This is a genomic window from Paenibacillus macerans, assembly GCF_900454495.1.
GTDB classification, from domain to species: Bacteria; Bacillota; Bacilli; order Paenibacillales; family Paenibacillaceae; genus Fontibacillus; species Fontibacillus macerans.
The window spans coordinates 1-115,343 of sequence record NZ_UGSI01000001.1 but is presented as its reverse complement, the minus strand read 5'-3'; the positions used below and the strand labels follow the sequence as shown (position 1 = coordinate 115,343).

Sequence of the window (115,343 nt, the reverse complement as noted above, 5' to 3'; positions counted from 1 at the left end):
CGCCGTCTGCTCTACGGCTTGAACCTCCTGCGTAGCATACGTAATATATCCTTCTTGCTGCAGACGGATGCTTGTCTCAAAATCCTCCGTAATGGTGTTCAGCGGGAATCCTCCCATATCCACCATCCCTTGCCGGGAGATCACGGTGTTACTGCCCGTATACGCAACCGCATTGCGCAGAATATTCACCTCGCGGGAAATGAAGTCCTGTTCATTCGGGATTCCTTGCTCTGCATACAGATTGAACTGGAACAGATCCGGGTTATAGAAACTTTGCGGTGTCTGAACCAGTCCCAGTTTAAAGGTTGGATCATCTCATCCTTGCGGCGGAGCCGCCATTCTCCATTTTCTTCGATATAACATTGCAAAAATGAAGGAGGTCATCCGGTTGCCCAGCAAGGACTTCGGTGGGATTCCTCCCTCGCTGGAGTTCCTTACGCCAAGAACCAGTGATGGCGTCTAGCCTCCACAGCAGGACGGTATACATCCTCTGCAGCATGGCGTAGTAGGACACAACCGTTCTCATGGAGTTCCTCGAAAATCGACTGGTATGCTTCATCAGATCCATCGTCCACAATAACGATATTAGTCAAGCCGTATTCTCGCAATTGCTTTACGTACCTAATCATCCTACATAAGCTCCAATTCGACATATTTTCACAAATTCTTTCTTTGAATATTGAGGGTATACCATCGAAAGGGTTGGCAGTAAACGAATAAACCGTAACCTTTTTGGTAAAAATTTCGGCTGAAATTTTACATAAAAACAGCTCGTTTTCGCCTCTGTTTGAAGAGTGTAAACTACCCTTCATTTCTACCATAAATGGAGTCGATTGGTGGTATGCTGATGAGTAACCAAAGCCCCTCCGGATTACGGAGAGGCTTCCTGTGGATGAGTCTTAATCATCTCTATTTATTACTATTTCGGGCTCTATCTTGAGCCCCTACTAGCTTCAGTCTGAACTAAATTTTTAGAATTAGTTGATTAATATTTTTGGTTGTTCATTTGCAGGCCCTACAATCGTGTTTCCGCCGAAACTGAGATGCTGACCATACTTCTCTACTATAAAGTCGTTAAACGATCCGTCTGTATCCACTGTGGCAATGACTGTGGGAGCCCCTTTTTTGGTGAACGTCATTTGGTCCTTGTCCCATGCATTTGTCCCTCTTGCTCCCTTATATCCTTTCAAATCCAGATTTAGCATCGTTTTTGCATCTCTCATTGCATTTTTCATTAATGTATCCAACGTCAGCTTCTTGATCTTTGCATCTTTCGCTTTTTCTTTCTTCTGGAAGTCTTCGTAATTATCTATGTTTTTACCATTACTTTGATGTACGCCTGCTTGGAGCAGTTCCAGCGTTTGATCCTCAATTGCAAAGCTCACATCCATTGTTTTTGATTTATACTTATATTGATACACATTCGGTTTGCCATCAAGGACAAACACACGATCCAACTTAGCCCCCTGCTTGACCTTTCCATTGGTAAGCTTGGATAATACCTGAGCAGCCTTTTTCTGCACGCTTGCCGGGGCAGCGTCAGGTGCATAATTGACGCCATGTACCTCGCCATTCTCTTCCATATAAACTTGTTTATTTTGTTTGGCATTCGATGAGATTGTACCCACCAGGTAGATTGACTCTGAGATGCTGACATACTTTGGTGTTTCCCCTGGGAACAAAGCTTCCCACGTTTCCTTCAGTTTGGTTTGATATTTTCCGCCGTTTAGATCTTCATAATTGATGTTAATACCGATATTTTCGAGCTTTCCATTCTTTTTATAAGTAATAATATCGTCCTTGAAGTTCTCTCTTTTAAAACTCACAATATCTTTCATGGCCGTTCCCTGAATTAACGTATACGTATTTCCTGTTAGCTCTTTAAGTTTATCCTGAGCCTGCTGCATAAGCTTCTCCTCAAGCTTAACATCTTGTGAAGCGTTGATATTCACCTTGTTAGGTGCATCTGCCTGAACAGGTGTTTGGCATCCCAGCAGACTTCCTGATAATAAAGCGACCCCGATTATAGGAATAATTTTCTTTTTGTTCATGTTTATAAACTCCTTTACTTTGCTATCTCATGGTTTTACTGAAATATAAGTTCATCTCCAAGCTGCTTTTCAATACATATCAGTCAATTAACAATTTGAGTTCTTCATTTGGGGGACCTACGATGGTCATTCCGTAAAAATCGATTTCCTGATTATACTTATCAATAATAAAGCTGTTAAACGATCCGTCTTTGTCAAATCTAGCAGTAACTGAAGGAGCCCCTTCTTTGGTGAACGTCATATGATTCTCGTCCCATGCATTTGTACCTCTTGCTCCCTTATATCCTTTCAAATCCAGATCCAGCATCGTTTTTGCGTCTTTCATTGCGTTCTTCATTAAAGTGTCCAATGTCAACTTCTTAATCTTTGCACTCTTTTCTTTTTCTCGTTCCTGAAATGCTTCATAATTGTCTACACCTTTACCATCGGTATGATATACATCTGCTTGGAGCAGTTCCAGCGTTTGTTCTTCAATTGCGAAGCTGACTTCCATAGCTTCTGATTTATACTTATATTGATACACATTTGGTTTGCCATCACGGACAAACATACGATCCAACTTGGCACCCTGCTTGACCTTTCCATCGGTAAGCTTGGATAATACCTGAGCAGCCTTCTTCTGCACGCTTGCTGAGGCATTGTCAGGAGCATAATTTACGCCATAAACCTCGCCATTCTCTTGCATATAAATTTGCTTATTTTGCATAGCATTCGATGAGATTGTACCCTCATAGTAGATTGACTCTGAGATATTCACATATTTCGGTTCTTCCCCTGGGAACAAAGCTGCCCACGTTTCCTTCAGTTTGGTTTGATATTTCCCACCGTTTAAATCTTCATAATTGATTTTAATACTGATTGTTTCGAGCTTTCCATCAGCTTTATAAGCAATAATATCGTCCTTGAAGTTCTCTCTTTTAAAATGGATAGAATCTTTCGTAGCCGTTCCTTGAATTAACGTATACGTATTTCCTGTCAATTCTTTAAGTTTAGCCTGAGCCTTTTGCATAAGCGTTTGCTCAGATTTAGCATCTTGCTCAATGTTCACATCCACGTTGTTATACGTATTAGCTTGAATCGGTGTATCATATCCAAGCAGACTTCCTGATAATAAGGCTACTCCGACGATAGGAAAAATTATTTTTTTGTTCATATTAATAACTCCTTTATTTTTTATTTTGCTTACCCACAGCTTTTTAATGAAATGCTTCAGTCACGTTGAAATGAATCTATAGAAAAACAGCAGTCATCACCCCCCCTCTCTGCCTTAGACCGAGCAGCAGCACGTTCAACTTGCTAGGCAATACAGCTTGAGCCATTTTAATTCAGCCTGATCTCTGCATTCCTTGGTTAGTCCGTTCCTATTTCAGATAGCTGCTTTAGCTCAATTTTAATTGAATAGATCGTTCCTTTAGAGGTGAATAGCACAGTCACGTCTGGAGAACCTGCTTTGGTGAAAGTTAATGTATCAAACCGGTATTCAAGTTTGGATACGTTATAATCAGCCAAGTCCAAATTCATCCATACTTTAGCTTGTTTCACTGTTTCCTCACGGATCTTGTCCAGCTCAATTGCTTTTGTTTTCTCGACTAAATCATGATATTTATTTTTATCATTCAATTTATTAAGTTGATCCGACAACGGAAAAGCTACAATCCTTGTGATCTGATTCGTATTTTTTTGTACATCAATGAGGACAGAACCCTTGTTTGTGTTGTACACGAACTTATACACCGGGTTTTGATTGGGCCTTAAGATCATTTGACTTACTGACCGTTTACTTTGTTTAAAATCCCCAACTTTATGAAAAGCTTGGTCCGCTGCATCTTTTGCTGCATCTGGAACCTGGTTCTCTCCAATCGTTTGTTGCGCATAAAACCAGTTACCTTGGTCAAATTCGATCGATCTGTTATCGTTGCGCGCCTCTATATGAAATGTGTTCGCACGATATTCGTACACGATCACTTCATTAATTCCTTCTCCCTGAGGAAAAATCTCATTCCAAGCCCTTTGCAACTGGCTTTTAAACTCTTGGTCCTCAATGTCATCAAAGCGAATCATCCCCGTATGAAAATGCTTGTTCCCATCCAAATCTCGCGCATAAAGTGTATCCACCTTCTCATTTGGATTTATTTTCATTTCTTTGACAAAAGGGTTGATATATTCAAGCAAGGATAGCCGCTCTATAGTTTGAGCCATGACAGGAGTTAGAAACACACAAAAAACAACCAATGCCGCTGCGATGACTCCCACTCTTCTTGTGAAGACTGGCTTTGGGGGTGGCACGCTTTTTGATTCAAGTTTTTCTACAATCTGTTGACTAATGCTATGCTCTGGCGTCTCCGTATCCCGAATCATTTGCTCCACCTGTTGAATACTTAGAGTTTTAGATGGATTTGGTGATTGACGCATTCACTCTTCCTCCTTCATTAACTTCCTTCGTCTGCAGTTTTTTGCGAAGACGTTCATACTTTTTGCGCACAGTTGCTGGTTTCATATTCAACATTTCACTAATCTCGTCAAAGTGATATTGATGAATCGCCCGGAGAACTAATATATGTCTCTCTTCGATCGTCAGTAAATTTAGAAAATCCTTCAGTGTAGTTTGACTGTCTATTTGCTGAGTCGAGGTCTCAGGCTGATCATATTTATAACGATCTATAAAACGAAGCCACCTTTTTTTGCCCCTGATTTGATTCAGACAGTAATTGTAAGCAATTTTGTACAGCCATGCCGAAAAACTCATATTTGGACGATACTTATGTATCTGTTCATACACTCTAATAAAAATTTCTTGCCTAGCATCCTCGGCTTCTTCCTTGCTTTTGAGCATATGGTAACAATAGATATACATTGGTTTTTCAAAGTTTCTTATAATTGACGCGAAAGCTTCCTTATCACCAAGCTTAGTCCTTTCAATCAGCATCTCAATTTCTTCTGAGTTTGATTTATACTCTCTGTGCTGTCTATCCAAAAATCATCCCTCCCCCCTCCTGGCTTTACTCTTAATACACCAATGCAGCTCATTTTGTGACAGCAACATCAAAAATAATTTGGTAACATCATCGACCTTGAAAAAATGAAAAAGAATATTTACGGGTATAAAACACTATTATTTCTCGATGTGATTCCCTTCATTGAATCACAAAAATAAAAGAAGAAAAACACAGCCTATAAAGGAAATAGCACTCTTCCAGATAAACCTTTTCATAACTCAAATAACGAGAGGTTTAAGTATAGAAGGGTGCTTATATCCCCATACAGATGTGTTTTCCTGTCTTACGATAAGATATGAATACGTTCTAAATTATGAAGCTTTAGCTGCACAAGTGTACTTCTGCATCTTTGCCTGCGGCAGAAACCGAGCCTGCTGCACCGCATAGCTGAGTAAGTAATAATGCAGCAGCAGCCACCCGAACGGTGCTTTTCCCCAAAACGTTTTTCCAAGATATGAGTAAACATAACCCCTCTCCAAATTCAATAAAAGAGTTGTCGTCTGCGATCAAAATGCGAATTTTCAATGCCCTTGCCCCTTTTTCGCCCGCTTTATGTTACAGTTTGACGGCAACGCCGCTGTCGAAGAAAAACAGCCACTTCTCATCCACCGGCCGGCCCGTAATCTCTTCCACCGCCTCAGCGTACAGCTCCAGCTGAAAGCGGTACGATGCCGCCAATGCTTCGACGCCGCCGCGGTGATCGAGGACCCGGTCGCTTTTATAATCCAGCAAAATCACCTTGCCGTCTACCAAAAACAGGCAATCGACGATCCCCTGAATCAGCACGGTTTCTCCCTCCAACTGCAGCTCCGCCGGCGTATCGGCCTCCGTCCCTGCGGCTTCCAGCCCTCCAAGCTTAGAAGACGCCCGGGCAGCGGGCAAGCCATAGCTGAAGGGCATCTCGCGTTTCACCCAATCGGCCCGCTTGAGCAGCTCGCCAAGCGGGCTGTGGAGCAGCCCTGCGATTTTGGCCGGATCGATTTCCGCCGCCAGTTCGGCCGTCATAATCTTCCGCTCCACGAGCCGTTCCAATGTGGACCGGACGAGCGCTTCTCCGGGGCCGTCCGCAAACGGCAAATGCTGCATCAGCATGTGATAGGCCGTCCCCCGCTCGGCCGGCGTGGCCTTGCGCTGTTCCATGAAACGCGGGCGGCGCAAATGAAGCCGGAACTCCACCTCGTTCTCCGGCGTCTCCCGCTCTTGCCGCAGCGCCGCCTCGGCGAAGAAGTCGCGCGCGGTTTCCTCCGGCCGCGTCAACAGGGATTTCATTTCCGTCACCGACGTTTTGGCGGAAATCCGGCTGGCCGCGGCGTAAGAGTACGTCCAATCCAGCCGGGCAGCGACTTCCCGGCGCAGCTTGGCGTCGGCGGGAGAGGCGGGCTGTACCGCCGCCGGTCCGCCGGACAGCAGCGCCTTCAGCGCCGCCGTATCCGGCAAGGTCCCTTCCGGCCCCGCCGCCATCGCTGCCGCCGCCTCGGCGCTGCCGGTTTGGGCCACCTCCCGCGAAGAGACGAACGCGACGTGCCAATCGGAAGCGTCGTCCGGCAATGCAGCGGACGCCTGCTCGGGCAACCCGGCAAACCGCCGCAGCTCCGCAGCGCTCCGGTGGCGGACGATCGCCGGCCCGATCCAGTCGAGATAACAGCGGCCCCGGGCCAGCAAATAGTCCGGCAATTGTTCGTCCGCCGCTTCCAGCGCCGCCCCCCATACTTCAACGGTTTTGCGTAAATTTTTTACCGCGGAGACGAGCACCAGCTTGTCCTTCGGACGGGTCAAAGCGACGTACAGCACGCGCATCTCCTCCGCCAGCAGCTCCATTTGCGCGCGCCGGCGGATGGCCAGATTCGGCAAAGTCGGGTAGCTGACGCGGGTTTCCGCGTCCACGAATTTCGGACCGAAGCCCATCTCCTTGTGCATCAGAAACGGCGCATTCAAATCCTGGCGGTTGAACATTTTGGACAATCCGGCCACAAACACGACCGGAAACTCCAGCCCTTTGCTTTTGTGAATCGTCATGATGCGCACCGCGTCGCCCTGCTCCCCGGAGGCCGCCGCCGCGCCGAGATCGCCGCCGTTTTCGCGCAGCCTTTCGACATAACGCAAAAAGCGGAACAAACCCGGAGCCTGCGCGGATGTCTCGTACTGCCGGGCCCGGTCCAGCAGGGCCAGCAAATTGCTCTGCCGCTGCGCTCCTCCCGGCAGCCCGTAGGCCCAGTCCAAGTATCCGGTCTCGCGGTAAATCACGCGGATAAGGCTGCTGAGATCTCCTTCCCTGGCAATGTTCCGCCAGTCGTTTAACCGCCGCAAGAAGCCGTTCAGCTTATTCGTCAATTCCTCCTTGTCCGCTTGATCCGGAGACGCGCCCCCGTCCCCGTCGTCCGCGGCTTCCGCCCCGGGTTCCCCTGTACCGGCGCGGGCCAGAACGGCTTCGTAAAACCTTCCGCCCGGAGCAGCCAGCCGGATCTCCGCCAGCTCCTCCTCCGACAATCCGAACAAAGGCGAACGCAGCACGGCCGCAAGCGGGATATCCTGCAGCGGATTGTCCACCACCTGCAGCAAGGAAAGCATCGTTTCCACTTCCGAGGCCTGAAAATAACCCTGGCTCAGCTCCCCGTATGCCGGGATGCCTTCCAGGCGCAGCTCTTCTATCATCGCCGGCGCCCAGGATAATGTCGAACGCAGCAAAATCGCCATATCGCCGTAGCGGACCGGCCGCATGGCCTTCAGCTGCTTATCGTAAATGCGCAGCGGCGCGCCGCCGCCATCCAGCATGCCGCGGATGCGCGCCGCGATCGCGCGCGCCTCAAGGCGGACCGTTTCCTGCACGGCGGCTTCGTCCTCGGCGCCGTCGACCGCGCCGTCCGCCGCCGAAGCTTCGGCGCCGCCGCCCGATTCCCCGGCATCGGCGGCCTCGCCTGGCGCCCCGTTGTCCCGGTCGATCAGCAGCAGCTCGGGACGGTAATCGTCCCCCTCGCCGTCCGGGAAGCCGTCCCCGTACACCAGCTCGGCGCGCGAATCGTAGGCGATCTCGGCCACGCTTTCGTTCATGATTTGCCGGAACAGCAGGTTGACCGCGTCCACCACTTCCCGCCGGCTGCGGAAGTTGCGGGCCAAATCGATGCGCAGGCCCGCTCCGGCAAAATCGTCGCCGTAGCTCCGGTATTTCTCCAGGAACAACCCCGGTTCCGCCAGACGGAAGCGGTAAATGCTCTGCTTGACGTCGCCGACCATAAACCGGTTGCCGGGCGTCTCCCGCGAAATGAGCCGGACGATCGCTTCCTGCACGGTATTGGTGTCCTGGTATTCGTCCAGCAGCACCTCATCGAACTGCTGCCTGTATTCGAGCGCGGCCTCGGAGGGGCGCATTTCGTCCGGCGCGGAGTCCGGATGGCGCAAAATTTGCAGGCAATAATGCTCAAGGTCGGAAAAATCAAGCCACCCCTTGGCCACCTTTTCCCTTCGGTAACGTTCGCCGAATTCGCTGACCAGGTCGGATAACGCGCCCAGCAGCGGCGCCATTTCGCGCAGCTCCCGCAGGAACTCCTCGGCCGGACGGCCGTACAGCTGGGTGCGCAGATCCGCGATCGTTTTTTTCGCTTCCTCGCGCAGCGCCTTGACCCGCTCCTGCAGGTCCGGATCGGTTTGATCCTTTTTGCAGGGCTTCAGCTTGCCGAATTGGACCGTCTGAAAAACCTCATAAAGCGAAGCCCATTTTCCGGCGGCCACAGCCTCCTGCAGACGTTCCACAAGGGCCAGCTCCTCCTCCAGCGTCGCCGCGTACGGCTCGGGTCCGCCGGGCGCCAGCGCCAGCGCTTTGGCCTGGGACAGGAGCCCTTTGGCGCCTCCCAGCGTAAGCGCCGTATCCGCCAGGATGCTGGCGACCCATGGGGTATTTTCAAGGGCCGCAGCATCGGGGGCCGAGAATGCGGCTGAAGCCTGGCGCAGCCAGCCCTCCGGCCAAGGATGGCTGCGGGAGAATTCGTACAGCCGCAGCGCCAGGGCGAACACCGCGTCGTCGCTCCGCTCTCCGCCAAACAGATCGACGAGCGTGAGGAAAGGGCTGCCCGGTTCGGCGGTGCCGTATTTTTCCTCAAACAGCTGCTCCAGCACCTCCTGCCGCAGTAGGGCGGTTTCGCTTTCCGACGCGATCCGAAAGCCCGGATCGAGCGGAATCAGCGTATAATAGCGCTGGATTACCTCCATGCAGAAGGAGTGCAGCGTTGTGATCGAAGCGCGGCCCAGCATGGCCAGCTGTCTGCCGATTTCGGCGTTCGCCGGATCTTTGGCCAGCTCTTTTTCCAGCGCCTCCGTGATCCGCTGCCGCATTTCTGCGGCGGCCGCCTTGGTGAACGTGGCGACCAGCAGCCGGTCGACGCTAAGCGGCCGCTCCGGGTCCGTCAGCTTGCGGATAATCCGCTCCACAAGCACCGCCGTTTTGCCCGAGCCCGCCGCCGCCGCGACCAGCATGTCGCCGCCGGTCAGGGTGATCGCCCGCCATTGGTCGTCGCTCCAGATGCTTCCTTCCGGTTTGGCCGGGACCTTCATCATGATGACGCAGCCTCCTTTCCGCTTTCGTGGGCGCTTTTTTGCCCGCCTTCGCGTCCTGTCTCCATCCGCCGCCCCTGTTCCAGAAGCGTCCATATCTCCTGCTTCCCGGGTTTGCTCAACATTTGATAAGAGCTGCCCTCCAACGACTCCTCAAACCGGCAAACCGGCTTGTACACGCAATGCGTGCACGCCGTTTCCATCCCGATCCGGTACGGGGCGATCCGCACGTCCCCGTCGGTGATGCGCGTGCCGATCTCGGTGATCGTTTGCCGCACCGAGCGCAGCAGCGTTTGCCACTGCTCCGGCGCAGCCACCGAGGCGCTGCTGTAAAATCCGCCGTCCGCCTTTACCGCCACCGGCAAAATATCGGAGTACCCCTTTTCCAATTGTCCGTCCATTTTCGCGATGACGTCGCGATCCGCCAGCAGCAAGCCCTTCATCTTGAAGCGCTTGAGCAGTTCCTGATGGGCCTGTTCCGGGCTCATGCCGTTGCTGCTCTGCAGCAGGGGATTATGCACATGGAAGTATAAGGTGCCCGCCGGGATGGCCGGACGCCCCAGCCACGCCTCCGCCGACGACAACAGCACGTCAAGGTACGTCAGCATTTGCAGCGACAAACCGTAATACACCTCGTGCAGCCTTAGGTCGGTTTGGCTCGATTTGTAGTCGATGACCCGCAGCAGCAGGCCTCCATCCCCCTCGGCCATATCGACCCGGTCGATGCGGCCGACGATTTCCATGACGCAGCCGTTCGGCAGCTCAAACGTCAGCGGAGGCAGCGGCCGGCCCGGGCCGAAATCGAGCTCCAGCCCCACCGGCTCGAAGCTGCCCCGCCGCGCCTGCTCGCCCAGGATCAGCGACGCCCGGCCCACGATCGTTTTCAGCTTGCGGGATATGTAGCCATAACGCTTCGAGCTGAGCAAAATCTCGCCCTGCAGCTTCGGCGCCAGCTGATCCACGGCCGCATCCGCTTCGCGCAGGCACTCCTCCGGCGTCAGGGAGCCCCAGCTCCGGTTCTGCGCCTTGAACGTGACAGCCATCGCGCTCAGCGCGGCGTGGAACAGCTGGCCGATATCCGGCGCTTTCAGGCGGTACAGCTGGCGTTCCTTCAGCTTTAGCCCGTGGGAAGCGAAATGCGCGAAAGGACAGGCCGAAAATTTCTCCATCCGCGACACGCTTGTCCGCAGCCGTTTGCCGTACAACTTGCGGCTGGTCGCCGGAGTCAGTCCACGCACCCGGTTGCGGTAATCGAGCGAGCCGAGCAAAAGGGCGGTTCTTTCTTCCCACTCCGGCTTGCCTCTGTACCACTCTAGTACGCTCCACCACACCGGCGATACGGCTTCCCCCGCTTTCCACAGGCGCAGCTGCCCGATCAGCGCGGACAACGCCGGCCCGGGCCGCGACACGTACTGCAGCTGTGCTTCATCCTGGCCGGCCCCGCTCCCGGGTTCGGCAACGGCTGGCGGCGCCTGGCCAATAAACTGTTCCCGCAAATCCGGGAAAATCCGCCGTACATGGCGGATTACTTCGGAGGGCAGCAACGCCCCTCCATCTTCGTCCGCCGCCGCATAACTGATCCACAGCGACCGGCTGGGCAAAGTCAAAGCGCCATAGATCAAAAACCGCTCATCAAGCAGCTTACGGGCCACCCCGGGCGCGAGTTCAAGACCGATTTCCGCCAGCCTGAGGCGCTCCTGGTCGCTGAGCACGCCTTCTTCCTGCAATGCCGCCGGCATAATCCCTTCATTAACGCCGATCAGAAATAAATGCTTAACCGCCCCCGAACGCGTCCGGTCCGTGCTGCCGACCAGCACCTGATCCAGGGACGGAGGCACCAGCGACAGCTTGAGATCCTTAAGCCCGGTTTCCAAAACCCCGGCGAACAGCTCCAGCTCCAGCACTTCGCCGCCCATCATTTCAACGATCTGATCCAGCAGATCCAGTACCGCCCCCCAAAGCTGCCGATGCTCCATGGCCCGCTGGGGCTGGCCTTCTTGCAGCATCATGTGCGCCAGCAGATCCAAATGCCGAGCCGCTTCCGTGTCCTCAAGCAGCTGGTAGACGGCCGTGCACATCTCCGCCGCCGTCTTCGCTTTTTTAATCCGCTTCTCAAACGCCGCAAGCGGCTTCGCTACGGCCGCCCGGCATTGCTCCAGCATCTGAAGCCCCGCTTCCCCTTGGGCCGACGTCCGCCCCTTATCTTCGCCTTGTTCCAGCGACAGACTTGGCGCGGCTTTCCAAGGCCGCCCGTCATACCACCGGTAGCCCTGGATTCCGCTGGCGAGCACGTAATTTTCCAGCATGTCCATGTGCGCGCGCGTCAAGTTGCCGCCCGGCGGCAGCAAAAAACCGCTTTTGACGCAGCGGAACACGTCTTCATATTTCCAGTAACCGATCACGACATCCAGCGCCGCGCGGATAAATTCGATCAAGGGATGGTGAAGCATGCTCTTTTTCCGGTCCATAAAATAAGGGATGCCGTACTCCTCCATAATCGGGGCGATCAGATGATCGTAATCATCCAAATTCCGTACCAAAAGAGCCATCTCCCGCCACCTGACGTCTTCCTCGCGCGCCAGCCGCACCATCTCGCGGGCCGCTCCCTCCACTTCGGCGCGGCGGTTGCCAGCCCGGCGAAGGGCCAGCGCCCGCCCGAGATCCTTTGGCGCTGTGGTGCCGGGCCACGGACTGCGGCGCTCATATGCCGATTCCAGATAAGACAGCGTTTCGCTTTCGCGGAATCGCGGGATTGGCCGCCGGTCCACAATCTCCGTCCGCCCGGTTTTAACGCCGGCTTCTTCGGCTATGCGGAGCAGCTTGGTGTAGGCGACCGCCGGCCCATAAAACAGGTTTAATTCATGCGGCACCACGCCGTCGTCGTAAGGCCGGTCAAGCGTCAGCGCCACGGTGACGTTCGACGCGGCCTTAAGCAGGGCGCCGATCGCCGTGTATTCCTGAGGGGTAAACGTATGAAATCCGTCGATCCAGATTTCCGACCCGCGCAAATACGCCGATTCCGCCGCCCCTTCCGCCAGCTTGACCACATGATCTTCGTTATCGATATAGAGCTTGGCCAGCTCGGCGTCGAATTCGGCGAACAACAAGCCGAGGTCATGCATTTTATCCACCAGCAGCCGGGATTCTCCGGCGGCGGATTGCAAAAATTGATGGTGTTCCGGCAAATGGGAAAAATCCACATTGAATTTTTTCATTTCCGTATAAAGCGCGGCAATCCGGTCGATCAGTCCAAGCTGGTCTCCGCCGCGGCCGAACAGCTTCAGCTCGCCGCGGCGCCGGCGCAGGATTTTGTACAGCAGCATTTTTTTGCCCTCGTCGTTGATCGGCACCAGCGCCGCCCCGCCCGTCTCCTGCATAACGCGCAGCGCCAAACGGCGGAAACCGAGCACCTGGGTGCGTACGGTTCCCTTGAGACCCGGCGCGGTTACGATGCTCTGCTCGATCTGGAACGTTCCCTGCTCCGGAGCGAGAATAATCAGCGGCGGACCCGCGGGATTTTCCCGCAGCCGGGCGATGACCCGCTCAAGAATCAGGCTGCTTTTGCCGCTTCCGGAACGGCCGATGATGAACTGTAAAGACATGGGATCCCCTCCTACTACCACGGACGATTCGTTCAACCAACAGTATAGCATAGATGCGCTCAAACCTTCGCACCTGCTAAGTTGAACTAATGATTGTAACGGATTTTCCATTATTGAATGAAATAGTTGCAAAATGTACAGTTACTATTCGGAAATGCTGCCAAAGCGTTTGATTAAGTGTAAAACATGCAATTATTCCGTGATCTTTCAAAGATAAGCTTACAGTGACGAGGAAATAATTGTATGAAATGCAATTAAACGAATGATAAGGTAAGTGGATATAAAGTTAGTTGTATGATTGAGTCAATTTCATAATTCGATTCGAATATAGAGCTATAATTACCGAAAATAAAATGCTGCTTGTTTAAAAAAATACGGTTATGCTGCTTGAGGCAGGCGTTTATTCAACTTATCGAGTGCAAACTTGGTTAGGTTGTACGCAAGTATACTGAGTTGGAAGTCGACGTTGGCTCGGACACCGCGGTGACGTGTTCGTTTCAATCCATAGTAACCCTTGAGATAGGCAAAGACACGCTCGACAGCCGTTCGCTTTTTGTACAGTTCTTTAAACCCTTTGCTGCCTCTTGCCGGATAGGTGTGCTTACGCACGTCCGTTTCGATCCGAATTTTAAACACCTTTTGGCAGCCGGATTCCGCAAACGGACATTCCTTGCACTCGCTTGGACGGGTATACCGAAGTGTCTCATACTTGGGATCAAAGCTGTCGTACCGATAGGCGTGGCCTTCTTTGCAAACCGGACCATAATCAAGATTCATCCCTTCCGGCGGAGCCGTATGGTGGATGATATCAATGATCGGGTAAGCTTGGAGCGAACGAATCAACTCGTAAATGGGCGTGCTGTCGTAGCCTTTGTCCCCCAACCCATATTTCACCTTCAGCATGGGAAACTTAAGTGGAAGACCTTTGAGCAACAGTACAGCCATGCGTTGGTCGTTCAAATGAGCCGAGCTCAGTACCCCGCTGAGCACATACTGACTATCGGTATCCACTACGATGTTGGCTTTATAGCCATACCAGGTGGTGAGCTTGCCTTTCGAATTTTTCTTGGTGCAACGCGAAGCAGACCTGGGCATCGCTTCAAACAGCTCGTCGTAGGTGAAGGGCAACATGTTTTCTATTTTCTTTTCGAAAGGGGGCAGGCTCGCCTCGTATGCTTCCCGTTCTTTACGGCGGCGCTCCTTTTCTTCGGCCGAGCAATTTCCACGCCCGTAAACCGGCTTTGTCGGCTTCGTGGGTTCGGTCTCAGACACGGGGAGAACGGGCTCCATTTCGAGCTGTTGCACCGAAGATTCCTTCTTTTGCTTCTGTTTCCTTGCGGCTCGGCGTTTGGCAGCAGATTCTCCATATTGGCAGTCCCACGCTTCAACCGCCGAGGAATCGACGGCGATATGAGCTCCCGTTAAGAAACCCTCGGCATGAGCGGCTCTCACCAAACGGTCCAGCACCTGTTCGAGCAGACCCTTTTGCTGCAGCGCCAGATTCAGCCGAGAGTAGGTCGATTCGCTTGGTATACGGTCCGAGCCGGTGAACCGGCATTGGATGCGAAACTCCTCGCTGCTTTCCAGACGTTTTATGATGGAAGAGACGAATTCTATACCCTCCATCTTTGCGATGAGCAGCGAATATACCATGGCTGGATAATTTAATTCTTCCTTACGCCCGCGACGTTTTGGTTTGCTGAGTGCCTGCATGACTGGGGCAAGATCCAAATGCTCGAAGATTTGGCTGTACTTATCTTCGGGGCGCATTTCCATTAATTCCTCGAAGGAAAACAACTCCGTTTGGCGAATTGAATAGATAGGGATTACCTCCGTTTCTCTTTCTCGAGTTTGGTTTGGTCACTATTACTTCGAGATTTGGGGAGGTACTCCTTTTTCTATGCCCAAAAAATCCAGTTATATCAAGCGTTTTGAATTATGAAATTGACTCTGATTTGCAATTCATGGTCAGAGTGAGGCCAGTCAAGCACTCGTTTTGCCCGCCATCCCGCCATGCGAAATCAATAGGTTAAAATTTTACTCGTACTCCGTCTGTACAGCATCAACGGTTAAGCCGATTTTGGTTCTACGAAAGTTGATTTATAAATTCTGTAATATTTAAGCAAAACGCCATTCCCCCAAGTTTGGAGAAATGGCGTGTGAATTTCTGGTTTACTATGCCGAATCAAAACGTTTTGCTGCGCACCTCAAAGATCGCAAATTTTAAATAGTGCCCCTCATCCACGCCGAGGATTTGCGGATGGTCTTTTCCGGCCGCCCGCCATTCGATCAGCCGCAGCACTTTTCCCGCATCCTCCGCCGCTTCCAGAATCGTCTCCAGAAACAGGTCGGGACGCATATGGTAGGAGCAGCTGGCGGTCACCAAATACCCGCCTTCGTTAACCAGCTTCATCCCGTGCAGATTGATGTCCTTGTAGCCGCGGCATGCGCCTTTAACCGCGCTTTTTGTTTTGGCGAACGCCGGCGGATCGAGAATGACCACGTCCCAGGTCCGGCCGCCTCCGGCAGGAAGCGGCACGGAGGTATCCACCATGCCGCCCGGCGCAGCCCTGCGGGCGCGCTCCTCCACTCCCTTTACTTGGCTGCGGAGATAGTCAAACGCGTCGGCGACGACAAATTCCACGCGGTCTTCAAACCCGTTGAGCTCCACGTTCCGCTTCGCGCTTGCGATCGCGTGCTCGGAAATATCGAGGCAGGTCACTTTTTTGGCGCCGTATTTGCAGGCATGCAGCGTGAAGCTGCCCGTATGCGAAAAGCATTCCAGCACCGACGCTCCATCCCAGTAAGGAAAGGTCACCTCTTTACCGTTGCGGTTGACGGGAGCAAGCCGGACGCCGCCATCCTCCGCCGGGAGCTCCTGCAGCGCAATCCCGCTGCGTCCGCCCCAGCCCGTCATCAAAGGCTTGATCGAAGCCCGGTTTTCGCGCTGGTCGAAAAAATATCCCGTCTTTTGCCCCTGCTCGATATCGACCTCGATCTTCAGCCCGTTTTCCGTTACGATCACACGGCGCGGCGGATTGCCGTAAACCGGCCCCTTTACCTGCATGAGGCCCTCCATCTCGCGTACGGCCACGTCGCTCCGCTCATATATGCCGACCGGCCGGAGCACTTCCGCCAGCGCCGCTACGATATTTTCCCGGCAGCGGTCCACCCCCAAGGTCAGCAGCTGAACGACAAGGACATCGCCGAACTTGTCCACGATCAGGCCCGGCAAAAAATCGGCTTCGCCGTAGACAAGCCGGTACGATTGTTCGTTCACGAACCGCTCGCGATGACGCAGGCAGTCCGTAATCCGTTTGACGAAGAAGTCCTTGTCCATTTCGGCCAGCGGCTGATATGAAACCGCCCGGACCGTAATTTGCGAAGCCGGATTGTAATATCCTGTCGCCAAATATCTGAGCCGATGATCGACGATGTCCACCAGGCTTCCCGGAGCCGGATCGCCCTCGACGGATGCAATTTCATTGCGGTAAATCCACGGATGCCCTTTTTCCAGCCGTTTTTTGCGGCTTCGCTCTAAAATGACTTTGGCCACTTGTTTCACTCCTAAAGTTGTTCTGTTCTGTTGTCCCCATGTCATATATGTAACTTGTACACTTAATGAGGTTGTTCAAAAAGTTAGCTCCCTTCTCGGTGCCGAAAACCTGACTTTTTGAACTCTCACTTAAAAAGGGGGCCTTGGCAGCATGTTTCAAGAGATTATTTTTCCGGTCACATTTGGACTGGCCCTGTTCCTGTTCGGCATGAAAGTCATGGAAGCGGCTCTGCACGCCTGGGCCGGCCCAAAGCTGATGCGGTTTCTGCACACGACGACGCGTACGCCCTGGACGGGAATGCTGTCCAGCACATTTATCACCGCCATTTTGCAGAGCAGTACGGCGATTACCGTCATGACGATCGGTCTCGTGAATGCCGGTCTGCTCTCTTATGCCCGGACGCTTGGCATTATCCTTGGCGGCAATATCGGGACCTGCATCACCACGGAGTTGATCGCTTTAAATATCGCCAAGCTTGGCGTACCGATGCTGCTCGTTTCTTTGCTGGTGTGGGCCGGGACCGTCCTCGGGGATGAAATGCTGCCCGCCTATGTAAAACGGAAGTTCCCTTTGCTTCTTCCCTTGCAGTTCGGCGCCTTGACCGCAGCCGGGTTCAGCTTGGTGATGATCGCGATCCGCATGATGCAGTCGATCGGCCCGGCGCTGGAAGCGCGCGGCGCCATCGACTGGCTGCTGGCGCACGCCACCGGCAGCCTCCTATGGGGAGCTGTCGCCGGGGCGGTGCTGACGGCGATCATTCACAGCAGCGCGGCGGTCGTCGCCATGACGATGGGGCTGGTCGGAAGCGGCGCTCTTCCGGTTGAGTTCGGGATCGCCATGGTCATCGGCTCCAATGTCGGGACCTGTGTCACCGCGCTGATCGCCGCCATCGGGGGAACGCGTCCCGGGCAATTCGTCGCCTGGTCGCATGTTATACTCAATGTGCTGGGCGCCGCGCTGTTTCTTCCGCTGACACCGTGGCTTGAAGCTGCCGTAAACTGGCTGTCCTCGGATCTTTCCGCGCAAATCGCGCATACGCAAACGATTTTTAACGTGGTTAGCTCCTTGCTTGCGCTGCCGTTTTGCTATTTGCCGGTTTGGTCCCGGCTGGATCATTCCGGTTCGGACGCCGCACCGGCCCTGCCGCCCGCAAAGCCGGTTTAAAACAAGGGGCGGCGCCGGACCCGGACCTCTTTGGCTTGAAGCTAAGGCCGCAAACCAAGCATTCTAAGCGCTTTTTCCAAAATAAAATCGTTATTATCGTATCCCGATTTCTGCTGAAGCTTCCACGCTTCATGCGGATCGTGCCAGGCCACGCTGCGGATTTCCTCCAACTGCGGGCGCAGCTTGCCGCCTTCGCATTCCACCAGATAATAGTGGACTTCCTTATCCACATTACCATACTTGGGATGCATATAAGTATAAGCAATGATATCAATCAGCTTTATAATCCGGCCGACGATGCCCGTCTCCTCCAAAATTTCGCGAAGCGCCGTTTGCTCGACGGTCTCGCCGGGCTCTCTTTTTCCTTTGGCGAACGATATTTTGCCGTACCGATCGGTAATTAACTGAATTTGCATCCGGCCGCCATCCTTGCGATAGACAACCCCTCCTGCAGAGATTTCTTTGAATGCCATTCTGGCTGTACCTCCTTCTTATGGGCCTCAACCCGGGATCTCATCCCCAAACCCTCCCTTACCGTAAGGGAGGGCCTCAGGGGGCCTGCTGCCCTTTGGATACCCGCAAATTGGACTAACGTGCGATTGGCTGAGACGCTCCTGCTCGCTCTCCCTGCGGGATTCGCTTTACTTTGTGCTTGGAACCATTAGCGTTGCATAAACTCTTGCACAAGACAAGTTCGGGATACTTTCCAGATTTCCCGTAATTGCGCAGGCTTTCGAATCGAAACTATCGTCCGCCGGAAATCTAACGGTTGTAGCATCTGCTATTTTACGAAAAAGGGCCTTTTCTAAATTCTAACGGTTGTGAGCGTCGTTATTTGTCTTAATCTAAGCATAATTAGCCGGGTTTAAGTAAAATAAGCGCCATGGCAACCGTTAGAATTTGAAATCAACGTTTTTGGGGCAAATAGCGGTTGTGGCAACCGTTAGAATAGTTGTTGTCGTCCTAGGTTACCATTGAAAAGCGTTGCTCGCTACCTTGCTTTTGCCCTAATGCGACAACAAGGATTTCAACCCTGGAGGGTTGAAATCCTTGCTTAACGCCCGGGCGGGCAAGAACCTATTTAAGCCAAGGCTTGCGCGGATTCGTCCAGGACGCGAACCAACTGGCCTTCGTTTGTATTGACGTCGGCCTTGGTGAGCTTGACGCGGCACATTTTGCCGGTCAAGTCCGGGGCGCCCGGGAAACGGATCTGCAAATAGTTGTCGCTGAAGCCGGTCGCGAAACCGTCTCCGGCCGTTCCTTTCTCGTCTCTTTCCGGAATGACGTCCAGCACCTGGCCGACGAATTTCTCGGCATAGGCAAGCTGCATCTGTTCCGACAAATCGATCAACTCATGCACGCGGGCATGTTTGATCTCTTCATCCACCTGGTCCTCCATCCGCGCGGCCGGCGTCCCGGTCCGTTTGGAATACGGGAACACGTGGATTTCCGAAAAGCCGATCCGTTTGATCGCTTCAAAACCTTCGCGGAACAACTCATCGGTTTCGCCTGGGAAGCCAACGATGACGTCCGTCGTGATAGCAACCTCAGGCATAAATTCACGGATCATTCTGATTTTATGCTCGTATTCCTCAATTGTATACTTTCTTCTCATGCGTTTAAGCACTTCGTTGCTGCCGGCTTGCAGCGGAATATGGAAATGACGGCACATTTTGGAGGATCCTTTCAAAACTTCCAGCATGCGTTCGTCGATTTGGCTCGCTTCGATCGAGCTGATGCGAATCCGCCCCAGACCTTCCACTTTATCCAAATCCCACAGCAGGTCCGACAGGCGGTAGTTTTCGAGATCGTCGCCATATCCGCCCGTATGGATGCCGGTCAGCACGATTTCTTTGTAGCCCGCGGCGACCAACTGGCGCGCCTGCTGAAGCACGCTTTGCGGATCGCGGCTGCGCGACAGACCGCGCGACCAAGGGATGATGCAGAAGGTGCAGAAATTGTTGCAGCCCTCCTGGATCTTCAGGAAAGCGCGGGTATGGTCGGCAAAATTCGGAACGTCCAGCTCTTCGAATTCGCGGGTTTTCATAATGTTGCGCACGGCGTTGATCGGCTTGCGCTGCTCCTGGATTTGCTTCACGTAAGGAATGATTTTGTCCCGGTCCTGCGTGCCGATGACGAGATCGACGCCGGGAATGTCCAAAATTTCCGCCGGGGACGTTTGGGCGTAACAGCCCGTCACGGCCACGATGGCGTCCGGATTGCGGCGCACGGCGCGCCGGATGATCTGCCGGCTCTTTTTATCCCCCGTGTTCGTCACGGTACACGTATTAATCAAATAAACGTCGGCGGCCTGTTGTTCGAAATCGACCTGTTCGTAGCCCTCGTTTTTAAACAGCTGCCAAATGGCCTCCGTATCGTAAAAGTTGACTTTACAGCCCAAAGTGTAAAATGCGACAGATGGCATCGTTCAACTTCCCCCCATTTCTCCGGATTCATACATGATGCAGGTCAGGGCGGCCATAGCGGCCGTCTCGGTCCGCAAAATGCGGCGGCCCAATCCAACGGCCGCCGCACCCATGGCTTCGGCCTCCCGCACTTCTTCTTCGGCAAAACCGCCTTCGGGTCCAACCACAACGGCGATCTTGCAAGTCTGTCCGGGCGTCAGGCCCAGGACAAAAGGCTTCAATACATCGCGCAGCTGCTGGCCGTGCTCCCTTTCATAACATAAGCACACCAGATCGTAGGCAGACAAAACGGACAACAGCCCATCCCATTTCACCGGCATCTCCACCGCCGGAATTTTGCTGCGGTGCGCCTGCTCGGCCGCTTCCTTGGCAATTTTCCGCCAGCGGCCAAGGCGCTTCTCTTCCTTCTTCTGATCGTACTGCACGACCGTGCGCTCGGACAAAAAAGGAAGAAAAGCGGAAGCCCCGATCTCCGTGCACTTCTGGATCACGGTTTCCATTTTGTCGCCTTTCGGCAGGCTCTGGGCCACCGTCACTTGCAGCCACGGCTCTCCGGATGCCGTCAGCGTCTCTATAATTGCCGCAGTCACCTGCTGCGGCTCAATCGTCGTTATTTCCGCGAGGACTTCACGGGATACGCCATCGCTTACGATCAGCTTGTCGCCCGGTTTGGAACGCATCACCCTGCCGATATGGCGGGCATCCTCCCCGGCAATCGCCACTTCCCGTTCGCCAAACTGCGACGGCTCCACAAAATAACGCTGCATGCTCATCCATCCTCACACAAAAAGTACATGTTCAAAAATGGAGGTTAAGGAAGTTATTGTTTGGTCGTCTATTCTTCCTTATAGCTTCAAAAGCTGGACTTTTTGAACTACCTCTAAAAATCACCAAATTACATCATACAACTTTTAATATATTTGTTCCAGTCTTTCTTCCCGCCTCAAGTCCCAAACAACAGCAGGAAAAAATGGGCTAACTGAAGATACATCGAATAAGCCGCCTGATAAAGGGGGTCGATCGTGTGCTGCCGCAAAGCGGGAATAAACAGAATGATCAAAAAGATAAAGATCGACCATTGCTCAAACTGCTGCAATTTGCCAAGCACGCGGCGCGGCACGATATCTTCCAGAATCCGGTACCCGTCCAGCGGCGGCAGCGGAATCAAGTTGAACAAAAATAAGAAAAAGTTCGTAACGTTGAACAGATAGAAAAAAATCAAAACCGCTTGCAAAAGCCGCTCGTTCGCAATCGATTCCAGAACGCCAAAATGCCCCAGCATCACATACACCACGGTCCCCACCACGCCGAGCAGCAAATTGCTGAGCGGTCCGGCCGCCGAAACGACCACGCCCATCAAGCGGGGCCTACTGAAATTGTCCCGGTTGACCGGAACCGGTCTGGCCCAGCCAAAACCGGCGATCAACAGCAGGATGATCCCGAATAAATCGAAATGCACCGCCGGATTCAGCGTTACTCGGCCAAGCAGCTTAGCCGTCGGATCACCGAATTTATTGGCGAAATAAGCATGCGAAAACTCATGTATCGTAAAGGCAATCACCAGCGTGATCAAATAAAAAGGAAGTTGGTCCAAAGGGACGCGCAATATTTGGTTCAAAAAATCCATGCAAGCTACCTCTTTCTCGCCACGAAAGCAACCCAATCCTCTTCCCGGGCCGTTTGCTCGATCTCAAACCCCGCGGCAAGCAGCGCTTCCTCTACGGCTTGTTCTTTATTTTTATAGATTCCCGAAGCGATATAATAGCCTCCCGGCTGCAGGGCCTGGAACACATCGTCGATAAAAAGCAAAATGATTTCCGCCAAAATATTGGCCACGACGACCCGGACCGGCAGCGACACTTGCAGTTTGCCGCTTCCGCCGTCTTTCAGCACCGACAGCAAATCGCTTTCCACGACCTGGATCTTGTCCTCCAGCCCGTTCAGTTTCGTATTTTCGCTTGCGCTGGACACGGCCACCGGATCGAGATCGAGCGCCAGCACCCTAGCAGCGCCCAGCCGGCAAGCGCCGATCGCCAAAATGCCAGAACCGGTTCCGACATCGATCACTTCGTCCCCTTCGCGGATGACTCCCTCCAATGTGCGCAAACATAAAGAGGTCGTCGGATGCGTTCCCGTGCCAAAAGCCATGCCGGGGTCAAGCTCGATGATCTTCTCCTCCGGCGACTGGGGCGCGTACTCCTCCCAGGTCGGCTTGATCGTTAGTCTATCGGATACCTTAAGCGGCTTGAAATACTGCTTCCAGTTGTTGGCCCAGTCGTCTTCGCTCACATCCCTGACCGAAATTTCGGCCAAGCCCGGGTCGATATCATATCCCCTTAGCTCTTCGATCCGTTCCTTCACCTCGGAGATGATCGCCTCGATATCCAATCCCTCTGGAAAATACCCGCTGATTTTGGCTTCGCCTTCGGGAATGTCGTTGGGCGGAATTTCAAACCACTGGCCCAGCGAGGTATCGCGCGGCTTATCGTTGTCGGCGTGCTCTTCGATGGTTACGCCGCCGGCGCCGGCTTCATGCAGGAAATTCGAAATCATTTCCACGGCTTCTTCCGTTGTATGTATAGTTATTTCCTTCCAAATCATCGCAAGTTTTCCTCCTTGACTCATATGCATAAGATTTATTGTACTATAGAATGCAGATGGAGACAAAAGAGGGCGGAGCGAACCGTTTTGCGGGTTCCTCCGCCCTGTTCCATAGTGCTTCGGGTCTACAGCCGGTATTGACCTTGCTGGCGCGCATCGGCCCGTTCACTGCGTTCCAGCGCCTCCCAATCCTCCTGATCGGCCAGCTCTTCGGAAAACTCCACGTCTTCGTTATGCCCGATCGTAAACCGCGATTTGGCCGTCGTCCGTTTCGTCCGGCGATCCTGCTCGCTTTGGCTCATCCCTTCACATCTCCCTTCCGTAATTATTTCAAACTGCTAGCGTTTGCGATAATACGTTAAATCAGTCCGCCCGCTTCCTCCACGATGCGGAGCGCCTGATGATGCACCGACTCGTCGACCACGGCGGTCAGCACGATATCGTGCCCGGTCGGCCCGCCCTGGCCGCCGTGGCTAAGCCCGCTGGCGGCCGGATCCGCCGCCGACAATATCCCTGCGGAACGGTTTGTGATCGCGGCGTCCTGCGTGATGGCCGCCAAGCTGGAAATGCTCCCGGTCACCGGATTTCCGGGATCATAACCCTCTCCCGGGTAGCGGCTGAAGCGGTCGATCGACATGTCGACGACCCGTAAAGCGCTCAGCTTGCGCGCTGCGCCTTCCGCCTGCTCCGGACTTTTGAAATACGCCAAAATATTTTTTTCACCCATACGAATCCCTGCCTTTCGTTTCAGCTTGAGAATGAAGCTGCACCGCTGCAGTTCATGCTAAGTAGGATGCAAATTTGCCGATGGCTTTATGCAAGATTGCCCGGAGTAAGGCCGCTGCTGAATTAATATTTTAAATTTGAAACTCCAGCGGCTCTCGTCCGTATTACTTGCTAAGGAACAGAATATACTTATCTGTATAGGAGGTTATCCGCATAGTATGATGAAGAAAATGATGATGATCATGATGGCATTTACGTTGATATTTGCCTTCGTTTCCCCCGATCTGGCCGATGCCAAGCGAGGCGGCTTCAAGTCCGGTCCAAGAACTTACAACCCGTCGCCCAATAAGCCGGCTACCGGCGATTACCAGCGGACCGATGGAGCGGCCACCAACAAAACCGGCGGAACAGTAGGCTCCACGACGGGGCGAGGCTTTTCTGGCGGCGGCGGCTTTATGCGCGGTCTGATGGTCGGCGGACTGGCAGGACTGTTGTTCGGGGGGCTGTTCGGCAATATGGGCTTCTTCGGCAACCTGCTTGGACTTGCCGTCAACCTGCTCGCTATTTACGTGATCGTTGCCGCTGCCGTCGCCTTATACCGGCGTTTCAAGCGCCAACCGCGCCAAGAGGATTACCGGCGTGGAGGAAGATACTAAATCATGGTTCTCGGCATGGATGAAATCATTAACGCAATTTGTCTCCACACCGCGGACAGGACGGGAGTCCGCCCCACCGACGTGCAGGTGGAACTAAGCTGGGACGAGGACACCGGCTATACCGCGGAAGTGTGGGTTAACGGCCGCAGCCGTTACCTGGTCGAATCCAATATCATGGAATCGATCATCCAATACGTCTACCGGGAATACGGCATGCGTACGTTTCGGGAAGATATTACGCTCGAACTGCACGAAGAAATCATCGCGATTATTCGGCAGGACGCTTAAATGAGACAAGGCCGCCCCAAAGAGAACGGATTCTCTTGGGACGGCCTTGTTTTGGTTTGCTTGCTGTAATGCCTTGGCCCCGCTTCGATCATTCGCCGCGGAACGCCCGTTTCATGCGGTCAAAAAACGATTGCTCATTTTCATGCGTATGTTCGCCTTCCAGCGAAGCGAATTGGCGCAGCAGTTCTTTCTGCTCTTCGCTTAGCTTCCGAGGCGTCACCAAGACCACTTTGACGTGCTGGTCGCCCTGGCCGACGCCGCGCAGGCGCGGAATGCCTTTGCCTTTGAGGCGGAAATAAGTGCCTGTCTGCGTACCGGCCGGAATCTTCAGCTTGACCTTTTCCGTCAGCGTCGGGATTTCGATCTCGTCGCCCAGCGCCGCCTGCGCAAACGTAATCGGCACTTCCAAATAAACGTCGTCGCCTTCCCGCTCGAAATACTCATGATCCTTCACGCGGATGACGATATACAAGTCGCCTGGAGGGCCGCCGCGCAAGCCCCCTTCCCCTTCGCCCGTCATCCGCAGCTGAGCGCCGTCGTCAACCCCCGCCGGAATCCGCACGTGGATTTTACGCTGCTTCTTCACCTTGCCGCTGCCGGAGCAGGTCGGGCATTTCTCCTTGATGATCTGGCCCCGGCCGCCGCAGGCGGAACAGGTACGCCGGTTGACCATGCGGCCGAAAGGCGTGTTCTGCACGACCTCCTGCTGTCCGGTTCCGTGGCAGACGGAGCAAACCGTCGGTTTCGTACCCGGTTTTGCGCCGGTGCCGGAGCACGTATCGCAGTTTTCGGTACGCGGAATCGTAATATCGGTCTCTTTCCCGAATGCCGCTTCCTCGAACTCGATCGTCATCGTATATTGCAAATCGTTCCCGCGCTGCGGCGCATTCGGGTCGCGTCTGCCGCCGCCGCCGAAGAACATGTCGAAAATATCGCCAAACCCGCCAAAATCCGCGCCGGAAAATCCGCCGCCCATGCCCTGATTCGGATCCACATGTCCGTATTGATCGTAGCGGGAGCGTTTGCCCGGATCGCTGAGCACGTCGTAGGCTTCCTTCACTTCTTTAAATTTCGCTTCCGCATCCGCCGCTTTGTTTACGTCCGGGTGATATTGGCGGGCCAGCTTGCGGTAAGCTTTTTTGATCTCTTCATCGCCGGCGTTTTTCCCGACGCCCAGCACTTCATAATAATCGCGTTTTTCTGCCATCCTTCCACCCCCGTCTTGACTTTTGGGACCAGCCGCGTTATACCGTTCCCTTAATCCGGCAAAAGGAAAGTCAAAGTGCGGAAGCCGCCCGCGCTTTGACCTTCCCAGTTTACCAAAGTATATTCAATCTTTGCCGGTCCGTGATGCCTTAAGCTTTACTTCTTGTCATCGTCAACAACTTCATAGTCGGCATCCACGACATTGTCGCGGGTCGAACCGCCGGCCGCAGCGCCTTCTGCCCCACCTTCGGCGCCGGCTGCCCCGGCGGCTTGCTGAGCCTGCTCGTAAAGCTTGACGGAGAGCTGCTGCACGATCTCGGTCAGTTTTTCCGAAGCGGATTTGATTTGCTCCAGATTGTCGCTTTCGACCGCTTTCTTGAGCTCATCTTTCGCCGCGTTCGCCTTTTCCGTTTCGGCGGCGTCCACTTTATCGCCCAGTTCCTTCAGCGTTTTGTCCACGCTGTAAATGAGCTGATCGGCGTTGTTTTTCGCTTCGACCAGTTCCTTGCGTTTTTTGTCTTCTTCGGCGTGAAGCTCGGCGTCTTTCATCATGCGGTCGATTTCTTCGTCGCTGAGGCCGCTTGAAGATGTGATCGTGATTTTTTGGCTTTTACCGGTGCCTTTGTCCGTCGCCGATACGTTAACGATCCCGTTGGCGTCGATATCGAAGGTAACTTCGATTTGCGGCACGCCGCGAGGCGCGAGCGGAATATCGCCGAGGATAAAGCGGCCGAGCGTTTTGTTGCCTGCGGCCATCTCGCGTTCCCCTTGCAGCACGTGGATTTCCACGCTAGGCTGATTGTCCGCGTAAGTGGAGAAAACTTGCGATTTACTCGTCGGGATCGTCGTGTTGCGTTCGATCATTTTCGTAAACACGCCGCCCGCCGTTTCGATCCCTAGCGAAAGCGGAGTTACGTCGAGCAATACGACGTCCTTGACGTCGCCGGTCAACACGCCCGCTTGCACGGCTGCGCCCAGGGCAACGACTTCGTCCGGGTTGACGCCTTTGTGCGGCTCTTTGCCGGTCAGCTTCTTGATCGCTTCCTGAACGGCCGGAATCCGCGTGGAGCCGCCGACCAGAACGATTTTATCGATATCGGCCGAAGTCAGGCCGGCATCGCTCAGCGCGCGGCGGGTCGGTCCAAGCGTACGCTCTACGAGGTCCGCCGTCAATTCTTCGAATTTGGCGCGGGTCAGGTTCACTTCCAAGTGCTGCGGCACGCCGTCAACGACCGTAATGAACGGCAGGGAAATCGTTGTCGTCAGCACGCCGGACAATTCTTTTTTCGCTTTTTCGGCGGCGTCTTTCAGACGTTGAACGGCCGCTTTGTCCTTGCTGAGGTCGATGCCTTGATCCTTTTTGAACTCTTCCACCAGATAATCGATGATCTTTTGGTCGAAGTCGTCGCCGCCGAGGTGGTTGTCCCCGCTGGTGGCCTTAACTTCGAAGAAGCCGTCGCCCAGCTCCAGAATCGATACGTCGAACGTACCGCCGCCCAAGTCGTAAACCAGGATCGTTTGATCCTCGGCTTTCTCCAGGCCGTAGGCAAGCGCCGCCGCCGTCGGTTCGTTGACGATCCGCAGCACTTCCAGGCCGGCGATTTTCCCGGCATCCTTCGTCGCTTGACGCTGGCTGTCGTTAAAATAAGCCGGAACCGTGATGACCGCCTGGGTTACAGGTTGGCCCAAATAAGCTTCGGCGTCTGATTTCAGCTTCTGCAAAATGATCGCCGAAATCTCCTGCGGCGTAAATTCTTTGCCGTCGATGGCTTCTTTATGGTTCGTCCCCATATGTCTTTTGATGGAGATGATCGTGCGGTCCGGGTTTGTAATCGCCTGGCGTTTTGCCGTTTCCCCGACGATCCGTTCGCCGTCCTTCTTAAAACCGACGACGGAAGGAGTCGTACGTCCGCCTTCCGGGTTCGGAATGACGACGGCTTCACCGCCTTCCATGACCGCAACGCAAGAGTTGGTCGTTCCAAGGTCAATACCGATAACTTTGCTCATTTGCTTATGTCCTCCTTAAATAGGTGCATGTTTTTCTATGTGTATCAGCATGTGGTTCAGCCGCTGACTTTGACCATCGCCGGGCGCAGCACTTTGTCTTTCAACAAATATCCCTTTTGCACGACCTCGACGACAATGCCTTCCTCGTATTCCTCGGATTCCACCTGCATGATCGCCTGATGGAATTCGGGATTAAACGGCGTACCCTCGGCTTCCATCGCAGTGAGTCCCTCCGCTTTCAGCACGCCTTCGAGCTGGCGGAAAATCATTTCCACGCCTTTCGCATACGAGCTGGTATCCGCGCTTTCGCCCGCGGAGCTGATCGCTCTTTCGAAGTTATCGATCACGGGCAGCAGCTCGGTAATCAGCTTGGCGGAAGCATATTTTCCCAGTTCTTCCTTTTCCTTCAACGTCCGGCGCCGGAAATTATCGAAATCGGCTTGGGCGCGAAGCAGCCGCTGCTGGTATTCCTCGTTCTCCGCCTGCAATTTTGCCAGTTCGCCGCTCAAAGCGGCGCCGCCTTCCGCTGCGGAGCCCGCCGCTTCGTCTTCGTTCACCTGTTCCTGCGGCTCCTGCTGAAGCGCTTCGTCCTGCCTGTTCTCTTCCGTTTCCAGGTTTTGCTCATCTTTAACGTTATCGTTCATCTCTTGTTCTTCCTCTACATTGTGATTGATGTTGTCTTGAATTGGCTGTGATTCCTTCAAGATGTTCACCTCCTTAACATGCAGTCAGGGCCAAAGTTCATGCATGTTAATGCAGCCGGGACAAAAATTTGCTTAAATCCTTCGATAAAATGTCCAAAATTCGCATCACCCGGCCGTATTCCATCCGGGTTGGCCCAAGAATACCGATCGTCCCGACCGTTTCCCCTTCAATTTGATACGTTGCGGTGATCAGGCTGCAGTTGGCGAAAGCTTCGTGGTCGTTTTCCGTGCCGATCCTCACTTGAATGCCCGAGCCGAGGGATGCCGAAGACATCATTTTCGTCAACGTCGGCGTCTCCTCCAGCAGATCCAGGATGCTCTTGACTTTGTCCACATCGCGGAATTCCGGCTGCGTCAGCATGTTGGTAGCCCCGCTCAGGAACAGGCGCTGCCCGTCCGAACCGCTGTCCAGCACTTGATCAAGCACCTTCATCAGCTCTTCAAAATGCTCGATATGCCGCTGCATTTCCTGACCGATTTCGTTATAAAGGGCGGTTTTCAGTTTGTAGATCGGCAGCCCCGCAAGCTTAACGTTAAGCAGGTTGACCACTCTTTCCATCTCCGAAACCGATACGCCGGCCGGAATGGACACGGTTTTGTTCTCCACTTGTCCCGTATTCGTGACCAAGATCGCCACCGCCGTGTTCTCGTTCAGCGACAGCAACCCGAAATGGCGCAAAGACGTATGAAAAACTTCCGGCCCCAGCAGGATGGAAGTGTAATTGGTCATATGGGATAAAATCGTGCCGGCATGCTGAATGACCTGTTCCGCCGCATTCAGCTTCTCGGCAAAAAAAGCCTTGAGGGTTTTAAGCTCTTCCGGCGTAATCAGATTAAGCGGAGTCAGGTGATCCACGTAGTAACGGTAGCCTTTAATGGAAGGTATTCGTCCCGCCGACGTATGCGGCTGCTCCAAGAAACCGAGCTCCTCCAAATCCGCCATCTCGTTGCGGATCGTCGCCGGGCTGTACCCGACATCCCCACGTTTGGAAATACTCCGGGACCCCACCGGCTCCGCCGATCGAATATAGTCATCCACAATCGCAGTCAATATCATTCTTTGGCGTTCCGTTAACATGGCAATCCCTCCTGATCCAATTTATCGTCCGTTAGCACTCGTTAGCTTAGAGTGCTAATCGCTAATACAAAAATACCAAACCGACCTGACGATTGTCAAGTCAGTCCAGTATCTTAAGCACGGCTATTTCGTCGCAGCAGTGCTGCTTTGCGCAATTGACACAGTCCGTCCATACTTTTTCCGGGAAAATTTCTTTATCTACCACCGTAAAACCGTTTTTCACAAAAAATGAAACCTCATAGGTCAAAGCCATCACTTTCGGTATCGCCAGCTTCCGCGCTTGCTCCACCAGCTTCTCCACCAGCATGGAGCCGAGGCCGCGCCCTTTGTACCCTTCGGCGATGCCGAGAGAACGGATTTCCACAAGCTCCTCGCCGAGCTTGCACAGCGAGCCGCACCCCACGACCCGCCCATCCACTTCCGCGACGACGAAATCGTTGATCTGACGTTCGAGCACTGCGCGGGAACGCGGCAGCATGATCCCTCTCTTGGCATATTCATCAATCATCGTAAAAAGAGGTTCGACGTCCTCAAGTTTCGCCTGTCTGCATACGGCAACGGCTTGCATTGCTTTTCCCCCTCGATCTCCCAAGTCATGTAATATGAATAAATATACATGATTAGGTATAAAACTTCAAGCCATTTCTTGCCGATCCTAAAGGTTGCGCACCAGCCTAAAACAGGCAGCCGCCTCGCTTGATTTCAAGCCGGGCAGCTGCCTGTTTTGTTCATTCTGCGATTGAATATATTCGGTTATACCGTTAATGCGCCGATAAACTCGGCAAACACTTCATTGCCGAACAACACGCCTTGGCGGCTGAGCCGGTAGCCGCCTTGATCCTCGTGCTGCTCCAGGAGTCCAGCCGACAACATTTTTTGCAGCGGCCGGGCAAAAATCCGATCCATTTCGCTAGCCGCGCCAAACTGGGCCCGGAAGTCCTCCTTGCGAATACCGTCCAGCATGCGCAGCCCGACCATCACGAAATCCTCCATCGCCTCCTCGCGGGACACAGCGAACTGCTCCAGCCGGGGCAGGCCTTGGCCGGCCGCTTCCACATACGGGTTCACGCCTTTGATGTTGACGTGCCGCTGTCTTGCTACATATCCGTGCGCGCCCGCGCCCAAACCGTAATAGTCTTCGTTGCGCCAATAAGTGATGTTGTGGCGGCTTTCGTAGCCCGGCTTGGCGAAGTTGCTGATCTCGTACTGCTTGTACCCCGCCTGCGCCATCCGCTCCATCAGCAGCAGATACATTTTTAGCTCATCTTCTTCGCTTGGCAATGGCAGCTGATTTTTCTGGTACAGCGTATGGAACAGGGTGTTCTCTTCCACTTTAAGGCTGTAGATCGAGTAGTGGGACAGCCCTAGCTCCAGCGCGCGGGAGACGCTGTAGTCCAACATTTCCACCGTCTGGTTCGGCAGACCGAACATCAAGTCGATCGACAGATTGTCAAGACCGGCGGCGCGGGCGTTCTCCAAGCTCCGGTACACGTCGTCGGTGTTGTGAATCCGGCCGATCCCGCTCAGCAGCTCGTTCTGGAACGCCTGCACGCCGAAGCTGACCCGGTTGACCCCGCCCGCTTTCATCACGGCCAGTTTTTCACGGTCGGTCGTTCCGGGATTGGCCTCCATCGTAAACTCGATACCGCCCGCCCAGCGCGGGAAATGCTTCCGCACCGATGCCAGGAAAAACTCCATCTCCTGCGGATTCAGCACGGTCGGCGTCCCGCCGCCGACAAAAATCGTCCGGATCTCGCCGGGCGGCGTTTGGCCTACGGTCAGCTCCATCTCGCGGTCCAGCGCCTTCAGATAGTCCATCACCGGCTGATCCTTCAGCACGTAGGAGTTAAAGTCGCAATAAAAGCATTTATTGGTGCAAAACGGAATGTGTATATAAACGGCCTGCGGCGCCCGCTTTTTTTCGCTGTTAGACGCGGCGCTTTCCGCCGCCGGCTGGCCGCTTGACATAACGCCGCCCGCCGTCTGCTCAAGGTTCGGCATTCCCGGTCCCTGCCGCTTCGTCTGTTGGTCCATGGTCATGCCTCCTAAACTTTTATTAATTTCATATTATATAATAGTAGAAAAATTTAAAACCGGAAATAGATTCGCCGCAGCCCGTTACTTCAGTCCTCAAGAAATAAGGGCAAAAATGCGCGTAATTCCGGCCGGCGATATCCGTTCGTTTGATAAAAATAAAGTAAACCTGTAAAACCAGGCTGCCTGAGCTGCCGGAGCAACTTCAACGGCGAAAAATAAGGACATAAAGTGCCTTTATTTCGCCGCTCCCCGCCCATTTGAGAGAAATAGAGGCATTTTATGCTGCTATTTTCTTAGGACCGCAAGGAAATGCCGCGTTCTGGACCATTCATCGGATAATAAGTACATAAACTGCCGTTAATGAGGATGAACTAGCCAGGGCTCCGGTAATAAGTACATAAAGTGCCGCTATTTTGAAGGCCGGCGGCCGGCAGGCAGGCGAGCGGTCGTTCCAGAATCGTTCCGGGTCATTCCGGGATCATTCTGGGATCGATCCGGGATTCGTTCCGGGATTCGTTCCGGGTCGTTCCAGGATCGCTCCGAGATCGTTATGAGATCGTTCCGGCAGCCGTTTTGTCAAGCACAGATTTTTCTTGATCGAGCCATAACTTACCGCTAATTTCCCGCCCGGCGGCGGCCATTCCCACGCCTGCGCCGCAGCGCTTATTTGAAAGAGGAAAGCCCCGCGGCTTTCCTCCCACCATAATCCATCGCTTTTAACTTGCTACGCCGCCTCGACGCTCGCAAGCTCATCCGCTTGCCGCCGGTTTCCGGGGCAATCACAACTTTCACGACTTTCACGACTTTCAATCGCTTCCCGCTTAATTGTCGTCGATCTTCAGCACCGCCATAAACGCTTCCTGCGGCACCTCGACGCTGCCGACCTGCTTCATCCGCTTTTTGCCTTCCTTTTGCTTTTCCAGCAGCTTGCGCTTCCGTGAAATATCGCCGCCGTAGCATTTGGCGAGGACATTTTTGCGCATCGCCTTGACCGTTTCGCGTGCGACGATCTTCGTCCCGATCGAAGCCTGGATCGGCACCTCGAACATTTGGCGCGGAATCAGCTCGCGCAGCTTCTCGCAAATGATCCGGCCGCGATGGTAAGCGCGGTCGCGGTGCACGATGAAGGACAACGCGTCCACCTGCTCGCCGTTGAGCAGGATGTCCATCTTTACCAAATTGGACTGGCGGTATCCCGACAGCTCGTAGTCGAACGAAGCGTATCCTTTCGTGCCCGATTTCAACTGGTCGAAGAAGTCGTAAACGATCTCCGACAGCGGGATCTGGTAGGTAATCGTCACGCGCGTCGTATCCAAATACTCCATGTTCACGAATTCGCCGCGCTTGTTTTGGCACAGCTCCATCACCGTTCCGACGTAATCGTTCGGCACGATGATCGCCGCCTTGACGAAAGGCTCTTCCACGTGGTCGATTTTGCCGACTTCCGGATAATTGGACGGATTGTCGATCGAAATCGTCTCGCCGTTCGTCAGCGTCACTTTGTAAATAACGCTTGGCGCGGTCGTGATCAGCGGGATGTTGAACTCCCGTTCGATCCGCTCCTGGATGACGTCCATGTGCAGCAGGCCGAGGAATCCGCAGCGGAATCCGAAGCCTAGCGCGCTGGACGTTTCCGGCTCGAAGCTGAGCGAAGCGTCGTTGAGCTGCAGCTTCTCCAGGGCTTCGCGCAGATCGTTGTAATCCGACGTTTCGATCGGATACAGGCCGCAGAAGACCATCGGGTTGATTTTGCGGTAGCCCGGCAGCGGTTCGGGCGTCGGATTTTTTGCGTCCGTCACCGTATCCCCGACCCGGGTGTCGCCGACCGTCTTGATGCCGGCCACGATAAAGCCGACGTCGCCGACGTTCAGCTCGTCCACGATCGTCATCCGCGGCTTGAACGCGCCGACCTCGATGACCTCGAACGTTTTGTCCGTCGCCATCATTTTGATTTTCGAGCCGGCTTTGATATGGCCGTCAATGACGCGTACATATACGATAACGCCTTTGTACGGATCGTAATGCGAATCGAAAATGAGCGCTTTAAGCGGACGGTCCGGATCGCCCGACGGCGCCGGCACCTTCTGCACGACCTGTTCCAGGATCTCCTTGATCCCGATCCCCGCTTTGGCCGAAGCCAGCACGGCCTCGCTGGCGTCGAGCCCGATGACGTCCTCGACCTCCTGCTTCACCCGGTCCGGATCGGCGCTGGGCAGATCGATTTTGTTGATGACAGGCAAAATCTCCAGGTTGTTGTCCAGCGCCAGATAAACGTTGGCCAGCGTCTGGGCTTCGATCCCCTGGGCGGCGTCCACGACGAGCAATGCCCCTTCGCAGGCCGCCAGGCTGCGGGAAACCTCGTACGTGAAGTCGACGTGTCCCGGCGTGTCGATCAGGTTCAGCAAATATTCCTCACCGTCGTCCGCACGGTAAGCCAAGCGCACCGCCTGCAGCTTGATTGTAATCCCGCGTTCACGCTCCAGATCCATCTGGTCGAGCACCTGCTCCTGCATTTCCCGGGAAGACAGCGCCCCGGTATATTCCAAAATCCGGTCGGCCAGCGTCGATTTGCCATGGTCTATATGTGCAATGATGCAGAAATTGCGAATTTTTTGTTGTCTTGCTCTGATATCAGTCATCCTTACCCCCACCACAAATCGTTGAAGTCCAATCAATTTATTATATCAGTTGCAGGAGCTGGCATCAATCGGTACGGGCGCGCATTCTCGTTATTATCTACAACTCCAGCATCTCCTGCAGGACGCGGTCGCCCAAATAAGGCAAATATTCATGGCCGTATTCATGATAAACGACCAACTCCTTCTCGGAAACGATCTTGTTATAGGCCGCAAACTGCGTGTAAGGCGGACAAATCGAATCGGCCAAGCCCGTCACGAAGATGACCTTCGCCCGGATACGGTCGGCCAGATTCTGAATGTCGATATATCCCAGTTTGTTGAAAAACGCTTCCTGCGTCTCGTGCAGCGGGTCCATAAACCGGAAATAATAAGCAAGTTCCTCGTAAGCCGAGCTAGTGACATCCATTTCCCACGCTTTCTTATAATCGGTCAGGAACGGGTAAACCGGGATCGCCAGCTTGACCCGCGGCTCCAAAGCGGCGCAGGCCACCGTAAGCGCTCCGCCTTGGGAACAGCCATGGACGCCGATCCGGTCCGGATCGACCTCCTCCATCGACATCAGAATCCGCACTGTCTGCACCAAATCGAGAAACACATTGCGGTAATACAGCTTATCCGGATCCTCTTCATCGATGCCGCGGATAATATGGCCTTTCAGCGTCGTCCCTTTCACGGTCAGATTGTCTTCGGACAATCCGCCCTGTCCCCGGCAGTCCGGTGCGATCACGGCGATACCGTGGGCGGCGTACGCGGCTTTGTCGAACCAGTCCCCGCTCCCGGTGTGGTAGCCGTGGAAAAGCGCAAGCCCTTGCCCTTTGCCCTTGACCGCCCGCGGTTTGACGTATTTGGCGTGCACCCGTGCTCCGCCGACCCCGGTAAAATAAAGATCATAACATTCCGCCAGCGGCGTCTGAAAATCGGCGGCCGCCAATTCATAATCCAGCGGCTGCGCGTCCAGCTCCTTCAGGGCCCGTTCCCAATAGGCGTGGAAATCCCGCGGTTTCGGGCTGCTCCCTTGGTATTTCAGCAAATCTTCGATTCGATCATTGGCCATGATCATTTCCTCCCGTCCACTGTTACATTGTTCCGATTTCCGCGTCGTCGCCCACTTCTTCATGCGTCGCTTTCACGTAATCGACGATCTCCCGGACCGTTGTATAGGCCACGCCAACATAGGTGTCCGCACCGCCGTAATAGATGGCGATTCTTCCGCTTGCGGCATCCGTCAACGCGGCGCAAGGGAACACGACGTTCGGCACGAAACCGCGCTCTTCATACCATTCCTCCGGCGTCAGCACGTATGTTCTGGAGCGGTATTTCACGCGGGACGGCTCAACCCTGTCAAGAATGACCGCGCCCATGCTGTAGACGAGCCCGTTGCAAGTGCCGGTAACGCCGTGGTAGAACATCAGCCAGCCTTCCGACGTTTCGATCGGGGCCGGGCCGCCGCCGATTTTCACCGACTGGCACCAGCCTTGGCCGCCTTTGCTCATGACATGGCGGTGTTTGCCCCAATAGACGAAATCCGGGCTTTCGCTCAGGAACACGTCGCCGAACGGCGTATGGCCGCTGTCGCTCGGACGGGACAGCATAATGAAATTCCCGCCGATTTTTTTCGGGAACAATACGCCGTTGCGGTTGAACGGCAGGAATGGATTTTCCAGGCGCACGAACGATTGGAAATCCCGCGTTTTGGCCACGCCGATCGACGCGCCGTAAAAGTCTGTACACCAAGTGATATAATAGGTATCTTCCACCTTCACCAGCCCCGGATCATAGGCATATCGCGGCTGAAACGGCTTGCCGTCCTCATCCGTGAAAGGAAAGCGCTCCTCGTCGATCTTCCAGCCGTAGCCGTCCTCGCTCCAACCCAGGTGCAGATGCGGGCGGCCATTGATCGTTTCGGCGCGGAAGACGCCGACGAAGCGGCCTTCGTACGGGACTACGGCGCTGTTGAAAATACGGGCGATGCCTTTAGCCGGATTTCTATCGATAACCGGATTCCCGCTATGTCTCCACACCGGCCCGGCCGCATCAGCCGGTTTCTCCTGCCACGGGATGTTCGGCAAGGTTTCTCCGATAATTTTTACTGTACTCATAAGGTTGCTCCTTTCATTCCACTTGATTTAAGTTAATTTATTTGACCGAGCCTTGCGCAAAGCCGTTGTAGATGTATTTTTGCAGGGAGATAAAGGCGATCAGAATCGGCACGATCGTGATCATGATCCCCGCGCAGATGACTTCCCGCTGCGGGCCGTAAGGTCCTTTGAACTTGAACAGCGCGGTCGAAATCACCTGCAGCTCCTCGCTGGGCATATACAGGAACGGCGTATAAAAATCGTTGCAAATGTTGACGCCTTTGACGATAATCACCGTGACGATGGCCGGCGCAAGCAAAAGTAAAATGATTTTCCAGTAAATCGTGAAATAAGACGCCCCGTCCAGCATGAAACGGTGCAAAACATGGATTTGCCCAACCTGTTTCTCGATTTTTACGACGAACACGCCGCGATCGATTCGATCGTAACGGACAATTTTTACGGAGCCTATGAAATCACCAACTATATTGATTCAATGCGGTCACCGCGATATCGCCTACATGGGCAACATTTATTCCACCAGCAGCATCCAGGACCGTGATCTCGGTTATTACAAATCGCTGCTCGAGCACGGCATGGTTTTTGAAGACCGGCTGCTGCTGAACGACCGCGACGAGCATGGCAGATACATCGATATCGTGTTTCCGGAAAAAATGCCCACAGCCTTCGTCTGCAACTGCGACCAGGTCGCTTACATTCTGTGCGAGCGCTTGAATGCCATGGGTTACCGCGTGCCGGACGACTGCTCCGTGGTCGGTTTCGACAACGATGTGTACGCTACGCTCTCCACCCCGCAGTTGACGACGGTCGAAGTAGACATCGTGCAGATGGCGCGCATGGCCGTCAAAACGATCATGGATAAAGTGGCCAACCCAAGCCGGCATATCGTCCGCGTGCTGGTACACGGCAAAATCATTTACCGGGATTCTGTAAAAACAATCAATAAACAGTTCTTCTGACGAACACCAAAAACCGCCGCTCTCGGCGGCTTTTTTGCGTTTGATAGTTTGTTCAGGCTAACAAACCACAAAATTAAAGTGTTGAATTCTCCTGATCTTTAGATATATAGTAATGTCATAATCATAATTTGTTATTAATATTATTATAACAAACGATAACAAATGATAGCAAAATTCAGAAATTTAAGCTGGCGAGGTGAGCTCTTGCATGAATTCGTTAGCGCCTTATGTGGCCGGAATGACCTGGGGGTTTATGGGCGTTAGAGGCACATGGGGCAATGAATCCGCGGCCCGTTCGATGGAAACGATGGTGAAATCCACCGGGGTCAACTGGACGGCGATCGCTTTTTCCGCGCTGCAAGCGACGGCCTTCTCGACGGAAATTCCTTACTGGAAGGAACCGACGGTAACCGATGAGGAAGTCAGGTGGGCGATTGGCAAAGCCAAGTCGCTTGGCTTGAAGGTATGCCTGAAGCCGATCGTGAACTGTGCGGACGGCACCTGGCGGGCGCATATCAACTTCTTTGACAAAGATGTTCCGTGCGAACCCAAGTGGGCCGACTGGTTTGCCTCTTACCGCAAGTTTATCGTTCATTTTGCGCAAATCGCCGAGGAATCAGGCTGCGAAATGTTCTGCATCGGCTGCGAGATGGTACAGACCAACCGGCGCGAGCGGGAGTGGCGGGAACTGATTGGAGAAGTAAGAAAAGTGTACGGCGGCCCCATTACGTATAACTGCGATAAATACCAGGAGGATAACGTGGTTTGGTGGGATGCCGTGGACATTATCAGCTCCAGCGGTTACTATCCGGTCGGCGATTGGGAGCGGCAGCTGAATCGGATTGAAAACGTTGTACGGCGGTTGGGCAAGCCTTTTCTGTTTATGGAAGCGGGTTGCCCCAGCCGGACCGGCTCGGCGAACATCCCAAACGACTGGACGCTTCAAGGGGCGGTCAACGAAGCCGAGCAGGCCGATTATTACCGCATGATGCTGCAAAAATGCGGAGAACGCGACTGGGTGCGCGGCTTCATGCTGTGGGATTGGCCGGCGCAGCTTTACGGCCGCGAGCAAGCCGCTGCCGATGACGGCTACTGCATTTACGGCAAACGCGCCGAAGCTGTCGTCGCCGAAGCATACGCCGCCAAACTAATTTCACCATAAGCGATAAGGAGGCACATTCCCCATGGACAAACTCGATTGGATACAACAGCTGCGGCAAGAACTGCAGGACAACATTTTGCCGTTTTGGATCAACCATACGGTCGATACCGAGCGCGGCGGGTTCATCGGCTTTATCGATCAAGAATTGAAACCCGAGCGCCAAGCCGACAAAGGGCTGGTGCTGAACGCCCGGATTTTGTGGACCTTTGCTTCCGCCCACCGTCTCTTCCCTTCCGAAGAATATCTGGAGACGGCGCAGCGCGCCTACGATTATCTGCTGGAGCATTTCCTGGACCGCGAGCACGGCGGCTTGTACTGGATGGTCGATTGCGAGGGGCGTCCGGCCCAGGATAAAAAGCAGGTTTACGGTCAAGCGTTCGTCATTTACGCCTTGGCCGAATATGCCCTCGCCACTTCGAACCGGGAGGCGCTGGATTTGGCGGCGGACATCTACCGCCTGCTTGAGAAATACAGCTATGACCCTGTTCATAAAGGATATATCGAGGCTTTGTCCCGCGACTGGAAGCAAACCGGCGACTTCAGCCTCAGCAACAAGGACCTGAACGAAAAGAAATCGATGAACACCCATCTGCACGTGCTGGAGGCGTACACCAACCTGTACCGGGTATGGAAATCCCCCGAGCTGCGGCACAGCCTGTCCGAGCTGATCGAGGTGACGCTGGATCATATCATCGACCCGCAAAAGGCTCATTTTTGGCTGTTTTTTGATGAGGAATGGCAAGTCAAGAGCCGCCATATCTCCTACGGGCATGACATCGAAGGCAGCTGGCTGCTCGTCGAAGCCGCCGGGGTGCTTGGCGATCCCGCCCTGCTGCAGCGTGTAAAAGAAACGGCTGCGGCGATGGCGGAAGCGGTTTACAACGAAGGCGTGGACAAAGACGGGGGCATTTGGAACGAGGCCGGCCCAAGCGGACTGACCGATACGAACAAGGATTGGTGGCCCCAGGCGGAAGCGATGGTCGGCTTCTATAACGCCTATCAGTTGACCGGCGACGAGCGGTACCGGACCGCCGCGGCAAATTCCTGGAAGTTCATCCAAACGTACCTGATCGACCGGGAACGCGGCGAATGGTTCTGGGGCGTGGATCAGAGCGGCGCCTCCCTGCCGGGAGAGCCGAAGGTCAGCCCGTGGAAATGCCCGTACCATAACAGCCGGGCTTGTCTGGAAATGCTGGGACGTTTGCAGGGATAGAACTTTTAATTTCAATAATACGGAGGAAAAAAGAATGAATCTGTTTGAGGAAAGAAAGCAGCATTTGATGGAGCGTTACGAGCAATTAATCAGCCGCCGCAACGAAAGGCTCCCTTACGGCAACGGAATCTACGACCGCTACCGTTATCCGGTTTTGACGGCGGAACACGCGCCGCTGATCTGGAAATACGATTTCAATCCGGAGACAAATCCGTATTTCATGGAACGTCTTGGCGTAAACGGCGTATTCAACCCGGGAGCGATCGAGCTAAACGGCAAATTTTATCTCGTCGCCCGGGTCGAAGGCGTAGACCGCAAATCGTTCTTCGCTGTGGCGGAAAGCGATAACGGCGTGGACGGCTTCCGCTTTTGGGATCGCCCGATCGTGATGCCGGAAACCGAAGATCCGGACGTAAACGTGTACGACATGCGGCTCGTGCGCCACGAAGACGGCTGGATTTACGGCCTGTTCTGCACGGAACGGAAAGATCCGGACGCTCCGCGCGGCGACCTGTCGAGCGCCGTGGCCCAATGCGGCATCGCCCGCACCAAGGATCTCGTCGCCTGGGAGCGCCTGGCCGATCTGAAGACGAAATCCCCGCAGCAGCGCAACGTCGTGCTGCACCCGGAATTCGTGAACGGCAAATACGCGTTCTACACCCGGCCGCAGGACGGCTTTATCGACGCCGGGTCCGGCGGCGGCATCGGCTGGGGGCTGTCGGATTCGATCGAAAACGCGGTGATCGAGGAGGAGATCATCGTTGACGACCGGAAATACCATACGATTAAAGAGGTCAAAAACGGCCAGGGCCCGGCCCCGATCAAAACGGACAAAGGCTGGCTGCACATCGCCCACGGCGTGCGGGGGACGGCGGCGGGACTGCGGTACGTGCTGTACGCCTTCCTGTCGGACCTTAAGGAGCCGCAGCGCGTAACGCATCGTCCCGGCGGCCATCTGATCGCCCCGGAAGGCGAAGAGCGGGTCGGCGACGTGTCGAACGTCGTGTTCTGCAACGGCGTGATCGCCCGCGATAACGGTGATGTGTTCATTTACTACGCTTCCTCCGACACGCGTATCCATGTCGCCACCTCAACCGTTGACCGGCTGCTCGACTATGCGATAAACACGCCGGAGGACCCGCTTCGCTCCTACGCTTGCGTTCAGCAAAGACTGAGCCTGGTCGAGCGCAACGAGCGGTTTTTGGCCGGACAATAATAAATAAAAAGCGCGAACTGCAAAGGCAATCCCTTTGCGGCTCGCGCTTTTTCTGCGGTTGGCGGTCAATTCCGCGCGGTTCCGGCCTCTCCTGCCGGTTCGGAGGTGGAATTCCGGTAGACCATCTCTACCGAAATCATGATTTTCTCCTGCGGCCCGCCCGGTTTGGACAGCCTGTCCAACAGCTTCTTCACCGCGCGCTGGCCCAGTTCCTCCTTCGGGACGTTCACCGTCGTAATCGGCGGTGCATGGCGCGCCGCGTCGTCGATGTTGTCGAACCCGGTCACGGCGATATCCCCGGGGACCGATAACCCCAGCTCGTCCAGGGCCGAGCACACGTTCACGGCGATCGCGTCGTTCGCGCACACCAGCGCCGTCGGCAGGGATCGCGTTTTTTTCCGGCGCTGAAGCCAGGCGGCCACATCGCCATGGAACGCCCCGGTCTCCACGCCTTCCAGCTTCAGCATCGGATCGTCAGCCGCCTGCGGGGTCAAACCGTTCTCCTCCAAAGCGCTGCGAAAGCCGAGCCAGCGGTCGCGGAAGCTTCGCGAAAATGCGGAGCTCCCCACAAAATGCAACTGGCGATGTCCCAAACCGATCAAATGATTGGTTAGCCTCGCCATGCCGTCCAGGTTGTTGGCAAAAACCGTATCGCTCGGAATCAGCGGATCTTCATGATCGACCAGCACCATCGGCAGTCCGCTCCGGTGTACCTCAAGCAGCAGCGAGGTCGCGATCTGGCCGACGCCCACCATGCCGAGAATGCCCTCCGGGTTCAGGATGCTCATGAAGTTCTCACCCCGCGGCTCCGAAACGATAATCATCCCGAGCCCTTGCTGTTCAAGCTCGCGGGATATCCCCTCCAGCAATTTTCCCCAATAAAGCGACTCCTTGTTTTGAAACCGGATATTGGGCATCAGCACCAGCACCGACTGCTTGCCGGGGGATGGGGAGAGCGGCGCCCCGGCGGGAACAATGTTTTTAACGTACCCGTTCTTTTGATTAAAATAGCCGAGCCGGGATGCGGCCTGAATGACCCGCTCCTTGGTGGACTCGCTGACTCCGCCTTTACCGGATAACGCCTTGGAAACGACGAACTTTGAGACACCCAAATGATCGGCGATTTGCTGCATCGTAACTTTTTTCAAGCGGGTTCCTACCTCCGAATAGTCTTACTAACGGTTCAAATAATAATCTAACAATAGTATAACAAAGCCGGCACCTGTTATAAACCGTAAATCCGTAAGTTTCCCGGAGAGCGGGGCTCGTCATTCCGTTTGGTCGAATAAAGAGGCGACCCAATGGATGCTCTTTTGCGATGCCTGCTGCAGCAAATGCGCCGCTTTGTCGGCGAAGCGGTCCACAGGCGGCGGGGGCTGGGGCGGCAGCAGCAGATCGGCGGGCGTCTGCATGGCGGAATTCCCCCCGGATGGACCGGTTTGGGCCCCGTTCCCCGAAGAAAAGCCCTGCGAGGGGACCGGACCGCCGCTGTTGCCTCCCGTTTCATACCCGCCGTTTGCACCGTTGTAATCGTAGTTATACCCTCCGTAGCCGTAACCCGGGCCGGGAGCGGCGTTCCCCCTTTGCCAGCCGGACCCGCCCTGGGCGGAATTCGCGGGCCAAGCCGAAGAAGCGTATCCGCCCCCAGCGCTCCCGTAACCCTGCGGAAATTGTCCGGTTGCGCCGGTTGCGCCGGCTTCGCCGCCGGAATACCCCGGCCCATAGACGGTTGCGGTCCCGCTATCCGCCAGCTGCATCCCCAGCGTTACGCCCGCCGCAAGCAGAATGCCGTACAGCAATATTTTTCGCGTCGTTTTGGCCATGATCTCCCCGTCCTCCCGAATCCAGTCTATGATTTCTTGCTTGTCTGCGCCGCTTCGCCCGCCTCTTGCTTCCCGCCGTCTTTCGTCAAGGATCCGGCTTTTTCCGCTTCCTGGCTTTCCCAGTACAAATCGGCAAGGATGCCGGCGAGCACTTTGGCGGTCCGATCCAGCTCCTCCTGAGTGTTGTCGATCCCGCCGATTTCGATCAGCACGCTGTTCGGCGACAAGGATTGGTTGTACTCTCCGTTGCCCTGCGACGACGTTTTGCCCCAAATGCCGCGCGAGATGCCGGGATACGACTTCTCCATGCGCTCGTGGATGGAGCTGGCGAAGGCTTCGTTCAAACGCCAATTCTCGTTGCCGTGCCCGATGATAAAATACACCTGCGCGTAGGACTGTCCGCCGATCGTCGTCGTCGTTTTGTCGTGGCGCTGCGAGTCGCGGTGAATGTCGATAAAGTACTTAAGCTGCCCGTTTTCGGCCATTGCCGTTTTTACGGTCTCCCGCGAATATTTATATGAATAGTTGTAGTTGTAATTGCTAACTTTGTCCGCATAATTTTCGTACGAATGCAGCGTGGCAATGCCTTTCTTCTCGAGCTCCTTGGCCAGCGCGTCGCCGACCAGGCTGACGTTTTTCATCTTTTCCGCCGAGCTGGGGTTGTCGACATTCGTCCCCAGGACCGGATTATACGATTCTTGCGGATGAGAATGGTAGATCATAACGATGTTTTTGTTGCCGGGTTTGATCGATGGCTCCTCCGCGTCCGCGCCCTGCTCCGGTTTCTGAGCGTCCGAGGCGCCGCCATTCTCCGGCGTGCCGCCCTCGCCGTCCCCGCCCGGGTTCGTCCCATCCTGGCCATCCTCGTCCGGCTCCGGATGATCCGGGGCGCTCCCGTGGGCCCCGTTTCCGGGCCGGTAATCTTCGGGCGCCTGCGCCAGCCCGTTGCCCGAGCCGGTTCGCAGCAAAATCGGACTGTCCGCGCCAAGCCCCGGCACCTCGCGGGCAACCAGGCTTTTCGGATCGGACGGGTTGACGTCGGTCAACAGTTGGAACACGAAATTCGTCATGTGTTTTCCCGATATCGCGGGCGTTTCGTTGGTTGGAGCCGCATGCGGAAGCTCCATCCCGACCATCTCCATAAAGAAACCGCTGGACAGGGAAGCCGCCAGCCCCTTCATCGAAGAAACCGGCGAGGTGTTAAGCTGTTTCTCGGCAATCCCGAACACGCCCAGCAAGATAAAAAATACGACCGACATGACCGTCAGCAGCAAAAAGGTCCTACCCATCGCCAATACGTACAGCAGGTTCCGTCTTAATTTCGCAATGTTCAAAGCTCTGAATTTCATTTCGCATGTCCTCCTCCAGCCGCTTTCAAACTTCATATCCCAAATCTATGAACCTAGCTGCTAGGGTAGAACCTCAAATTCTCCCAAAAAAAAGAAATCCGCTAGATTTGGCTAGCGGATCTTTTTCTGCGGTTGACGAAAACCGTGTTCAATATTTGCGTTTCGGGCCGGCTGCCCGGAATTAATGGGTATAGGACGCGACGTTTTCCGGCGTAACGGCTTCATGCAGGGAGATGTTCAGCCCGCTTGCGATCACGTTCGCGACATCCTCGATAAATTCGTCGATCTCCTTTGGTGTAACGATCAGGTCATGGCCGAGCGGGTCCAGCACCTCTTTGACGAGCCCCAATCTTTCGTTTTCGCTGAGCTCGGTAAGCAAGCCCATGATCTGCTTCGTTTGCGCCTGCTTGCCTTCACCGGCTTCCTGATTGAAATGCGACTTCATTAAATCAAATACGTTGTTCACGATCGTCGAAGCGTAACAGACCGTTGGCACGCCGATCGCGATGCACGGGATGCCCAGGATCTCCTGCGTCAGCCCTCTTCTTTTATTGCCGATGCCGGAACCAGGGTGAATGCCGATATCGGCGATTTGAATCGTCGTATTCACCCGCTCGAGCGAACGGGAGGCCAGCGCGTCGATCGCGATGATCAGATCGGGCCGGGTCCGGTCCACGATGCCCTGTACCACTTCGCTCGATTCGATGCCAGTAACCCCCAGCACCCCGGGGGCTACGGCGCTGACCTGGCGGTACCCCGGAGCCACCTGATCCGGCGCAAGCTCAAAGTAATGGCGGGTCACCAGCACGTTCTCCACGACCAAAGGGCCCAAGGCGTCGGGCGTCACATTCCAGTTCCCGAGACCGACGACCAGCGTTTTGGCATGGCTGCCGACTCCGATTTTATTTAAAAATGCGGTGAATTCTTTGGCAAAAGCGGCGGCAACCTTTTCCTGCAGTTCGGTGTCCTGATTGCGCAGTCCCGGAACCTCGATCGTAATGTAGTGGCCCTTGACCTTGCCGATTTGCCGCGAAGCGGCGTCATCGGTGATGTCGAGCCGGGTGATTTTAATGCCGTCCTGCTCGGTTACCTCCTCGTTTAAGCCCTGCACCGGCCCGCCGTGAGCCGTCTCCGCCATCTCCTTCGCTTCAACGGCCAAATCGGTTCGCACGGAATATTCCCGTAAATCCAGATTCATCCCATAAGACCTCCATTTCCTCTAGTTTCCTTTATTGTGCGGGAGAGGCAAAGTGATTATTCATCCGTTCATCGTTCCCCGCTCGTCTATTGCCTGTCTGTCCACGGGAAGAAGCATGATTTTATTGCTTTTTGCGGTGCTGCGTGATAAAATGTTTTAAGTTGTGAATCATCTGGGATGATATATGCTTTACAGGAGGTGAATGCAATGCCTAACATTAAATCCGCAATCAAACGTGTAAAAACTAGCGAAAAGCGCCGCGCTCTCAACGCTTCGCAAAAATCCGCCCTGCGTACGGCCGTGAAAACCGCCGACAGCGCTCTGGCGGCTAACGAAGTTGAAGCAGCCAAAGCTGCTTTCGCCGCTGCTACCAAAAAATTGGACAAAGCCGTAACGAAAGGCTTGATCCACAAAAACGCAGCAGCCCGCAAGAAATCCCGCTTGGCCAAAAAATTGAACGCCCTTGCGTCCCAACAAGCGTAAGCGCGTTAATTATAAGAGCATCAAACAACTAAGCCCAAAAAGACCTGAACGATTTTCGTTCAGGTCTTTTTGGTTGATTCCGGGGGCTCCGGTCCGGGCGGCCGGAAACAGCGCGTACGTGCAGGTCAAGCCCCCAATTTAAGCAAAAACAACTCCAAACCGAGCACCTTGTCGACGCCGCCGCTTTTCATCCGGTAATCCAGTTCGGCGAGCTCGGATAAAATATCCCGCAGCCGCCCGGCTTCGAACTTCCGCGCCTGCTCGCCGGCCAGCTTCACGACATAGGGGTGCAGGGCAAGCTGCGAGGCGATTTGCTGCTGCGAGTAGCTTTGCCGGCCCAGTTCCTTCACCTGCATCATAATCCGGAACTGGCGGGCGATCAGCGCCGCGATCTTGATCGGTTCCTCGCGCTGCTTGAGCAGCTCGTAGAAAATGCCGAGCGCCTTCTCCAGCCGCAGCGCGGCGATATGCTCGACCATCGCGAACACGTTCTGCTCCGTGCTGCGGGCGACAAGCTGCTCGACGGCGGCCGTGTCGATCGTGCCCCCGGTTCCGGCGTACAGGCACAACTTGTCCGCCTCCGCCGCCAGCGCGGCCATATGCACACCGCCGGCCGCGATTAGCGCCTCCGCGGCTTCCTTGCCGATCCGGCAGCCGCGCTTCTCCACCTCGTGCACCACCCACTGCACCAGCTCGCCCCCGCCGAGCGGCATAAACGACAAGGCCGTCCCGGAAGCCTTCATCGCCTTCACGATTTTTTTGCGTTCGTCCAGCTTCTCGGCGTAAACGACAAACACGATGACGCTGTGCTCCGCCGGATTGCCGATATACGTCTGCAGCGCCTCCACTTTATGCTCGATTTTGCCGCCCTCTTTACCGGCCGTAAACAATCCGGCATCGCGGACGACGATCAGCTTGCGCTCGACGAGAAAAGGCAGCGTCTCGGCCTCCTCCACCACCGCTTCAATCGGCGTCTCCGCCAGATCGAACACCGCCATGGCGAAGTCCTTTTGATCCCGGTCGACCAGCTTGTCCTGGAGCAGCCCGACAAACTCTTGAATTTGATACTTCTCCGTACCGTAGCATAAATATAACGGGGAGATCCGCCCCTGTTTGATCTCTTTTACCGCTGTTTTGGCGTCCAATTCGGCCTCTCCTTCCCAAACGCATTGCCTATTCCCTATGATACTTCGAAACCGGCCATTAGTCCAAATCCGGCGCCAAAAGCAACAGAGAGACCTCTGCCTCGCGGCGAAAGGTCCCTCTGTCCCAGAACATCTATATAAACGCGGGCAGAAAAGCTCTAGAAACTTTCCCGCCTGCGGTCATACGACGATCAGGGTTCCAATCCTTTGTCTCTATATTTATAACCTATTCCATATCTCCTAAAAAGGTGACTGCCTTAAAGCACTTGCCCCGCCCAATTTAGCAAGTCTTTCTCTGCTGGGCTTAAGGGATTTTACGGCTGATCCGCGGCAGCACCGTTCCCGGCGGTGCCGTTTGCGGAAGCTCCGTTCGCGGGAGTGCTGTTTGCGGGAGCTCCTTTCGCGGAACCTCCTTTCGCGGGAGTACTGTCCGCGGCAGCGTCCGCCCCGGACGCTGCCTTGACCGAACGGGTCGTCACCGTTCCGTCTTTTGCGGTCTCATAGGTAAACGTTGTGCTGTCTTCCGACCATTCGCCCTGAACCCATTCTCCACCGAGCGCATGATCGGAAACAAGCGTTTTTTTCTGATCGGACTCTTTTTTGTATATATACAGATGTCCTTCCTTCAATTCGGCCTCGTAGGCCCCATCCGGAGAAGTCCAGGCAGTCGGGGCTTTCGGCGCGGCGGCTATCCCCATCATCGATTGATTCGGATCCGCTTCATTGACGCTTCTCTGCTGCACAATCCCCGGTTCCAGGGTCGTTCCGGCGCCAGCGTTTGAATCGCCGGAGGCGCCCCGCTGGCCGGCCTGCGCTCCGCCGGCAGCCGGAACACCGCCATGGTTTAAAGCCCCGATGTCCTGCGCCTCGCTCTGAGCCGTCCCGTCTCCGCCATTGTTTGCCGGGGCGCCGGTCGCGGCAGACGACGCCTCTTCCGCCGGAGTTTCCTTCCCTTTGGCTGGTTCGGCTGAATCCAGAGCGTCCGCCGCCCCTTTCCCGGGATGACTCCCGGTTTCGCCGCTATTTGCCGGGGACTTTAAGTCTTCTTCGGCCTGAGCCGTCCGCTCCGGCTCGCTTGCCCCGCCGGCCGAGCCCGCATCCGCCTCTTCCTTGCTTATGAACAGCCGGGCGATATCCTCCGGTTCGCCCGCCGCCCCCGCATCGTCCGCGCTTGGCGATCCATCGCTTGCGCTCTTCAAGGCGATTTCGGCGTTGGGAACCGTTTGCGGCTCATACTGATAAATAAACACGCCTAAGATCAACGCCGCCGCCACGCCCAGCGATCCGTACCGATAAATGCGGGCGCGGCGCGAGGCTGGGCCTTGCTCGCGTTCCTGCTTGCCGCTTCGGCTTAGCGCTGGGGAGCTTTCGGTCATGACCGGCAGAGCGTCCGCCTCGGATACGCTGCCTTCCCGGCGGGCCTGATCGATCGCATCCAATTGCGGAAGGATCGCATCGACCAGACTGTAATTCGGGACGACCTTCGGCAAGTTCTCAAGCTGCGCGGACAGCTTGTTCAGCCATTCGAACTGCTCGGCGCAATCCCGGCAATGGCGAATATGCTCAAACAGAAGAGAGGATTCCTCTTCGTTCAAATCCCGGTCGAGATAACGATTCATCCATTCCACCGCCTCCTGGCAATTCATCCTGTTACACCACCTTTCTGATAATCTCGAAGCAAGTGCTGCAGCTGCTGCCTGGCCCTAAACAGATAGGATTTAACGGTGTTCAGGGGCAGATTCAAACTATCGGCAATTTCGTTATAGGAAAAGTCCTGCAAATATCTCAACACAACCACCGACCTGTGATGTTCCGGAAGCTGCTCGATCGCGCTGCGGATATCCTCGGCCATATAGCCGGACATAACCTCCCGCTCAACGCTGTCGTTGCCCTGAAACACCATTTCGTGCTCTTCGATCGAAACCGTCGGTTTATTCCTTCGAAATTTGTCAATGCATATGTTCGTCACGATTCGCTGCACCCAAGTTTTAAATTGAGCTTTCTCCTCATATGAACCGATTTTGGTATAAATCCGGATAAGCGCCTCCTGAGCGGCGTCGTGCGCATCCTGCTCGTTATTTAATATATAATAGGCTGTCCGGTACACATGCTGTTCAATCTCTCGCAATAGGGTGATTAGAGCGTCGCGATCGCCCTCTTGTGCGGCTCTGATGAGACCTTGCTCCACCACAAAGGCTCCCCCTTCCTTGCAACTATCCAGACGCTGGCGTCCGACAAAATGTTGCAATGTTGTTACTATTTTAGATAAATATTTATTTGGAAAAAAGTCCGTGAACCCCGAATATCCCATTAACCTCACCTAAGAATACCAAAAAAAATAGGACCCGTCATCCTGCTTTCACGCGTCCTGACGGAATCCCACAAAATGGTTATTGCGCAAGCTTATAGCGGATATGCATCCGGCCGCCCCGCACCTTCAACTGCACTCCGCCCATCCGGTCGGTGCGGAAAATGCCGGTCCCCTGCGCTTCAAGCCGCTCCATGACCGCCGGATGCGGATGCCCGTAAGTGTTGGACGCGCCGACGGAGATCAGGACGGCCTCCGGCCGCCAGTACGCCAGCCACTCGGCCGAGGTCGACGTTTTACTGCCGTGATGAGCCACCTTCATGACGTCGACGGGATGTCCGTTTTCTCCCCCGACCACCTGCTTATCTGCCCCGGACATTTCCTTTTCCGACCCGACCGTTTCCTTATCTGCTGCGGCCATTTCCAGCACTTCCCGCTCCGCCGCTTCATCCATATCCCCGGTGAACAAAAACCGGGCCCCGCTCATTTGGAGCAGGAACACGATCGAGCGGTGATTTTGCTTCTCTTCGAACGGAATCGCTTCCGCTTCAGTACCGGCGGCTACCGCTTGGGGATATAGAACGTCAAGTTTCGTCTCGGCATCCGGCTTCATAGTCATGCCGCGGGCCGCCGAATAGACCGGTATGTTCCGATCCAATGCAGTCTCCATCAGCTTCTTCATGGTGGCGGATTCGGCCAGACTTCCGTTGATCACCAGCGCCTCCACCGGGAATTGCTCAAGCACGGCTTGCAGGCCGCCGATGTGGTCCTGATCGCCATGGGTTAAAATCACGGCGTCCAGGCGGTGGATCCCCCGTTTTTTTAGCAGCGGAACAACCGTTTTCGCTCCGACTTCAAACGCCTCCTTCCTGTCCCGCCAGCTATCGGATGCCTTGCGGAACGAGACGGTGCCGCCGCCGTCCACGAGAATATGAACGCCGGACGGAGCCGTAATGAGCGCACAATCCCCCTGTCCCACATCGATAAATTCGATGTGCCCGACGCCTTTGGCATATGCCGTCCGGTACCCGGACACGATCAGCAGCGCGAGGCCGGCCGCTATTGCAATACGCAGAATTTCCCTGCGCCGGTTGGCGTCACGCGGCCATATCCTTAAGGCAATGGATATGAAGGAGTCCCGGAACGGCCGGAATGGCAGGGGCGTTTGGGATGTTAGGGGCGACCGGGACGATCGGAACAATGGGAACTCCCGCGGCGATTGTCCGCCCAACTGCCGGTGTACTCCGGCAAATGCCGCCAAATAGCGCCTCGTCTTATCCGAGGCCGCTATTTCGGCCGGAGGCGAAAGCGGCACCGTCTCATCGTCCAAGACGCCGGCCGCCGTTAAATGCCGCTTTTCCCGCCGCGAACTCCAATAAAGCAGCAAAAACACGGCCCCGTAATATCCGGCGATCCACAGTAACGAGGGGGATTTCCAGTAGGTCATAAAGCCGCTTCGTTCACCAAGCCAGCCTGTGGCCCAAAACGTAGCCGTATTCAGCAGCCTTACCGGAACCGCCGCCCAGACGCCAAGCCGGTACGCGAAAAAGCTGAGCAGAAGCGCTGCCGTCCCCATAGGCAGCGCCAGCGCACCAATGACGGGGACTATCAGCAAATTTGCCGCCAGCGAGAGCAGGGAAAACTGGTTAAAATAGAAGATCGTTAAAGGAAACGAGACGATTTCCGCCGCCAGCGTAATGGCTACGGTCCCCCGGATTTTGGGCGGAAGCCAGGCGAAATAAGGCGAGATCAGCGGGACGAAAACGATCAGCCCGGCCGTGACCGCAAACGAAAGCTGGAAGCTGACGTTCAGCAAAAAATAGGGGTCCCAAAGCAGCATCATAAGCGCCGCGGCCGACAGCACATTAATGCTGTCCTTGAGCTTTCCCCGCCTCAGCAAATAGATGCCCAGCGTCGTCATGATCCCGGAGCGGATCACGGACGGCGAAAAACCGGTAATCAGCACATATGCCGGGACAAACAACAACATGACGATCAGCGCGGTCTCCCGGCTGACCCGGCATAAACGCAGCAGCCAAAAAACGATCGCCACATTGATCGCCACATGGCTGCCCGAAATCGCCAAAATATGCGTCAGGCCAAGCTGGGTAAACTCCGCGTATTTCTCCGGATCAAGCTCGTCCTGAAGCCCGATCAGCAGGCCTTTCATGTAGCCGGCCTGCCATCCCGGAAACAGCCGCTCGATCTGCGCGCCCAAATAAGCGCGCAAAGCATCGACCTCCCCGAGCAATGCGGCGGCGCTCCATTTGCCGGGCAGTACGTTCAACGCGGACGCCCCGGTCGCCTTGACCAGCCAATGAATGCGCTGGTTGTGCAAATAGCGGCGGTAGTCGAAGCCTTCAAAGTTGCGGGCCGGCTCCGGCCGTTTCAGGCTGCCCGTCAACGCGATATGCTGTCCACGCCGCCAGGAGGCGGCCTTGCTTAACTCCTCCTCCGCCGCCAAACGCAGCTGTACCGCGACCTTCTCTCCGCCGGGGATATCCCCTCCCTCCAGCGGTCCCTTCAAGGCGCCATCGGAATGGCCGATCCGGCTCAACCGCAGCGTAAAGTCGGCCCGGTCGCCATCGACCTCCACCGGCGACACGATCGTCCCCTCCATGCGTACGGCAAGCCCGTCCAGAGGGTCCTGGACGGCGGACCGCTCAGCGGTTGGACCGGCTGATGACCCCCGTTCACCGGACTGCTCAGCGGTTAGGCCGGCTGATGCGCCCCGTTCGCTGGACTGCTCAGCGGTTAGACCATCAACCGTCTCCCCCCCGCCAGACAAAGCATATTCAATCCGGCTGATATTTCTGGCTTCGTAGTACTGCCAATAGACGGCCCCAAGAGAAAATGCCAGCCACAATACCGCAAGCCTCCGCAAGGGCCAACGCCCGATCGCCAATAACACCGGGCAAACCAGCGTAATTCCGGCCCACATCAGCCAAAACCGGCTGCCGCCGAGCAAAATAGTCAAACCGCTGCCGGCGATCCAGCAGCAGGCGATAGCGGTCAAAGGTCTACGGAACATTACAAGTCCTCCTTCCTTTCGGGATCGCTGCCATATCAGACACATGTCCGCCACCGTTTAAGAGTGCTTCCTCCAACAAGAAACCCGCGGCCTGCGCGCAGGCCAACGTCCGCCTGTATTACAGGGAATAAGCGGGCCGAGAAGCCAGGCCAATCCGAGGCTGCACAAATCCAGGGCGATGCCGAATCTATGTAAATACCGTTTTCAGTAGGCGCCAGTCAGTAGTACCAAATCCAGTAGCTGGCAATTCCAGTAGGTGGCGATTCCAGTAAGTGCCGATTCCGCGAAATGCATAAATGCAGTTCGTTTTGACTCAAAAACCCCGTTTCCGGCCCGTCAAATGCAAAATTTCAGTTCATTTCCAGTCAAAAGACACTGGCGTTGCATTAACTTTTGCTCAAAGTTTCTTTACAAGCGTTGGCTTTCGAATCGATACTGTCCGCCCGCAGGAAATCTAACGGTTGCAGCAGCGGCTATTTGCCGAAAAAAGACCTTTTCCAAATTCTAACGGTTGCGAACGTCGTTATTTGCCTGAATCCAAGCAAAAATTACCGATTTTCAGCGAAATAAGCTCCATGGCAACCGTTACAATTTGAAATCAACGGTACTGGAACAAATAGCGCTTGTGGCAACCGTTAGAATATTGGTGTGCCCAGAAAATGTATCTTGCCAGATGTAAATCCAACGCTAGTGGTCAAAAGACCCCTTTTTTATCGGATAGCCCCAAAATAGATGCATAGTTTTTTGCATTTCAATCGGTCAATTCCAGTCATATATGGTACATCAAATGCACTTTTACACTTGAGCCCTTAACCCCGTCATCCTTTTAAAGGATCCAACGCGGGCAAGACAAGAATACTGCGAAAATAGACGCGCTTGGCGCCATAACTATGTTTCACCAGCACCTGACCGAACAGAACTCCATAAAACTCAAAAAAGCACCCCACCCGCCTTTGGGCGGATGAGGTGCTTCCTGCATCCTAACAAATCATCGCGTAATCCATATAAATCGTAGCATGATCCATATAATCTCATAATAAATCTAATTTCATATAAATCTTATATAATCTCATGTAATCTCATATAAACTCATATAAACTCAAAATCTCCGCATATATCCGTACAAATCATCGTATGTTCGATCAAGTTTGCCGCCGATGGCCGGTTATTCCTCAACGCGGACAACCGTTTCCGGCGGCGGCTGGTACGATTCCAAACGGCGGAACCGGATGCCTTTCTGCTTCATCATCGCCGTCACCTTGCCCGAATCTTTGGGGTAAGGCCGATGAAACACGATTTCCGTAATGCCGCTGTTGGCCAGCATGTTGGCGCAAGTCCAGCAAGGTTCGTCCGTAACGTAGACGCTGGAGCCTTCCCGGTCGATGCGGTCGGTGAACAGCAGCAGGTTTTGCTCGGCGTGGATCGTGCGCACGCAGCGCTGCTTCTTCACCATTTTTTCTTCTCCGTTTTCGATGACGACCTCGTATTCCTCCGCGATCATGCAGCCGGCTTCCGAGCAGTCGGGAACGCCCGAAGGAGCTCCGTTGTAGGCCGTTCCAAGCAGCTTTTTGCCCTGGACGAGAACGGCTCCGACATGCCGGCGGCTGCAGCGCGACCGCGTTGACACCATATAGGCGATATCCATGAAATACGTATCCCAGTCTTTGCGTTGATCCGGATTCATCCCTTTGGCTCTCCTGTTCCTACAGTCTGATATATGGCTTCATTTTTTCCAGCATTTTGTTTCCGACCCCTTTCACCTTCGTCAAATCGCTTAGGGAAACAAAAGGGCCGTGCGCGGTTCGGTAGTCGATGATCGCCTGCGCTTTTTTCTCGCCGATGCCGGGAATGTCCTGCAGCTCGGTAAGCCCCGCCTGATTGATGCTGATCAGGCTGGTGTCCGCCTGCTGCGGCGGCGCAGCGGACGAAGCCGGACTGCCGGCCGCAGAAGCGGTGGCGTTTCCGGCAGGCGGCTCGCCTGCCTCGGGGTTACCGGCAGCCGGGCTGCCAACCGCCGGCTCGCCTAAGGCCGCGCCCGCTGGCGGGGCCGCTGCTGAACCCGGCGCCGCAGCACCGCCTGCAGCGGCTCCGCCTCCAGCCGATCCGCCTGCCGCCGCTCCACCCGCGGCCGTCCCGGCCGCACCGCCTGCCGCTGCACGGCCGCCGGCAGTCTCCATGCCCTGCGCCGCTCGGCGCTGATCCGCCTTGCCGGCGTCCCCGGTATGGGCAGCGGCACTTGCGCCCGCCCCGGCCGCAGCGCTTCCGCCTCCGGCAGGCGCTTGCTCCGCCTGCAGCGCCGAAGCCACCTCGGCGTTGAGCGGAACCCAGCCTTCAATTCCGGCCGGTTTGCTTCCGCCAACCGCAAGCAGCATCAGGCCGGCGCCAATAACTGCGGAAACGACCGACGTCAGCACATACTCTTTTCTCATACCCTGCCACTCCAATCTTAAAAGAATCTGCCCGGTAAGGTCATGAAGATCCAATCAAGATGCATACATATTTAAACAGGTGAAGTAGAAACGTTCGGTCTGCCCGGTAAATAACCGCAGGCAAAGGGCCGCACGTTTCTAACGTGAAAATCGAGTTCGCTGTGAAGCATGATCCATGATGGCAACGAAAAGTGCGTCACGCACGGAAAGGGGAACCCGGATGAAAGTCGCCTTCATCGGAACCGGATCCATGGGAAGCTTGCTGATTGAAGCTTTCTCGCGTTCCGGAGCGCTGCTCCCGCATCACATCTGTGCCAGCAACCGTTCTCCCCTCAAAACGAAACGGCTGGCCCAACGTTATCCCGGACTAAAAATATACGGAAGCAACGCGGAAGCCGCACGGGACAGCAAAATTATCTTCCTGTGCATCAAACCCCTGGATTACCCTGAGGTTATCGCGGAAATCCGGGATGTGCTCGACGATAAACAGATCGTCGTATCAATTACGAGCCCGGTGCAAATCGAAACTCTGGAGCAGGCCCTCCCGGCCAAAATCGCCAAAATTATTCCCAGCATTACCCACTCCGTACACAGCGGAGCTTCGCTCTGCATGTACGGAAAGCGGATCCGGCCCGAGGACCGGCTCCTGTTGGAGCAGCTGATTTCCTCGGTCAGCACGCCGTTTACGCTAAAAGAAACCGAGACCCGCATCGCTTCCGACATCGCCAGCTGCGGCCCCGCATTCGTCGCCTACATGCTGAAGCTGTGGGCGGAAGCCGCCGGAGAGCTAACCGGACTGACGCAGGCCGACGCGATCACGCTCGGCTCCGAAATGCTGCTCGGAACGGGCAAGCTGTTGACCGAAGGCGGACTAACCGCGGAGGAGCTTATCGAGCGCGTCGCCGTCCCCGGCGGCGTTACCGCCGAGGGATTGACCGTGCTGGAAGCCGGCCTTCGCGGCCTGTTCGTGCAGTTGATCGAAGCGACGCACCGCAAGTACGATGAAGATCTCGGCAAACTGCATGCGCTGTTTAATCCTCCTGAACCCGGCGGGGAAACGGCGGCAGAAGAGGAAGGAGATTCCTCCCCTTCCTCCCATCAGGCGGACGGCGGCGCCCTATCCAAGGCGGAACCGCCGGACGGTTCGGGAGCCGCTACCCTGCCTTAATGCCGGTGACCCGCAAATAGACTGCCGCAATAGACTGCCGCCAAAGCAGCAGCTTCCGGCAGGCCTTTAACCGACGACAATGTTGACCAATTTGCCCGGAACGGCGATCACCTTGCGGATCGTCTTGCCAGCCACAGCCTGCTGCACGTTCGGCAGGCTTAAGCTGTGTTCCTGCATGGCCGCCTGATCCAGCTCTTTGGAAATTTTCGTGCGGTCTACGATTTTGCCGTTCACCTGCACGACGATTTCCACTTCCGCTTCGACCGTCCAAGCCTCGTCATAGGCCGGCCACGGCTCGTACGTGATCGTTTCGGCATGCCCGAGGCGCTCCCACAGTTCTTCGGCCAAATGCGGCGCCAAGGGGGACAATAGCTGCACGAAGTTTTCAGCCGCAGCCTTCGGAACGGCATCCGTTTTATAAGCGTCGTTGACGAAAATCATCAGTTGGCTGATCGCCGTATTAAAGCGCAGGTTTTCTAAATCTTCGGTTACCTTTTTGATCGTTTTGTGCCAGGTCCGTTTGAAGTCGTCGCTGCCGCCGTCCGCGGTGATTTTCGGGTTCAGGCTGCCGTCCTCGGCGACGAAGAGGCGCCAGACCCGCGACAGGAAGCGGTGAATGCCTTCCACGCCGTTCATGTTCCACGGCTTGGTCGCTTCCAGCGGACCCATGAACATTTCGTACACGCGCAGCGTATCCGCACCGTATTCACCCACGATTTCGTCCGGATTGATCACGTTGCCGCGGGATTTGCTCATTTTCTCGTTGTTGGTGCCCAGGATCATCCCTTGGTTCACAAGCTTATGGAACGGCTCCTTCGTGGTCACCACGCCGAGATCGTACAGCACCTTGTGCCAGAAGCGGGCGTACAGCAGGTGAAGCACCGCGTGCTCGGCGCCGCCGATATACAGATCGACCGGCAGCCACTCCCGCTGCTTCTCTTTGGAGCACAGCTCCTTGTCGTTATGCGGATCGATGTACCGCAGATAATACCAGCAGCTGCCCGCCCACTGCGGCATCGTGTTCGTCTCGCGCCGCGCCGGCAGGCCGGTCTCCGGATCGGTCGTATTGACCCATTCCGTAACGTTCGCGAGCGGCGATTCCCCGGTGCCCGACGGCTTGATGGCGTCGACGTCCGGCAATACCAGCGGCAGCTGATCCTCCGGCACCGGCTTCATCGTGCCGTCTTCGAGATGGAGGATCGGGATCGGCTCGCCCCAATAACGCTGGCGGCTGAACAGCCAGTCGCGCAGGCGGTACGTCACCTTGCCGCGCCCTTTGCCGTTTTCCTCCAGCCAGGAGATCATTTTCTTGATCGCTTCCGCGTTGTTAAGCCCGTTCAGGAAACCGGAATTGACGTGCGGACCGTCGCCCGCATACGCTTCTTTCGCCAGATCGCCGCCTTCGACCACTTCGCGGATCGGCAGCTCAAAACGCTTGGCGAACTCGTAGTCCCGCTCGTCATGCCCCGGCACGGCCATGATGGCCCCGGTGCCGTAGCCGGCGAGCACGTAATCGGCGATCCAGATCGGCAGCTTGGCGCCGTTCACCGGATTGATCGCGTAAGCGCCGGTAAATACGCCGTTTTTTTCCTTCGCCAGATCGGTCCGCTCCAGGTCGCTTTTGCGCGCGGCTTGATCTTGATAGGCCTCGACGGCTTCGCGCTGGGCGTCCGTCGTGATCGTTTTGACCAATTCATGCTCCGGTGCAAGCACCGCGTAGCTGGCCCCGAACAAGGTGTCCGGGCGCGTCGTAAACACGGTCAGCGCCGCGTCATGGCCGTCGATCGCAAAAACGACTTCGGCCCCTTCGGATTTGCCGATCCAATTGCGCTGCATATCCTTGATGCTTTCCGACCAGTCGAGCTCTTCCAGGTCTTCCAGCAGCCGTTCCGCATACTCGGTGATTTTCAGCACCCATTGGCGCATCGGCTTGCGAATGACCGGATGGCCGCCGCGTTCGCTCTTGCCGTCGATCACCTCTTCGTTGGCCAGCACCGTTCCCAGCGCAGGGCACCAGTTTACCGGCACCTCGGCCACATAAGCGAGACCTTTCTTATAAAGCTGGATAAAAATCCACTGGGTCCATTTGTAATATTCCGGATCGGTCGTGCTGATTTCGCGGTCCCAATCGTATGAGAAGCCCAGCGATTTGATTTGGCGCCGGAAATTGTTGATGTTCTTGACCGTAATATCGCGGGGATGCTCGCCCGTATCGAGCGCGTGCTGCTCGGCCGGCAGGCCGAAAGCGTCCCACCCCATCGGATGCAGCACATTGTAGCCGCGCATCCGTTTATAACGGGAGACGATATCCGTCGCCGTATAACCTTCCGGGTGGCCTACATGAAGGCCCGCTCCCGAAGGATAAGGGAACATGTCGAGCGCGTAAAACTTCGGTTTGCCCGCCTCTTCCCGTGTTTTGAACGTATGATGCTCATCCCAGTAAGCCTGCCATTTCGGTTCGATGTCCTGAGCCCGGTAAACGGCATGAGGCGCATTATTGTCCGCCATAATCGAAAATCCTCCTTGAACAACCATTTTGAACAAATATTTTAGTGAGGGTTCAAAAAGTCAGGTTTTCAAAAGATGACTTTTTGAACTGCCTTTTAAAATTAAAAAACCTCCCGCCCCGTAGCGTATCATCGCTAGGGACGAGAGGAAATTCCCGTGGTACCACCCTAGTTAGCTTCGGACATGCTTTGTCCTCGGCTCACTTTGCACCCTTAACGCGGGCGAGACGGCGATGTTCATGCGGCCGGCAAGGAAGCCGTCAGCGAATCCGCCGCTACCGCAATTGCACCGCACTCCGAGGCGAGTTCATTCCGCGGCCAACCGGCTTGCACCTTCCGCCGGCTCTCTGCATGGTCTGTCCGAAAATACTGATTCCTCATCACTGCTTTGCAATATCCAGCTTTGAAATTGATTATAGATTATTATATCCAATCCATCTCCCCAAAGTCAACGGCAGTCTTCGTTTAAACCCGGCTCCAGAAACGCCGCCGGATCACGCCGGGATCAGCTTTTGTTGACCCGGGTCAGCAGAACTTCCATGTCCTCTTCCCGAAGACCGCCCTTGCTTAGCGAGACAAGCGCGCGCAGCGGCAGAAAATGAAGATCGGCCGCGGCGATATCAGCCGGTTTGTCCTCCGGAAATATCCCGCTGTTCAGCTTGAATTGCTCGATCAGCGCCAGCGTCAGCGGGTCGGGAGCGGCTTTTGCCAACAGATCGCCCAACGTCGAGTTGCGCGTAAACGAGGGCTTCAGCTTGACGGCGCTCTCTACATAAACCGCTTCGGCCGCGGCGATATCCCGGGACGAACGCCCGATCAAAATATCGAAAAAGCCGCTCTCCACATGCCAGCCGCCCAGCTCCACATCGTAATATGCAAACGCTCTTTTATTCAGCTCAAAAATTACCGTCTTCTCTTCGCCGGGCTGAAGCTCGAGCTTTTCAAAGCCTTTAAGCTCCTTCGGCGGACGGGCCACGGACGCCTCCCGGTCGCTTACGTACAGCTGCACGATTTCCTTGCCCGCCACCTCTCCGGCGTTTTTGATCCGCACGCTCACCGTCAACGTCTCATGCTCCCGGATTCTGGAGCTGCTGAGCGTTAAACCGGAGTATTCGAACCGGGTGTAGCTCAGGCCGTGTCCAAACGGAAACAGCGGTTCGAGCGCTTTGGCGTCATAGTAGCGGTAGCCGACGAACACCCCTTCCTTATATTCGGCGCGGTCCTTTTCCCCCGGGAAAAACAGGTAGGACGGGTTATGCTCGAGCGCCGCCGGAAAGGTTTCGGCCAGCTTGCCGCTTGGATTGGCGTCGCCGAACAGCAGATCGGCCACCGCCCCTCCGGCCGCCTGTCCGCCCAAATAAGCCTCCAGCACGGCCCGGGTTTGGCCGATCCAGGGCATCTCCACCGGCGAACCGTTGCTCAGCACCACGACCAGATTGCTCTGGACCTTGGCCACCTCTTCGATCAGGCGAAGGTGATTGCCCGGCAAACGCAGATGGCTGCGGTCATATCCTTCCGTTTCGTAGCGATCCGGCAAACCGGCAAAAATAACGGCGACCTCCGCCTTGGCGGCGGCTTCCGCAGCTTCCGCCAGCAAAGCGGCATCAATCTCATCATCGTCCGGACGATATCCTTGCGCATAGGTGATCTGTGCCGGATCTTTGACTTTACGTCCGATTTCCTCATAAGCGATATCCAGTCTGGTCGGCACGATATGCGAACTGCCGCCGCCTTGAAATCTCGGCCGCCGCGCGAAGCCGCCGATGACGGCGATGCTCGCTTCCTTGGAGAGCGGCAGGATGCCCTGCTCGTTTCTGAGCAGCACCATGCTTTCGGCGGCTACTTTTCTGGCCAGATCATGGTGCCCGCCGGGATCAAACGAGGCTTGCTCCCGTTTTGCCGCATGGCCTTTAAAGGCCAGCTCCAGCAGTACTTTGACCGCTCTGTCCAGCTGCTCTTCAGGGAGCTCCCCGCTTTGCACGGCTTGAACGATCTTGGCGTCGCCTTCTCCGAGGTTAAACGGCATTTCCAGATCGAGCCCGGCCAGCAGGCCGTCCACCCGCTCGTTTACCGCGCCCCAGTCGGAGATCACAGCGCCTTCATAGCCCCATTCCTCGCGCAAAATATCGGTCAAGAGCCGCTTGTTCTCGGCGCAGTATTCCCCGTTCACCCGGTTGTAGGCGGTCATCACCGTCCATGGGCGGGCCTTTTTCACCGCACCCTCAAAGCTGGCCAGATAAATCTCCCGCAGCGTCCGTTCATCGGCAACGGCGTCCACCGTCATCTTGCGGTATTCCTGGTTATTCAGCGCAAAATGCTTGAGCGAAGTTCCGACTCCCTGACTTTGTACCCCTTCAATATGGCTGGCCGCCATTTCCGACGATAAATAAGGGTCCTCCGAGAAATACTCGAAGTTTCTGCCGCAAAGCGGACTGCGCTTGATGTTTGCGCCCGGCCCAAGCAGCACCGATACGCCTTCGGCCTGGCATTCCTTGCCGAGCGCTTCCCCCATTTGCCGGATCAAGGTCCGGTTCCAGGTGCAGGCCAGCCCGGCGGCGGAGGGAAAACAGGTGGCCGGCAAACTCTGCCCAGCGGCCAAATAATCCGCATTTTCCGCTTCCTTGCGCAGGCCATGGGGCCCGTCCGCCATGCGGATCGAGGGAATCCCCAACCGGCTTATTTCCTTCAGGCGCCAAAAATCCTGACCTGAGCAAAGGCTTGCTTTTTCCTCCAACGTCAGTTGCGTGAGAATCCGTTCTATCGACTGTTCCATCATTTTCTCCGCCATCTGAAAACCAGCGCCTCATACGGTCTTAACGTGTTTTGATCCCGGTCCTCGTAATTGGACAGGACCCGTTCGCCGTCCAACGGGATTTCCGTAAGCTGCTGCAGAGAGACGGACCGCCCGGTAAAATTGCACAATACGACCCAGCGTTCGCCGTTATAGGTACGCTGATAGGCCCCGACCTCCTTGGATTCCTTGCAAAGGTCGTCATAGTATCCGTAAACCAAACTCCGGTGCTCCCGCCGCAGCGCGATGAGACGACGGTAAAACTGCAGCACCGAATCCTCGTTTTTCATATTCTCCGCGACATTGATCTCTCTATAATTGGGGTTCACTTTGATCCAAGGCGTTCCGGAGGTAAAGCCGGCCTCCCGCTCACCGTTCCACTGCATCGGGGTTCTCCCGTGATCGCGACTGCGTTTGCCGAGGTAGCCCAAAATCTCCTCCGCCGGCCGCCCTTTAGCCGTCTCATCCCGGAACAGGTTGAGGCTGCCGATGTCGCGGTATTCATGAATGGAGTCAAAAGGACAGTTGGTCATGCCGATCTCCTGCCCCTGATAAATGAAAGGCGTTCCCCGCATCAAAAAATAATACGCCGCAAGCATTTTGGCGGATAAATCACGATAGGGTCCGTCATTGCCGAATTTGGATACCGAGCGGACATGGTCGTGGTTCTCCAGGAACAACCCCATCCAGCCATGCCGGTTGGATTCCTGCTGCCATAACGACAGGGCGTCCTTGAATTTTTTCATGTCCCAATCGACGAACTCCGCTTTGCCGCCGGGCTTGATGTCCAAATCCACATGGTTAAATTGGAACAGCATCGTAAACACGCCGTCCGTTTCATCCACAAAATCGCCGATTTGTTCAAGCGGCACCCCCGGAGCCTCGGCGACCGTGATCGCCCCTCTCGGCTCCAGCGCTTCCCGCTTCATCTCGCGCAGAAAATCAAGGATGCCTTCCTGATTCAAGCTGACTTTTTCAATGGGCGCAAAATCTCGTCCGGGTTCGGCTTCAAGCTGGGGAAATTGGGGGTTTTTCTTAATGTAGGTAATCGCGTCGACGCGGAACCCGGCAATCCCTTTATCCATCCACCAGTCGATCATCGCGTAGAGTTCCCGTCTCACTTCGGGGTTCTCCCAATTCAAATCCGGCTGCTTGGGAGAGAAGCAGTGCAGGAAATATTCGCCGCTTTGCTCGTCGTACTCCCAGGCTGAACCGCCGAATCCGCATTCCCAGTTGGTCGGCTCCTTGCCGTCCTTGCCCGGCCGCCAAATGTACCAATCCCGCTTAGGGCTGTCCTTTGCGGAACGCGATTCGATAAACCAGGCATGCTCGTCCGACGTATGGTTGGCGACCAGGTCCATCAACAGCCGAATGCCCCGCTTTCCGGCCTCCGCAATCAGCTCGTCCATATCTTCCATCGTTCCGTATTCGTCCAAAATGCCGTGATAATCGCGGATATCGTATCCGTTATCGTCGTTTGGCGAATCGTATACCGGGGAAAGCCACAGCAAATCGATGCCAAGATATTGCAAATAATCGAGACGTTCGATAATGCCCCGCAAATCTCCGATCCCGTCGCCGTTCGAGTCTTGGAAGCTGCGCGGGTAAATCTGGTAAGCGATGCTCTCCTTCCACCACTTCTGTTTCTGTTCTTTCCGATCGTTCATGGTAGTCCTCCCACTTTATTTCCGGCTCTCTTTATAACAAGCGGGGGATAAGCCAAACGGCTTATCCCTCGGATTCTTTTTCTAATCAGAAAAAAATATGAAAACGTTACCTTATTTGGCCTTTTTCCAGTACTCCTCATACTCCTTGGCAACGCCCGCACGATCGATATTGCCGGTCAAATATTTCTGCAGCGTCGCTCCCATGGTCGGATACCCGTCCGGCGGGAAGTACAGGTTCATCCATTCCAGCGTCTGCTGCTTGTCCATGTAAAACAATAGCGACTGCGACAAGCTGTCTTCCGGCATGATCTTAAAGTTGTTGAACGCAGGGATCGCGCTGAATTGATTGACATAGTAATCCTGGCCTTGCTCGCTGCTGACCATCCAGTTCAAGAAATCTTTGGCGGCAGCCTGTTCTTCCGGAGTGGACTGTTCTTTGTCGATACTCCAATACAACGAGACGCTGGCCGAAATTTGGCTGTTGCCGTAATCATCGGCGTTGTTGCTTACAGGGACCGGCAGAAAGCCGTATTCACCATCCGGGTCCGCTTCTTTAAGCTGCGGATAGGCCCAGTTGCCCATGAACCACATCGCCGCTTCCCCGTCGGCCAACTGCAAAGGCGCTTCGTCATATTGCGCGGACAGCGGGGCGTCCTTGGCCTTGTTGTACTGTTTCATCAAATCGAGAGTATCCATCCAGCCGTTGAACACCGCGTTGTTGGCAAGATCGACGTTCCCGCTCTTCATGTCCGCAAGGAATTTGTGGCGCGTTTCGCGGTCCGGCGATTGGTCGGTAAACAGAATATTGGAAAAATGAGCCCCCAGCGACCAATCGAGCGGAGTTACGGTGATCGGCGTAACGCCGGCGGCCTCGATTTTTTCAAAGAGCGCTTTCAAGTCGTTGATGGTTCGCACGCTCGACGGATCGAAGCTGCCGCCAGCCACTTTATCCAAAACAGCTTTATTGTAAATAAAACCGAAAGCTTCTACGGACATGGGCATCCCCAAAACCTTGCCGTCGTATGTAGCGTAATCCAGCGTGCCCGGCGAAGCGTTCTTGACCCACTCCTGATCGGACAGATCAAGCAGCTTGCCTTGCATCAGCTCCAACTCCTGACCGATGCTCATCACGGTAGGAGCATTGTTCGACGCATACAGCGTGGTCATTCTTTCATAACCGTTCGCCCCGGACAGAGGAATAATCGATACTTTCACTTTGTCCTGCGAACTGTTGTAATCGCTTACCATCGATTCAAACGGCTTGGCGATTTCTTCCTTGCCGACCAAAACGGAAATTTCAACCGTCTTGCCTGAAGCCTCATTCTCCTTAGCGCCATCGTTGCTGCTCTTGCCCCCGCCTCCGCATGCCGACAGCGCTGTCATAATGAGCGCCAAAGCGATGGAAAGCGACATCCATTTCTTCATTTTGTTTCCCCCAGTCTTCGTTTTTTGGAATAAATGAAATGTGTGAGCTCAATCTTTATTATAAATGCAATCGTTTTTATGTCAAACGTTTTCATATGAAAATAGTTGTACTAAATCCAGATTTGAGAACAATGACTGGGCAAATAACCCGCGAAAATATAGTAACGTTAACATATTTGCGGCGCATTGGGGATAGCAAAAATATGGCGTTAAGACATTTAAAAAAAGTGCCGGTATGTCGGGGATAGAACCGCCTGGGTAAATTACTCCGCCGAGTGCTTTTTTCTCGCAAACCGATCTTGAAAAAATTTTTTTAAAACTCTCTTTACAAATCATATTAAGACGAGTAAAATTACATATTGTGATCACTCCGCTAACGAGACGTGGCTCAGCTTGGTAGAGCGCTTGCTTCGGGAGCAAGAGGTCGCAGGTTCAAATCCTGTCGTCTCGATCGAAAAGACCCTTGTATAACAAGGGTCTTTTATTTTTGACTCTTGGGGTAGCCATAAATGACTATCCAAATGGTGCCTTTTGTACGGTCATTCTGCAATCTGAAGCAGATATTTGCCATAGTCGATTTTGGTTAAGGGTTTGGCCATTTCCATCAGCTCTTCTTTGGATATATATCCATTGCGGAAGGCAATCTCTTCAATGCAGGCTACATACAATCCTTGCCTTTTTTGAATAGCTTCAATAAAATTGCCGGCTTCCCTTAACGATTCAATCGTTCCCGTATCCAGCCAGGCCATACCTCTGCCAAGCAGTTCGACCTTCAGTTTTCCGTTTTTCATATACTCCTCGTTGATCGCGGTAATTTCAATCTCCCCTCTGGCAGAAGGCTTCAGCTTTTTCGCGATTTCGACGACATCCTGATCATAAAAATACAATCCCGGTACCGCATAATTGGATTTCGGTGTCTTGGGCTTCTCTTCGATGGAAATGGCGTTGCCTTCGCGGTCGAATTCAACCACTCCATAGGCTGTCGGGTCTTTTGTATAATAACCGAAAATCGTAGCCCCTTCTTGCCTTTGAACAACCTTTTTAAGGGTGGCGCCGAAGCTTTGCCCAAAGAAAATGTTGTCTCCCAAAATCAAACAAACAGAATCGCGGCCTATAAACGCTTCGCCGACAATAAAGGCATCCGCAAGTCCGCGCGGCTGTGCTTGAACCGCATATTGCAGAGAAAGACCGAGTTTAGAGCCATCTCCCAAAAGGTCTTGGAATAGACGGGTGTCCCTTGGTGTGGAAATGATTAATATCTCCCTGATCCCCGCCATCATGAGGGTGGATAAAGGGTAATAAATCATAGGTTTGTCATAAACCGGAAGCATTTGTTTTGACACCGCTTTGGTTAATGGATATAGACGAGTTCCCGATCCGCCCGCAAGTATAATACCTTTCATCTAAATCATTCCAATCCATTTTTCTTTTTTAATTTGAAAATTTCATCAACCGCTTTTTTATACCCGCCGGCTTCTTTAAATGAATGACTGATTTTCCTCATATTTTCTAGGTAGCTGGGATCCCCCAGAACCTTTTCGATGGAATGTGTTAACACCTCGGGATTAAGAGTTTGGCTATCAAGAGAAATCGCAGCACCCAATTCCTCCGCCCGTTTTGCCATGCCGTGCTGATCCGCGCCCATGGGAATCGCTACAAACGGCACCTGGTGATACATCAAATCGCTGATGGTGTTCATGCCGGCATGGGTAATGGCTGCATCCGCATACTTTAAGATTTCAGTCTGCGGGACATAATTTCTGACAATAAAGTTATCAGGAATGGAAAATGGCGATAAATCCACCTTGTACGCGGCCATGACAACAACTGCATCCCAACCGGCAAAACTTTTGAAAAACAGGTCATAAAGTGCGGGGTTATAATTCCCGAATACGGTACCTAGTGATATATAGATCACTTTCTTCCCTTCCAATCGATCAAAAGGGAAATCTAAATTTTCTTTTCGATCATATACGGGAGGGCCGATAAATTGAAAGCTATCGTCGAAAAATTCAAGGTCGGATTTCGATATGAAATATTTTGAGGTATAGACCAGATTCAAATCCCCTCGATTAAACATCAGATGCATCATACGATCCGGCATCTTGACGGAGTAGGTTTCTTCTATGGTTCGAGAGACCGCTTTATAGGTATCCAGCACTTCTTGAATCGGGGCGATTTGATCTTCATCCGACTCATGACTGTCATCAAGTATTTCCTTCAATCCGGCAAATACCGGAAAGGTCGAAACGGACGGGATCCGTAAAATCCCGGCGATCACCTCACCAAACGGAAAAGCTGTCGAATAGATCATGTAATCCAATTTCAAATCTGCTGTTTGATGAAAGATGTCTTCTATAATCGAACTGCTTGCTTTGATGACTCTGTGCAAAGAATCGAGCAGCCCCCCCATGTCATCCGTTCCGAACAGGTTCAAGTCTTCGTTAAAACGTTTGAATACCGCACCGGTTCGTTCGATTTTCTCTTTAAACTCATCGGAAGAAAAATAAATAACCTTCTCCCCTTGTCTTACCAGCTCGCTTACTAACCCTAATGAAGGATTAACATGTCCATGGGACGGGATACTTAAAAAAAGCACATTTGCCATACTTACACTTCCTTATTTTTAAAATGATTTGTTGTTGAATATTTTTCCGATTTCCGTAAAAACAGGCTCATGATCACACCGCAAACAGCCAAAATCATGGAAATTAGAAAGGTGTCGCAGAATCCTGCCGACATTGCCCCTGCTTGTGCTCCCGGTAAATCCGCCGTGACACTGGCCAAATGATTTTTAATATTGGATGTTAGAAAACCGGACATAAGCGCAACGGCAAACGAGCCAAAAACTTGCTGGGCGGATGCGGTTAATGGAGTCACCCGGCTTATGAGGTGTTCTGGAGCGGATTTCAAAACATAAGTGCTGAGCGGCATCGTCGCTAATCCTTGCCCCAAGCCCATAAAAGCGATAATGCCGATCAATAGTTCCAAGCTGCTGGTTTCCCGAATTCCCGATAACCCCCCCAAAGCACTTGCCAGAAAGACAAGTCCTACAAATACCACAGGCCGTGCACCGTATTTATCAAACAGCCTGCCGCCAAGCTGCATCCCGATAAAAGACATGATCGCTTGAGGGATGACGAGCAAGCCCGACTCAAAGGAAGAAAAGCCTCTTACCTGCTGCAAAAATAAAGGTATTAATAAAGCCGACCCTGCTAATGCGGTCCAATTCAGGCAGGTAAGTATCATGCCTTTGCTGAATTCCTTGGAAAGAAAGGAACGCAGTTCAAGCAAGGGTTCTTTCTTTTGAATTTCCACCAAAATAAAGATGGCTAGAAGAATAACTCCCATGGTGATGGACATAAGCGCGGGAATATTTGCCCAGCCCTCGCTGCTCCCGCTATGCACACCATAAACCAATGCGGAGAATGATACGGGAGCTAAAATGGCCCCCCAAATATCCAACTTCACGTTTTTTCCCAAATTGGAGTCCGGAAGATGTTTAATCCCCCATATAAGGGAAAACACACCGATAGGGATATTGATGAGAAAAATCCACCGCCAATGCATATAGTCCAATAGCCAGCCTGACAATACGGGTCCTGCAATGGGGGCAATCAACATAGGTAAACCTAAAATTCCCATGACTGAGCCTCTTTTGTCCGGGGGAGCCAGCTTGAAAGAAAGCGCCATGCTGATTGGAGCAATCATTCCCCCGCCGAGCCCTTGCAGAATGCGGAATATAATTAACTGAGCTGGCGTTGTGGCCATAGCGCATAATGCGGAACAGCCTGTAAATAAGAAGATGGAGGTTAAAATCACTTTTTTCGAGGTGAAGCGGTCCGAAAACCAGCCTGCCAAAGGGATTACTGCAGATAGAGCAAGGGTATATCCGGTAATCGCCCACTGGATCGTTTTTAGATCCGTATGAAAGTTTTTTTCAAGTTGTGGAATCGCTACATTCATGACCGTACTGTCCAGCATGACTAGGAGCATTCCGGTTAAAACAGGTAATAGTGCGGGTAGTATTCTACGCAGCGAAAATGGTTCTGACCTTGCGATGGATTGGTTTGTCATGATCGACCAAGATCCTCCTTGTGCTAATCAATAAGCTTAAAATGGGCGCAGGATATATCACCTCCCTGTACATAAACCGCGGAATGAAGTAAAATAATAAATAGGGAGTAAACATATAATGAGTATACTCACTATTTACTTGATAAGGTGAGTATACTCACTAATTTTTGTGATGTCAAGGAGGATTTATGACGAGTTCAGATTCATCTTCCGGCTACGGAGAGCTGTCGGGCCAAGATTTATTGCACCAGTTATTTAAAATCAATCATCTTCTGCAACGGCAATTTGAAATGGGATTAGTATCTTACGGTTTGCCGGAGCAATTAACGGGGCCAAGATTACGCGTTCTATTGGAGATTTCCGCAGCCGGTAAAATAAGAATGAATGAGCTGGCGAAAAATTTGGGCATTAAAGCCCGTACGGTTACCCAGTTCGTCGACGCGCTTGAGAAGGATCATTTTATAGTCCGTACCCCCGATGCATCCGATCGTCGGGCCACCATTCTGCAGCTTACGGACACTGCGAAATCCTTAATGGAAAGAGCGGAAGAAGTGATGGGGGAAATATCCGATAAATTGCTTGAGCGTTTAACTTTAGAGCAGCGGAACCAATTGCTTGATATTTTATGGCAGCTTGATTCAAATCGAACCGAATTTAGTACAAATGATGAATAAGTCGACATCTCGCTTATGCGGGCAATTTCTTTCAGATCTGGGCATAATCCAGGCTGATCTATGCGGTAAGTTATCAGTACAATAAACCGGAACACAACGGGAAATTTCTGATATTCCGCTGGTTTGAGCGGGCTGTCCAGGCGATTATCGTGGTGCTGGTTTCCTTAGTGGCAGGCAATGCCGCGTGGGAAACCGTCTATATCTTCGATGATCGGTTTACCTATGCGGTAGGCTTCGCGATAGGATGCGCTTTAAGCCTGCTGGTCACTTCACGGCTGAAGAGCATGCATTGGAGGGGCTGAGCCATTACATCAGGCGACGATAAGCCTCTCGAACTCCAATTCCTGCAGAAAAACAAAAAAGCATCCCTGCAATAGGAAAAATTTCATATCCCTTTCCTATATAACTTGAAATATAATAAAAAGATATTTGTAAAAATAAATTGGGGGGAACCACTTTGAGTCTAGCAAAAAATAACCCGGTGCAGGGAAGAAACGATCGTTTTTCCTCAACTGGTTTCATATTGGCCGCCATCGGAAGTTCCGTGGGTCTGGGCAATATGTGGAAATTTCCGTATATTACGGGCGAAAACGGAGGAGCTGCATTCTTTCTGCTGTTTATCATCTGTTTGATCTTGATCGGCTTGCCTCTGCTTCTGGCCGAACTGGCTATCGGACGGGCGGGCAGAGGCAGTGCAGCTACGTCCTTCGTGAAAGCCGGCGGGTCCAAAATCTTTGGTCAACTCGGTTTGCTGCAGGTCATCGCGCCTTTTCTTATCCTGACCTTTTATGTCATCGTTGCCGGCTGGACGCTCCATTATGCCGTGCAGTCCTTCAGCGGAGCGCTTTACAGCAATTCCGACTATAGCGGACAATTCAGCTCGTTTTCCCAAGGCTACATGCCGATCATTTGGCAGGCAGTGGCTATTCTGATCACCGGGTTGGTTGTGGGCAAAGGGATATCCGGAGGCATCGAAAAATTCAACAAAGTGCTGATTCCCGGCCTGATCATTCTCCTGATCGTATTGATGATCCGTGCCGTAACTTTGCCCGGAGCCGGAGCCGGCGTATCCTTTTTTCTTCATCCCGATTTCTCGAAATTAAGCCCGGAAGCGGCATTGGTAGCGCTGGGACATGCCTTCTTCTCTCTGTCGCTCGGAATGGGGATTCTGCTTACCTATGGAGCTTATGTGGACAAGCGTCAGTCTCTCGGTGCAGCCACCCTCGCGATCGGAGCCGGAGATTTGATCTATGCGTTCATTGCGGGGCTCATTATTTTCCCGACGACAGCTTCTTTCGGCATTCAGCCCGATGCGGGTCCGTCCCTCGTCTTCATCGCGCTTCCTGCCGCCTTCTCGGCGATGCCGCTGGGCGCATTTTTCGGCGGGCTGTTCTTCGTGCTGCTGGCGATTGCCGCCCTGACTTCCGCGGTATCGCTGCTTGAAGTCCCCGTATCCTACGTCATGGACCGTTGGGGCTGGGGACGCGTGAAGTCGGTAGTGATCATCAGCATATTGGTGCTGCTGGTCGGACTTCCTTCGGTCCTGTCCTTTGGAATCATACCGGCATTAACAGAAATGGGTGGGAAAACCTTCTTTGACTGGCTCGATTTCATCACATCGAATATTTTGCTGCCGCTTGGCGGACTCATTACTACAGTCTTCGTGGGGTATTTCTGGAAAAATGCTGCGGAAGCCGCCGGGCTGAAAGCGGGCTGGTTCCGGGTATGGCTGTTCATGGTCCGGTATATCGCTCCGGTTCTCGTGTTCCTGGTCCTGCTGCATACAACCGGAATAATTAAATTTTAGCATTGGAAAAGGCAATCTTCAGGCCGCTGTTCAGTGACCTGGAGGATTGCCTTTTTGCGTTTTTACTCTAGCAGAACAAGAGCACCTGTCTTCATAAGAAGGCAGGCGCTCCAGCAAGACCGATTAGTTGGCCGGATCGACTGGCGCTGTCGGCGCCGCTGCATCCGATGGCGATGTCGGATTTTTTTCGGCGGAAACAACTTCGCCGGTTTTGGAATTCACAAATGCGATGTAGACATCCACGTTGCCGTTCTTACCCGCGATAGAGATTTCGACGGTCTCACTGGGTAACATTTCACCGCTTATAGCCGCTACAGCCCGCTGAGCATCTACAACCTGAACATCCGCGAAAGATACAAAATAAAAGGTTCCTTCCATATCCTCTCTCGTGCAGAAAATCGGGAAAGCCTTCATGCCGTCCAAGGATACGTCAAATTTCTCCTCAAGCGCTTTTCTGGCAATATCCACCGCTTTGTCTTCGCTCATATCCTCGCTTGTTTTCTCAGGGGTGATTGAGAGGCCTCGAGCTTTAGTTGCAGGGACCGCAGGGCGAAATTCGCCCACGAACTCTGTTTGCCGATGCTGACCGGTCACCTTTACATTGGGGGCCGTGCCATTTGCAAAAGCATAAGTTGACAATGCGGCGTTCCCCGCGATCAAAGTAACTGCCGCTCCTACCGTAAGTGCTGTGGCGTAAAGCTTTTTTTTCACTTTTCATACCTCCGTCATAAAATGATTGGATTTTCGTAGCTACAAGGCCATTATGAGGGGGTCGTATTATAGACTAATGTTCGAGTTGTAATGAAGTTGTAAAAAGAACGGACACCTTCGTGTACTCTTGTTCTCGGGATTCAATGTGCAGCCGCGCATGATGAAGCTGGGCAATTTGACTGCAGATGGACAGCCCCAGCCCGATCCCTCCCAGTTCTTTGGAACGGGATTTGTCTACGACATAGAAGGCCTCGGTAATTTTTTCGATGTCCTTGTCCGGGATGCCTTTTCCATAGTCAATGACCTCAATGACGATACCCTGCTGCCGCGAATAGCATTTTAGATGAATTTCCCCTCCGTTTTCAGAAGCCTTAATGCTGTTTTCAACCAAATTCATCAACAGCGTCAGCAGCAGGGTAGAATCTCCATAGATCCGCTCTGCCCCGCACTCCTTCACCAAGGCGATCTGTTTTGCCTCCAAATCATGCCGTTCCATCTGTTCCGCATAAGCAAACAAGGGGGCAATCTCCACAATCTGCAAAGCAATCTCCTCGTTCTTCAAATACAGCAGCTCCATCAATTTTCCGGACAGCAGATCCAGCCGGGCCACATGCTCATGAATATAATCGACCGCCATTCTGCGGTCTTCCTCGGTGCTGTTGGCCTGATTTAAAAACTCGCTGTACCCTTTGATCGCCGTAATCGGCGTCTTCAGCTCATGGGTCAGGTTATTGATGAAGTTTTCTTTTTCTTCGCTCGCTTTTTGGATCGTTTCAATATTCGCGGATACCGCGTCCACCATTTTGTTGAAGTCCTGGGCCAATTCCGCGATTTCGTCGCTTCCGCTGACCTTGACCCTTTGATGATAGGCCCCGGCCGCAATATCCCTTACGCCTTTGTTCAAGTTTCGGACCGGAGCGGTTAACCGGAATAACAGCACAATAAGCACAGCGGATAAAATTAACGAAATGACCACACTCAAGGCAATAAAATAGTTGAGCAAGGTATTGTAATAATCCTGCAGATAAGCGGAGCTTCTAGAAATGACCAGCTTAAGCCCGTTAAACTCCATGCTGCCGCCTACGAAGATCCACAGCTGTCCGTCAAGCTTCCTGTATACGGTTTCGCGTTCCCCTTCTTTCAGTTGAAGCTCTTCCCGCTCGCCCGCAAATTGATAGGCATTGGAAAAAACCAACCGCTCCCCATCATATACCTCGGTCAGGATGCCCTCTTCATCGTAATTTTGGGCGATCCCGGAAATGACGGCCTCATAGCCCGAACTGCCGGTACTGTTGGCAAAAGCCCGCAGGATATAGCTTAACGTTTGCTCGATGCTCTCATATTCGCTTACGCCTCTGGACATATCCATCCGCTCGTTTAATTGGTAGCTTTTTTGCAGCAGCGCATAGGCTCCAAGATCAAAAGCGACCAGGAACACGAGCAGCACACATAAATACGTTTTCTGCCAAAATTTCACCTTTACACCTCTAGCCTATATCCGTATTTATATACCGTTTTGATCCGGTGCTCCCAGTTCAGCTTCTTTCTCAGCCTCTGGATATGTACGTCAACGGTTCTCGTGTCGCCATAGAAATCGAAGCCCCAGGTCTGCTCAATAATTTTTTCACGGGAGAGCGCGATATTTTTGTTTTGAATGAGAAAATCGAGCAGCTTAAATTCTTTATTGGTCATTTCCACGGCCTGTCCGTTAACAGTGACGATGTGCTTCTCCAGATCCACCGTCGTTCCGTCCAGGCTGAATTCGGTGGCGTTTTTTTGGTTTCTGCGCAGCACCACATTGATCCGGGCGATCAACTCCACCGCTTCGAACGGTTTGACGATATAATCCTCCGCCCCGCTTTCCAGGCCGTGCACTTTATCGGAAACGGCATTTCGCGCCGTCAGGAAGATCACCGGAATCCCGCGTTTCATAAACCGCTCGATAAGTTCAAATCCATCAAGCCCCGGCAACATCACATCCAGAATGACCAAATCGACACGAGTCTCATTTAAAACCTCTGAAATTTGCTCTCCGCTGTATAATTGAATATATTCATGCCCTACCATTTTCAAATTTAGAGCAATCAGGTCGTTGATTGCCCTCTCATCATCGACGATCAAAATTTTAGCCATTCGATCACACTCCACCGCCATGATACCAAATATCCGCATGAAAGTTATTATGGAGTTGTAAATTTTGAGGCATGTGATCTTCCAATGACAGCCGAACTAATCCATGAGCCGGCCAGTTATCTTTGCTCAGCCAGCTCCCGGTTCACCGCGTCAAGCATCGCCTGGATGGAATCCTGGTCCAACAAGATGCTGACTCCCTCCGGAACCCGTTCCGCCAGCTCATGATCGAAATCCGCAAACCTCTCATTTTCGGCAAGTTGGAACAACTCGCAGTTTTTCAAATCCCGCCAGAAACGAACCGGAGCCTGTCCGGCCAAATAAACCACCTGAACCAAACCTCCGCCAAGTTCAAAATACAAGCAGTTTTTTTGGCGGCGCGGTGCTGATAAATTTACCATCGTTAATTGAACGGGGTGCCTGATCTCGTCCCTGGACAACTCCAGCGACAGTACCTGATGGGTGTCCGCATCAACGGCAAACCTAATGAACGGAACGAAGCCGGCAAAAAATCGCAGGGCGACGGACTCGCGCAACTTCTCCTCAAACGTCCAACCCAGCGGCTGCAAAACAAAGGATTCGCCCCGGTCAAAATAAGCTTTTTGTAGAAACCGTTTTATATCTTCAGTCCCTGAAGCATCATATGCTTGCAGCCTGCCGGTTTCAACCGTATAATACAGCGGGCTTCTTCGGTTCCATCGGCGTTCCGCCGGCCGCGGCTCCCGGTACAAATCCTTTAACACCGGAATTATTCCGGTGTCAGCAGCGTTAAACAGCTCGCCCGTGTCTTTTTTTAGCCGCTGCATGTTTACCTCCTCCACCTTGTCTCCCCGGATCAGATACCTCACCTTTTCAAAATGCGCCGCCACCTGGTCTGCCACTAAATGGCGCATCTCTTCGTCTTCCGCCGGAAGGATAACCATCGTGTCCGGTCCCAACCAAAGGCTCTCCGCCGTAAAAAATTGCCCCAATGCCGTCATCGTTTGCGGAATCCGGTTAAGGTCCGCTTTTTCCATGCGGAAATCCGGATGGTCGAAAACCATTCTTTCTTCACCAACATATTCGATTAAACTGCTGCCCTTGATCCAATCCATCACGGCCCCTCCAAATCGATATTTCGTTTATATCTATAAATTCTATTTATTTTCATATATTCCCCTCAAAGTTCAGGAAAGCTTAAAATCCTGCTCCACATGGCGATCAGCCATTGTTTACTCCCATTAAATAGCATTTACTCCTTTATTTACAGAAACATTCAGAAAAATTCAGAAACGACCAGAAAATATAAGCATGAATTATCTACAATGGATTATATGGCAGTATATATATTATTTTGTAAATTTATGTATTTATTTGAACCTTGAGCAAAATTTGCATTAGAACTAAGATAAAACCGCTATTAAATTCCAATTAAAGGAAGAAAGAAGGCTGTCGAAAATGATGGACAACGCAAGGTCGTCATGCTCATCGTTTCATGCGCTGTAATTTGCGTGTATGCCATGGACCTCAAAGCCGGTGCGGTTCTTAAATCCGAGGAAAACACGAAATAAAATGCAGTCACGGATTTTTTGTCTTAAACACAACGAAAGGATTGTGAGTGTTTATGAAAAAAGTTGCACTAGTAAGCCCATTGAGAACGGCGGTCGGCTCCTTTAACAAAACCCTTGCGCCTTTAAGCGCTCCCGAACTAGGAGCCAACGTGATGACAGCATGCCTTCAGCAAAGCAAACTAGAGCCGGCTAAGATTGATCAAGTCTTCCTGGGAAATGTCCTTCAGGCGGGCATTGGCCAGAATCCCGCCAGACAAGCGGCGCTCAAAGCCGGCATCCCCATCGATGTGCCCGCATCAACAATCAACACGGTTTGCGGTTCAGGGCTTCATGCCGTCGCTTTAGCTTACGATTCCATCTTGGCGGAACAAAGCAGCGTCGTCATGGCCGGAGGCATGGAGAGCATGTCGAACGCCCCTTACCTGCTAAAAGATGCCCGAAACGGCTACAGACTGGGCAACGGCGAACTGGTCGACTCCCTGGTGAACGACGGCCTTACGTGCCCGATCAACAAATACCATATGGGAATTACCGCGGAAAATGTCGCCGAAAAATATGGAATTTCCAGACTTGAGCAGGACGAATTTGCCTACGAAAGCCAGAGCAAGGCCGCGGAAGCCAAAAGCAAAAAAGTTTTTGCGGAACAGATCGTTCCGGTCACGATTAAAACCAAAAAAGAAACGATCAGTTTCGCGGAGGACGAACACGTAAGAGGAGATACCACCAAGGAAAAACTCTCCAGTTTAAAGCCCGCGTTTAAGGGTAACGGAACGGTTACCGCGGGAAATGCTTCGGGAATCAATGATGGCGCGGCGGCCGCCCTCGTCGTGTCGGAAGACAAATGTAAGGAACTTGCGTTAAAACCGCTGGCATATATCAAAGGTTACTCGCTGGTCGGCGTCGATCCCGCCTATATGGGAATGGGTCCGGTGAAAGCCGTTTCGACGCTTCTTAAACGCCAGGGAATGTCCACCTCTGACATCGATCTTTTTGAAATAAATGAAGCCTTCGCCGCACAGGCAGTTGCGGTGTTGAAAGAGCTTGGGATTCGCCCGGAGAAGGTCAATGTCAATGGCGGCGCGATCGCGATCGGGCATCCTGTCGGGGCAAGCGGCGTTAGAATTTTGGTTACGCTGGTTCATGAAATGGTACGGAGATCTGCGCGTTACGGCATAGCCTCGTTATGCATCGGAACGGGCATGGGAATCGCGATGCTGGTTGAAAATGCACTTATTTAATAAAGAAGGGAGACCCTAGAACGTTATGAATCAAAAAGAAGTACTTTCACTGCAATCGATGCCCGCGGCCAGCGCCAGTTACGGGCGCCCGCCATGCCGTTTCATCAACCGGGAATTTTTTATTGTGACTTATGAATCCGATCCCGCCGCGATCAGACAGGCGGTCCCGGAACCGCTTGAGCCGGATGGAAGCAACACCGTTTCGTACGAATGGATCAAGATGCCCGATTCGTCCGGTTTGGGAAGCTACGAGGAAAGCGGGATTGTCATTCCGTGTACTTTTCATGGCGAACCGTGCAATTTTGTCGCGCAAATGTATTTGGACAACGCGCCTGCCATTCTCGGGGGCCGGGAAATCTGGGGATTTCCGAAAAAATGGGCGAAACCTCGCCTGAGAGTCGAAGAGACCGAGACGCTGACAGGCACATTGCATTATAATAACGTCCTGGTTGCCATGGGAACGATGCCTTTCAAATATCACATTCTTGATGCGGAGGAAACGGCTAAATCGATCGCCAAAACCCAGGTGAACTTAAAATTGATCCCCGATGTTGACGGCACCCCGAAAATCGCGCAGTTAGCAGCGTATAATCTGGAAAACATCACGGTCAAAGGCGCCTGGTCAGGTCCCGCCAGATTAAGCCTGGTCCCCCATGTCAACGCCCCTGTGGCCGATTTGCCGGTGAAAGCTTATGTCGGCGGAAAACATTTTATCGCCGATTTAACGCTGCCTTATGCGAGAGTCATCCATGATTATCTCCAATAAAGTTAGCTTCCTTAAAAATTAGACAAGGTGGGAGAAACATGATGAACAAAGTCATCTCCGCGGAAGAAGCGGTTAAGAAGGTGAAAGACGGGGATACGGTGATGGTCGGCGGTTTTCTGGCCGGAGGTTATCCGGAAGAGCTGGTGCGCGCGCTGGTCGACACCAATTCCGCCGGCAATTTAACCATTATTTCCAACGACACGGGCACAGCGGAATTATCTATCTATGAGCTTGTGAAAAGCGGCAGAGTTAAGCGGATTTTTGCCTCCTATATCGGCGCCAATCCGGAAACGGGAAGACTCCTGATGACGAAAGAAGCGGATGTGCGGCTCTTCCCGCAAGGCACGCTCGCGGAAAAAATCCGCGCGGGAGGAGCGGGTTTGGGCGGTGTTTTAACCCCAGTGGGCGTGGGCACCGTTGTCGAAGAAGGTAAACAGAAGCTGGAGATTGACGGACGGGAATATTTGCTGGAGCTGCCGCTCAAAGCGGACGTGGCGTTAATTCGGGCCCATAAGGCGGATGAAGCGGGAAATCTGGTCATCAACGGCTCTTCACGCAACTTTAATATCGTTATGGCTACGGCGGCCGAGTATGTCATTGCGCAGACGGACGAATACGTAAAGGCGGGGGACATTGACCCCAACCATGTCAACATTCCCGGAATATTTGTCGACGCGATTGTAAAGGTGGGAGATTAAGCATGAATAACCGAGAATTAATCGTTAGAAGAATAGCCCGGGAGTTTAAAGACGGCGATGTCGTCAACCTGGGAATCGGCATGCCTACCATGGCGGTGGACTATATCCCCGACAACGTGCATATTACGCTGCAGGCTGAGGACGGAATCGTCGGCGTAGGCCCCAAAGCGGCTCAGGGCAAAGAAAGGCTCGATTGTATCGATGCCGGCGGAAACTACGTAACAACCGTGAAAGGAGCTTGTTTTATCGACAGTACGCTTTCTTTTTCCATTATTCGCGGAGGGCATGTGGACATCACCGTTCTGGGCGCCCTGGAGGTCGATGAGCAAGGCAACCTGGCAAGCTGGATGATTCCCGGGAAAAAAGTGCCGGGCATGGGCGGGGCCATGGACTTGGTGGTCGGAGCCAAGCGGGTGATCGTAGCCATGGAGCATCTGACCAAAGACGGGGCGCCGAAAATCTTGAAATCCTGCAAGCTGCCCCTGACCGCCGTAAAGGTCGTAAAGACCATCGTCACCGAAATGGCCGTCATCGATGTAATTCCGGGCAAAGGGCTGATGCTGAAGGAAATCGCCCCGGGTTTGTCGGTGGAAGACGTTCAGAAGGTCACCGAGGCTGAGCTGATGGTTTCAGCGGATTTGAAGGCTATTGCAGTGTAAGCGGATAGAAATGGAACAAGCCCTTAGGGAAAACAGCTTCCCGAGGGGGCTTGTTCTTTTTCGGGCTTGTTCTTTGGGTCGTATTAGTTCGTCGTCACCTTTACCTTATAAGGGTACGTAATACCATCCTGATTAATATCAAGATATTGAATATTGTCAGGAGTTGCGGAAACTACTAAATAAACCGCTTTTTCATCCCCTTGCAAACGGACGCTGTTTTGACCGTGATTCCACATCGTAGAATATCTGGTATCTCCCGCATGCGTTACGGTAACAATGCTGGCTCTCCAATCAGCGCCTCTCGCTGTGCTCGTACCCTGGAAATCAACCGTGACGGAAGTTTTGCTTAAATCGATATTCAAAGGAACAATGTTATAGCCTGTCTGTTGCGGAGCTTTGCCGGCAGGCACTGTCATCCAGCCATCATGTTGTTTTTCCAAGGTCGTATATATCTTTTCATAATTGCCGCGCGTTCTCAAAAGTTCATCCAAATGCTCCAAATAATATTCCTGACTCTTAAAGTCCATCGTCACCATTCTTCTGGCCATTCCGCCCAGTATTTCTTTAATGGAAACGCCCGTTACCTTTTCCATGGATGCAAAATAAGTAGAGTCCTCTTGGCCGTAAGTCAATAAATTTAACAACGCTTGATGGCCAAGTCCGCCGAGGTTGTCCGGATTTTCGTTAATGTACAGGAAAATAGGCCAAGCATCGTACCAATTCTTAACATGTGGAAAATGGGATTCCGAGTTCAGGACATAGGGGGCGAAAAAGTCGGAGGTTGGCCCGTACACCCTGCCGCCATAACTATAATAATCACTGCCTAAATATTCATTGCGCAGGAAGTTGGCAATCGCTTCATTCCACGCATAAGGGACAACCCCTCCGTTATGGAATACAAAAACGTGCGCCAATTCATGAGGCACCACCCAGCTAGGCGGATCCACGCGCATGGCTCCCGGCATCATGACAATATAGCCAAAAGAATCTTGGTCTACAGACATATAAGCCCAATCGTTGGAAGTTTTGTCCAGCCCGGTTTCCGCAATATAAATGTTTGTTTTATATTTTCCGGTGATCCATGGATTTTGAGAACTTCCGATATCCCCTAACCCAATTTTGTCAATGTAAAATGAACGAATCGTTTCCAGGTTTGCCAAATTGCCCTCGGCAAATTGCCGATTTACGGTTCCGGTTGTATCCCTGTTGCCCCAAATAATCTGAAAATGCTCGGAAACCGCGCGATTTACTGAAGCGTCGGATAAAGAATAAAAAGCGTCCCTTGCTTTGTATTCGCTTGCAAATACTTCGCTTTCCGCGCTTTCTGCGCTTTCCGTAGTTGTAGCACTTCCCGTAGTGGCAGCGTTTTCTGACTCCGACGCTTTTGCCGTTGTGACAGCGCCCGGTAAATCGGGCAAAGCCCCAAAGCCGGTTGCACTCAACGACAATAAAACCATCAACAAACAACAGAATAGCCTTTTCATCATTAACACGCCTCCCTCAATAATGAAATATTGGTAGTTTCTACTATACAGTAACATATTTATCGGCATTTTATTTCAAATATTTTTAGAATCGGTCGAAATTCCCAGAATTTACGAATAATATATGATCAATGGTCTCTTATTTTATTTTTGGAATGATAGGTCTAGGCATTATAAGGTATAAAAATAAGGACAAAAACGCCCGTTATTCCGGCGATATCCGTTCATTTGAAGGAAATAAAGGAAATTCATGTCGCTATGTACTCCCCTCGCAAGAAAATACCCGCTTTCAGGACCATCCATAGGAAAATAAGTACATAAAATGCCGCTAATAGAGATGAACATGCTAGGGCTGCGGATCATAAGTACATAAAGTGCCGCTATTTTACAGAACGACGGTCGATCATTCCAGAAACCAGGCCGGGCCATCATGCGGCGATCTCTAGATTGAGCAAAAAAAGACCCTGAGTAAAATCCCCCCAAGGTCTTGGACTTATTGAAAAATAACATGGAAGAAAAACGCCTTTTTATTGTCAGTTGAAGTTAACAGGTAATATTCAAAGGAATCTTCATGATCTTCCCTTACATAAAACGTCGATTGATATTCGATAAAACTCACCAAGGAACCGAAAATTTTTTTTACCGTATGTAAGTTAAACTCTTTCAGTTTGATCACAATTTTATATTGGCCTGCATCCTCATTATACGTAACAGAGGAGTCTTCAATATTCTCTTGCCATGTCATGAAAAACATAGCCTCTATCCAAATTCCTATCTCATATTCTGTATTTAACGTTTTTGATAGCTCCAACAAAACATCCTTAGTCATTCTTTATCAACTCCACACCGGGCTCTTGCGGTTCAAAATATTGCGGATATATGAATTTTATCGGCTTCTCGCAATTTTTCCTTAATAGTAAAAATGTACCTTTATACAAAGTTGCACCTAAGCTCCAATCCCATTACCATGAAAACAAACGACAAAACGGGTTTGGGACTTGTGCTGTGCGGTCCCGGCCCGGGAGGGACGGTGAAGAACGAATGCGGAAAGCGGATTGGCTCGGGCCTTCCATTCAAATCGATCCGGCGTTTGCGTATTACCGGGACCGCTCGGCGGACAGCGTGGCACGGGAGCTGAAGCAGGCCGGATACCGCTCCGTCCGCTATTTCGTTACGCGGGAGGACCGGGTAGACGGGAGGCTGGTGGAAGCGCTGAAGCGCCACGGCTTGTTCGTCTGGGCGATGACGCTGGGCAACGGCACGTACGTCACCGGCCATTTGCCGGCCGGCTGGGAGCGCTGGCGCATGGAGCTGCTGAAGCCGGCCAAGGACGGCTATACCCGCCTCTCGCCTCATAGCGAGGGTTACCTCGATTGGAAACGGCAGGCCTTGGTCCGTCTCGCGCAAGAGCACCCGTTCGACGGGCTGGAAATCGCCGAGGCGTATTTCCCGGAGTGGGACGGTCTGGCAACCGGAACGTACGGGGATGTCGGCCCGCTGGCTCTAGCCGCATTCCGCTCCTACAGCGGAATGCTTCCTCCGGAATTCGTGCATCGCACCTCCCCGGCCTATTACAAAAAAGACCGGGCGCGTTACCGCGCGTGGGTGGAATTCCGCGTCCACGCGGTCAACCGCTTTCTTGCCCGGCTTGTGAACGGCCCCGGCGGTATCCGCGAGGCGCGGCCGGAGCTGCGCATCGCGACGTGGTCCATCGCCGTCGATGCGGGCCGGGACCCGGTCGGCGCCGTGCGCGAGCTGCAGGGCATCGACGCCGGAGAGATGATCGCCGCCGTCAGACCCGACCTGCACGTGCTGCAGACCCATTGGCCCGACTGGATGCGCCGGCGTCTGCCCGCCGATTATGCCCGGCGCTACCGCGCGTTCGCCGAACCGCTGCGCCGCCTGTATCCGGAGCTGCCGCTCGCGCTGCAGACCGATATCGGCTCGCTGCGCCAAATGCGGCGAAGCGCGGCGTGGATGCGGCGGTTCGCCGAAACGGCGAAAGCGCTCGGCTACGCCTCCTGGACCGCCTACGAATATTCCATCGGCGGGTGGATGTATGAGGAGCCGCCCCGGGCGGTAAAGGCGACCCGGCTCGGAAGGGACAGCGTGCGCATCGATTTCAACAAGCGGATCGACGCCGCGTCGGCGGAGCGGACGGAGCATTACCGGATCCGTTCCTCGCAGGGGGAACCGGCGGCCCTCCCCGATTTGAGCGCCGCCGCCGACGGCCAGTCGGTGACGCTGCGCTCGGATCTTTTCCCCGCGGAACCGTTCACCGCAGACATTCGCGGGGTCCGGGATACGCCCGGCCGCTGGCTTGTGCCCGGCTGTCCGGCAAACCTGAGCGACTGCAGCATCGTCGTGCCCGGACTGCGCTAGGGCAAGCGGTGCCCATACTAGCTTTCGCTAAGGCCGCCCGCCCACCGAATCAGCTCTTTAAGCGGAACGGGCAGTCCGAGCTTCTGCATTTCATCGTAAATCCATTTCATGTGATAATCGTACACGACCGCCGGGGCCGCGCCGGCTTCCATTCCGTTTTCTGCCTCCCCGGTTCGGCTTCGTTCCGCCGCATCGGATTCAACGCGGCCATCCGGCTCCAGCTTCAAGCGATGCTCGTCAATCAGCCGCCGCAAAATGATAAAATGCTCGTAAATACGCCGGTACGACTCGATCTCCTCGCCGATCTGGTCCATCGTGGCGCTGAGATCTTTTTTGAGATGGAACTCGTATTTGCACAGCTGATAATAATTCTCCAGGCTGCTGAGCTGGGAACGAAGGCTTTTTAAGTCGGGTTCTTCTCCGTGCTCGGCCATCTGCTCGAACATTTCGGCCATCCGTTTGGCCAGCTCTTTGCGCGCTTTGTTCAGGCTGACTTCATGCCTGGGCGGAAACACGACGTAATTGACGATGACCGCGACGGCGATCCCGATCAGCGTGTCCGTAATCCGGTGAAACCCGTAAGCAAGCGGATTTTCGCCCGTTTTTAGATTAAGCATAATGGCCAGAAATACGATGCACGCGATCGAAACCGACTTGTTCCATTTCAGCAGATTGCAAATGTAGATCACCACCATGACCCCGATGGCGCAGTAAAACGCGTTCCGCGGCTCGAGAAAAGCGAAGCCGGCGCCGACGATCGCGCCGATAAACGTCCCCATCGTGCGGTGTTTGCCCGCTTTAAACGAATTGGTCACCGAATTTTCCATCGAAATAATGGTCGCGATCGCCGCGTAAAAAGGATACTCCAAGTGCAGAAGCTTGGACACGATTAAACAGATGAAGATCGCAATCCCCGTCTTCACATTGCGCAATCCAATGACCCATTTCAATCCAATCAACCCCTAGTTAAACTCAGACCCGTATTATATAGAATGTCTTATATCGCTTCAACTATAAACCGCGGGGAAAAGAGCGTTCAAGGATATTTTTCCGGCCATTTTCAGAATATTTCATGAAAATCCGGCATTTTTTAGTCTATTGCGAAACTACGGCGATATAAGGCATTGAAAAACCCTATAGCGCCGTTACTTTTATCTCTTCCCGAAGCAGAAAACAATTAGATTCGGCTCAAACTAAATAAATTACTAAAATTAATCAATGAACATATAAACTTTTTAAATTGAAACTTCTTGCTCTTTTGCTAAATGACATAGTAATATCGAATAAACACAGCACTCATGCTTATATTTATATAAACTTCGTGAATAACAAGCTAAATTTACACTTAATAATCACATGAAAAAAAATTCCGCAGGAAAGGAGCTGCCTCTTGAAATGAATGCACGCATGGTTTCCATTCTCCAGCATTTGCTGGTTTCCGACGCTCCTGTCAAAAGCGAGTATCTTGCCAAATTGATTCAAGTCAGTTCACGAACGATTCGCAGCGATATTCGGGAGCTGGATGATTTTTTGAACAAGCACGGGGCAGCCATTGAGCCTGTTCGGTCAAGGGGATACGCGCTTAAAATAGCGGATAACCGCGCTTTCCGCGATCTGCTGCAGCAGTTGTTCATCGTAAACGAACCCAATGATCCCGCCTCCCCCGAATATCGTCAAATGCATATCATCAGGCGGCTCCTGATTGCGGATCATTTTTTAAAGCTGGAGGATTTGGCCGAAGAACTGTTTGTAAGCCGCTCCACCCTGAATAATGATTTTAAAGAGGTCAAGCGAACACTTAAGAATTACGGAATCTCGATCGATGCACGCCCCAATTACGGCATCAGACTCAAAGGCGATGAAATGCGTCTGCGCTTTTGCATGTCCGAATTTATCATCAACCGTTCAAGCGGCGAGCAAATCGGCGGATTGGACAACGCGCCGCGCATACTCGCGCCCGGAGAGATGACCCTGATCCGCGGAATCGTTCTGGAACAGATTCAAAAGTTTGGCGTAACCCTTTCCGATGTGGCCTTCAGCAACTTGGTCGTTCATATAGCGATCGCCTGTAAGCGAATCCGCGACGGCAACCAGGTAACCATGCCTTCGGCGGAAATCGCGGATATCCGCAGCAGCGGGGAATATAGGGCCGCTGAGCAAATCGTGGCGCTAATCGGGGAAGCATTGGATATCGTTTTTCCGGAAACCGAAGTCGCCTATATCTCCCTGCATCTGGCCGGAAATAAATGGCTTACGGGGATCAAAGATCAGCAAACCGAGAATATAACGCCGGACAAGCTGCTGGATGCGCAAATCTATGAACTGGGAAAAAGCATTCTGGCCGAAATCGACCGGGACTTGAATTTAAACCTCGGCCATGATTCCGAGCTGCTGATGGGCGTTTGCCTGCATCTGAAACCGGCGCTGAATCGGGTGAAATACGGGATGAACATTCGCAATCCGCTGCTGGACCATGTGAAAACCAACTATCCGCTAGCCTTTCAAGCCGGAGTCATCGCCGCCAAATTCATTGAAAGCAAACTGAATATTGCGATTCCGGAAGCGGAGATGGGATTTTTAGCGATTCACGTCGGCGCCGCCCTGGAACGCAAACGAATAAGCTGCGGACCCAAGCGCTGCCTTGTAGTCTGCACTTCCGGGGTTGGCAGCGCGCGCCTGCTTCAATATAAATTGCAAAACACGTTTGGGGCCCGGCTTGAAGTGGCGGGAACGACCCCATACTACAAGCTTTCGCAGTTTCCGCTGCAAGCAGTCGATTTCGTCGTCAGCACGGTGCCTATTCCGCAGACGCTGCCGGTTCCGGTCGTCGTGGTTCAAACCTTGCTCGGTACAGGCGATATGGATAAAATAGAAGCCCTGCTAAACGGCGCAGAAGAGCACCCTCTTCACTATATTCGGGAAGACCTTGTCTTTCTGAAACAAAGCTTCGCGAGCAAGGAGGAAGTTATTTCGTTTCTGGGAAGACGCATCCATGCGGCCGGCTTGATCGCTTCCGCCGAGGGCTTCATCGGACTGGTCCTGGAGCGCGAACATGCCGCGCCCACCGCTTATGGAAATTTAGTGGCCATCCCCCATCCGATCATTCCGCAAAGCGACGGCACCGTATGGGCGGTTTGCACCCTGAAGCAACCCATTGCCTGGGGCGGCAAGCCCGTGCAGTTCATCTGCTTGCTCAGCATAGACAAGAACGGCGAGGAACCCCCGACGGCCATGTACGACCATTTGATGAGGATCGTGGATGATCCGGAAATCGTCCAGCAGATGCTGGCTTGCGATGCCTATGATGAATTCGCCCGAGTCCTTATGAGACATAACAGCTGATTTCCGCTAGCAGCGGAAAAGGAATGCATACAGAAGTTGAATGTAATCGGATACACTGAAGTTGCAAGAGACAGAGACATACTACGAGGTGATAGCAGTGGATGAGTACCAGGAAATCATTATGGAGATCATTACAAACGCAGGCGTCGCCAAGAGCAAGGCGATGGAAGCCATCCGTCTGGCCCAACGGGGTCAAGCGGAGCAAGCCGCGGAATGTCTGAATGAAGGCAAAGCCGAACTGGTCAAAGCGCATAAGGCGCAAACCCGTTTGATCCAATCGGAAGCGGACGGGACCTCCCATGAGGTCACGCTGCTGATGGTACATGCGCAGGATCATCTGATGTCGGCGATCACGATCCGGGACTTGGCCGAACATATCGTGGACCTTTACAACAAACTGGACCGCCGATGAAAAGAAAACACGCTAAAACTTGCAACGGTTAAGGAGGAAACAACATGAAACAAATTACATTGGTTTGCGCAGCGGGAATGTCGACGAGCATGCTTGTGCAGAAGATGAAAAAGGCCGCAGAGGCGCAAAACCTGGAGGTCGAAATCAGAGCCACTTCCGAAAGTTCCTTTAAAGAGTACGCGGACAAGACGGATGTCCTGCTCATCGGACCGCAGGTCGGTTATCTGGAAGGCGATTTCAAAGCAAAATATGAACCCCAAGGCATCAAAGTAAGCGTTATTAATACGATGGACTACGGGATGATGAACGGGGAAAAAGTGCTTGCCGACGCTTTGGCCCTTTGAGGCAAGCGCTTAATCCGCACAAATGGAAGCGTTCTCCAGCATCTCATTATGAAGCCTTGAGCAGGAGTTGAAAATTTATGAACAATCAACCAAAGTTCTCGCACAAACTGCAAAGAGCGGCCGGGAAAATTCAGCAAAACCGTTACATGAGCGCCATTTCCAACGGGCTGATGTCCACCCTTCCCTTCTTGATCATCGGCGCCTTCGCCACGCTTTTCTCCGCGCTGGCGTGGGAGCCTTATCAGAACTTCATCGCCCCGGTGAAGGGCATTATCGGTCTGGCCTCGACGATGACCACCGGGATTATCGCATTATATGCGGTGTTCTTCATCGCCTACAGGCTGGCTCAAGCTTTCGACAAAGACCCGCTGCTTCCCGCGGCTACCGCCTTGCTCTCATTTTTAATCGTCACCCCCGTACAGACTTTTGATACGGTGCGGGCGTTGCCGCTGCAATGGCTGGGGGCGCAAGGATTATTCGTCGCCATGATCGTCGGCCTGCTCGCCGCGCGCCTGTATATCTGGATCGTCGACCGCAATTGGACGCTTAAAATGCCGGACAGTGTTCCGCCAACCGTGGTTAAAACCTTTTCCGGACTGATTCCCGCCATTCTGGTGGCTCTGGTGTTCGTCGTTGTGGCCGGGCTGTTCATGCAAACGTCTTTCGGCACGGTCCATGAATTTATTTACACGTATTTGCAGGTACCGCTGGAAGGACTCGGCGGATCGCTTGGAGCCTTGATTATCGCCGTGCTGATTATGCAGGCGCTGTGGATGTTCGGCATTCATGGGGCCATCGTTATCCTGGCGATCGTGAAGCCGATTTGGATGAGCCTGGACTTGGCCAATCTCGAAGCGTTTCAAGCCGGAGCTCCGCTGCCGAACATTATCGGCGTCGCTTTCTGGTCCATCTTCTGCAACTATGCGCCGATGCTGGGGTTTGCCCTGCTGCTGGTGTTTATGGCCAAAAGCAAGCAGCTGCGCACCATCGGCAAGCTGGGCCTTCCGGGAACCTTTTTCTCGATTCACGAACCGCTGATCTTCGGGATTCCGGTCGTATTGAATCCTATATTGGCCATTCCGTTTGTGGCGGCTCCGCTTGTGTGCGCGGTGCTTGGATACGCGGCGACTACGGTCGGCCTGTTGCCGGCGCCGATTGGAATTTATCCGCCGTTTGGCACACCTATTGTTGCGCTTGGTTTTATTGAGGGCAGCTGGAAATTGGCCGCAGCGCAGCTGGTGCTGGTTCCGATTTGCATGCTGATTTACTATCCGTTCTTCCGGGCGCTGGACAAACAGCTCTTGAATAAAGAACGCGCAGCCGAGGAAAAAAATAAGCAAGAAGGGTCCGACGTAGCCACAGTAAGTCCGGTTTCCCTATAATAGTATTATAAAGAGGAACAAAACGAAAAACGGCGGGCAATTTACACCATCCGCCGTTTTTCGCCATTACGATAGCTGGAGCGATAGCCTATGATCAAACTTGGAATATCCGCAAACAAACGTTATTTCGTGCATGAGGACACGCCTTTTTTCTATTTGGCCGATACCGTCTGGAGCGCATTTACCAACATTACCCTGGAGGAATGGGCCTACTATCTGGATTACCGCAAGCAGCAAGGCTTTAATGTGCTGCAGATGAATTTGCTGCGGCAATGGGATGCCAGCGGCAGTGAGCTAAAGTATGAGCCTTTCGCCAGCGATGCGGACGGGAGTTACAATTTTTTCGAATTCAACGAATCCTATTTCGACAGGGCGGAAACGATGGTGCAAATGGCGGTAGACAGAGGTTTTGTCCCCGCGCTTGTCCTGTTATGGTGCAATTATATCCCGGACACCTGGGCTGCCAAGCTGCGGGAAGAGAAGAAAATGCCGCTGGAAGCGGTAGAGTCCTACGTCCGCTATGCGGCCAACCGGTTTTCTAAATATTACCCGATCTATGTGATCAGCGGAGATACCGACTTTCCTTCCGAACGCGCCAACCAATATTACTTGACCGCGCTGCGCACCGTGAAGCAGCATAGTCCGCAGTGTTTGACCACGCTGCATATTCAAGGCAGACTGGCGATGTTGCCCGATGAATTTTCCGGCAATCCCGATCTCGATTTCTATATGTACCAGTCCGGCCACAATTCGCAATTTCAAGCAACGGCGTATACGTTGGCCCAGGAATTTTACAATAAGCCTGCGACCCGGCCGGTCATCAATTCCGAACCCTGCTATGAACAGATGGGCTACAGCCGCCGGGTTTACGGCCGCTTTACCCGGACCGATGTCCGCAAAGCCGCCTGGCAAAGCCTGCTTTCCGGGGCCGCAGCGGGTGTGACTTACGGGGCGCACGGGATCTGGAGCTGGCATGAAAAAGGCCGGCGCTTCGGCGTGACCGGCGAAGGCTTCGACAGCCCTTACGATTGGCGGTCCGCGCTAAAATTTGAAGGAGCCTGGGATTACGGGTTTGCCAAACGGCTGTTTGAGCTATACGGCTTGGCCGATCTGCGCCCCTGGAATATTGTGCTGAAGAACACGGAAGAAATCCGCGCGGCCGCCACCGCCGGCTTCGGCAAGATGGCCGTTTATGTGCCGGTCAACACCGTGCTGAAGCTGGATGCCGACCTCGGCGGCTACGAATTTACGCTTATCGACCTGGAGCACCGGCGATTCGCGGTCCCTCAGGTTACCGTCCGCGAGAACATCACGATCATTGAAATGCACGAATTCGAAGCGGATGTTTTGTTGATCGGCAGCAAAAAATGATATTCCCATCTATTGAACGAGAAGAGCCGTGCTCAACACGGTTCTTCTATTTATTATCATAACTTGCAAATTACTTCGTATAAGCCACAAACATATAAGTTTCCCCTTCGGCCAAACCGCTGACGGTATAAGAAGCTTCACCGGAGATCGGGATCGTCTCCCTTACTCCGTCCCAGCCGATAACTTCCAGCTTGTAAGTCCCGTCCGGCAAGCCATCAATGGTAAAGGAGCCGCCGCTATGATCGGTCCAATAATTCAGGTTCTGCCACACCCACATCCATTTGCCGTTTCCGCTAAGCACATATTCTCCGCTTTGCTTGGGATCGAGCGAAGCAAACGACATCCCTCTTGTCGCTCGGATCACGTACTCCAGCGTTTTGCCCCGAGCCGTCGGCACCCACGAATCCGCGCTCAGACTTAAACCGTAATAACCATCGGCGGTCGTCGAATTAAAGAGGCACCACGGAAACGCAAATTGGGTGGCCGGGGTTTGGCCGTCATTTTTCACGACCCCGAGATTATCCCAAATCGCCGTCAGAAAGCCTTTGGCCGCTTCTTCTTCGGTGATCGCGCGTTTCTTGAAGTTGAACTCCGTCGAGTAAAAGTGGATATCCGCCGTAATGCCGGAAGCCTTTTTGACGGAATCAAAGTTGTTCTGTGCAGAATGTTTGTAAGTTCCCTTTATAGGCGCGTATTGAACATCGTAGTAGGTATGCAAATCGATACCGTCGAGTTTGCCGGAATTATACAAATCGGCGATCGCCGGCCCGTAACCTCTAAGGGTAAAATCACTGTGCGAATTCGCTCTGGCAAATCCGCCGGGATTTACTTTCAGGGACGGATCGACCGAATGCACACCGTCCGCCAAACCTTCAAGCGCATTGTGATAATCCGTTTTGGAGATCGCATTTTCCACATCGGGCTCGTTGATCGCCGTATAAATGCTAATCCCCCAGTCCTGTATGCCGCTCTTCTGGGCCCATGTTCCGTTTGGACGGAAACGTTCGGCGAAAGCCTGGCCGATACTGTACCATTTATCGTAGTCGCCGATCGGCAATCCATTGTCCGCATAAGAACCGTAGTATTCGAACAGGATCATCGGCGTAATTCCGTATTTGTAGGCTTGAAGCATCATCTTGTCGAGCCGTTCGGGAGTTGGCGTACCATTCGCATAATAATATTGGGGGTACACGTTGACGCGGGCCATTCCGGCCCCGATAGCGTTAAGCCCCTCAAAACGTTTGGTTTGTGTCGTACTGCCATCGGTGAAATTACCGCCCCCCATCATCGAACCGATATCTTGGGCAGAGGCTGATCCAAGCGCATTTTGGCCAAGCAGCATAATAGCAAGCACTGCAATGAACACCGTAATTTTCCGTTTCATTTCTTCATTTTCTCCTTCATTAGAAAATTTACTAAAATTTACTGACGATTCATTTATCGGATATTTTAGCAAAGGCGTTGATAGTCCGAAATATTCATTTTATTATTTAAATTTATAATTGTTATTTTCTGGTTAAGCATGTATAGTGTATATTAAAATAAAACAATTCAATATCGATCGACACTAGGGGTGCCGCAAGGCTGAGACGAATGCAAATTCGGACCCTTTGAACCTGAACCGGTTAATACCTGCGTAGGGAAGTGGAGAGTTAAGAATGGATTGATGCCTGTCATGGCTTATTTCCCGTTATTGTTCTTAGCCGCCCTCCTGAAGGAGGGCGGTTTTTTGGCGTTTATTTTGGCTAACCACCAAAAACGGCGCTTGGCAAAACAATCGAATAGCCAGAAACCAGGGCTGCCCAAGAAACTCGAGCTCCTGAAAAAATAAGGATACAAAATGGCCTTAGTCCGATGATATCTGTTCATTTAGGAGAAATAGAGTAAATTTATGCCTCTATCTTCCCCCGCCGCAAGGAAATGCCCGTGTTCCGGACCATTCATAGAAAAATAAGTACTTAAAATGCCGCTAACGGAGATGAACAGGCTTGGATTCCCGAAATAAGTACATAAAGAGCCGCTATTTTGAAGGCCGACGCTGCCCCGGTCGTTCCGGCAATCGCCTGTCAAGCAGCGATTTCTAGGTTAAGCCTTTATTTTTAGCATTGAATAATGGAACTGGGAGTGATATCCGCATGATGAACCGTCACCCAGCTTATGCTGCGCCTGAACTTCATCTTATATCGGCCGAGGGAATCAAGAGCCATGAGCTGCTGAGCGTTGCGGCGGCTGTTCTTCCTTATGTCGATTACATTCATTTGCGCGATAAGCAGCTTTCGGCCAAAAAGCAGTTCGAGCTGGTGAAGCTGCTGCGCCAAGCGGGAGTACCGCTGGAAAAAATCGTCATCAACGACCGGCTGGATGTTGCGCTGGCCGCGGGAGCGGCAAATATTCAACTGGCGGGCCACAGTCTTCCGGCAGCTTCCGTACGCTCTCTTGCCCAAGGAATGCGAATCGGATGTTCCGTGCATTCTGCCGAAGAAGCAGCTCAGGCCGCGAGTGAGGGAGCGGATTACTGTCTTTTTGGCCATGTCTATGATTCATCCAGCAAACCCGGCCTTCCCGGGCGCGGGCTTAACATGCTGGCCGAGGTCTGCGCTCGCTGCCCGGTTCCGGTCATTGCCATCGGAGGAATACGGCCGGATAATGCGGGGGATGTCATCCGAAACGGTGCACAAGGCATTGCCGTCCTGTCCGGCCTCCACTCTGCCGCGGACCCAGCGGCGCACGCCAAATCCTATCGTGACGCCATCCATGCCGCGTGGCCCTGAGAGGAGGTGAAAATGTTGCAGGTACATCTAAATGGCAAAGACACCCTGCTGAAAGAAGATTGCGTTACGGTGGACGATTTATTGGCTGACAGCCCGTGGAATAAGGAAAAAATTTTGATTGAGCTGAACGGGACGGTTGTCCGAAAAGAGGCGTATGCCAATACCCGGCTGGCCGAGGGTGATCGCATCGAGCTTGTACATTTTGTAGGAGGAGGCTGATAAGCATGGAAGATGTATTTCACATTGGCGGCAAGGCGTTGTCCAGCCGAGTATTTATCGGAACCGGCAAATATAACCGCAACACGCTGATTCCCGAAGTGATCGCAAGGTCGGGAGCGGAAGTGATTACCGTAGCGTTAAGGCGGGTTAACCCGGACTGGGAGGAGGAAAATCTCCTTCACCATATCCCGCCGCATATGACGCTTTTGCCGAACACTTCCGGCGCCCGTAGCGCCGATGAGGCCATCCGGATCGCCCGGCTTGCCCGGGCGGCGGACATGGGCCATTGGATCAAATTAGAGGTGATTAATGATCAAAGATACCTGCTCCCGGACAATATGGAGACGATCAGAGCCACGGAAGTGCTGGCCGCCGAGGGATTCGCCGTGTTCCCGTATATGAACCCGGATCTGACGGCTTCCTTCCGGCTAAGGGATGCGGGAGCCGTGGCGGTCATGCCGCTGGGTTCCCCGATCGGCAGCAACCGGGGCCTGCGCACCAAAGAGCTGATCGGCATGATGATCGAAGAAGCGGGGCTGCCTGTCATCGTGGACGCCGGCATCGGCCGGCCTTCGGAAGCGGCGGAAGCGATGGAAATGGGAGCCGCTGCCGTCTTACTGAACACGGCGATCGCCACCGCGCGCGATCCGCTTGGCATGGCGGAAGCGTTCCGCGGTGCGGTAGCGGCGGGCAGACAGGCCTATCTGGCGGGATTGGGCCCGGTGCAGCAAGAAGCGGTTGCCTCCTCCCCATTAACCGGTTTCCTGGACGAAGAGGAGCGGACAAGTGAGTTTTTATAACAAACTATTGTCGTTGGAACAGTTTTCCTTTCAGGAGCGCTGGCCGCAATATTCCGCTGCGGATATTAAGCGGGTGCTGGCAAAGCGAAGAATAAATGAAGAGGATCTGCTCGTTTTGCTGTCCCCGGCGTCCGGAAAGCACCTGGAGGAGATGGCGCAGATGGCCCGGCAGGTGACCCGGAGCCAGTTCGGTCATACCGTACAGCTGTTTACCCCGATGTATGTGTCCGATTTCTGCGTGAATCACTGCGAATATTGCAGCTTTAGTTCTATCTACGATTTTCCGCGCAGGAAATTGGATATGCAAGAAGTCGAACAGGAAGCGGCCGCGATCGCCTCTACCGGCATCCGCCATATTTTGCTGCTAACCGGCGAATCGCGCAAAGACTCTCCGGTCAGCTATATTAAGGATTGCGTCAAGGTTTTGCGCGGGCATTTTGCTTCGCTCGGCATTGAAGTGAATCCGATGTCCGTCACCGAATACAGGGAGCTCGCCGAGGCGGGAGTTGACAGTTTAACCGTCTTTCAGGAGGTTTATCATCGGGGAACATACGGGAAGCTGCATATTAAAGGCCCCAAGCGTAATTTTAAAAACCGCATCGACGCGCCGGAGCGCGGCTGTGCAGCGGGATTTCGTTCCGTAAATATCGGCGCTCTGCTCGGCTTATATGATTGGCGGCAGGAGGCGTTTATTACGGCGCTGCATGCCGATTATCTTCAGCAGAAGTACCCCGACTGCGAGATCAGCTTGTCGATCCCGAGATTCCGCCCTTTTCTGGGAGACTTTCATCCGGAATCGGAAGTTTCGGACAGGGCGCTGGTGCAGATTATAGCGGCGTATCGGCTCTTTTTGCCCCGGGCCGGCATCACCTTGTCCAGCAGAGAACCCGCTCTATTGCGCGATAAACTTGTGCATCTCGGGGTGACCAAGATGTCGGCGGGCGTGTCCACGGCGGTTGGAGGCCACACCCGTACGGGAGGAACGCCGCAATTTGAAATCTCGGACGGACGCAGCGTGCCGGAGATTCGCGAGATGCTGTATGAAAACGGGCTGCAGCCGGTTTTTAAAGATTGGGAGATTCTATATAAGTTAAACTAAAATTTGGACGGATAGAGGCAGGCGGGTGAAATGTTCTTCCGATCGTTGTTGTTCCCGGATTTCTTATTATTAACCTAATTTTATTAAAGTAGAAATCCACTTGTCCTGTTCTATAGTTCAACTTATTTAGGTTGAGAGATAGAAAAAGCAGCAGCCCGTGACGAGACTGCCTCATATAATCCATGGTATAATCTTCTCGCTTTACTTACCTACTTAAAAAAAAGAAGTAGGCCCCCTTGGATTTGACGACCTGGGAGCCTAACTTCCACGGTTAAACGAGCCTCCGCCCTTAAAAGCGGGTACTTTGCAAGGAGTCGTGTTACCCGCACGGCTCCTTATTTATCTTAAATGATATGTTCTGATTAATATACAGCAACACCGCAAAACTGCATTTATGTTCGTTTACGTACAACCTCTCCCTTGTCATTTAGCACCTCACCTGGCAGGATATTAATACTCCCACGGTTGAACCGGTATATCGTCCGACCCATGTGCTTATGGTTTAAGATCACAGGGATATGTCCAAAACCTCCGACTCCTTATCGTAGCTTAAGTTTGCTTTTAATCCTTTGGCAACGGCTTGCGCCGGGACATAAGTAACACCTTCGATGATCTTCGGGGCGGCGCTGATCGTCTCTTGGGCACCATTATAGAACACCGTCGCGCTTCCGATGGTCAATGTGATCTTATTATCGTCTTTGGAGACGCCGATCGTTTGGGAATCGGGATCCCAAGTCGTTGACGCCCCCAAACTTTTGGCCAATTCGCGCAGAGGGACGAGGTTCGTATTTTGAATCATGATGGGAGAATGCTCCATTGGCACCTGTTCGCCGTTTACTTTCAACGTCAAATTTGTCGTTTGATAGGCGGGAGCGGCAGGCTTGCCGGCCGTTTTCTTACTCGCCGGCTTTTTCTTTGAAGTAGAACTGCTTTTTGTACTTGACCCGGATTTACTGCTGCCGGCCTTGCTGCTGCCGGACTTGGAGCTTGACCCTCCGCCATTATGATAATGGTATTCCCCGTACTCCAGCCCCCACTTCTCACAGTTGGTCCGGCACGTATGGCCTCCTTTGGAATCCGTACGGCCCGGATGCGCACCAGCAGGGGCCGCGCTTGCCGCGACCATCATGATCGCCATACTCAAGACAACAATACGCTTTTTCATGAATTCTACCTCCCGGATAATTTTTCCTAATTAATAGTAACATAGACCTGGTCAGCCGAATACCGCTTCTAGCTAAAGCTGACCGGAAATTTTACGGTTGTAGCAGCGGCTATTTTCCAAAAAAAGACCTATTCTAAATTCTAACGGTTGCGAGCGTTGTTATTTGCCCGAATCTACGCAAAAATAGCCGGATTTAGGTGAAATAAGCGTCATGGCAACCGTTAGAGTTTGGAATCATTGTATTTGGAACAAATAGCGCTTGTGGCATCCGTTAGAAATTGAACCCTCGCCTTTACAGGCAAGTATGGGCTTTTCATTTCAGGTCCTTTAGCTGCCGCGATCAGGCCAACCGTCGCCGGCCAGGCTACATGTCAACTAGCCAAGCAAGCACCCGACCGACCGGCCAGCAGCAGCAACTAGCCACCGCACCAACTAGACATCCAGTTCACAAGGGCGGCTATAAACAAGCAACTCGGCAAGACTCGGCAATCATCAGAGCCAATTAATCGATTGCCGCACCCGCGCCGGATTCTTTCACTGCCTGCAAGGCGCTCCCCGCTCCAGTTCCCGCCGTGCTTATCCAGTCGGCGATTTCTTCGTTTTTCATCGGTTTGCCGTAGAAAAAACCTTGCATGACGTGACAGCCCAGCTGGGTCAAAAATTCGATGTGCTCCCTGTTTTCCACGCCCTCGGCGACTACATCCAGCCGCAGCTTTTCCGCCATCAAGACGATGGCTTTAATGATAGCGCGCTTGCTGGGGGACTCCAGGTCGTCGATAAACAGGCGGTCCAGCTTGAGCGCGTCGATCGGAATCCTATCGAGCAGCCCGATCGACGAATATCCTGTGCCGAAATCGTCCATGGACACCCGCACGCCCAGTTTCCGCACCGCTTCCAGCTGCCTGACGATCTCATTGATGTCGTAAAGCACCATGGATTCCGTGATTTCCAGCTCCAGCATGTCCGGAGCGAGATCCGCCGCCGCCAGCGCGCTTTGCACCATATCGATCAAGCTATCGGTATGAAACAGGCGCCCGGACAAATTCACGGACACCGGCTGGCGGATGCCCTGACTCTGCCATACCTTGCATTGGCGGCAGGCTTCTTCCATGGTCCAGCGGGTAATCGGAACGATCAGCCCCGTTTCTTCGGCCAGCGGAATAAATTCCGTCGGCGTAACGATCCCCAAACGGGAGTGCTGCCAGCGGAGCAGCGCCTCAAATCCCGCCATCCGGTTCATTTTCACATTCCATTTCGGCTGATATTCGATATAGAACTGGCGCTGCTCCAGCGCAAGCTGCAAATCCTTCTCCAATTCCATTTTGCGGACCTCTTTGACGCCCATTTCATCGGTGTAAATCGAATACTGGTTTTTGCCCAAGCCTTTGGCCTTGTACATCGCCGTATCGGCGGTCTTGAGCAGGACGGAACGGTCGGATTCCCGGATCGAACCGATGCTGATGCCGATGCTCCCCGTGACGTACAGCTCGTTCCCCTCCACCCGGACCACTTGCTTGATGCTCTTTAAAATTTCCCCCGCCAGTTGTTCGGCTTGTTCCCGCTCGCACCCTCTTACGATGAACAGAAATTCGTCGCCCCCGATCCGGAAAGCCTTCCGGTCCGGGCGAACAAACTGCCGCAGGCGATACCCCACTTCCTGAACCAGCAAATCGCCGACATTGTGCCCTAATGTATCGTTAATCGCTTTAAACTGGTCCAGGTCGATGAATAGCACCGCCAAGGTCTCGCCGCCTGTATATTTGTCAAAAAACCGGTTCATCTCGTTGCGGTTGGGAAGTCCGGTGATAGTGTCCATGTACGCCATTTTCTCGAGGACGTGGCGGTCAAAAAACATCGCTCCCCAGGATACCAGCAGGATGATGAATATCGTCACGGTGACGGCAAACAGCAAAAAGATGTCCATGGAGGAATCGCGAGCCATGCTCATGCCCATATCCATGTCCATGGCGGTGTGAAACCGCGCCGCTTTCATTCCCGTATAATGCATCCCGCAGATCGCAAAGCCCATCACGACCGCGGACATCCATTTCAGCCAACTGAACGCTTTCTGGCTGCGGAAGCGCAAGAACAAAAACAGCGCCGCGTAAGACGCGGCAACCGCAATGACCGCCGACAACGCCCACAGCGTTTTATCGTACGACAGCCCCGCCGGCATGATCATCGCTTCCATTCCCATGTAATGCATCGTCACGATTCCGGCTCCCATCATCAGGCCGCCGATGGCAATTTGATAACGCTTGACGTCGTTAGGCATGGTGATATAAAACGCGATAAACGACGAGGTGACGCTGGCCCCCATCGACAGCAGGGTAAGCCAAGCATCGTATTTCACTTGAACATGCAGATGAAACGCCAGCATTCCCACAAAATGCATGGACCAAACGCCGCTTCCCATGACGAGCGAGCCGCCGAGCAGCCAGAACAACCTCATTTTTCCGTCAGAGGACGAAATTTTGGCGGCGATGCTTAATGCGGAATACGACGCCAATATCGCGATGGCTGCCGATAGCGCGACGATATAGTAGTTGTAGCTGCCTTCCATCATCATTTTGCGTCCCGACTTTCTGCGATGTTATCTCTGAAAAATATAATTACTTTATCGTACCACACCATTCTCTACAATTTCTGAACAATAGGTACAACGGCCCAATAAATATGGCCCGTACGCGAACGTACGGGCCAGCGGACTATCCAGCGGACCATCTAAATCATTCCCCGCTCCACAGCTTCACGCGGTCTTTGACGAATTGACCGTACGCCTCCTCCATCTCTTTAACCCCCGCTTTTTCCAGCTCGGCCAGGTAAGCGTCCCAGATTTGGTCGAACCTGCTCGGTTCGGCCATAATCGCTTCCGGGATGCGTTTCCAGGTGATGTCCCGCATTTTGGTCCCGAGAATGGCGGCCGTGCTGTCGCTGGGCAAGGCGATGTTGTAAACGGCCCCGGCCTTTCTTTCCGGGAACTCCTCTTCCTTCGGGAACAGATCGCGCCAATGTTCGATGCCGTAAGCGGCAAGCGCCTCTTTTTCCGGTTCGCTGTAGGTGGCCGTCAGCAGCTCGGGATTCGATTTCGTAAAATAATTGCCGGTCGAATCCTTGATTCCGTCCCCGTAATGAACCATCAGGTTCCAGTATAAGCCGATGCCCGATTCTTTCGTGTAGGCGCTGCCTTGGCTATCCATCTTTTGCTGGATATCCGCCGGGACGACGCGTTTGCCGTCCTGCACCACGTAATCGGTGCCTTCAATGCCCCAGTTGTTGAGGACTTGGCCTTCTTCGGACGCCAGGAAGTCGAGGAATTTGATCGCGGCCACCGGATCTTTGCATTTGCTGGAGATCGCGATGCCGTACCCGCCGTCAAAACCGGCCGGCCAGAAGCTCGTGTCTTTATATTCCTTTGTCAGGGTAACCGGGTAATGCCCGTAAGTCTGATCGAATTTCCCGGCCGCTTTCAGCGCCTGCTGGGCTTCGCCGAAGTCCCAGGCGGGATCGATCAGCCCCAGCACGCGTCCCGAAGCGACCTTCGCTCTGAACTGGTCCGTTTTTTGCACAAAGCTCTCCGGATCAAGCAGCCCGATGTCGTTCATGTGGTTGAGCCAGCGGAAGTATTCCCGTTCCTCCGGACGGCGGAAATGATAGGTGACGTCAAACGTCTCCTGGTTCACGTAATATTCCCCGTCATCCGGCGCGCCGGTCGTCATGAAGCCCATGTTCGTCACCTGGTACATATGCCAATCGTCGGCGTTGAGCGTAAGCCCGATATTTTTGTTGCCGTTCTCGTCTGTAGGGTGCTTGGCCAAATAGTCCTTAATGACCTTCTCGTAATCCTCGACCGTGCGGATTTCCGGATATCCCGCTTCCTTAACGACGCGATGCTGCAACTGGAACCCGCCTTCGGCTTTGAACTTCCGCTCATCCACCGAAGACCAGGTCGGAATCGCGTATATCGCCGGATCGTCCAGGCTGTATTTGATGCGGACGATTTTGTCGCCCAGCATCTTTTTGATATTCGGGGCATGTTTGTCGACCAGGTCCGTCAAATCGAGCACGGCGCCGACATCGATCAACTTGCCGAGATCGGATTTGGCGGCGATCAGATCGGGCACGTCTCCGGTGGCCGCCATGATCGAAACCTTCTGCACGGGATCGCCGACCGCAAACTCCGCATCGAGAATCACCCCGGTTTTTTCCGTAAGCACCTTGCCGACGCGATCCTGCATGTTGTTCCAGTTGCTGCTGGCATCCTCGGAAAAATAAGTCAGGGTGACCGGCCCGGAACCGTTCGGACTCTGGCCGCCGTTTTCAGCCGCCCCGTTCGTTCCGCCCCCGGACGTTCCCGCACTTCCCCCGCCGCAGCCCGCAAGCTGGCCCAGCAGCAGGAACCATCCCAAAAGCAGCGCCGCTGCCTTGGTCTTTTTTGCCTTCCGCATGCGATTTCACTCCTTTTTTGTGTTAAATATCAGCTTTTTACAGCCCCCAAGGTCATCCCTTTGACGAAATATTTTTGCAAGAAAGGATAAACGACCAGGATCGGCACCGTCGCGATGATCGTGATCGCCATTTTGACGGAATCCGGCGACACCTGCGCCATCAACTGGGTCATGTTCTCTCCGCGAATGTTGTTCGCGTTCGTCGTCGTGCTTTGCAGCACCTTCATCAGCTCATACTGCAGCGTCGTCAAAGCATCGTTCGAGCCGTTGTACAAATACGTATCAAACCAGGAATTCCACTGGCCGACCGCCAGGAACAGCGCGACGGTGGCGAGCGCCGGCTTGCACAGCGGCAGGATAACGCGCCAGTAAATCGTAAAATCGTTGGCTCCGTCCAGCTTGGCCGATTCCTGCAGCGCATACGGAATGCCGTCGATAAACGAGCGGATGACGAAAATATTGAATGCGCTTACAAGGCCTGGAAGGATATACACGGCAAAAGTGTTGATCAAATCCAGATTGCGGATCAGAATGAACCCTGGAATCAAGCCGCCGGAAACGTACATCGTAATTGCGAGGTATGTGGATACGAATTTTCTCCCCTGAAAATCGCTCCGGGCCAGCGTATAAGCGACCATGGACCCGCTGACGAGGCCGGCGGCGGTCCCGGCGACGGTCCGCAGGACGGAGATTTTGAACCCGGTCACCAAACCGCCGTAGCTGAAAATCTGCTTGTAATTTTCCAGCGTAAACTCGCGCGGATAGACGGTAATGCCTCCGCGCACCGTGTCCACCGAATCGTTGAAGGAGATCGCCAGCACGTTCAAAAATGGATACAGCGTGACCACCGTAATCAGGGAAATCAACAAATACACCACGCCGTCAAAAATCCAGTCCGAAAGCGGCCTGGAAGCCCGTTTGCCCGCCTTGCCGCTTCTGACGGGCGCCGAGGTTTTGGCCGTTTTCATGTTCACCCCCCCCTTTCCGTTCTACATAATGCTTTCGTTCGTGAATTTTTTGAACGTTCCGTTGGCAATAAACAATAAGAGCAGGCTGATCACCGAGTTGAAAATGTTGATCGCCGTACCAAAGGAATAACGGCCCATCGACAACCCGTAATTAAGGGCGTACAAATCGAGCACCTCCGAATAGTCGCTGACCATATGATTGCCGAGCAGAAACTGCTTCTCGAACCCGATCCCGATCAGATGCCCGATCGACATAATGAGCAGCACGACGATGGTCGGCCGGATGCCCGGCAGCGTAATATGCCACATCTGCTTCAGCCGGCTGGCCCCGTCCACGCGGGCCGCTTCGTACAGCTCCGGCCCGATGCCGGCGATCGCCGCCAAATAGATAATCGCGTTCCACCCTGTCTCTTTCCACACGTCGGCGGCCGTCACGATGCCCCAAAACAGCTCCCCCTTGGCCATAAACTGAATCGGCTGGTCGATCAGGCCCAACTGGACCATAATCGCGTTGACCACCCCGCCGTCGGTGGACAGCATTTTGCTCACGATACCGGCGGCCACGACCCAGGACACGAAATGCGGCAAATAAGAGACCGTTTGCACGAACCGCTTCATCGCCTGAACCCGGACCTCGTTCAGCAGCAGGGCGAACATAACCGGAAACACGAACCCCGCGACCAGGCCCATCAGGCTCATCGCCAGCGTGTTTCTTAACACGAGATAAAAATGGCCATCCCGGAACAAGGCCTCGAAATGCTCCAGCCCCACCCACTTTTGCTCCCAAAAGCTTTTGCCCGGCTTGTAGTTTTGGAAGGCCATCGTCCAGCCCCAGAGAGGCAAATATTGAAATACGAACACCCAGATCACAAACGGAAACGACATCAGGTACAGATACTTCTGGCTCTTAAACACCTTCCACCTTTGCGGCTTCCGCCCTAAACCGCCTCCGGTCCGCGGCTCGGCTGTTACCGTTTTCATTTCTTCCCCTCCCTCCTCGCGTTTATCGTAAATCAACTCGGCCGTTTGGGACATACGCGAAATTTCGGAGATTTCACCCGGCAATTTAGATGGTTTTCCGAAAGTTTCAGCATTTTCATTAATACGGTTTGTGCCGGTATTCGGAAGGACAACGTCCTTCCAGCTTTTTGAATTTTTCATAAAAATTGTTCGCGTTGGCGTAACCGACCCGTTCCGCTGCCTCATACACCTTCATGCCCCGGGCCAGCAGTTCCTTCGCTTTTTGAATCCTCACTTTATCCAGATAAGCGTTGAAGTACTCCCCGGTTTTCTTCTTGAACAGCTGCCCCAGATAAGCGCTGCTGTAATTAAACAGGCCGGCCATCATCTCCAGCCGGAGATTTTCGTGATAGTGGCGGTGGATGAAGTCGAGCAGCCTTTTGATTTCCTGGTCCTGGTCGGGATCGTCCGCGGACATGGCAAGCTTTTCGAGGAACCGCAGCACGTAGTCGAACAGCCCGCGAATATGCCTTTGCTCGTAAATCCCGCTCAAAAATGCGGCCGGCTCCAGCGAATGCTCGGGTTGACTCCTGAGCTCCAGCGGAACTTTACGGATCACCTCGTTCGCCGCCTGAAACAGCTTTTGCTTGATCTCCGTCTCCCCGGCTCCCTCGGCCGCCCACTGCCGCAGGGCTGACGCCAGCAGCGGCTCCAGGGCTCCGGCATCGCCGACATCCGCGAAGTAAAACAGGCGGAACGCCAGCTCCCCTTCATCCATCCGATCCCCGCGAAGCCCGGTTTGCGGGATTCCGGCAAAATCCCGGGGCGTATCCGGGCCCAACAAGTTTCCCGGCGCGTAAAAAAAACGGCGCTCCAGGAGCGTTTCGGCCGCCTTGTACGATTGTCCGACGCGCTGAAGCTCGGCCACGGCTCCCCCGGCGGCGGCGTCCATTTGCCCGCTCCATTCGCCCGCAAGCATCCGCAGCTCGCGATAAAGCCGCTTTCGGTCGGGTTCGCTCCGCAGCGGTCCATTGTTTAAAATCACGGTATAAGGCGCGATCCCAAACACGATCCCCCGCCCGCCGTCCTTAAAAGCGGAAGCCAGCTTCGTCCGGAAATGCAGCAGGGCTTCGGCCCGTTCCGGCTCGGCAACGTCCAGCCCGACGAGCACGATTTCATAGCAGGGCCACAGCAGGCCGGCTTGTTCGGCCATTTCCCGGAGCCTGTCCTCGCCTTCCCGGAGCTGTCCGGTCAGCAGGGAGTAAACCAGCCATTCCTTCGTCAACGTTCCGTTTTTAAGCCAATCCTCCCGCCGCTCCTGTTCCAGCTTGCGGCTTAGCTGCTGCAGCTTGGCGGTCAATTCCTCCTTGTTGACCGGCTTCAGCAAGTACCCGTCCGCGCCGAATTCCAGCGCTTTGCGCGCATATTCGAAATCGGCGTACCCGCTTAAAATCAGGAAATGCGGCGCAAAACCCAAAGAGCGTATTTCCTGAATAAGCTGCAGCCCGTCCATGCCGGGCATTCGAATGTCAACGATCAGCAAATCGGGAATATTGCCTTGCAACAGGCGAAGCGCTTCGTTTCCGCCTGCCGCCGCAGCCGCCACCTCATACCCCAAGCTCTCCCACGGAATAAGCGTTTTCAGACCTGTGCGCAGCTTCGGTTCATCATCCACGATCATCACTTGATACATTCATGAAAAACCTCCTTTTTGGCGTCAAATCGCCGCAACGCAAATACCCCTTTAAGTCTAAAGGGGATGGAAATTACAACAAATATAATTCCAGGCGCGTTTTTCGGTCAACCCGATCTAGCTCTAATCCGGACCTTACTGCATTTCGTCTTTGGCGGAAGGTTTGATATCTCCGTCACGCTGATCCTGATTTTCTTTTTCCGGACGTTCCTGCCGCCGGTCGCTTGATCGCTGCTCGTACGCGGGGGCGGCGGAAAACGGGATGCCCAGCCGGCCGGTTAGGCCGGGATGTTCGGCGGGCGGATTGGCCGGCGGGCCGTCAAGCGGCGGGCCGTCAGGCTGCGGCGGACGTCTGAACGCCAACAGGGCGAGCAGCAGCATGCCGATATAACCGAACAGCGGGTACAGATAGGTCAGCAACGAAGCAAAACCGACCTGGCTGATCAGGAAGCAGGCCAGCAGCACCGCCAGAATAACGGCGTTTTTCGGCAGCGGGAACAGGCTTTGGATTTGCCGGGTCATGCCGAACACGTTGCCGATCAAGGTGGTGAAAATCTCCCCGTAAATGACCAGCAGGAACAGCACATGCGGAAAAACCCCCAGACCGCGTACGATCTCCGCCATCGGGATTTCCAGCTCCATGATTCCCGGCATGCGGGCATTGATGGCAAAATGGTAGGTCAGCAGCATTGCGCCAAGGCCGATGCCGCCCCAGATACCTCCCCACTTCAGCGTGCTTTCCTCCTTGACCTCGCTGCCGAGAGGCACCATCACCGCCTGCGCAAAGGCAAAGTTCAACGCCACATAAACGAACGCGCTCAGCACCCAGCCGTAATCCTGCAGCTGCTGGCGCTGCCAATCCGTGATCCGGGTGATGCCGCCCGGCTCGATGACGTTAATCGCAATCAGGCAGGTGAACAGCAGCATCATCGGCACGACCAGCGCATTGACCGCCACGATCCCGTTCAGCTCTTTGGTCATCACCCAATAGGCCAGCACGATGCTCAGAACAATTCCGAGCTGATAAGGCAAGTGCAGCTGCTCCTCAAAAATGGAGCCCGTACCGGACAGCATCACCGCGGTTACGCCAAGCAGGATCAGCAAAGTCAGCGCATTCGCGAGCTTGCCGAGAACCGGCCCGAAGAGATGCTCGTTAAATTCCTGATAGGAGAACGCCTTGATCCGGTGAGCCACCACCATCATTTTCGTTCCGAGCCACATAAACAGAAATGTAGCAATGGCTACCCCCACCGCCCCCACGGGACCGTAAACGGTAAAAAACTGCATGATCGACTGGCCCGAGGCGAATCCGGCGCCAACGACCGTGCCGATATAAGTTGCGGCAATTTGAAATATTTTGAACCATCGCTCAACCATATAGCCTCCAAGGAACTTCCATTTTTTGTCTTGTCCTCCCTATCCTATGATCCTTGCTTGCTTTCTATTCCCGCCTCCGTTTTATTTAAAAAAGGCTGATTCTCCGGCAAAAATGCAGTACATTAAGGATAGGCAGTACACCAAATCCGCGCGGAGTGAGCCAAATCGTGAAATCCTTTTATCAAAACTGGAAGCTCGATCCCGAACTTCCGATGAATATTTTCCGCAGCCAAAACCTGTCGTTTTATCCCCATTTCCATGCGGAAATCGAAATTATCTACGTGGAATCGGGAAGCCTGCTGATCGGCGTCAACGAGGAAAAGCGCCAGGTCAAGCAGGGCGATATCGTCATCTGCAGCAGCAGCGACATCCATTCCTTCGACAGCCGGGACCAGCCCTCGCAGGTGCTGATTTTGCTCTTTAAGCCGGAGTGGATCAGTCCGGTCAAGGGCTGGCCGCAGGATTTCCGCTTCACCTCCCCGTTCATTTCGGACAAGGACCCGCGGTTTCAGCCGATCAAGCCGTGTCTGGACCGGATTTTGCAGGAACGGGCCGCCGGCCGTCCCGGATACCAAATGTTGATGAAGGCCGGCGTGCTGGAGGTGTGCGGGACGCTGCTCCGGCATTTGCAGACGCGCCGCTTGGACACGGGCGCCAAGGAGAAGCTTGAATCGCGGCGGGCCAGAATCCAGCAGATCCTTTCCTACATCGAAGAGCACTATCACGAAGAATTGAATGTCAGCTTCATGTCGCAGCAGTTTCATATGGAGCCGTCGCATTTCAGCCGAACGTTCAAGAGCGCCATCGGCATGAATTTCAAAACCTACCTCAATTCGATCCGGGTGCTCACCGCCGAGCAAAAACTGCTGACAAGCGATCTGAGCATTATGGAAATCGCGCTGGATTGCGGCTTCACCAGCATTCGGACGTTCAACCGCGTCTTCAAGGAGCTGAGGGGATATATCCCCTCTACTTTGCGAAATTCCGGGCCGTGAAGCTCTGAACCGAACCCCCGGGACTCCTGAGAAAAATATAAGGGTAAAAAAGGTCGTTATTCCGACGATATCCATCTATTCGAAGGAAATAGAGGAAATTTATGTCGCTATTTTCTCCCGTCGCAAGGAAATGGCCACGTTCTGGACCATTCATAGGAAAATAAGGACCAAAAATGCCGCTAATGGGGATGAACATGCCTAGCTCTGGATAATAAGTGCATAAAGTACCGCTATTTTGAAGGCCGAAGGTCCGTCGCCGATGGTTAATCATTCCAGTAGCCGGCTGTCAGGAGCCGATTTCCGGGTTGAGCCCACCTTATACGGCTATAGCATTTTTTCCGAGTCCAGTATATCTAGCAGTTTCCGCGAATATCATAGAAACGCAAGGCAAAACAAGCTTCAAAGATTCAAAACGCAATTTTTGACTATGAATCCGCATAAACTGGCGAGCGTCGAAGATTTCTACCAACTTATAATGAATACATGAAGACAGAAATTTTGTTCTTCAATCGATATGGAGGGATTCAATGAAACAGCTGCGTATCGGAATGATAGGTTACAAGTTTATGGGCAAAGCCCACAGCAACGCTTACCGGGCCCTGCCGATGTTTTTCCCCGGGGCCTTGAAGCCGGAGATGACCGTGCTGTGCGGGCGGAACGAAGAGGCTGCGCGCGAAGCCGCGGACCGGCTCGGCTGGCCGGAAGTGGCCACCGACTGGAAGCAAGTTGTGGCCCGGGACGATATCGACCTGATCGACATCAACGCCCCAAGCGACGCCCATAAGGAAATCGCCTTGGCCGCGGCGAAGGCCGGGAAGCATATTTTTTGCGAAAAGCCGTTAGCGCTTTCATTGGAGGACGCCAGGGAGATGCTGGAGGCGGCGGAAGCGGCCGGCGTCACCCATATGGTCGGCTTTAACTACCGCTTTTCTCCGGCGGTGAAGCTGGCCAAAAAGCTGGTGGAAAGCGGCCGGCTCGGGCAAATCTATCATTTCCGGGCCTGGTTCCTGCAGGACTGGATTCTCGATCCGGAATTCCCGCTCGTCTGGCGGCTGCAGAAGGACGTGGCCGGTTCCGGTTCGCACGGCGACCTCGGCGCGCATTTGATCGATCTGGCCCATTACCTGGTCAGCGATATCCGGGAAGTCATCGGTATGAGCGAAACGTTCATCAAGGAGCGCCCGTTGGCGGAAAACATGACCGGCCTCAGCGCCAAAAGCAGCAAAGACGCGCCGAAGGGCCCGGTTACCGTGGACGACGCGACGCTGTTTCTGGCCCGGTTTGAAAACGGGGCGCTGGGCAGCTTTGAGGCGACGCGGTTTGCGGCCGGACACCGCTCGACGAACGCGTTCGAAATCAACGGAAGCCTGGGCAGCGTGAAATTCGATTTCGAGCGGATGAACGAGCTGGAGGTGTACTTCACCTCGGACGACGAGGATGTCCAGGGCTTCCGGCGCGTGCTGGCGACCGATCCGGCGCACGCGTATGCTGAGGCTTGGTGGCCGCCGGGGCATACGCTCGGCTTCGAGCATACGTTTACGCACGAAATGCTGGAGCTGACAAGCGCGATCCACGAAGGCAGACAGCCGGAGCCGAACTTCCGCGACGGCGTCAAGTGCCAGGGGGTGCTGGAAGCGGTGGAACGTTCGGTGGATGAACGGCGCTGGGTGAAAATTTCTGAAATGTGAGCGGTTTGAGCGATGTGAGAAATTCTGAAATTCAAATTCGCAAGCTATGGATAAGGAGACGAAAACCGAGATGAAAAAAGCGCTTATCGTTTGGGGCGGCTGGGACGGACACGAGCCGGACAAGGTCGCCGCGATTTTTGCCGGTATTTTGCGGGAGCATCAGTTTGACGTGGAAGTATCCGACACGCTGGAGGCCTATGCGGACGCCGAAAAGCTGCTGGGGCTCGACCTGATCGTGCCGGTCTGGACGATGGGAGAGATCTCCAAAGAGCAGGTCGCTAATGTATCAGCCGCTGTGCAAAACGGCACCGGCCTGGCCGGATGCCATGGGGGCATGTGCGACTCGTTCCGCAACAACGTGGACTGGCAGTTCATGACCGGCGGCCAATGGGTCGCTCATCCGGGGAACGACGGGGTTCATTACAAGGTCGAAATCAAACCCGGATCAAGCCCGCTGACCGAGGGGATCGAGGATTTCTTCGTGGACACGGAGCAGTATTATCTCCACGTTGACCCGGCCGTCGAGGTGCTGGCCACCACCCGGTTTCCGATCGTGGACGGGCCGCATCGCCTCAACAAATCCGTCGATATGCCGGTCGTTTGGACGAAACGGTGGGGCGTTGGCCGGGTGTATTACAATTCGCTGGGCCATCACGCCGACGTCGCCCTGCTTCCTCCGGTGAAGGAGCTGATGACGCGCGGGCTGCTGTGGGCCGCCGCAGGAAAGCAGCGGGCTCTGGAACTTCAGGCCGCCGGAGCATTGGGCGCGGCCGGGACCGGAGCCTACACCGGGATGGGGGACAGCCAGTAATGGAGAAAATCAAGGTTGGCATCATCGGCTGCGGTAAAATCAGCGGCATTTACATGGAAAACTGCCGCAAATTCGCGGAGCTCGAGCTTGCGGCCTGCGCCGATCTGGATCTGTCCCGGGCGCGGGAACAGGCTGAACGCTACGGCATTCCCCGGGTCTGCACGGTTGAGGAGCTGCTGGGCGATCCGGACATCGCGATCGTCATCAATTTGACGATCCCGGCCGCCCATGCGGAGGTGTGCCTCAAGGCGCTGGAGGCCGGCAAACATGTATACGTCGAGAAGCCGCTCGCCGTCACCCGCGAGGACGGGCTGACCATCCTCGAGACGGCCCGCCGCCGCGGGCTGCTGGTCGGCAGCGCGCCGGAGACGTTTTTCGGGGCCGGCATTCAGACGGCGCTGAAGCTGATCCGGGACGGCGCGATCGGCCGGCCCGTGTCGGCCACGGCGTTTATGATGAGCCGCGGCCACGAGCATTGGCATCCGGACCCGGAGTTTTATTATGCCAAGGGCGGCGGCCCCATGTTCGACATGGGCCCCTACTATTTGACGGCATTAATTCAGCTGTTGGGTCCGATTCGGCGCATCGCCGGAATCACCGGCAAAGCGCTGGCGGAGCGTACGATCACGAGCGAAAAGAAACGCGGGCAGCGGGTTCCCGTGGAGGTGCCGACGCATGTCGCCGGAACGCTGGAATTTGCCCAGAGCGCCATCGCCACGCTAATCACAAGCTTTGACGTGTTCGGCGGCAGCACGCTCCCGCCGCTTGAAATCCACGGCACCGAAGGCACCTTGCTGGTGCCGGATCCCAACACGTTCGGCGGCCCGGTGAAATACCGCAGGCTCGGCGCAACGGAGTGGACCGAAGCGCCGCTGCTGCCGGGCTACGCCGAGAACAGCCGCGGCATCGGCCCGGCCGACATGGCCGCCGCCCTGCTGCGCGGCCGCCCGCACCGCGCCAGCGGCGAGCTCGCGTACCACGTGCTGGAAGCGATGTGGGGCTTCCACGATTCCTCGGACTCGGGCCGTTACTACGAAATGCAAAGCACGTGCACGCCCCCGGCCCCGCTCCCGGCGGACCAGGAGCCGTATCACTTGGATTGAGCGGTTTAACGGGGTGAGCGGTTTAGCGGGATTTTCCGGTTCCTAACGGATCGTCTGAGCAGACAGTAGCGGACCGGGAAAGGACCGGGAAAGCCGTTATTCGCTCATTTCCCGGGTATATCCCAACGCTACGGACCTGGTTGACGTTATTAACCCTCAAATCAGACTTTTTCAGCAGATTTGACGGCAATACGCCTCTCCGGTCCGTTGCATTTTTTTAACTCCCGATTTTGGAGTAATTAACGTCGCTAGTGTCCGTTAAAACGATTTATGAGCTGGAGCTGCTTGTCCTTTCATCCGGAGGACCGGCGTTAGCCCGCTCCACAGCGTATCAATGATTTCCTCGCGGCTGGCTGTCCTCTGGCAAACCAGAAAGGCGAACAATTCCGCGTTTTTGGGGCTTCTCAGTTTGAGCTTCATCCCATCGATTTCGGGCATGGAGATATCCAAAAAAGCGATGTCAACCGCGTTCGCTCGGGAATACTCATAGGCTTCATGCGGGTTCAAAAACGCCCGGCAGGTCGCTATTTTGCCGTTTTCCCGCAAAATCCGCGTAAGCCGTTTGACCGACAATTCCTCATCATCCACGATGATAGCCGCATCATGCTGTTCCCTCCCCAATCGCGCTGGCGCTTTGTCCCGGAATTACAATACCAAATTTCAGAAAAGATATAGATCGTTGCCCTTCAGCTTGCATAACGCCTCCATAAAATAATAATCGCCGTAGATTATCGGTTGATGATGCGTTTTGCCGTGGTACGCCCCTGTGCCGTAAAGCAGGAAATGGTCGGTATCCGGCGACCAATCGATGCGCGATTCGTCCAGCGTTTTCAGCAGCTTCAGCGCCGCCGCCGCATACGAGCGGCTTTCGTGCCCGCCGGCGGCCTTGGCGATTTCGATGAGCCCGCAGGCCGCGATGGCCGCGGCCGTATCGTCCGCCAGCCTCGGCTCCGCCGGTTGCCGGAAATCGACCGGGATGATGCCGTCCTCCGGAATGCTCGCCATAAAATAATGAGCAACCCGCTTGGCCGTCTGCAAATACTCGTCTTTTCCGGTATGAATATGGCTCATCATAAAACCGTAGAGCGCCCAGGTCTGCCCGCGCGTCCAGGAGGAGCCTTCTCCGTAGCCCTGGCCGCCATGCGTCCGAACCACGCCTCCGTGGAATGGATCAAATTCGACGATATGGTTGACGGAGCCGTCGGGACGGACAAACGCCGACATGGTCGTATCTGCGTGCTTCATGGCGATTTGCTTGAAACGCGGGTCCCCCGTTTCTTCCGTGGCCCAGTACAGCAAGGGAATGTTGAGCATGCAGTCGATGATCGCCCAGCCCCGCGTATCCCCTTCCTCCAGATCGTTCCATGCGCGAATGAAGCCCCCCGCCAAATTGAACCGGCCCGCCAGCAAGTTAGCGGCATGCAGCGCCCGCTTCCGGGATTCCGGGTTGCCGGTCGTTTTGTAATTCGCGACGCTCGTGGGCAGCCACATAAACCCGACATCATGATGCAGGCCGTAAAATTCTTCAAAACACCGGTCCAGCTTGGCTTCGGAAATTTGCGCGATTTCCTTGTATTTCTCGTTGCCGGTTTCATGGTACATCATCCACAACATGCCTGCCCAAAAGCCGTTGGTCCACCAGTTAATGCCGTCCGAATCATCTCCCGTCGGATTATCTATGGACCGGTCGTCATGCACACCGTTCACGGTCGTATAAGGAATTTTGTTCCGGGAGCGCTCGCAGACCGCGTCCATTTTGGCCGTCACTTTGGCGATAACGCCGTTCAACCATTGCCGCTGTGTATCGTTTAACAAGGGGGTTCCTGCCTTTCATCGTGTAATTGCTTACAGCACGGTATCCGAATTTCCGCTTATCGAAAGCGTAACACTGCGGTTTTGTGAATAAAATGAAGTTTTTTAAGCTAAAGATGCGGTGATTTTAGAACTTTCCCGCTTATTTTCTTGCTTATTTTCCCGGCAGGCAATCTTATTCTTCCACTTGACCCTAGCGCCCCCTCCCGATTTCCTGGACTGAGGTAAATAGCTGAGGTGACTGTCTTTAGGGTTCGTGTCCTGGTATCTCTGCCTGCTGCCTGCCTTTGCACGATTATCCCTTTCGTTCAGAGGGTTGAGGGCTAGGGTAAGGGATAAAGAAAAAAAGAATAAGAAAAAAATAAGGTCGTTCAGGTGAGATTTTCGGGTTGATAAGAGAATGTATATTTGGTATAATTAGGAAAAGAGAACGTATGTACGCTGATTTAAATTCGGGAGGGCGAGCGAACATGGAGGTCAATGCGGGAGCGGAACTTCAACCATTCAGCAGTGTTTTAACAGCGAGCAGGACTGCATGGAGGCGCTGATCGCGATGAAGTGGCCCAGCGGCTTCGTCTGCCCGCGCTGCGCTCACACTCGGTGCAGCCGTCTGACTTCCCGGCATATCCCCTTGTTCGAGTGCGGAAAGTGCAAGCATCAAGCGTCGCCTTTGGTCGGCACAATTTTTGAAGGAACGCATCTGCCCTTGCTCAAGTGGTTCGAGGCCCTGGATTTATTCCTGCTGGAGGGCGGCATCTCGGCGCTGCGGCTGCGCCAGGTGATCCGGGTCACCTACAAGACCGCCTGGTCGATGCTGCACAAAATACGCCATGCCGTGGGGGAGTTCGATGCCCGAGAGCTGCTCTCCGGAGACGTGAAGCTGAACAGCGATCAGTATGGACGTAATCCGTCCCGGTGTCAGCTTTCGCATCCGTACGCCTCGGCGGTCGTAGCCGGCTGCACGGTCACGGAGTCGGGCGAGCCGGAGCAGGTCAAAATCCTCTTGGTGCCGTATAAGCGGGGAGGCGAAGAAAGGGCAAACCGTCACGATCTAACCGCGTTTATTAGCGGGCATGTGGATATCCATACATCGGCGGTACAGTTGTTTCCTCAGGCCTTTCGGCTGTATGCGCCTTTGCGGAAAGTGGTGAGAGAGGCGTGGGAATCGCTGAAGAGTACGTATGGAGCCTTGGGACTGAAGCATCTGCAGGCGTACCTGAACGAGTACACCGGACGCCGCCGGCTGCGCCTGCAAGAAGGACTGCCCGGAGCGGAAGAAACGATGCGGCAGAAGTTACTGCGCATGTGTGTGGCGATTCCGGCGATCCCTTACCGCCGGCTGATCGCGCGCCAACCGAACCAGCCCCTTGCGGCCGCAGCCTGATCGAGACGCTGGAACGGTGGGGGGAGTTTGATGTGGAGCAACTTGATGGGTGGGGATGAGCATGAACAGTGCGGGCGTTGCTGCAGACGGAAGGGTTCAGGGTTCAGGCTACAGCAAAATCACGGTCTTTTCGTTTCCCTCGTGTCTTGTCCTTGATCTCCTATCCAGATCTCCTGTCTTGATCTCTTGTCCGGTCTGTTTCACCTAAACCTGATTCCTTCTCCTAAGCCCGTCTAAATTATCTCGTACCTATCTGCTTCTTCACCAAAATATTTTTTCTCACGAGCCTGTCTGCTTCTTTGCTACCTGATCAAGCGGGATAATCGTGCAAAGTGTCCGAACATCGGATGTTAATCTGCCTACCAACGCCTTTCCGCATTTCTTTTATGAATGTAATAAAGAATTAATTGTTTCTTCAACCTCTTTCAAATATCCTTTGAGGGCTTCTTCGCCAACGCTTGGAACATTGCCGAACAGCAGATGTCCAACGGATTCAATGCCCGTGAAGTCAAAAATGCCCGTTGTCGCAGTAAGTTTCAGGGCTTCGCTCATGCCGATTTGATCGTAAACTTCTTTAGGCGTACCGTGAGTGTTGATGATCAGCCCTTTTTTGCCTTTCAGCAGCTTATCAATGCCTTCAGCGCCATAAGCATAAGCAAAGCCGTATGAGAATACCCGATCAACGTATCCTTTGATAATCGCAGGCAATCCCGCCCACCAAATGGGATAAATGAACGTAATAACGTCCGCTTGTGCGATATATTCCTGTTCCGTTTTGATATCCGCAGGAGTTTGTCCGGCCTTCATTGCTTCCGTATCTTCGGGTTTAAGAACAGGCTGGAAGCCGAGCGCATACAAATCACGTACGACAACCTCTTGTCCTTTGCTTTTCAGCGCACCTGCCGCAGTCTCCAGAATGGCGTGGTTGAAGCTTTCTTGGCTAGGATGAGCATAAATGATCAAGTGTTTCATGACTAGTACCTCCGTATTAGCAGTTTTTTTGATTATTATTGCAAACTGCGTAGATATCCATGTAATGTAAATTGTACTAATTCCGAGCATAGTAAAAGACGACCTCGCCGAGTTTGACTGAGGCCGTCATTAACTATCTTTTTAAAAAGTCTCCCTCAACCTTTCGTCGCTCCCGCTGCAATGCCCTTGACGAAATATTTTTGCAGGAGGATAAAAGCGAGCAGCACAGGGACAACCGACATCGTTGTACCGGCAAAGATCATATCCCAACGGGAGGAGAACTCGCCGATATAACGGTAAATTTCCACGACCATCGTCTTCGGTTCGCCGGACGGCAAGACGAGCATCGGCATCAGGAAATCGTTCCAGATTCCCAGACCGTTCAGGACGACCATGCTGGCCGTCACCGGGCCGAGCAGCGGGAACACGATGTTCCAGAAAATCCGCACCCGGGAGCATCCGTCGATTTCCGCCGCTTCCTCGATCTCCGCCGGAATCCCTTTAACGAAGCTGGAATACAACAGGCTGCCGAAGCCGACCGAACCGGCGACGTAGATCATGATCGGCCCCGCCAGGCTGCCGTAAAGCCCCAGCAATTTGAGCTCTTTGAACAGGGGGATCATGTAGGCCTGGAACGGAATCATCATCCCGGCGAGGAAATACAGGAAGACGAATTTCGTCCATTTCGCGTTCCGCCGCTGAATGGCGTATCCGGCCATCGGGATGAACAGCACCTGGAATACGATCGACACGACCGTCAAAATCAGGCTGTTAACGATTGCCTGCGGGTAGTTTGTTTCCGTCAGCAAATATTTGAAGCTTTCCAAGTACAACGATGCCGGGAGAGCGACCGCGTCTTTCATGATTTCCGCGTTGCTCTTAAAAGCGGACATGATGTTGAAGAAGATCGGGAAGAAGAAAAATACCGCCAAGATGACCGTCACCATGAATATCAAAACATCGATCACAAGCTTGCGTGCTTTCAGCGACATCACATTTCGACCTCCCTTTTTTGGAGGATTTTCACTTGCAACACGGTAATGATCAAAATTATAAAAAACAGCACCATGGCCAGCGCCGTCCCGAACCCTTGCCGCAGCTCGCCGAACCCGACCTTATAGATGAGATAGGTTAAGGTTTCGGTTTCAAAACCGGGACCGCCATCTGTCATGACCGCGATCTGGTCAAAAATTTTAAGTGCGCTGATCATGGACAAGACCATACATACGGTCACCGATCCCGCCAGCAGCGGGAACGTGATGTGCCGGAACTGCTGCCAGCCGTTTGCGCCGTCGATGCTGGCCGCTTCGTTCATTTCCTGGGGAATACCCTGAAGTCCGGCGAGATATATGATCATATAATATCCGGCGCCTTTCCAAACCGTGGATAAAAGAATCGCCAGCATGGCGAAGCGTGGATCTCCGAGCCAATCGACCGCGAAAGCCCCGAGGCCGATCTTGTCCAGCACTTGGTTAACAACGCCGAAGTTGTAATTCAGCATCATCGCCCAGACGAACCCCATCACGATGCCGCTGAGCAACGTGGGGAAATAAAAGATGCTGCGGAATATTTTGCTCAGCCAACGCACTTTGTCGACCAGCATCGCAAGCAGGATGGCAAACAAGTTCTCGAGAACGACAAGACTGATCGTTAAGATCAACGTGTTCTGAAGCGCGTTATGGACCCGCGGACTATTCCAAATTTCCACGAAGTTGGCCAGTCCGATAAAACGTACGTCAGCGCTAATGCCGTCCCATGACGTGAAGCTGTAATAGACGCTGCCTAACGTCGGAAC

General features: G+C 53.7%; 92 protein-coding genes, 1 tRNA gene, 2 pseudogenes and 1 riboswitch (1 of these 96 running past the window's edge). Of the genes and pseudogenes, 31 read left to right on the top strand and 64 right to left on the bottom strand.

All coding sequences use genetic code 11. The features are described from left to right. The 10 genes from DYE26_RS34760 to DYE26_RS00430 all read right to left on the bottom strand — a co-directional run. On the bottom strand, window positions 1–291 hold the 5' portion of the coding sequence (locus DYE26_RS34760) for a glycosyltransferase family 2 protein (protein WP_227872910.1). 201 nt of this gene lie to the left of the window's left edge; 291 of the gene's 492 nt are visible here — the first part of the coding sequence; the start codon lies at window positions 289–291; its stop codon lies beyond the left edge, outside the window. 686 nt (window positions 292–977) lie between these two features. Continuing rightward, window positions 978–2,051: a hypothetical protein gene (locus DYE26_RS00470; protein WP_036621291.1), complete on the bottom strand. Its 1,074-nt coding sequence runs from the start codon at window positions 2,049–2,051 to the stop codon at window positions 978–980. A gap of 79 nt (window positions 2,052–2,130) precedes the next feature. Further along, window positions 2,131–3,204 (bottom strand): hypothetical protein, encoded by a 1,074-nt coding sequence (locus tag DYE26_RS00465; protein WP_036621289.1) that lies wholly within the window; start codon window positions 3,202–3,204, stop codon window positions 2,131–2,133. Window positions 3,205–3,401: 197 nt separating this feature from the next. Next, the gene (locus DYE26_RS00460; RefSeq protein ID WP_036621287.1) at window positions 3,402–4,463 is read right to left on the bottom strand and encodes a hypothetical protein; all 1,062 of its coding nucleotides are present in this window, start codon (window positions 4,461–4,463) and stop codon (window positions 3,402–3,404) included. Then, a complete protein-coding gene (locus DYE26_RS00455; RefSeq protein WP_036621284.1) occupies window positions 4,438–5,025 on the bottom strand; it encodes an RNA polymerase sigma factor in 588 nt (195 codons plus the stop codon). The genes DYE26_RS00460 and DYE26_RS00455 overlap by 26 nt, the downstream gene beginning before the upstream one ends. A 343-nt stretch (window positions 5,026–5,368) precedes the next feature. After that, entirely contained in the window at window positions 5,369–5,572 is a 204-nt protein-coding gene (locus tag DYE26_RS00450; protein WP_082207722.1) for a hypothetical protein, read from the bottom strand. A gap of 30 nt (window positions 5,573–5,602) precedes the next feature. After that, window positions 5,603–9,595 carry a helicase-exonuclease AddAB subunit AddA gene (gene addA / locus DYE26_RS00445; RefSeq protein ID WP_036621281.1) on the bottom strand — a complete coding sequence of 1,331 codons (3,993 nt, stop codon included), beginning with the start codon at window positions 9,593–9,595 and terminating at the stop codon, window positions 5,603–5,605. After that, a complete protein-coding gene (addB, locus tag DYE26_RS00440) occupies window positions 9,592–13,194 on the bottom strand; it encodes a helicase-exonuclease AddAB subunit AddB (RefSeq protein ID WP_036621279.1) in 3,603 nt (1,200 codons plus the stop codon). The genes addA and addB overlap by 4 nt, the downstream gene beginning before the upstream one ends. A 378-nt stretch (window positions 13,195–13,572) precedes the next feature. Next, window positions 13,573–14,970, bottom strand: a complete 1,398-nt coding sequence (locus DYE26_RS00435) for a transposase (RefSeq protein WP_155621591.1) — start codon at window positions 14,968–14,970, stop codon at window positions 13,573–13,575. A gap of 409 nt (window positions 14,971–15,379) precedes the next feature. Next, window positions 15,380–16,750: a class I SAM-dependent rRNA methyltransferase gene (locus tag DYE26_RS00430; protein ID WP_036621277.1), complete on the bottom strand. Its 1,371-nt coding sequence runs from the start codon at window positions 16,748–16,750 to the stop codon at window positions 15,380–15,382. A gap of 151 nt (window positions 16,751–16,901) precedes the next feature. On the opposite strand from DYE26_RS00430, the gene DYE26_RS00425 reads away from it, so the two are divergent. Further along, entirely contained in the window at window positions 16,902–17,915 is a 1,014-nt protein-coding gene (locus DYE26_RS00425) for a Na/Pi cotransporter family protein (protein ID WP_051985363.1), read from the top strand. A gap of 41 nt (window positions 17,916–17,956) precedes the next feature. Here the strand turns inward: DYE26_RS00425 and DYE26_RS00420 are convergent, their stop codons facing one another. From DYE26_RS00420 to DYE26_RS00390, 7 genes are all read right to left on the bottom strand, one after another. After that, a complete protein-coding gene (locus DYE26_RS00420; RefSeq protein WP_036621276.1) occupies window positions 17,957–18,388 on the bottom strand; it encodes an NUDIX hydrolase in 432 nt (143 codons plus the stop codon). A gap of 608 nt (window positions 18,389–18,996) precedes the next feature. Then, complete coding sequence (mtaB, locus tag DYE26_RS00415; protein ID WP_036621275.1) at window positions 18,997–20,340, bottom strand: tRNA (N(6)-L-threonylcarbamoyladenosine(37)-C(2))-methylthiotransferase MtaB; 1,344 nt, start codon at window positions 20,338–20,340, stop codon at window positions 18,997–18,999. 3 nt (window positions 20,341–20,343) lie between these two features. Further along, window positions 20,344–21,108, bottom strand: coding sequence for a 16S rRNA (uracil(1498)-N(3))-methyltransferase (locus tag DYE26_RS00410; protein ID WP_036621273.1), 765 nt, complete (start codon window positions 21,106–21,108; stop codon window positions 20,344–20,346). Window positions 21,109–21,284: 176 nt separating this feature from the next. Beyond that, the gene (locus DYE26_RS00405; protein WP_036621271.1) at window positions 21,285–21,968 is read right to left on the bottom strand and encodes a site-2 protease family protein; all 684 of its coding nucleotides are present in this window, start codon (window positions 21,966–21,968) and stop codon (window positions 21,285–21,287) included. 5 nt (window positions 21,969–21,973) lie between these two features. Continuing rightward, window positions 21,974–22,942 carry a 50S ribosomal protein L11 methyltransferase gene (gene prmA, locus DYE26_RS00400; protein ID WP_036621269.1) on the bottom strand — a complete coding sequence of 323 codons (969 nt, stop codon included), beginning with the start codon at window positions 22,940–22,942 and terminating at the stop codon, window positions 21,974–21,976. 125 nt (window positions 22,943–23,067) lie between these two features. Then, window positions 23,068–23,244, bottom strand: a complete 177-nt coding sequence (locus tag DYE26_RS00395; RefSeq protein ID WP_082207721.1) for a YfhD family protein — start codon at window positions 23,242–23,244, stop codon at window positions 23,068–23,070. 56 nt (window positions 23,245–23,300) lie between these two features. Further along, on the bottom strand, window positions 23,301–23,669 hold the full coding sequence (locus DYE26_RS00390; RefSeq protein WP_036621267.1) for a hypothetical protein: 369 nt from the start codon (window positions 23,667–23,669) through the stop codon (window positions 23,301–23,303). 217 nt (window positions 23,670–23,886) lie between these two features. Here DYE26_RS00390 and DYE26_RS00385 point away from each other — a divergent pair, with 217 nt between their 5' ends. Then, complete coding sequence (locus tag DYE26_RS00385) at window positions 23,887–24,324, top strand: hypothetical protein (RefSeq protein ID WP_036621264.1); 438 nt, start codon at window positions 23,887–23,889, stop codon at window positions 24,322–24,324. A 3-nt stretch (window positions 24,325–24,327) separates the two neighbouring features. After that, a complete protein-coding gene (locus DYE26_RS00380) occupies window positions 24,328–24,612 on the top strand; it encodes a YxcD family protein (protein ID WP_036621261.1) in 285 nt (94 codons plus the stop codon). A gap of 88 nt (window positions 24,613–24,700) precedes the next feature. On the opposite strand, the gene dnaJ is transcribed toward DYE26_RS00380, so the two are convergent. The 10 genes and pseudogenes from dnaJ to DYE26_RS00330 all read right to left on the bottom strand — a co-directional run. Further along, a complete protein-coding gene (dnaJ, locus tag DYE26_RS00375; protein WP_036621258.1) occupies window positions 24,701–25,819 on the bottom strand; it encodes a molecular chaperone DnaJ in 1,119 nt (372 codons plus the stop codon). Window positions 25,820–25,974: 155 nt separating this feature from the next. Then, the gene (gene dnaK, locus DYE26_RS00370; RefSeq protein ID WP_036621256.1) at window positions 25,975–27,825 is read right to left on the bottom strand and encodes a molecular chaperone DnaK; all 1,851 of its coding nucleotides are present in this window, start codon (window positions 27,823–27,825) and stop codon (window positions 25,975–25,977) included. A 56-nt stretch (window positions 27,826–27,881) separates the two neighbouring features. Next, window positions 27,882–28,469 (bottom strand): nucleotide exchange factor GrpE, encoded by a 588-nt coding sequence (gene grpE / locus DYE26_RS00365; protein ID WP_036627853.1) that lies wholly within the window; start codon window positions 28,467–28,469, stop codon window positions 27,882–27,884. 106 nt (window positions 28,470–28,575) lie between these two features. Continuing rightward, the gene (gene hrcA / locus DYE26_RS00360; RefSeq protein WP_036621253.1) at window positions 28,576–29,607 is read right to left on the bottom strand and encodes a heat-inducible transcriptional repressor HrcA; all 1,032 of its coding nucleotides are present in this window, start codon (window positions 29,605–29,607) and stop codon (window positions 28,576–28,578) included. Between the two features lie 100 nt (window positions 29,608–29,707). Then, window positions 29,708–30,175 carry an N-acetyltransferase gene (locus tag DYE26_RS00355; RefSeq protein ID WP_036621250.1) on the bottom strand — a complete coding sequence of 156 codons (468 nt, stop codon included), beginning with the start codon at window positions 30,173–30,175 and terminating at the stop codon, window positions 29,708–29,710. A 185-nt stretch (window positions 30,176–30,360) separates the two neighbouring features. Next, entirely contained in the window at window positions 30,361–31,575 is a 1,215-nt protein-coding gene (gene hemW, locus DYE26_RS00350; RefSeq protein WP_051985842.1) for a radical SAM family heme chaperone HemW, read from the bottom strand. A gap of 890 nt (window positions 31,576–32,465) precedes the next feature. Beyond that, window positions 32,466–34,283, bottom strand: a complete 1,818-nt coding sequence (lepA, locus tag DYE26_RS00345; RefSeq protein ID WP_036621246.1) for a translation elongation factor 4 — start codon at window positions 34,281–34,283, stop codon at window positions 32,466–32,468. A gap of 97 nt (window positions 34,284–34,380) precedes the next feature. Continuing rightward, window positions 34,381–35,337 (bottom strand): acetylxylan esterase, encoded by a 957-nt coding sequence (locus DYE26_RS00340; RefSeq protein WP_036621244.1) that lies wholly within the window; start codon window positions 35,335–35,337, stop codon window positions 34,381–34,383. Between the two features lie 22 nt (window positions 35,338–35,359). Next, on the bottom strand, window positions 35,360–36,382 hold the full coding sequence (locus DYE26_RS00335) for a glycoside hydrolase family 130 protein (RefSeq protein ID WP_036621241.1): 1,023 nt from the start codon (window positions 36,380–36,382) through the stop codon (window positions 35,360–35,362). Window positions 36,383–36,419: 37 nt separating this feature from the next. Beyond that, a pseudogene (locus DYE26_RS00330) lies at window positions 36,420–36,731 on the bottom strand (ABC transporter permease family protein); the annotation flags it as partial. On the opposite strand from DYE26_RS00330, the pseudogene DYE26_RS00325 reads away from it, so the two are divergent. From DYE26_RS00325 to DYE26_RS00310, 4 genes and pseudogenes are all read left to right on the top strand, one after another. Beyond that, window positions 36,732–37,341 (top strand): annotated as a pseudogene (locus tag DYE26_RS00325) (substrate-binding domain-containing protein); the annotation flags it as partial. Window positions 37,342–37,549: 208 nt separating this feature from the next. Next, window positions 37,550–38,503, top strand: a complete 954-nt coding sequence (locus DYE26_RS00320) for a glycoside hydrolase family 113 (protein ID WP_036621238.1) — start codon at window positions 37,550–37,552, stop codon at window positions 38,501–38,503. Between the two features lie 22 nt (window positions 38,504–38,525). Next, entirely contained in the window at window positions 38,526–39,716 is a 1,191-nt protein-coding gene (locus DYE26_RS00315) for an AGE family epimerase/isomerase (protein WP_036621236.1), read from the top strand. Between the two features lie 34 nt (window positions 39,717–39,750). Further along, window positions 39,751–40,932, top strand: a complete 1,182-nt coding sequence (locus DYE26_RS00310) for a glycoside hydrolase family 130 protein (protein ID WP_036621234.1) — start codon at window positions 39,751–39,753, stop codon at window positions 40,930–40,932. 65 nt (window positions 40,933–40,997) lie between these two features. Here the strand turns inward: DYE26_RS00310 and DYE26_RS00305 are convergent, their stop codons facing one another. The 4 genes from DYE26_RS00305 to gpr all read right to left on the bottom strand — a co-directional run bounded on the left by DYE26_RS00305 (window position 40,998) and on the right by gpr (window position 45,302). Continuing rightward, window positions 40,998–42,080: a LacI family DNA-binding transcriptional regulator gene (locus DYE26_RS00305; RefSeq protein WP_227872823.1), complete on the bottom strand. Its 1,083-nt coding sequence runs from the start codon at window positions 42,078–42,080 to the stop codon at window positions 40,998–41,000. Window positions 42,081–42,200: 120 nt separating this feature from the next. Next, window positions 42,201–42,755, bottom strand: a complete 555-nt coding sequence (locus DYE26_RS00300; protein WP_036621232.1) for a hypothetical protein — start codon at window positions 42,753–42,755, stop codon at window positions 42,201–42,203. A 26-nt stretch (window positions 42,756–42,781) separates the two neighbouring features. Further along, window positions 42,782–44,104, bottom strand: a complete 1,323-nt coding sequence (locus tag DYE26_RS00295; RefSeq protein WP_036621230.1) for a stage II sporulation protein P — start codon at window positions 44,102–44,104, stop codon at window positions 42,782–42,784. A 181-nt stretch (window positions 44,105–44,285) separates the two neighbouring features. Beyond that, window positions 44,286–45,302 carry a GPR endopeptidase gene (gene gpr / locus DYE26_RS00290; RefSeq protein ID WP_036621228.1) on the bottom strand — a complete coding sequence of 339 codons (1,017 nt, stop codon included), beginning with the start codon at window positions 45,300–45,302 and terminating at the stop codon, window positions 44,286–44,288. A 207-nt stretch (window positions 45,303–45,509) separates the two neighbouring features. Between gpr and rpsT the strand changes: the two genes are divergently transcribed. Further along, the gene (gene rpsT / locus DYE26_RS00285; protein WP_036621227.1) at window positions 45,510–45,785 is read left to right on the top strand and encodes a 30S ribosomal protein S20; all 276 of its coding nucleotides are present in this window, start codon (window positions 45,510–45,512) and stop codon (window positions 45,783–45,785) included. 125 nt (window positions 45,786–45,910) lie between these two features. On the opposite strand, the gene holA is transcribed toward rpsT, so the two are convergent. The 6 genes from holA to DYE26_RS00255 form a co-directional block, all read right to left on the bottom strand. Then, window positions 45,911–46,930: a DNA polymerase III subunit delta gene (holA, locus tag DYE26_RS00280; RefSeq protein WP_036621225.1), complete on the bottom strand. Its 1,020-nt coding sequence runs from the start codon at window positions 46,928–46,930 to the stop codon at window positions 45,911–45,913. Window positions 46,931–47,244: 314 nt separating this feature from the next. Then, the gene (locus DYE26_RS00275; protein WP_036621223.1) at window positions 47,245–48,576 is read right to left on the bottom strand and encodes an anti-sigma factor family protein; all 1,332 of its coding nucleotides are present in this window, start codon (window positions 48,574–48,576) and stop codon (window positions 47,245–47,247) included. After that, window positions 48,573–49,121, bottom strand: a complete 549-nt coding sequence (locus tag DYE26_RS00270; RefSeq protein WP_036621220.1) for an RNA polymerase sigma factor — start codon at window positions 49,119–49,121, stop codon at window positions 48,573–48,575. Before DYE26_RS00270 ends, DYE26_RS00275 begins: the two co-directional genes overlap by 4 nt. A 199-nt stretch (window positions 49,122–49,320) precedes the next feature. Further along, a complete protein-coding gene (locus tag DYE26_RS00265) occupies window positions 49,321–52,269 on the bottom strand; it encodes a ComEC/Rec2 family competence protein (protein ID WP_051985362.1) in 2,949 nt (982 codons plus the stop codon). 1,165 nt (window positions 52,270–53,434) lie between these two features. After that, window positions 53,435–53,953, bottom strand: coding sequence for a deoxycytidylate deaminase (locus DYE26_RS00260; protein WP_036621217.1), 519 nt, complete (start codon window positions 53,951–53,953; stop codon window positions 53,435–53,437). 19 nt (window positions 53,954–53,972) lie between these two features. Next, complete coding sequence (locus tag DYE26_RS00255) at window positions 53,973–54,698, bottom strand: ComEA family DNA-binding protein (RefSeq protein ID WP_036621214.1); 726 nt, start codon at window positions 54,696–54,698, stop codon at window positions 53,973–53,975. A 220-nt stretch (window positions 54,699–54,918) separates the two neighbouring features. Between DYE26_RS00255 and comER the strand changes: the two genes are divergently transcribed. Continuing rightward, a complete protein-coding gene (comER, locus tag DYE26_RS00250; protein ID WP_036621212.1) occupies window positions 54,919–55,866 on the top strand; it encodes a late competence protein ComER in 948 nt (315 codons plus the stop codon). A 66-nt stretch (window positions 55,867–55,932) separates the two neighbouring features. Here the strand turns inward: comER and leuS are convergent, their stop codons facing one another. The 4 genes from leuS to DYE26_RS00230 all read right to left on the bottom strand — a co-directional run bounded on the left by leuS (window position 55,933) and on the right by DYE26_RS00230 (window position 64,256). After that, window positions 55,933–58,374 (bottom strand): leucine--tRNA ligase, encoded by a 2,442-nt coding sequence (leuS, locus tag DYE26_RS00245; protein WP_036621211.1) that lies wholly within the window; start codon window positions 58,372–58,374, stop codon window positions 55,933–55,935. 504 nt (window positions 58,375–58,878) lie between these two features. Beyond that, window positions 58,879–61,146, bottom strand: a complete 2,268-nt coding sequence (locus tag DYE26_RS00240; protein ID WP_036627847.1) for a glycoside hydrolase family 3 C-terminal domain-containing protein — start codon at window positions 61,144–61,146, stop codon at window positions 58,879–58,881. After that, window positions 61,146–62,831, bottom strand: a complete 1,686-nt coding sequence (locus tag DYE26_RS00235) for an alpha-glucosidase (RefSeq protein WP_036621209.1) — start codon at window positions 62,829–62,831, stop codon at window positions 61,146–61,148. Before DYE26_RS00235 ends, DYE26_RS00240 begins: the two co-directional genes overlap by 1 nt. Before the next feature lie 111 nt (window positions 62,832–62,942). Further along, window positions 62,943–64,256 carry an ABC transporter substrate-binding protein gene (locus tag DYE26_RS00230; RefSeq protein ID WP_036621208.1) on the bottom strand — a complete coding sequence of 438 codons (1,314 nt, stop codon included), beginning with the start codon at window positions 64,254–64,256 and terminating at the stop codon, window positions 62,943–62,945. Between the two features lie 377 nt (window positions 64,257–64,633). Between DYE26_RS00230 and DYE26_RS00225 the strand changes: the two genes are divergently transcribed. Next, window positions 64,634–64,707, top strand: a tRNA-Pro gene (locus DYE26_RS00225). A gap of 88 nt (window positions 64,708–64,795) precedes the next feature. On the opposite strand, the gene rfbA is transcribed toward DYE26_RS00225, so the two are convergent. The 3 genes from rfbA to DYE26_RS00210 are packed head-to-tail and all read right to left on the bottom strand — an operon-like array spanning window position 64,796 to window position 68,333. Next, window positions 64,796–65,659, bottom strand: a complete 864-nt coding sequence (rfbA, locus tag DYE26_RS00220; protein ID WP_036621207.1) for a glucose-1-phosphate thymidylyltransferase RfbA — start codon at window positions 65,657–65,659, stop codon at window positions 64,796–64,798. 5 nt (window positions 65,660–65,664) lie between these two features. Beyond that, window positions 65,665–66,864, bottom strand: coding sequence for a macrolide family glycosyltransferase (locus tag DYE26_RS00215; RefSeq protein ID WP_036621206.1), 1,200 nt, complete (start codon window positions 66,862–66,864; stop codon window positions 65,665–65,667). A 2-nt stretch (window positions 66,865–66,866) separates the two neighbouring features. Then, window positions 66,867–68,333, bottom strand: a complete 1,467-nt coding sequence (locus tag DYE26_RS00210; protein ID WP_036621203.1) for an MDR family MFS transporter — start codon at window positions 68,331–68,333, stop codon at window positions 66,867–66,869. Window positions 68,334–68,521: 188 nt separating this feature from the next. Between DYE26_RS00210 and DYE26_RS00205 the strand changes: the two genes are divergently transcribed. Continuing rightward, window positions 68,522–69,007 (top strand): MarR family winged helix-turn-helix transcriptional regulator, encoded by a 486-nt coding sequence (locus tag DYE26_RS00205; RefSeq protein WP_051985361.1) that lies wholly within the window; start codon window positions 68,522–68,524, stop codon window positions 69,005–69,007. 457 nt (window positions 69,008–69,464) lie between these two features. Further along, complete coding sequence (locus tag DYE26_RS00200) at window positions 69,465–70,814, top strand: sodium-dependent transporter (RefSeq protein ID WP_036621202.1); 1,350 nt, start codon at window positions 69,465–69,467, stop codon at window positions 70,812–70,814. 123 nt (window positions 70,815–70,937) lie between these two features. Here DYE26_RS00200 and DYE26_RS00195 read toward each other — a convergent pair whose 3' ends face one another. The 4 genes from DYE26_RS00195 to DYE26_RS00180 form a co-directional block, all read right to left on the bottom strand. Beyond that, window positions 70,938–71,525, bottom strand: a complete 588-nt coding sequence (locus DYE26_RS00195) for a hypothetical protein (protein WP_036621200.1) — start codon at window positions 71,523–71,525, stop codon at window positions 70,938–70,940. Window positions 71,526–71,598: 73 nt separating this feature from the next. Then, entirely contained in the window at window positions 71,599–73,002 is a 1,404-nt protein-coding gene (locus DYE26_RS00190; RefSeq protein WP_036621199.1) for a sensor histidine kinase, read from the bottom strand. 2 nt (window positions 73,003–73,004) lie between these two features. Beyond that, window positions 73,005–73,658: a response regulator transcription factor gene (locus tag DYE26_RS00185; RefSeq protein ID WP_036621198.1), complete on the bottom strand. Its 654-nt coding sequence runs from the start codon at window positions 73,656–73,658 to the stop codon at window positions 73,005–73,007. A gap of 116 nt (window positions 73,659–73,774) precedes the next feature. Beyond that, window positions 73,775–74,749 carry a hypothetical protein gene (locus DYE26_RS00180; protein ID WP_036621197.1) on the bottom strand — a complete coding sequence of 325 codons (975 nt, stop codon included), beginning with the start codon at window positions 74,747–74,749 and terminating at the stop codon, window positions 73,775–73,777. A 509-nt stretch (window positions 74,750–75,258) separates the two neighbouring features. Here DYE26_RS00180 and DYE26_RS00175 point away from each other — a divergent pair. Genes DYE26_RS00175 through DYE26_RS00160 form a run of 4 tightly spaced genes read left to right on the top strand, consistent with a single transcriptional unit; the run spans window position 75,259 to window position 78,566 of the window. Continuing rightward, window positions 75,259–76,443, top strand: a complete 1,185-nt coding sequence (locus tag DYE26_RS00175; protein WP_036621196.1) for an acetyl-CoA C-acetyltransferase — start codon at window positions 75,259–75,261, stop codon at window positions 76,441–76,443. Window positions 76,444–76,468: 25 nt separating this feature from the next. Then, entirely contained in the window at window positions 76,469–77,209 is a 741-nt protein-coding gene (locus tag DYE26_RS00170) for an acetoacetate decarboxylase (protein WP_036621194.1), read from the top strand. A 38-nt stretch (window positions 77,210–77,247) separates the two neighbouring features. After that, window positions 77,248–77,907 carry a CoA transferase subunit A gene (locus DYE26_RS00165; RefSeq protein ID WP_036621193.1) on the top strand — a complete coding sequence of 220 codons (660 nt, stop codon included), beginning with the start codon at window positions 77,248–77,250 and terminating at the stop codon, window positions 77,905–77,907. A 2-nt stretch (window positions 77,908–77,909) separates the two neighbouring features. Further along, complete coding sequence (locus tag DYE26_RS00160; RefSeq protein WP_036621190.1) at window positions 77,910–78,566, top strand: 3-oxoacid CoA-transferase subunit B; 657 nt, start codon at window positions 77,910–77,912, stop codon at window positions 78,564–78,566. A gap of 83 nt (window positions 78,567–78,649) precedes the next feature. On the opposite strand, the gene DYE26_RS00155 is transcribed toward DYE26_RS00160, so the two are convergent. Both DYE26_RS00155 and DYE26_RS00150 read right to left on the bottom strand, forming a co-directional pair. Next, window positions 78,650–80,053: a DUF6055 domain-containing protein gene (locus DYE26_RS00155; protein WP_240534114.1), complete on the bottom strand. Its 1,404-nt coding sequence runs from the start codon at window positions 80,051–80,053 to the stop codon at window positions 78,650–78,652. A gap of 490 nt (window positions 80,054–80,543) precedes the next feature. After that, on the bottom strand, window positions 80,544–80,879 hold the full coding sequence (locus DYE26_RS00150) for a hypothetical protein (protein WP_036621187.1): 336 nt from the start codon (window positions 80,877–80,879) through the stop codon (window positions 80,544–80,546). A gap of 212 nt (window positions 80,880–81,091) precedes the next feature. Here DYE26_RS00150 and DYE26_RS00145 point away from each other — a divergent pair, with 212 nt between their 5' ends. Next, window positions 81,092–82,432, top strand: a complete 1,341-nt coding sequence (locus DYE26_RS00145) for a hypothetical protein (protein WP_036621184.1) — start codon at window positions 81,092–81,094, stop codon at window positions 82,430–82,432. 17 nt (window positions 82,433–82,449) lie between these two features. Here the strand turns inward: DYE26_RS00145 and DYE26_RS00140 are convergent, their stop codons facing one another. Beyond that, on the bottom strand, window positions 82,450–83,382 hold the full coding sequence (locus DYE26_RS00140; RefSeq protein ID WP_036621181.1) for an FUSC family protein: 933 nt from the start codon (window positions 83,380–83,382) through the stop codon (window positions 82,450–82,452). 445 nt (window positions 83,383–83,827) lie between these two features. On the opposite strand from DYE26_RS00140, the gene DYE26_RS00135 reads away from it, so the two are divergent. From DYE26_RS00135 to DYE26_RS00115, 5 genes are all read left to right on the top strand, one after another. Beyond that, on the top strand, window positions 83,828–85,774 hold the full coding sequence (locus tag DYE26_RS00135; protein WP_036621180.1) for a BglG family transcription antiterminator: 1,947 nt from the start codon (window positions 83,828–83,830) through the stop codon (window positions 85,772–85,774). A gap of 97 nt (window positions 85,775–85,871) precedes the next feature. Next, a complete protein-coding gene (locus tag DYE26_RS00130) occupies window positions 85,872–86,186 on the top strand; it encodes a PTS sugar transporter subunit IIA (RefSeq protein ID WP_036621178.1) in 315 nt (104 codons plus the stop codon). 44 nt (window positions 86,187–86,230) lie between these two features. After that, complete coding sequence (locus DYE26_RS00125; RefSeq protein ID WP_036621177.1) at window positions 86,231–86,530, top strand: PTS sugar transporter subunit IIB; 300 nt, start codon at window positions 86,231–86,233, stop codon at window positions 86,528–86,530. Window positions 86,531–86,607: 77 nt separating this feature from the next. After that, entirely contained in the window at window positions 86,608–87,912 is a 1,305-nt protein-coding gene (locus DYE26_RS00120; RefSeq protein ID WP_036621176.1) for a PTS sugar transporter subunit IIC, read from the top strand. Between the two features lie 90 nt (window positions 87,913–88,002). Continuing rightward, window positions 88,003–89,283 (top strand): glycoside hydrolase family 140 protein, encoded by a 1,281-nt coding sequence (locus DYE26_RS00115; RefSeq protein ID WP_036621174.1) that lies wholly within the window; start codon window positions 88,003–88,005, stop codon window positions 89,281–89,283. A gap of 70 nt (window positions 89,284–89,353) precedes the next feature. Here DYE26_RS00115 and DYE26_RS00110 read toward each other — a convergent pair whose 3' ends face one another. Beyond that, on the bottom strand, window positions 89,354–90,667 hold the full coding sequence (locus DYE26_RS00110) for a hypothetical protein (RefSeq protein WP_051985360.1): 1,314 nt from the start codon (window positions 90,665–90,667) through the stop codon (window positions 89,354–89,356). A gap of 175 nt (window positions 90,668–90,842) precedes the next feature. Beyond that, window positions 90,843–90,943, top strand: a riboswitch (TPP riboswitch). A 475-nt stretch (window positions 90,944–91,418) separates the two neighbouring features. On the opposite strand from DYE26_RS00110, the gene DYE26_RS00105 reads away from it, so the two are divergent. From DYE26_RS00105 to thiH, 4 genes are read left to right on the top strand one after another with little or no spacing between them, the layout of a single operon-like run. Continuing rightward, a complete protein-coding gene (locus DYE26_RS00105; RefSeq protein WP_115311163.1) occupies window positions 91,419–92,054 on the top strand; it encodes a thiamine phosphate synthase in 636 nt (211 codons plus the stop codon). Between the two features lie 12 nt (window positions 92,055–92,066). Further along, complete coding sequence (thiS, locus tag DYE26_RS00100) at window positions 92,067–92,273, top strand: sulfur carrier protein ThiS (protein WP_051985359.1); 207 nt, start codon at window positions 92,067–92,069, stop codon at window positions 92,271–92,273. 5 nt (window positions 92,274–92,278) lie between these two features. Then, window positions 92,279–93,073: a thiazole synthase gene (locus DYE26_RS00095; protein WP_036621172.1), complete on the top strand. Its 795-nt coding sequence runs from the start codon at window positions 92,279–92,281 to the stop codon at window positions 93,071–93,073. Beyond that, window positions 93,060–94,172, top strand: a complete 1,113-nt coding sequence (gene thiH / locus DYE26_RS00090; protein ID WP_036621170.1) for a 2-iminoacetate synthase ThiH — start codon at window positions 93,060–93,062, stop codon at window positions 94,170–94,172. Before DYE26_RS00095 ends, thiH begins: the two co-directional genes overlap by 14 nt. Window positions 94,173–94,680: 508 nt before the next feature. On the opposite strand, the gene DYE26_RS00085 is transcribed toward thiH, so the two are convergent. The 7 genes from DYE26_RS00085 to DYE26_RS00055 form a co-directional block, all read right to left on the bottom strand. After that, window positions 94,681–95,337 (bottom strand): copper amine oxidase N-terminal domain-containing protein, encoded by a 657-nt coding sequence (locus DYE26_RS00085; RefSeq protein WP_036621166.1) that lies wholly within the window; start codon window positions 95,335–95,337, stop codon window positions 94,681–94,683. A 502-nt stretch (window positions 95,338–95,839) separates the two neighbouring features. Next, window positions 95,840–97,900: a bifunctional diguanylate cyclase/phosphodiesterase gene (locus DYE26_RS00080; RefSeq protein ID WP_082208034.1), complete on the bottom strand. Its 2,061-nt coding sequence runs from the start codon at window positions 97,898–97,900 to the stop codon at window positions 95,840–95,842. A 166-nt stretch (window positions 97,901–98,066) separates the two neighbouring features. Next, window positions 98,067–99,575, bottom strand: coding sequence for an ABC transporter substrate-binding protein (locus DYE26_RS00075; RefSeq protein WP_227872844.1), 1,509 nt, complete (start codon window positions 99,573–99,575; stop codon window positions 98,067–98,069). 239 nt (window positions 99,576–99,814) lie between these two features. After that, the gene (locus DYE26_RS00070; RefSeq protein ID WP_036621161.1) at window positions 99,815–100,753 is read right to left on the bottom strand and encodes a carbohydrate ABC transporter permease; all 939 of its coding nucleotides are present in this window, start codon (window positions 100,751–100,753) and stop codon (window positions 99,815–99,817) included. Between the two features lie 21 nt (window positions 100,754–100,774). After that, window positions 100,775–101,734 carry an ABC transporter permease gene (locus tag DYE26_RS00065; protein WP_036627834.1) on the bottom strand — a complete coding sequence of 320 codons (960 nt, stop codon included), beginning with the start codon at window positions 101,732–101,734 and terminating at the stop codon, window positions 100,775–100,777. Window positions 101,735–101,852: 118 nt separating this feature from the next. Then, window positions 101,853–103,406 carry a response regulator transcription factor gene (locus DYE26_RS00060; RefSeq protein ID WP_036621159.1) on the bottom strand — a complete coding sequence of 518 codons (1,554 nt, stop codon included), beginning with the start codon at window positions 103,404–103,406 and terminating at the stop codon, window positions 101,853–101,855. A gap of 135 nt (window positions 103,407–103,541) precedes the next feature. Beyond that, complete coding sequence (locus tag DYE26_RS00055) at window positions 103,542–104,783, bottom strand: YkvI family membrane protein (protein WP_230877053.1); 1,242 nt, start codon at window positions 104,781–104,783, stop codon at window positions 103,542–103,544. A 167-nt stretch (window positions 104,784–104,950) separates the two neighbouring features. On the opposite strand from DYE26_RS00055, the gene DYE26_RS00050 reads away from it, so the two are divergent. From DYE26_RS00050 to DYE26_RS00035, 4 genes are all read left to right on the top strand, one after another. Further along, window positions 104,951–105,778, top strand: a complete 828-nt coding sequence (locus DYE26_RS00050) for an AraC family transcriptional regulator (RefSeq protein WP_036621157.1) — start codon at window positions 104,951–104,953, stop codon at window positions 105,776–105,778. Between the two features lie 527 nt (window positions 105,779–106,305). Further along, window positions 106,306–107,466 carry a Gfo/Idh/MocA family protein gene (locus tag DYE26_RS00045; RefSeq protein ID WP_036621154.1) on the top strand — a complete coding sequence of 387 codons (1,161 nt, stop codon included), beginning with the start codon at window positions 106,306–106,308 and terminating at the stop codon, window positions 107,464–107,466. A gap of 70 nt (window positions 107,467–107,536) precedes the next feature. Beyond that, entirely contained in the window at window positions 107,537–108,277 is a 741-nt protein-coding gene (locus DYE26_RS00040; protein ID WP_036621152.1) for a ThuA domain-containing protein, read from the top strand. Beyond that, window positions 108,277–109,380, top strand: coding sequence for a Gfo/Idh/MocA family protein (locus tag DYE26_RS00035; protein WP_036621151.1), 1,104 nt, complete (start codon window positions 108,277–108,279; stop codon window positions 109,378–109,380). The genes DYE26_RS00040 and DYE26_RS00035 overlap by 1 nt, the downstream gene beginning before the upstream one ends. A gap of 258 nt (window positions 109,381–109,638) precedes the next feature. On the opposite strand, the gene DYE26_RS00030 is transcribed toward DYE26_RS00035, so the two are convergent. Beyond that, on the bottom strand, window positions 109,639–109,968 hold the full coding sequence (locus DYE26_RS00030) for a response regulator transcription factor (RefSeq protein ID WP_051985358.1): 330 nt from the start codon (window positions 109,966–109,968) through the stop codon (window positions 109,639–109,641). Between the two features lie 72 nt (window positions 109,969–110,040). Then, on the bottom strand, window positions 110,041–111,195 hold the full coding sequence (locus tag DYE26_RS00025) for a glycoside hydrolase family 88 protein (RefSeq protein WP_036621149.1): 1,155 nt from the start codon (window positions 111,193–111,195) through the stop codon (window positions 110,041–110,043). A gap of 532 nt (window positions 111,196–111,727) precedes the next feature. Here DYE26_RS00025 and DYE26_RS00020 point away from each other — a divergent pair. Further along, window positions 111,728–112,576 (top strand): transposase, encoded by an 849-nt coding sequence (locus tag DYE26_RS00020; RefSeq protein ID WP_051985357.1) that lies wholly within the window; start codon window positions 111,728–111,730, stop codon window positions 112,574–112,576. Between the two features lie 384 nt (window positions 112,577–112,960). Here DYE26_RS00020 and DYE26_RS00015 read toward each other — a convergent pair whose 3' ends face one another. From DYE26_RS00015 to DYE26_RS00005, 3 genes are all read right to left on the bottom strand, one after another. Beyond that, the gene (locus DYE26_RS00015) at window positions 112,961–113,548 is read right to left on the bottom strand and encodes an NAD(P)H-dependent oxidoreductase (protein WP_036621148.1); all 588 of its coding nucleotides are present in this window, start codon (window positions 113,546–113,548) and stop codon (window positions 112,961–112,963) included. Window positions 113,549–113,703: 155 nt separating this feature from the next. After that, window positions 113,704–114,540, bottom strand: coding sequence for a carbohydrate ABC transporter permease (locus tag DYE26_RS00010; RefSeq protein ID WP_172531687.1), 837 nt, complete (start codon window positions 114,538–114,540; stop codon window positions 113,704–113,706). Beyond that, window positions 114,540–115,343: carbohydrate ABC transporter permease (locus DYE26_RS00005; protein ID WP_147291299.1), on the bottom strand; the 804-nt coding region annotated here is incomplete at its 5' end. The genes DYE26_RS00005 and DYE26_RS00010, both read right to left, overlap by 1 nt.

Bases quoted from the DNA above. Each gene is read 5' to 3' on its own strand.
- DYE26_RS00060 (WP_036621159.1), bottom strand. From the start codon at position 103,406: ATGTATCAAGTGATGATCGTGGATGATGAACCGAAGCTGCGCACAGGT.
- prmA (WP_036621269.1), bottom strand. From the start codon at position 22,942: ATGATTTGGAAGGAAATAACTATACATACAACGGAAGAAGCCGTGGAA.
- DYE26_RS00205 (WP_051985361.1), top strand. From the start codon at position 68,522: ATGACGAGTTCAGATTCATCTTCCGGCTACGGAGAGCTGTCGGGCCAA.
- DYE26_RS00070 (WP_036621161.1), bottom strand. From the start codon at position 100,753: ATGAAAACGGCCAAAACCTCGGCGCCCGTCAGAAGCGGCAAGGCGGGC.
- DYE26_RS00235 (WP_036621209.1), bottom strand. From the start codon at position 62,831: ATGAACGATCGGAAAGAACAGAAACAGAAGTGGTGGAAGGAGAGCATC.
- DYE26_RS00095 (WP_036621172.1), top strand. From the start codon at position 92,279: ATGGAAGATGTATTTCACATTGGCGGCAAGGCGTTGTCCAGCCGAGTA.
- DYE26_RS00295 (WP_036621230.1), bottom strand. From the start codon at position 44,104: ATGAAATTCAGAGCTTTGAACATTGCGAAATTAAGACGGAACCTGCTG.
- DYE26_RS00405 (WP_036621271.1), bottom strand. From the start codon at position 21,968: ATGGATTTTTTGAACCAAATATTGCGCGTCCCTTTGGACCAACTTCCT.
- DYE26_RS00170 (WP_036621194.1), top strand. From the start codon at position 76,469: ATGAATCAAAAAGAAGTACTTTCACTGCAATCGATGCCCGCGGCCAGC.
- DYE26_RS00105 (WP_115311163.1), top strand. From the start codon at position 91,419: ATGATGAACCGTCACCCAGCTTATGCTGCGCCTGAACTTCATCTTATA.
- rfbA (WP_036621207.1), bottom strand. From the start codon at position 65,659: ATGAAAGGTATTATACTTGCGGGCGGATCGGGAACTCGTCTATATCCA.
- DYE26_RS00390 (WP_036621267.1), bottom strand. From the start codon at position 23,669: ATGGGTGAAAAAAATATTTTGGCGTATTTCAAAAGTCCGGAGCAGGCG.
- addB (WP_036621279.1), bottom strand. From the start codon at position 13,194: ATGTCTTTACAGTTCATCATCGGCCGTTCCGGAAGCGGCAAAAGCAGC.
- DYE26_RS00115 (WP_036621174.1), top strand. From the start codon at position 88,003: ATGATCAAACTTGGAATATCCGCAAACAAACGTTATTTCGTGCATGAG.
- DYE26_RS00265 (WP_051985362.1), bottom strand. From the start codon at position 52,269: ATGTTCCGTAGACCTTTGACCGCTATCGCCTGCTGCTGGATCGCCGGC.
- dnaJ (WP_036621258.1), bottom strand. From the start codon at position 25,819: ATGGCAGAAAAACGCGATTATTATGAAGTGCTGGGCGTCGGGAAAAAC.
- DYE26_RS00255 (WP_036621214.1), bottom strand. From the start codon at position 54,698: ATGAGAAAAGAGTATGTGCTGACGTCGGTCGTTTCCGCAGTTATTGGC.
- DYE26_RS00310 (WP_036621234.1), top strand. From the start codon at position 39,751: ATGAATCTGTTTGAGGAAAGAAAGCAGCATTTGATGGAGCGTTACGAG.
- DYE26_RS00160 (WP_036621190.1), top strand. From the start codon at position 77,910: ATGAATAACCGAGAATTAATCGTTAGAAGAATAGCCCGGGAGTTTAAA.
- DYE26_RS00470 (WP_036621291.1), bottom strand. From the start codon at position 2,051: ATGAACAAAAAGAAAATTATTCCTATAATCGGGGTCGCTTTATTATCA.
- DYE26_RS00380 (WP_036621261.1), top strand. From the start codon at position 24,328: ATGGTTCTCGGCATGGATGAAATCATTAACGCAATTTGTCTCCACACC.
- DYE26_RS00320 (WP_036621238.1), top strand. From the start codon at position 37,550: ATGAATTCGTTAGCGCCTTATGTGGCCGGAATGACCTGGGGGTTTATG.
- DYE26_RS00230 (WP_036621208.1), bottom strand. From the start codon at position 64,256: ATGAAGAAATGGATGTCGCTTTCCATCGCTTTGGCGCTCATTATGACA.
- DYE26_RS00175 (WP_036621196.1), top strand. From the start codon at position 75,259: ATGAAAAAAGTTGCACTAGTAAGCCCATTGAGAACGGCGGTCGGCTCC.
- DYE26_RS00260 (WP_036621217.1), bottom strand. From the start codon at position 53,953: ATGAATCCGGATCAACGCAAAGACTGGGATACGTATTTCATGGATATC.
- DYE26_RS00335 (WP_036621241.1), bottom strand. From the start codon at position 36,382: ATGAGTACAGTAAAAATTATCGGAGAAACCTTGCCGAACATCCCGTGG.
- DYE26_RS00425 (WP_051985363.1), top strand. From the start codon at position 16,902: ATGTTTCAAGAGATTATTTTTCCGGTCACATTTGGACTGGCCCTGTTC.
- DYE26_RS00340 (WP_036621244.1), bottom strand. From the start codon at position 35,337: ATGGCCAATGATCGAATCGAAGATTTGCTGAAATACCAAGGGAGCAGC.
- DYE26_RS00080 (WP_082208034.1), bottom strand. From the start codon at position 97,900: ATGGAAGGCAGCTACAACTACTATATCGTCGCGCTATCGGCAGCCATC.
- DYE26_RS00275 (WP_036621223.1), bottom strand. From the start codon at position 48,576: ATGAATTGCCAGGAGGCGGTGGAATGGATGAATCGTTATCTCGACCGG.
- hemW (WP_051985842.1), bottom strand. From the start codon at position 31,575: ATGTCAAGCGGCCAGCCGGCGGCGGAAAGCGCCGCGTCTAACAGCGAA.
- addA (WP_036621281.1), bottom strand. From the start codon at position 9,595: ATGATGAAGGTCCCGGCCAAACCGGAAGGAAGCATCTGGAGCGACGAC.
- thiS (WP_051985359.1), top strand. From the start codon at position 92,067: ATGTTGCAGGTACATCTAAATGGCAAAGACACCCTGCTGAAAGAAGAT.
- DYE26_RS00055 (WP_230877053.1), bottom strand. From the start codon at position 104,783: ATGGTTGAGCGATGGTTCAAAATATTTCAAATTGCCGCAACTTATATC.
- DYE26_RS00460 (WP_036621287.1), bottom strand. From the start codon at position 4,463: ATGCGTCAATCACCAAATCCATCTAAAACTCTAAGTATTCAACAGGTG.
- gpr (WP_036621228.1), bottom strand. From the start codon at position 45,302: ATGAATCTGGATTTACGGGAATATTCCGTGCGAACCGATTTGGCCGTT.
- DYE26_RS00045 (WP_036621154.1), top strand. From the start codon at position 106,306: ATGAAACAGCTGCGTATCGGAATGATAGGTTACAAGTTTATGGGCAAA.
- DYE26_RS00210 (WP_036621203.1), bottom strand. From the start codon at position 68,333: ATGACAAACCAATCCATCGCAAGGTCAGAACCATTTTCGCTGCGTAGA.
- DYE26_RS00240 (WP_036627847.1), bottom strand. From the start codon at position 61,146: ATGGAACAGTCGATAGAACGGATTCTCACGCAACTGACGTTGGAGGAA.
- dnaK (WP_036621256.1), bottom strand. From the start codon at position 27,825: ATGAGCAAAGTTATCGGTATTGACCTTGGAACGACCAACTCTTGCGTT.
- DYE26_RS00355 (WP_036621250.1), bottom strand. From the start codon at position 30,175: ATGCAAGCCGTTGCCGTATGCAGACAGGCGAAACTTGAGGACGTCGAA.
- DYE26_RS00040 (WP_036621152.1), top strand. From the start codon at position 107,537: ATGAAAAAAGCGCTTATCGTTTGGGGCGGCTGGGACGGACACGAGCCG.
- comER (WP_036621212.1), top strand. From the start codon at position 54,919: ATGAAAGTCGCCTTCATCGGAACCGGATCCATGGGAAGCTTGCTGATT.
- DYE26_RS00015 (WP_036621148.1), bottom strand. From the start codon at position 113,548: ATGAAACACTTGATCATTTATGCTCATCCTAGCCAAGAAAGCTTCAAC.
- DYE26_RS00300 (WP_036621232.1), bottom strand. From the start codon at position 42,755: ATGGCCAAAACGACGCGAAAAATATTGCTGTACGGCATTCTGCTTGCG.
- DYE26_RS00110 (WP_051985360.1), bottom strand. From the start codon at position 90,667: ATGAAACGGAAAATTACGGTGTTCATTGCAGTGCTTGCTATTATGCTG.
- DYE26_RS00125 (WP_036621177.1), top strand. From the start codon at position 86,231: ATGAAACAAATTACATTGGTTTGCGCAGCGGGAATGTCGACGAGCATG.
- DYE26_RS00180 (WP_036621197.1), bottom strand. From the start codon at position 74,749: ATGGATTGGATCAAGGGCAGCAGTTTAATCGAATATGTTGGTGAAGAA.
- DYE26_RS00075 (WP_227872844.1), bottom strand. From the start codon at position 99,575: ATGCAGGATCGCGTCGGCAAGGTGCTTACGGAAAAAACCGGGGTGATT.
- rpsT (WP_036621227.1), top strand. From the start codon at position 45,510: ATGCCTAACATTAAATCCGCAATCAAACGTGTAAAAACTAGCGAAAAG.
- DYE26_RS00420 (WP_036621276.1), bottom strand. From the start codon at position 18,388: ATGGCATTCAAAGAAATCTCTGCAGGAGGGGTTGTCTATCGCAAGGAT.
- DYE26_RS00150 (WP_036621187.1), bottom strand. From the start codon at position 80,879: ATGACTAAGGATGTTTTGTTGGAGCTATCAAAAACGTTAAATACAGAA.
- DYE26_RS00155 (WP_240534114.1), bottom strand. From the start codon at position 80,053: ATGATGAAAAGGCTATTCTGTTGTTTGTTGATGGTTTTATTGTCGTTG.
- DYE26_RS00020 (WP_051985357.1), top strand. From the start codon at position 111,728: ATGGAGGCGCTGATCGCGATGAAGTGGCCCAGCGGCTTCGTCTGCCCG.
- DYE26_RS00315 (WP_036621236.1), top strand. From the start codon at position 38,526: ATGGACAAACTCGATTGGATACAACAGCTGCGGCAAGAACTGCAGGAC.
- DYE26_RS00145 (WP_036621184.1), top strand. From the start codon at position 81,092: ATGCGGAAAGCGGATTGGCTCGGGCCTTCCATTCAAATCGATCCGGCG.
- lepA (WP_036621246.1), bottom strand. From the start codon at position 34,283: ATGACTGATATCAGAGCAAGACAACAAAAAATTCGCAATTTCTGCATC.
- DYE26_RS00120 (WP_036621176.1), top strand. From the start codon at position 86,608: ATGAACAATCAACCAAAGTTCTCGCACAAACTGCAAAGAGCGGCCGGG.
- DYE26_RS00215 (WP_036621206.1), bottom strand. From the start codon at position 66,864: ATGGCAAATGTGCTTTTTTTAAGTATCCCGTCCCATGGACATGTTAAT.
- DYE26_RS00010 (WP_172531687.1), bottom strand. From the start codon at position 114,540: ATGTCGCTGAAAGCACGCAAGCTTGTGATCGATGTTTTGATATTCATG.
- hrcA (WP_036621253.1), bottom strand. From the start codon at position 29,607: ATGTTAACGGAACGCCAAAGAATGATATTGACTGCGATTGTGGATGAC.
- DYE26_RS00410 (WP_036621273.1), bottom strand. From the start codon at position 21,108: ATGCAGCGTTATTTTGTGGAGCCGTCGCAGTTTGGCGAACGGGAAGTG.
- DYE26_RS00185 (WP_036621198.1), bottom strand. From the start codon at position 73,658: ATGGCTAAAATTTTGATCGTCGATGATGAGAGGGCAATCAACGACCTG.
- mtaB (WP_036621275.1), bottom strand. From the start codon at position 20,340: ATGCCATCTGTCGCATTTTACACTTTGGGCTGTAAAGTCAACTTTTAC.
- leuS (WP_036621211.1), bottom strand. From the start codon at position 58,374: ATGGCGGACAATAATGCGCCTCATGCCGTTTACCGGGCTCAGGACATC.
- DYE26_RS00165 (WP_036621193.1), top strand. From the start codon at position 77,248: ATGATGAACAAAGTCATCTCCGCGGAAGAAGCGGTTAAGAAGGTGAAA.
- DYE26_RS00065 (WP_036627834.1), bottom strand. From the start codon at position 101,734: ATGAAAACGGTAACAGCCGAGCCGCGGACCGGAGGCGGTTTAGGGCGG.
- DYE26_RS00465 (WP_036621289.1), bottom strand. From the start codon at position 3,204: ATGAACAAAAAAATAATTTTTCCTATCGTCGGAGTAGCCTTATTATCA.
- DYE26_RS00035 (WP_036621151.1), top strand. From the start codon at position 108,277: ATGGAGAAAATCAAGGTTGGCATCATCGGCTGCGGTAAAATCAGCGGC.
- DYE26_RS00085 (WP_036621166.1), bottom strand. From the start codon at position 95,337: ATGAAAAAGCGTATTGTTGTCTTGAGTATGGCGATCATGATGGTCGCG.
- grpE (WP_036627853.1), bottom strand. From the start codon at position 28,469: ATGAACGATAACGTTAAAGATGAGCAAAACCTGGAAACGGAAGAGAAC.
- DYE26_RS00435 (WP_155621591.1), bottom strand. From the start codon at position 14,970: ATGGAAATGCGCCCCGAAGATAAGTACAGCCAAATCTTCGAGCATTTG.
- DYE26_RS00385 (WP_036621264.1), top strand. From the start codon at position 23,887: ATGATGAAGAAAATGATGATGATCATGATGGCATTTACGTTGATATTT.
- DYE26_RS00135 (WP_036621180.1), top strand. From the start codon at position 83,828: ATGAATGCACGCATGGTTTCCATTCTCCAGCATTTGCTGGTTTCCGAC.
- DYE26_RS00395 (WP_082207721.1), bottom strand. From the start codon at position 23,244: ATGAGCCAAAGCGAGCAGGATCGCCGGACGAAACGGACGACGGCCAAA.